Source organism: Desulfonatronum thiodismutans, from assembly GCF_000717475.1.
In the GTDB taxonomy this organism is placed as follows: domain Bacteria; phylum Desulfobacterota; class Desulfovibrionia; order Desulfovibrionales; family Desulfonatronaceae; genus Desulfonatronum; species Desulfonatronum thiodismutans.
In genome coordinates this window covers 1-105622 of sequence record NZ_JPIK01000028.1, presented here as the reverse complement: position 1 = coordinate 105622, position 105622 = coordinate 1, and the positions used below count along the sequence as shown (strand labels likewise).

Genomic DNA, 105622 nt, shown 5'->3' with positions numbered 1-105622 from the left:
ATTGACATTTAGTCAGACTGTAACAGCAACCGCGAATGTTGAGTCACGGACGGTTGGCTTCATGGTCAGTGCTGAGTTGTTCCCTGTTCAGCCAGGTTCCTGTGGCGAATTAAACGGCGGCGCTCCAGCGGGAGGAAGAGTTCGAAGCACGTGCCCTGGCCGATTTGGGACGAGACACTCACCTTTCCCATGTGGCTGTCCATGATGCGTTTGAGAATGGCCAGGTCGATGCCGGCGCTGCGCGGCTTGGTGCTGAAGAAGGGTTGGAAGATTGAGGCGAGAGCCGTCTCCGGGATGCCGGGGCCGGTGTCCTGGACGCTGAAGACGTACCATGGTTCGCGGGTGACGCCCGTAACCCGGATCTCGCCTCCGTCATGGAGCACGTCCGCGGCGTTTTCCACGAGGATGGACAGCGTTCTTGAGATCAGGTTTTGGTCCATGAGCAGGTTCACGGGTTCCACCTCGATTACGCAGTGCACCCCGGAGGCCCGAAGTTCGTCGGAAAAGGATGAGACGCCCATCTCCACCACCAGTTCCGTTGGCGCGGAAAAGAAGGCTGGCTTGGGCGGGTTGGTGAAGAAATCGATCTTGCGGACGATGTTTTCGATTTTTTTCAGATTGTCCAGAATGCACTGATAGTAGGTGTCGTCTTGGTCAGTGGTCTTGCAGGACGTGTACATTTTGCGCAGGTATCCGCCGATAATCAGCAAGGGATTACGGATTTCATGGCCCACACCGTTGGCCACCCGGAGCAGATCCTGGTAGCCGATCTCCTGAAGGAGCTTTTCCATTTGCTTCTTGTGATCAATGTCCAGGATATGGGCCAGAAGCAGACAACCACGGGAATGGTCGTATTTGCGCAAATGGAGCATGGCCATGAATCGGGTACCGCTGCGGCGAAGCAGCATGGCCTGTTCGTCCACGTTTCCTTTTTCTTCGACCAGGTGGAGCAGGTTTGCGTACAGGATATCCTGGTCTTCGGGAGTGAAGAGTATGCTTAGCGGTTTGCCGGACATGCTTTGCGCCCCGTGGCCGAACATGGCCTCGGCCCCGGGGTTGGCGACGAGAATAGTCCCGTCGGGTTCGCAGACCAAAAGGGCCTGGGGCAAGGACGTCAGCAGGTCGCGCAGGAAGTGCGGGCAGTCGATCCGGTCCGAGGGAAACCGCGTCATGAAGCCTCCTGGTGGGAAAACAAGTCGAGAGAACCATCCCTCCGGGATCAGAGCAAGAGTGGATGCCGTATTCACCACTCTAGCAGGAAAACCGGCTGGTTCCAAGGGTGTTGCCCTGAAGAGACGATTGTTGCTATGTCATGAAACGGAGTAACTACTCAGCACATCCGGTGCATGATCATTCTCCATCACTGGATTTCGGCTTTCGCCGGTAATGACGTATCTGGGCAAGCCTTTCCCACGTTAGTCATGCCGGCGAAGGCCGGCGCTATCGATATCCAGGTCTTTTTCTGGCCCTGCTGAGTAGCTACGAACAGATTCGTAAAACCAAATCAAACTCGTGATTGCAAGGAGGACGTTATGAAGGAAATACACGCTAAAGCGCGTACGCTGATGAAGGGATACTGCCGGGTCTGTCCGGTGTGCGACGGTCGGGTTTGCGCCGGAGAGGTGCCGGGGATGGGCGGCCTGGGAACGGGCTCATCTTTTAAGGACAATATCCGGGCCTTGGCGGAAATCCAGTTCAACATGCGCTGCCTGCACGACGTGGTTACTCCAGATCTGTCCGTTTCTCTGCTGGGGTTTGATCTGTCCCTGCCCGTGCTGGCCGCGCCCATCGGCGGGGTTTCCTTCAACATGGGAGGAGGCATGCCTGAAGATGAGTATATCCTGGCCAAGCTGACGGCCTGCGTGGAGGCCGGGACCGTGGGCTGCACCGGGGACGGCGTGCCGGACTTTATCCATGAAAGCGGGTTCGCGGCGGTCAAAGCCCTGGACGGCAAGGGCATTCCGTTTATCAAGCCTTGGGAGGACCAGGAGCTGTTCACCAAGTTGGACAAGGCCCTGGGCGCCGGGGCCGAGGTGGTGGGGGTGGATGTGGACGCCGCCGGGTTGGTTACTTTGCGCAAGATGGGCCGGCCCGTGGCCCCCAAGCCCGTGTCCGAGTTGGCGGCGGTGATTCGGCGGACCAAGGCCAAGTTCGTGGTCAAGGGGGTGATGACGCCGGACGAGGCCAAGCTGTGCGTGGATGCCGGAGCCGCTGGAATCGTGGTCTCCAACCATGGAGGACGGGTCCTGGACGGAACGCCTGGCACGGCCAGGGTGCTGCGCGAGGTGGCCGATGCGGTCCGCGGTCAGATCGCCGTACTGGCCGATGGCGGAGTGCGCTCCGGCGCGGATGTCCTGCGGATGCTGGCCCTGGGCGCGGACGCGGTGATGATCGGGCGGCCCTTCTCCGTGGCCGTGCTGGGCGGCGGCAAGGAAGGGGCGGCGCAGTACCTGGAAAAAATCCGCCAGGAGCTGACCCAGTGCATGGTCCTGACCGGCACGGCCTCGGTTCGCGAGGTGGATTCGCGGATTATTCGGGGATTGTAGGGGCGGGCCTATGTGCCCGCCCTTTTCTCCGGCGATATGAATCATCTCCAAATTTTGGGCCCGTTCACAAAAAGCGAAACGGCCGGAACCTCCAGGTTTTACAAGGGGGACCGGCCGTTTTTCCGTGAGAGGCGAAAATGGGTGATCATTTTGGCGGGAATCAAGAATGCGGTAGGGCGGGTAGGGGCACGGCGCGTCGTGCCCCTACGTCTTAGGTCGGCTCGTCAGGCCGCTTCTTCCACGTCCTTGACGATGGCCAGTTCCTCGGCGGAGAAAATTTTATCGATGTTCAAAATAATGATGAACTGTTCTCCGTTTTTGCCCATGCCTTCGATAAACTCGGTCTTGATCCGCGTACCCAAGCGCGGGGCCGGTTCGATCTGATCCGGCTCCAGGTTGAAGACTTCCTGGACCGAGTCGGCCAGGGCTCCCAGGATGGTGGACTCACCGTCCACGTCCACTTCTACAATGATGATGCAGGTGTTCACGGACTGTTCGGTCTTGGTCATCCCGAACTTCAGGCGCATATCCACCACGGGCACGGCCCGTCCCCGGACGTTGATCACCCCCCGCAAAAAGTCCGGGGTCCGCGGCACACGGGTAATGTCGGTATACTCCAGCACCTCCCGGACCTTGGCGATGTCCATGGCATAGAGTTCCTTGTCCAAGGTGAAGGTCAGGTATTGGTTCAGCGTTGCGATTGGTTTTTCGGTCATGCTGGGTTCCTCCGAATGAAGGGAACGGGGTTCACAAATTCACCGGTTCAGCAGGTTGCATGAGGCAACCGTGAACCGTTGAACCGTGAACTCCGAAACCACGATCTAAAACTTCTCAAACTCGTCGTCATCCTTGCCCATGTCCAGGGCGAGTCCTTGCCCTTTGAGGGTCTGCTTGGCCGCGGGAACGGGCGCAGTGGATCTGGATCCACTGCCAAGCAGATTGCTGACGGGTTTGCGGGTCTTTTGAACCCGACGCATGGCCCCGGACTCACTGCCCATCTTGAAAAAAGCCATGGTGGCCTGGAGTTCCTCGGCCTGGCTGGAGAGTTCCTCGGAGGTGGAGGCCATTTCCTCGGCCGCCGAGGCGTTTTGCTGGATGACCTGGTCCAGTTGCTGGATGGCCTTGTTGATCTGCTCCACGCCGATGCTCTGCTCCCGGCTGGCCGCATTGATCTCCTGGATCAGTTCCGCCGTGCGCTGGATGTCCGGGACGATCTTGACCAGCATTTCCCCGGCCTGCTCGGCCACCTGGACGCTGGACTTGGACAGCTCGCTGATCTCCGTGGCCGCGCTGCCGCTGCGCTCGGCCAGCTTGCGCACCTCCGCGGCCACCACGGCGAAGCCTTTGCCCGCGTCTCCGGCCCGGGCCGCCTCGATGGCCGCGTTCAGAGCCAGCAGATTGGTTTGTCGGGCGATTTCTTCAATGATGGAAATCTTCTCCGCGATCTGCTTCATGGCCGTCACGGTATGGGATACGGCCTCGCCGCCTTCCTGGGCATCCTTGGCCGCCTGCAGGGCGATCTTTTCGGTCTGGGCCGCGTTGTCCGCGTTCTGCTTGATGTTCGCGGTCATCTCTTCCATGCTGGAGGAGACTTCTTCCACGGATGCCGCCTGTTCCGTGGCTCCTTGGGACATCTGTTCCGCTGATGCGGACAGCTCCTCGCTGCCGGAGGCCACGTTTTCCGAAGCCGACTTGACCTCGCTCACGATCTCCCGGAGTTTGGCTTGCATCTCTTGCATGGCCTTGCCCAGAACGCCGATTTCGTCCTTCTGATTCACGTCCAGATGAGCGTCCAGGTCGCCATCGGAGAGGTCCTCAGAGAAGCGCACGCCCCGGCTGACCGGGCCGGTGATGGCCTTGGTCAGGATGATGCCCAGGGCCATGGACAGGATTACGCCGATGACGATCCCGGCGATGGCCACTGTCTGGGCCATCGCCGCATCTGTTTCGGCTTCAGAAACGGCTTCAGCTGCATAAAGTTGGTTGAGTTCCAATATTTCTCGCATCAGCCTTTCGACTTGTCCTTGATACTCAACAACAGTGACCATGGCATGCCGGGTCATGTCATTATACAATGTTTCGATTTCATTCGCCACGGCCAGCAATTCATCGAACCGGGTGAAGGTCTCCTCGGCCATGGGCAAGGTTTCTTGGAGCAGTATCCGGTTGGCGGCCGCGCTGTTCTCGTCCGATATCGCTGTTTTTATCCTGCTGATGGAGACATGGAAAGGGTTGTGAGAGGTAGGCATTCGTCTCAATATATCCAACAGCCTGGGGTTTTCGGTCCTGAATCCTGCAAGCCAGCGTCCGAAATTGCAGGCCTCGGGGTTGTCCCCGCCTTCGAACTGTTCTCCACGGGTGATCAGGGCGTAAATTTGGCCCACGAGGGCATGATGATCACCACGAAATTGTTCTAGATTTGCTCGCAGTTCCGTCGGATTGTTGATGCCGAAAGCTTGCAGTTCACGTGCCATTTCCCAGAATGTATTGTTCGCATCACGCCATGTAGCAACAACGGCATTCAATTGCCGCCATAAGGCTGATTCCTCGTCCGTTGTCGGCAAAGCTTCATATATTTCAACGTATTGGGCATACCTTGAACGCGCTTGGTTAAATCCTTCAAATTGTCGTTTGGTGTCTTCAGCGCTCAGCCCTGGAATCAGCACGGTCCTTTGGGCCACGCTCAGAGTCACCAACTCCCTTTCAATGTTTAACAATGCCTCCGCGCTGGGCAACCGTACGCTCCCGACCTCTTCGATATGCCCGGTCAGGTTGCGGGCTTCCCACCAGCCGAAAAGGCCGACCGCGAAGACGATCAACGCCACGGCGGCGAATCCGCCGACGAGCTTCACACCAAGACGAATATTTTTCATAGTCCTCCCCCTCAATTGCGATTGATGACCAAAGAGTCGGTGCCCCAGGCATACCGGTTCATTTAACCGTTATCGACCATAAGTGAAAAAGGTTTATCCATGTATCCCCATGACCGGGCGTTTTGTACTTTTCGGCGTAAATATCTTGAGTGATATATTCGTGCAAGCACTTCATTTTCAGCCGAAATTCGAACCACTAGGGTTGCTGACATCGAGTCGGACTTGCGATAGATGCCAAATGGCGATCATAAAAAGTTTAAGGCGGTTTGAGAATGTTGTTTTGGTTGTCCCTCGCATTGGATATCAGCGGTTGGATCGTGCGGCTGACCATGATCCCGGTGGTGGCCATGCGCCAACGCAACGCCGCGACGTGTCTGGCCTGGCTGGCGGTGATCTTCGTTATGCCCTGGCTGGGACTGATCGCCTACGTGTTTTTGGGCGAGCAGAGCTTGGGATTTTTGCGAGTGCGCAAGCGCATGGAGCGGCACAAGTCTTTTGACGCCGTCCATCGTCACCATGCCGTCCTCCCTGAAGTGGACGACGTTCGGGTCCGGCGGGATCATGAGATTCTGATTCAGCTGGCCGAGCGCCACGGCGGGCTGCCGCTTCTGGGAGGAAACCGGGTGGATCTGCTGGCGGACATCGACGACGTGGTTCGGCGTCTGGTCGCGGATATCGACCAGGCCCGAGAGCATGTCCACTTGCTGTTTTACATTTTTAGAGATGATGCCATGGGCCGGAAGGTTGGCGAGGCTCTGATCCGGGCGGCGAAGCGCGGCGTGCGCTGTCGATTGTTGGCGGATATGGTCGGGTCCAGGGGGATGTTCAGCGGCCTAGGGGCAAAGCTCCAGGAGAGCGGGGTCCAGGTGGTGGCGGGCTTGACGGCCAATCCGCTCCGGATGCGCCTGGCCCGGCTGGACATCCGAAACCATCGCAAGCTCGCTGTGATTGATGGCTCCGTCGCCTATGCCGGGTCCCAGAACATCGTGGAGCCGGTCTTCGGCCATCGCAAGGCCGGAGCTTGGCACGACGTGATGGTCCGGATCGTCGGACCCAGCACGCGGCAATTGCAGTCCGTGTTCGTGGAGGATTGGTACCAGGAGACCGGCGAGGCCTTGGACAGCGGGTCACTCTATCCGCCGGTCCTGGAAGAAGGCGAAGTTGCGCTGCAAATCGTGCCCACCGGTCCGGATCTGCCCACCGAAGGATTCCAGGATTTGTTGATCCAGGCCATCCATTCGGCCCGGCGCAAGGTGGTGATCACGTCCCCCTACTTCATTCCCAACGAAGGAATGCTTACCGCGCTCCGCCTAGCCGTGGGGCGCGGAGTGGTGGTGGACCTGATCCTGCCCCGACGCAGCGACCATCCCATGGTGGACCTTGCCAGTTACCATTATTGCGGCGTCTTGTTGGAGCACGGCGCGAACATTTTTTTGTTCGACGACGGGATGCTGCATGCCAAACTGCTGCGTGTGGACGACTCCATGGCCATGATCGGCTCGGCTAATTTCGACATCCGTTCGTTTTACCTGAACCTGGAAGTGGTTCTTTTTCTCTTCGACCAGGAATTCCTGTACACGGTCCGTCAACTGCAAAGCCAGTACCGGTCCCGCTCCCAAAAAATCGACCCTCAAACCTGGAACCGCCGCCCCTTCTCCCGTCGCCTTTTGGAAGCCATGGCCAAGGTGTTCAGTCCGTTGTTGTAGGCCGAGCGCTTTTATGGACTTGTTCATTCCGTGCGGTTTCCACAGAGGGCCGTGTGGCACCTTGCTTTATCTCCCTGAAGGGGAGAAATCGTAGAGCCGGTGGTTTCAACCACCGGGAGATGAAAATTAAAGGGCTTGAGTCCTGGAAGGACGACATTTTTTCGGCATGAAATGTCGTCCTTCCAGGACTCAAGCCCTTTATATCCCCCAACCCGGTGGTTGAAACCACCGGCTATACGATCAAATCCCTTCAGGATTGCTGAAACCTCCTCGGTAAAACGTAGTCAACGATTACCATTTGCGGAGTTCCAGATTTTGAATACTGAACATCCTGAAGCTTCCTCGGACGGTAAAAAACGAAGTTTGGCTGTAGCGTTTTCATGCCGTATTTTGCTTGACGGCCAGCCGTTTTTGGCTTTTGAGTACTGCTTTTTCCACATGCAACCATAATTAACGCGCCATGTCGGCTTGGCATGGGCAAGAAGAGGGAAGGGCCGTCGTGAACATTGTGCGTCGTTTGTACGATTGGGTGTTGAGTTGGGCCGCGACTCCGTATGGGGCAGCGGCTCTTTTCGTGTTGGCGTTTTTCGAGTCCTCGTTTTTCCCCATTCCACCTGACCCGCTGCTGATCGCCCTGATTCTCGGGGCCCGGGCCAAGGCGTTCCGGTTTGCCGCGGTCTGTTCCGTCGCTTCAGTCAGCGGGGCCTTGCTGGGGTACGCCATCGGCCACTATTCCTGGTGGACTCTCAGCGGTGAATTTACCGCTCTGGCTCAGTTCTTTTTCAATACCGTTCCGGGATTCACTGTGGAAAAGTTCGCCATGGTTCAGGGGCTGTTCGAGACCTGGAATTTCTGGATCATTTTCACAGCCGGGTTCACGCCCTTGCCTTACAAGGTGTTCACCATCGCCGGCGGGGCCTTCGACATCTCCCTGGTTCCCTTCATCCTGGCTTCCCTGGTGGGCCGCTCGGCCCGGTTTTTCCTGGTGGCTTGGCTGATCTGGCGTTTCGGAGCGCAGATCACCACGTTCATCGACAAGTATTTCAATTTGCTGGCGGTGTTGTTCACGGTGCTGCTGGTCGGCGGGTTCGTGGTGCTGAAGATGGTGTAGTTCTGTATTTGCGCTCAACATGACACGAGTAGTCAGGGCATGCTCAGGGTCGAAATCGAAATCGGTATCGAAATCGTTCCAGGATATGCATGACTTTTACGATTTCGATCTCGATTGCGATTTCGATCTCGATTCCAGGTCCCGAGTTGACCCAACGATGCTTGAAAGCAAGTACAAAATAAGTACAGGAGTCAGGAGGAAAGGTCATGGAGAAGGTCAAGGGATATATCAACGCCAATGATCGGCTGGCCCGATTTCTGGGGATCGAGATCGTGGACATCGGGCCGGGGACGGCCACGGCCAGGATGACCCTGGCTGATGAGCATACCAATAGTCTGGGCATGGCCCATGGCGGGACCTTGTTCACCCTGGCGGACCTGGCCTTTGCCGCGGCTTGCAACTCCCACGGCAACGTGGCTTTGGGGGTGCAGGTGAGCATTCATTATCACCGGCCCGTTTCTTCCGGCGTCCTGACCGCCGTGGCCAGGGAGCTGACTCAGGGCGGAAGAATGGCCAGCTATCTGGTGGAAGTTCGCGATGAGGCCGCCAATCTGGTGGCCTCGTTTCAGGGGCTGGCTTACCGGAAGAAGGAACCGCTTCCTTGCTGAACCATCCCAAGGGCGGAACGGTCCCGCCTCCTCCTCCGAAAAAGATCAGCTTCGATCCCACCGCCTCGCCCACCAAGGCCATCTGGCGGCTGGCCTGGCCTCAGGTGGTGATGATGTTGTTTCACTTCCTGATCGGCTTTGTCGATGTCTGGGTGGCCGGGCGGATCAGCCGGGACGTGCAGGCCAGCATGGGCATGGTCAGCCAGTCCTTTTTCATCTTTTTGGTGGTGGCCACTGCCGTAAGCAATGGGACCGTTGCCGCCATCAGCCAGTCCTACGGCGCGGGTCTGATTCATCGGGTCCAACGCTACGTGGGCCTCAGCCTGCAAACAGCGGCGGTCTTCGGCGCGGGCCTGCTGGTCTTCGGCTATGCCTTTCAGGGAACCCTGATCCGGATTCTTCAGACTCCGGAAAGCATGCTGCCGATCATGACCTATCTGCTCGGCGTCTATCTGCTGGTCCTGCCGGCCTACTATCTGTTCATCATCGGCAACGCCATCCTGCGGGCCCAGCAACTGGTCCTTTATCCGCTGTACTGCATGATGTTGGTGGCCGGATTGAACACCTTCGGGGATTTCGCTCTGGGGCTGGGCATGTTCGGGTTTCCGGAGTTGGGATACAAAGGGCTGGCCTGGAGCACCTTTGGTTCGGTCCTGGCCGGCGGGCTGTTCAATGTCTGGATTCTGCGGCGCAGAGGGCTTCTGGTGCGCAGAAGCTTCGCCCCCTGGAAATGGATTCGGTGCGCTTTTCCCTATCTGTTCCAGGTAGCTTGGCCCGCCGGGGTGATGCAGCTGGTCTGGCACTCCGCCTACATTACCTTGTTTTCCATCACTGCCAGCCTGCCCGAGGGCAGCGTAGTGGCCCTGGCCGGGATGAGCGCCGGAATGCGCGTGGAATCGTTGATGTTCTTGCCCGGGTTCGCCTTCAATTTCACGGCCGGAATTTTGGTGGGACATTATCTGGGGGCCAGGAAGCCCGAGGAAGCCAAACGCATGGGCTACCGTATCCTGGGCCAGGGGCTGCTGGTGATCTGCCTGCTGACCGTGGTCCTCTGGCAATTCCTGGAACCCATCGCCGCCTTCGTCGCCCCGGACCCGGATGTCCGGGACGAGGCCGTGAACTACTTGCGCTACAACCTCGCGGCCATGCCTTTTTTACTGATTTCCATGATCCTGGGCGGGGCGCTCACCGGGGCCGGGGCGACCATCTACCAATCCCTGATCATGGGTGGCTCGGCGTGGCTGGTGCGCATCCCCCTGGCCTTCGTCCTGGGCCACATGATCTTCGTCCAGGCCACCGGAATCTGGCTGGCCATGTTCCTGTCCATGGCCGTCCAGGCCCTCTGCGTGGCCTACGTTTACCAATTCTGGAACTGGCAGCGTTTTGCCATGCGCAAGCAGCGGTGAAGGGGCTGAGTGGTTTCTATCCGGCTCGGATGAGAGTAGTGAATGACTCGGTGGATGCCACTTTCTCGATAAATTGACGACAGCGAGGTGGTTCATGAAGACCGTGCCCGGCGTCTCTTCGGTGAACGAAGGAATGACACATGCTTTGGCTGTATTTCTGAAGCTGCGCGAGTTGCGTGGAACGGATGCCATACTGGATCGCATTCTTCTTGAGGCCCGTGCGATCTGTAATGCGGAAGCCGGTTCAATCCTTTTGGTCAAAAAAGACCGTCTCGTGTTCAGCATCGTGCATAACGATTTTTTGTTCAGTGCCCACGGGATCAACAAACACCTCTATCTCAACGCCTCAGTGCCCATCGATGATTTTTCAATTGCCGGGTTTACGGCCAAACATTCCGAAATCCTGCTTCTTGACGACGTCTATGCCCTGCCTCCCTCGTACCCCTTCAAATTCAACCCCGCTTTTGACAAACAAAGCGGCTACCGCACAAAGTCTGTTTTTTCCCTGCCCTTGATCAACTTTCAAGGACGCGTCTGCGCGGTGCTCCAGCTTATTAACTCTCTGGACCTGGACGGCAATGCGGTTCCCTTTCCCAAGGAGTTTGTTTCCTGCGTCAGTCTTTTGGCGAATCACGCCTCGGCCTGTATCGAGAACGGCATGGCCACCAGCGAACTGATTCTGCGGACCATCCGCATGTCCGAGTTGCGGGACCCGGCGGAAACCGGACCGCATGTCCAGCGGGTGGGGGCGTATTCCGCGGAAATCTATCACCGCATGGCCCAAGAAAGCAGCCTGGACGCTTCGGAGGTCAAGCGGCACAAGGATCTGATCCGGATGGCCGCCATGCTGCATGACGTGGGCAAGGTTGGCATCTCGGATGTTATTCTCAAAAAGCCCGGCAAGTTGACCGAAGCAGAGTACGAAACCATGAAGCGCCATACCTTGTATGGAGCGCATTTGTTTCGCAATGCTACGTCTGAGATGGACGTCATGGCCCGGGAGATCGCCCTGAACCACCACCAGCGCTTCGACGGCAAGGGCTATCCGGGCCGAGTGTCGAACATTGAAGACGTGGACGCCATGACCGTGGGAACCATGGCGGGGGGAGACATTCCCCTGCCGGCCCGCATCGTGGCCCTGGCCGACGTGTTCGACGCCCTGATTTCCAAGCGAGCCTACAAGGAACCCTGGACCATGGGCATGGCCTTGGACGTGATTCGCAATGAGTCCGGCAAGCAGTTCGACCCCGATGTCGTGAGTGCCTTTCTGTCCATTCTGGACGTCATCGAGGCTATACGGGCCAAGTATCAGGAAACAGTGTAGCCCTGGGGCACCACTGCTGTTTCCATCCTCTGGCCAAGTTGTTCAACCACGGGGCACACGGGGATCACGGGGAGAGAAACCCTGGTTTTTACCAGAGTATGATCCCCGTGCCGCCGTGGTTCCCATGGTTTCATCTTCAGAGATCCCGACGGTTTCCCCAAAATGAGGTAAACGGTGACCATGCAGGCGACGGCTTTTCTATTTTCCGGAGACGTTCAGGAACTGCTCGACGGATCGTGCCCCGAAAAAGTGTCCGCGGTCCATCCGCTTTGGGAGCAGGCTATGCGGGATTGGGGGCCGTGGTGCGAGGGAAGGGTGGCCCTTGATGGCCCTGACGGCGGCGATTTGGGGGTCACGGGGTGGACCGCCGCCCGAAGCGGAACGGGCAACGTCTTTATATGCCGGGACTGCTCCTCGGCCTTTGATGTTGCCTGGAAGCTGAACGGGGGGGGGGGGGGGGCGGAATGGGATGCGGTGCTCTCCTTGACCCAGTGGACAGGGCGGGGGCAGGTCCGACGTCCGTGGCAGTCGATGCCGGGCAATCTGCATGTGGTTTGGCGATCTCCGATGGTTCCAGGCGAATGGGACGGTCTGACGTCCCTGATCCCGGCCTGGCTGACGGCCCGTGTTCTTGAAAGCCTGGGCTGGGAAGTCCGGCTGAAGTGGCCCAATGATCTGGTCTGGAACGGAAAAAAAATTGGCGGGATTCTGGCCGAGCAACGCGGAGAGACCGTTATGGTCGGACTGGGATTGAACCTCGTCGCGGCTCCGGCTTCGGGCATGCTCCGGGATGGAGCGGCGTTTCCGGCCGGGGCCATGGGCGGTCGAATCGGTCCGGCAACGTGCTGGGATCGGCTTGTTTCCGAGTACGAATCCTGGTACAAGCACAACTTGCCCGTACTCCGGCCCGAACATTTTGCCGAGGCCTTTTCGGACGTTTTATTGTGGAAAGATCACCTCGTGGCTGTCGGGGAACATGACGAGGGCCGTGCCGACGTCCGTGGCGTGGTGCTGGGGGTGTCCGATGACGGCGGCTTGCTGCTTTCCGTGGACGGCAAAGTTCGGCGGATCACATCCGGGGATATTCGTCTTCTAGAGTGAGCTCCAGGAGAGGAGGCGGTAATGGATATTACGGGATCAACTTAAAGTCGGAATCAGTATCGGAATCGGGGGAGATGAGTCTTTTTTTTATGAGAACGATTTCGATACCGATCCCGCCCCCAAATATGCCGTTGGCGTTCTGATTGGCATGAATATGATTTGGAAATCTCACGCGAACATGTCCTGGGACGGCGACGCGACAGGACTACAAACCACATAACTGAATACAGGTGATGATCGATGGCGACCAAGACTTTCGAACAAGTGGCCAGGGAAATTGAAGGCAAGCCGATTCTGGTGGCGAACCGGGGCATTCCGGCCCGAAGGATCGTCCGTTCCATCCAGGAGGTATTTCACGCCATACCGATCATGACGGCCACGGACGTGGACAAGACCGCGCCGTTCACCGCCGGGGCTCAGGAATTGATGCTGCTGGGGGAGAATCCTCGGGCGTATCTGGATATCGACCTGATCATCCGCAAGGCCAAGGCCCGCGGCGTGATCGCCATTCATCCCGGCTGGGGCTTCGCTTCCGAGGATCAATCCTTTCCCGAGAAATGCGCCGCCGCCGGAATCACGTTTATCGGCCCTCCGCCGGAAGCCATGCATTTGCTCGGCAACAAGGTCGAGGTCCGCAAACTGGCCAAAAGGTTGGGAGTGCCGGTGGTTCCCGGCTCCGACGGCGCGGTGAGCGTGGCCGAAGCCCGAGAGATCGCCTACTCTCTGGGATTTCCGGTGATGCTCAAGGCCGAGGGCGGCGGCGGCGGCCGAGGCATCTACGAAGTCTACAAGCCCGAGCAATTGGAGAGAGCCTTTGCCAAGGCTTCGGCTCTGGCCGAAGCCTCCTTCGGTAACCCTCGGCTGTACGTGGAGAAACTCCTGACCTCGGTGCGGCATATTGAGATCCAGATCGTGGCGGACCAGTACGGCAACTCCCATGCCTTGGACGAACGGGACTGCACGGTGCAGCGCAACCACCAGAAGCTGGTGGAGATCACCCCTTCACCCTGGCCCAAGTTTACTCCGGAACTGCGGGAACGGTTGAAGAAATACGCCTGTGAACTGTCCACCAGCGTGGGCTATTACTCGCTGGCCACTGTGGAATTCCTCCTGGACGAGAATGCGACCCCGTACTTGATCGAGGTGAACACCCGCTTGCAGGTGGAGCACGGGATCACCGAATGCCGCTACGGGATCGACCTGGTGGAGGAGCAGATTGCCATCGCCTTCGGTTCCAAGCTGCGTTTCTCCAAAAAGACCGTCCTGCCGTCCAACCATGCCATGCAGGTCCGCATCAACTGCGAAGACCCGCAGCAGAATTTTTCGCCTAACTCCGGAACCCTCACCCGGTACATCTCCCCGGGTAGTCAGGGTATCCGCGTGGATTCCTGCATTTCCGTGGGTTACGAGTTCCCGGCCCAGTACGATTCCGCGGCCTCGCTGCTCATCGCCTATGGCCGCGACTGGGAGAAGATTCTGGGCATCATGAGCCGTGCCCTGCGGGAATACATTGTCGGCGGGGTGAAGACGACCATCCCGTTCCACCGCCAGATCATGCTTCATCCCAAATTTCGGTCCGGCGAGTATGACACAAACTTTATCGCCAATACCCCTGAACTCCTGGAATACGTTGACAAGGAGCCCCAGGCTTTGCGCCTTTCCCGCCTAGTGGCGGAGATTTCCGCCCACGGCTACAATTCCTACGTCCAGCTCGGCGAATACCGGGGCCGCCATGACAAACGCGTGGGCCGGTTTTCTCCGGTGCTTCCCGAGATCGACTTCAACGCCCACAAGCCCGCCTATCCCCGCGGGGACCGGCTGGCTCTGCTGGACTACATCCGGGATTCCGGGCTGGTCCACTTCGTGGACACCACCACCCGCGACCTGACCCAGTCCAACAGCGGCAACCGTTTCCGCCTGGCCGAGGATCGGCTGATCGGCCCGTACCTGGACAACTGCGGCTTCTTCTCCCTGGAAAACGGCGGCGGGGCGCACTACCACGTAGCCATGCTGGCCAACATGACCTACCCGTTCACCGAGGCCATGGAGTGGAATCAGTTCGCGCCCAAGACCATGAAGCAGATTTTGATCCGCTCCACCAACGTGCTGGGCTACAAGCCGCAATCCAAGAACGTGATGCGTCTGACCGGGGAAATGGTCTGCGAGCACTACCACGTGATTCGTTGCTTCGACTTCCTGAACCATATCGAAAATATGCGTCCTTTTGCCGAGGTGGTGCTGAACTCCCGTGAGCACATCTTCGAGCCGGCCATTTCGATGTCCTGGGCCAAGGGCTTCGACGTCCCGCACTATCTGGGCGTGGTGGAGGAAGTTCTGGACATGGTTTCCGGGGTTACGGGCATGAACCGGATCAAGGCCACCCGGCATTTCGCCCTGGGCCTGAAGGACATGGCCGGAGTCTGCCCGCCGCGGTTCATGCGCGAGCTGGTGGGGGCGATTCGCACCAAATATCCTGATCTGGTGGTCCATTATCACCGGCACTATACCGACGGCCTGTTCGTGCCGGCGGTGGGAGCGGCGGCCCAGGCCGGAGCGCATATCGTGGACGTGGGCATCGGCGCGGCGGTGCGCTGGTACGGCCAGGGCGAGGTGCTGTCCACCGCGGCCTACCTGGAAGACGAGCTGGGTCTGAAGACCAACCTGAACAAGGAGATGATCCGGACCTGCGGCTTCGTGCTCAAGCAGATCATGCCCTACTACGACCGCTACACCGCGCCCTATTTTCAGGGCATCGACCACGACGTGGTGGAGCACGCCATGCCGGGCGGGGCGACCTCGTCGTCTCAGGAAGGGGCGATGAAGCAGGGCTATATTCACCTGCTGCCGTACATGCTCAAGTTCCTGGCCGGAACGCGTAAAGTCGTCCGCTATCACGACGTCACCCCCGGTTCCCAGGTGACCTGGAACACGGCGTTTCTGGCCGTGACCGGGGCATTCAAGCAGGGCGGCGAGCGAGCCGTTCGGAGGATGCTCCAGGTATTGGAAGCCGTGACCACCATTCCGGAGGCCGAGCTGCCCGAGGATATCCGACGGGCCCGCCTGGAGCTGTACATGCACAGCAACGACGCGTTTCGCAATTTGTTGCTGGGCAAGTTCGGGCGTCTGCCTTTGGGCTTTCCGGCGGACTGGGTCTATGAGAGCGCCTTTGGACCGGACTATCGCAAGGCCCTGGCCCAGCGCGTGGAAGTCTCCCCACTGGACAACATCGTCGATGTGGACCTGGCAGCCGAACGCCAAACCCTGTCCGAACATATCAAGCGCGATCCCTCGCATGAAGAGTTCGTCAATTACCTGAACCATCCCGGCGACGCGCTGAAGACCATCGAATTCCGGCAGCGCTTCGGCGACCCGAACCAACTTCCTCTGGATGTCTGGTTCGAGGGGCTGGAGCCCGGACAGGAGATGCAGTTTCTGGACAGCGACGGCAAGCCCCGGACCATGATGATTCTGGACATTTCCCGCCCGGACGCCCAGGGGGTGAGCGTGGTTCGCTATACCCTGGACTCGGAGTTCCTTACCCACCAGGTCAAGGTGGCCGAGGCTTCGGGCAAGGTCCAGGAAGGATTGGAGATGGCCGTTCCCGGCAATCCCTACCACGTCGGATCGCCCTGCAACGGGGATCTCTGGGTGATGCACGTCAAGCCCGGTGACGTGGTCCATCAAGGTGAGGAGTTGTTCAACATTTCCGTCATGAAGCAGGAAAAGTCGATCCTTTCTCCGGTCAACGGCCAGGTGAAGCGTGTCCTGAAATTCGCCAACTTCACCGAGGACCGCAAGATGGTTCCGGTGCGCGAAGGCGAGCTGCTGGTGGAACTCAGCGACATGCCGCGTCTGTGCGGCGGTTGCTCCTGCCCGTTGCCCCTTTTGGAAGAGGTGAACTTTTGTCCGTCCTGCGGTCATCAACACGGTCAGGAAGGCTGACCTGCAAGGCGTCGCGCGGATTGACTTCGCGCGATTTGAAACGCTAAGTGTACAGCGGTAGTTGCATGTTGAGATATTGGGGTTGTTTGAGGATCGCCACGACATGAATACCTTGGAGACCGACTGCCCTTTTCCCGGGATGAAGTTGTCGCCCGTAAAGCCGGAACGTGCCGTGAAGGAGGAGTGATAATGGCCAAATCAGACAAGGATAAAGGTTCACCCGCCAAGGAGACCGCCGTCGCCGATGCCGAGGTCAAAGCCGCCAAGGGGGCGAAAAAGGCCGAGATCGCGGTAATTGAGAAGAAACTCGTCCTGACCGGCGAAGACATCGTCACGCTGGGCGAACCCGCGGAATTGCTGGTGGGAGGGAAGAACTACAACACCGCCCTGATCAGTCAGGTCGAGAACATCCGCGCCCCTCAGTTCAGGGCCATATCATCCATTGTCTTTCATAGGCTGCTTGATGAGACCAAGGTCAACGCGGCATTGATCCGGTCCTCCGTGGACAAGGAGTACGACCGGATCAACTGGAATGATTCCGACATCAACAAAGACCCGGAATTCATCAGGCACCTTGTGCGCCGTTTGGCCAAGCAGATCAAGGATTCCGAGAAAGGGAAAGAGAGTCAGGTCAAACTGAGGACCTTCATCAACAACATCGTTGAAGGATTTGCCGTCTCTCCCGAGGGTATTGACCAGCTTCGCAAGCGTTCCGTGCTGGTCCAGGTGGCCATTTTGGCCGTTCAGATGCCCGCGGATCTGGAGGACGCCGTCAAGCAGTCCTACACGGACATCTGCAAGGAAGCCGGCCTGGAGAACATCCCCGTGGCCGTGCGCTCGTCAGCCGCCGGAGAGGACAGCCGCAAGAAGGCCTTTGCCGGGTTGCAGGACACTTACCTGAACATCGTCGGCGAGCAGTCCGTGGTGGAAGCCTACCAGTGGGACTGCGCCTCGGCCTACAACCTGCGGAGCATGACCTATCGCCGGGAAGCCATCCTGGACATGGTCGCCCTGGCGGAACGTACCGGGGACGAGTCCATCGTGGAGAACGCCAAGAAGGAATGGGCCATCGAGAACACGTCCCTGTCCGTGTGCATCATGCGGATGATCAATCCGATGATCTCCGGAACAGCCTTCAGCGCGGACACTTCCACGGGCTGTCGGGGTACGGATCGTCACGACCTAGTCTCCATTGACGCCAGCTACGGCCTGGGTGAGGCCGTGGTCAGCGGAATGGTCACTCCGGACAAGTTCTACGTGTTTCAGCGCGACGACGGTGTGGAGATCGTACTGCGCTACATGGGCTTCAAGACCAAGAAGATCATTTACGCGGAAAAAGGGGCCGGCACCGTCACCGCGGACGTCCCCATCGAAGAGGTCTTCCGCTGGTCCCTCTCCCTGGCTCAGGCCGAGGAACTGGCCAGGGGCGTGCGCTGCATCAGCAAGAGCTACGGCGGAATGATCACGGACACCGAGTTCTGCATCGACAGTTCGGACCGAATCTGGTTCGTCCAGGCCCGGCCGGAGACCCGCTGGAACGAGGAACTGGAGAAGCATCCGCATACGATCTTCATGCGTCGGCTGGAGGTAGATCCGTCCGCCATCCAGAAAGCCGAACTCATCCTGGAGGGCAACGGTGCGTCCCGCGGCGCGGGGCAAGGAATCGTCCGCTTTTTGCGCTCTGCTCTGGAACTGAACAAGATCACCAAGGGCGACATTCTGGCCGCTGACCGGACCGACCCGGACATGGTGCCCGGAATGCGGATCGCCTCGGCCATTCTCGCTGATGCCGGCGGGGACACCAGTCACGCGGCCATTACTTCTCGTGAGTTGGGGATTCCCGCGGTGATCGGCATTCAGCGCCTGGAGACGCTCCAGGGGTTGGACGGCCAGGAAGTGACCGTGGACGGCTCCCGCGGGCGGGCCTATCGAGGTTTGCTGCCTCTGGTTGAGGTGGGCGGGGAGATCGACGTCAGCGCCTTGCCGAAGACCAAGACCAAGATCGGCCTGATTCTGGCCGACGTGGACCAGGCGCTCTTTTTGTCCAGGTTGCGGGAACTGCCGGATTTCGAAGTCGGCTTACTCCGCGCCGAGTTCATGCTGGGCAGCGTCGGGGTTCATCCCCTGGCCCTGGAAGCCTACGACAACGGCCAACTGCAGGGTCTGGTGGACAAGAAGCTGACCGAACTGAACAACGAGTTGACCAAGCTGGTTCGGGAGCAGTTGACCCAGGGGATCATCACCTTTGATCTTAAATTACGCCAGTACGTGGGCATCATCACCGGTCTGAGCAAGGAGATCGAAACCCTCACCGAGAAAGGCGGGGACAAAGGCACGGATCAGGTTCTGGCCATCCACCGGCAATTGCGGGACCTGGACGTTAAGCTGAACGAGCATCTGGAACTGGCTTCCCACAAGCTGGAGCAACTGAAAACCGCTCCGGATCTGCGCGAGCACGTGATTACGATCATGGGCTTCTCGGAGTTGCTCGACAGCACCCACGGGCTGGATGAAGAACGACTCAAGCATCGTCAGGAAATCGAGGACAGGGTCCAGGGGATTATCCAGCGGATCAAGGACGAGCCGGTGGTCGTGGACATCATGAAACGCATCGACGCCATGCGCACGGAAGTGGCGTTGCGTTCCGGCCTGGAGCGGGAGCGGGAAGAGGTGCGCACCCTGCCGCAACGGATCAAGGATCTGATTCGTTCCAGGGGGTATCGGTCCGGCAAGGAACACTACATTCAGACCCTGGCCCAGGGTCTTTCCCTGTTCGCCATGGCCTTTTACGGCAAGGAGATCATCTACCGGACCACGGACTACAAGACCAACGAGTACCGAAATTTGATGGGCGGCCTGCTTTTCGAGTCCATGGAAGACAATCCGATGCTCGGCTTCCGGGGTGTCTCCCGCAACATCCATGACTGGGAGATTGAGTCCTTCAAACAGGCCCGGGGGATTTTCGGCGGCAAAAACCTGAATCTGATGCTGCCCTTCGTGCGCACCCTGGAAGAGGCCCGCAGCATGCGCCGCTACCTGGAAGGCGTCCACAACCTTAAATCCGGGGACGACGGCCTGAAGATCATCCTGATGTCCGAAATCCCCAGCAACGCGATCCTGACCAAGCAATTCATCCAGGAGTTCGACGGCTTTTCCATCGGCTCCAACGATATGACCCAGTTGGTGCTGGGTACGGACCGGGACAACCCGCGGTTACGGCACATCTACGACGAGGAAGATCCGGCCGTGGTCTGGGCCATTCTGAGCACGATCTTCACCGGCCAGAAGTTCGGCAAAAAAGTCGGGTTCTGCGGGCAGGGCGTTTCCAACAGCAAGATCATCCGTGGTCTGGTCTGCATCGCCGGCATTGTCTCTGCCTCCGTGGTGCCGGACACCTACGCCCAGACCAAAAAAGATGTCGCCGAACTGGAAGCCGAAGAGATCCCCGTTGAAAAACTGGGCGTGTGGCTCAAGGAACAGCATCTGGAACGCTTGAAAAAGGTCATGGCCGAGAACAAATACGACCATATTCTGAAGAAGAACCGCACGGCCAAGGACTTGATGGATTGGTTCGAGGGCGAAATGACCCGGCTGCACGAACAACTTCAGGATCAGATCGGCAAACCCCGAGAGGATTTCCTGCGTCAAGAGATCGATCAATTCCGGCGGCTCTTCCACAAGCCGGCGATCTACGCCAACTGGGATTGGGAGGAGACCGTCCTGGACGCCCTGCGCCATTCCGGGTTCCAGTCGTATGAAGAACAGGTCGCGGCCTTGCGCGAGCAGCGGGCCAGGTATAGCCACGCTGGTTAGACTGTCGGTTTTCCCTTGTTATCCTCTCCGACATCACGTTGGTTTGAACGAACGAAATGAGAAAGGCCCCGGAATCGGGGCCTTTTTTATGGCATGAAGCCCAACGCCGTGACCGTTCACGTTCGTGAAAAGCATCCGGCGCTTCAACTTTGTTCTCCTCTGTCGATCACGAACATACGTGAACATTGCCTGGGCGTGCTGACCGCTGCTCAACCGAGTTCCGCGTGTGAGCGTCGCGAACTTGATTGACAAGACAAGAGCACAGGGTTTATGTCTCCTCTTTTCCTTGCTCTGGCCTTGGGGGCCAGGGCCGAATTAGACCGCAAGGAGGAGACGATCATGCGGCACTATGAAACATTGATGCTCTTTAGCCCGGAAATGCCGGGAGAGCGTCGTCAGGAGATCGTTGCCGGAATGGCTGCCATTGTGCAGCGGGACGGCGGCAAGATCCTGGCGGAGGACGACTGGGGGATGCGGGCCTTGGCTTATCCGGTGCGCAAGCAGACCCGCGGGCACTATTTCCGTCTGGAATACGCGGCCTCGGGCACGGTTGTCGCGGAGATGGAGCGGAATCTGCGGATCACGGAAGGACTGTATAAGTTTCTTTCCGTGAAACTGGCCGATACCTACGAAGAACCCAAGGAGAACTGAACATGGCATTCAGAAAGTTCACCCCCCGGAAAAAGTTTTGTCGATTCTGCGCGTCCAAGGATCTGAAGATGGACTACAAGCGCCCCGACCTGCTGCGGGACTTCGTCAACGAGCGGGGCAAGATCATTGCCCGTCGCGTGACAGGAACCTGCGCCAAGCACCAGCGGGAATTGACCACGGAAATCAAGCGCGCCCGGCAGATGGCTCTGATGTTCTACACGGCCACGCACAGCGTTGAGGCCATGAAACGGACCACCGGCTAGGAGGGAGTTGGTTATGGAAGTCATTTTGCGTACGAATATGGACAACCTGGGCGCTCTCGGCCAAGTGGTCGACGTCAAGCCCGGGTATGGCCGCAACTACTTGATTCCTCAAGGGCTGGCCATGCTGGCCACTCCGGCCAATAAAAAACGCTTTGAGTTGGAGCGGAAAAAACTTCAGGAAAAACTTGACGCCGTGCGCTTCGCGGCTCAGGAGCTGGCCGACAAGATCAGCGCCGTGGCGTTGCGGATTCCCGTGCGCGTCGGCGAAGGCGACAGGCTCTACGGTTCGGTGACCTCCGGGAACATCGCCGATCTGTTGCAAACGGCTTACGGCCTGGACGTGGACAAGAAGACCATCCTGCTCAACGAGCCGTTGCGAGCTCTGGGCGAGTACACCGTTGAAGTCCGGGTGTATCAGGACATTCGGGCCCAGCTTCAGGTTGCCGTGGTGCGTCACGATGCGGACCAGGCCGAAGCTTCGGTAGCTGCTGCAGTCGAGACGACCGAATCAGCCATCGAAGCAACGCAAGCGGAGGAGTAGGCTCTCCCCCGCTGGGATAGGCTCGTGCCACGCTCACCTCAAAAAAGCCCCGCCGTTCCAATGACGGCGACCATCACCGGCAAGACGCCCCCCCAGAACCTGGAAGCCGAACAGGCGGTTCTGGGGGGGATTTTTTTGCGTCCGGACTTGATCGACTCGCTGCTTGAAATCGTCGGCGAGGACGACTTCTACTCACCGGCTCACCGGAGCATTTTTCAGTCTTGCATTCAGCTCTACCAGCGCCGGGTGCCTATTGACCTGGTCACCCTGGTCGACCATCTTCAAAGCTCGGGGATACTGGAAGAAGTAGGCGGTCCGGTATATCTGGCTTCCCTGACCGAATCCCTTGTCGCCGCCTCTCATGGCGAATCCTATGCCCGGATCGTCCGGGACAAAGCCATTTTGCGGCGGCTGATCGGCGCCGCGTCCGACATCGTCGTCAACTGTCACGAGGGCGGACAGGACGTTGACAAGGTTCTGGACGAATCGGAAGCAGCCATTTTCGCTATTTCCGAAAATAGAACCAAGAGTATTTTTTCCACCACCAAAGAACTGGTCAATCAGGTCTTCGAGCACTTGGAAAAGCGGGTCGAGCGCCAGGAGCTGGTTACCGGCGTGCCCACGGGCTACCATAAGCTGGATGAGATGACCGCCGGGTTGCAACCCTCGGACCTGATCATCATCGCGGCCCGGCCCAGCATGGGCAAGACCGCTTTTGCCCTGAACATCGCCATGCGGGCCGCCATACTCAAGGAAGTCCCCACGGCCGTTTTCTCCCTGGAAATGTCCAAGGAGCAATTGATGATGCGCATGCTCTGCGCCTGGGGCAAGGTGGACCTGGCCAGGTTTCGCCGCGGTTTCCTGAATGACGAGGACTGGACCCGTCTGTATCATGCCGCGGATGCCTTGTCCCAGGCTTCCATTTTCATCGACGACACCCCGGCCCTGGGAACCCTCGACCTCCGGGCCAGGTGTCGCAGGCTCAAATCCGAAAAGAATTTGGGCTTGGTGGTGGTGGATTATCTTCAGTTGATGCGGGCCAGTCGACGGATTGATTCCCGCGAGCAGGAGATTTCCGAAATTTCCCGGACCCTGAAAGGGCTGGCCAAGGAACTGGACCTGCCGATGATCGCCCTGGCCCAGCTCAACCGAAAGGTCGAGGAACGCAGCAACCGGCGGCCGATGCTTTCGGACTTGCGCGAATCCGGCGCGATCGAACAGGATGCGGACGTGATCGCCTTCATTTACCGCGACGAGGTTTACAACAAGCAGGAAGGCAATCCCAAAAAGGGCATTGCGGAGATCATCATCGGCAAGCAGCGCAACGGGCCGGTGGGCGAGGTGGAACTGGCCTATCTGGACTCGTACACCGCGTTCGAAAATCTGGTTGATGTCCCGCCGCCTTCGGAAAGTTTTCAATCCGGCGCGTAGGATTGTTTCTTGCGCACCTGTCCCCGTAAGACAAGGAGGCAATGTGTTTTTCGATCCCCTGGAAGGCCTTGATCGCAAGGAACTGGAAGGCTTGCAGTCCGTCAGGCTGCGCAGCGTGACGCAAGCGGCGGCCCGCTCGCCGCTGTATGCCGGATTGTTTCAGGAGCACGGCCTCCGGGCCGACCAGATCCGAGGCCTGGATGACTTGGCGCGGATCCCTCTGACCGACAAGGAGCACCTGCGGTCCAGTTATCCGGACGGGCTGCTTTGTCGGCCCAAGGAGGAAATGGTCCGGCTGCATGCCTCTTCAGGGACCACTGGCGCGGCGACCGTGATTTTTCATACCGCCGGGGACATTCAGACTTGGGCCGACTTGGTGGCCCGCTGCTTCCATATGGTCGGGGTGCGGCCCGGCGATGTCTTTCAAAATATGAGCGGGTACGGCCTGTTCACCGGAGGCCTGGGCATCCATTACGGCGCGGAGCGCCTGGGATGCCTGACCATCCCCGCCGGCGCGGGCAACAGCAAGCGGCAGATCAAGCTGCTTCAGGATTTCCTCGTCACGGTGATTCACATCATTCCTTCCTACGCCCTGCATCTGGCCACGGTATTTCAGTCCCTGGGCGTGGAGCCGAGCGGATTGCATCTGAAGACCGCCCTGATCGGCGCGGAGCCGCATTCCGAGGAGATTCGCCGACGGATCGAGGAATTGTACGGGGTGAAGGCCTACAACTCTTACGGGCTGTCCGAGATGAACGGTCCCGGTGTGGCTTTCGAATGTCCGGAGCAAAACGGGATGCACATCTGGGAAGACGCCTTTTTGCCGGAGATTCTCGATCCGGTCACGCTGGAGCCTGTCCCGGAAGGGGAGGTGGGAGAACTGATCCTGACCACGCTGACCCGCGAAGGCATGCCGATCCTGCGCTATCGTACCCGAGATCTGACCCGTTTTCTGCCTGGAGACTGTCCCTGCGGCCGGGTGCATCGCCGCATTGACCGGATTGTCGGACGCAGCGACGACATGATCATCATCAAGGGCGTGAACATCTTCCCGATGCAGGTGGAGCGCGTGCTGATGGCCATTCCGGAAGTGGGACAGAATTATCTGATCGTGTTGGAACGGCAAGGCTATCTGGATCAGTTCAAGGTTCAGGTGGAAGTTAAGAGCGAATTTTTCGTGGAAGACATGCGGGAGCTCAAGAAACTCCAGAACAAAATCACCGGCCTGCTGCGTGATGAATTGCTGGTCACGCCCAAGGTGGAACTGGTGGAAGCCCGGAGCCTGCCTTGCTCTGAGGGCAAGGCCCAGCGGGTGTGCGATTTGCGGGGGCAAGCCGAGTAACGATGTCGTTTATCCTGGCCGGACTGTTTCTGGCGTTTCTTGGCCTGCTTCTGGTGTTGCACGTGTTCGGTCTGCCGGCCAATTGGCTGATTCTGATCGCCGTGGCGGGTTGGGGCTGGATTCATCCGGAGTTCGTGGGCGGGATCGGTTTTTTCGCTGCCTTGTTCGCGCTTTGCGTGCTGGGTGAGGTCGTGGAGTTCGCGGCCCAGATGTGGGGCGGGCGGCGGTTCGGAGGAAGCCGGAAAGGGGCGTGGGCGGCCGTAGTCGGGGCAATTATCGGGGGCGTCTTCGGCGCCCCCTTTTTTTTCGGGCTGGGCGCGGTTCCCGGTTCCTTTCTGGGGGCTTACGCAGGCAGTCTGCTGATCGAGTTGGGTCAGGGCTACCCGATGGCGGCCGCGCGACGGGCTGCCTGGGGCGCGATGTGGAACAAGGTTTTCGGCACGGTGGTCAAGGTCTGTCTCGGGATCTGGATGATCGTCTTGAGCTTTGATCTGGTTTGGCCCGGCTGATCGCTGTGCTTGCCTTGCACTATAGCGACATTTCTTTTTTTCAACGCACGAATAAGCTTCGGCATGTTCATAATTATGTAACTACTCAGCATAGAGCAATGCCGTTGCCGGGGTCGGAGTCGGGATCGGTATCGGGATCGAAAATGCTGGGATTCGTTCAGAGTTTTTTTCCTGTTCCGATCCCGATCCCGATTCCGATAGCGACCCCGACCCCGACTCCGATTGCCGGAGTAAGAGCGGACATAGGATGTGCTGAGTAGTTAGATAATTATCAAGTCCGAACTACGGAAGTGGTCTTGATTCGGTTCGTTTCTCGGAACGATTTTCTGCAATCCCGAAGGGATGTTGTCGTATAGCCGGTGGTTTCAACCACCGGGATGAAGTATACAGCATTTTCAAGTCCTGAAGGGACGACATTTCATGCCGAAATAATAAAAAAATGTCGTCCCTTCAGGACTCGCTCACATGAAATACGCTTGCCGGTGGTTGAAACCACCGGCTATACGATGTCTCCCTTTCAGGGAGTTTGGATAAGCTGCCAATATGCTCTTCATGCAAGTTGAGACCGGTCAACTCCCTTACACCACTTGGCAATCCGGGCAGAAGCAGGTGGTCCGACCGGCGACCTTGGCGGTCTGGAGGGCCGTGCCGCAGAGTACGCAGGGCAGCCCCCCACGCCCATAGACCTGAAAGGTATTTTGAAACGTCCCCACGAGTCCCGCCGCGGTGCGGTAGTCCCGGATGGAACTGCCTCCTGCGGCGATGGCTTCCTCCAGGACGCTCTGGATGCTTGTTAGGAGTCCGGCCAGGCGTTCCGGGACGATCCGATATGCTGGCGTCGCCGGATGGATGTCCGCTCGGAAAAGGCTTTCATCGGCATAGATGTTGCCGATTCCGGCAATGATCCGCTGATCCAACAGCAATGCCTTGATCCGCCCTTTCTTCCCACTGATTTGCCTCGTGAAGGTCTCCAAATCCAACCCCAGCGGTTCCGGTCCGAGGTTGCGATAAAAGGGCCATCGCTTCAGCTCCTCGTCGGCAAACAGGCCGCAGGTTCCGAATTTGCGTTGGTCCTGAAAATACAGCGTGGTCCCGTCGTCCAGATCCAACAACAAATGCACGTGCCGGGCAGGAGCAAGACCGGCGGGCATGAGACCCAGCCTTCCGGTCATGCGCAGGTGAAACACCAGCACGTCTTGATCCGGAAACTCCAGAAACAACAATTTGCCCCGGCGGGAGACGCCGCGGATGGTTCGCCCGATGACTTCCCGGGCCAGGTCCCGGTCTCCCTTGGCCAGATGCGCGGCGATGTGCGGCACTCCGATGACGGTCCGCCCCGTGAGCAGAGGGCGGAGCCCTTGGGCAATGGTTTCCACTTCAGGCAGTTCGGGCATGATTCAGATGTCAGGAGTCAGAATTCAGGAGTCAGGAAGCGGAAGGTGGTAACGCTGGTGACGTCGTCAAGGGGAGGTGATGGGGATGGTAATTTGGTCGCCGTCTCGGAGTACTCTCAGGAGTAGGGGCCGTTGATCGGTTTTGGCCTGGACTCCGGCGTGGTGCAGGACTTCCAGGGCTGTAATGGGAGTTTCGTCCGCGGCGAGCAGGACGTCTCCGGGCTGCAACCCGGCTTCCTGGGCCAGGGAGTTTGGAATCACGCCGGTGACGACCACCTGATCGTCGACCCAGGTGATGAGCATGCCCAGACGTCTCGGTGGTTCCGGACAGTAGAAAAAGAAATCTCCGGCCGTGGGGTCCGGGATTGGACCTCCGCGCCAGGGGATCAGGGACAGTATCCGGGGGGCCTCGTCCAGCAGGCCGAGTCGATAGGCAATCCCGTGACCGTCTTCAACATGGGCCGCACCGGTCAGGATGACCATGGTTTCATCCGCTTCGCGATGCTGGATCGCGGCATGGGCCATCTGGGTATCCCAGAGGGACTGGATTATCATGAATCGTTCCAGGTCGAACCCGGCTTCCATGGTCCGGTCCGGCATCAATTTCAGGTGCCGGTGGTATTCCTCTTCGATCATGGCCCGCTGAGTAGGCGGGGGAGGGATCAGCGCCGGGGGAAGCAGGCCGCGCTCTTCGGAAGGGATGCTGTCCAGGCCGTCGGCACGGATCCGATGCAGCAGGGCCTTGGGCACGTTCAGGCCGTAAACCGGAATGTCGGATTCCTTGGCCTGAGCCAGGATCGGACGATAGAAGGCAAAATTGTATCCCCAGTAGTCCTGCCAGCCCAACTTCTCTTCCAGTTCATTCAGCTCTACGCCTCCCTGGTAAAATGCGTCCAGGACCGCCTGGGCGGACCAGGGAACCATCTCCAACCCAAGTGCAAGCGGCAGACCGGATTGGGCCAAAATGCCCAGGGCCTCGGTCTGGAACTGATGATCGCAGGCATTGGCGTGGGACTCGCCGATCAGAATGAAATCGTGAGACGCGACCAGGGCCGCCAGCTCGGAAGATTCGACGTGACGTCCATCGGCCAGAAAGAGCGTCCCGGGCTGCGGCAACGTGGCCGTTTCGGGCATGGGGGGAGAGAGAAGGCGGGCGCAGCCGACGTTCAGGCCCAGGAGGGTCAGGAGGGCCAGAATCGCCGACAGCGCCCGAAGGGGGATCAATCCCACTTACGTTTGTCCTCGATGGGACGGATTTGAGCCGGAAGCGAACCAGGAGCCACGACTTTCAGGTCGGGTCGCAGGCCGATCTTCTCGCGGAACTGATGGAAGAGTTCGTTCTCCCGCTTGAACTGGCTGGCTTCGATGAACAGGGTCAGTTCGTCGATGCCCCCGGGGTTGGTCACCTCGATCTGCCAGCGCTTGATCTCTTCGAAAGAGGCCATGACCTGTTCGACCTGATGCGGGTAAACGAACATGCCTTTGATCCGGGCCGTGGTGTCCACGCGGCCGACGATGTTGCCCAGCCGGGGCGAAGAGCGTCCGCATGGGCAAGGCGCCCGGTCGATGTAGGACAGGTCTCCGGTGGAGAGCCGGATCAGCGGGTAGGTCTTGTTGAAGGCCGTGACCACGATTTCGCCGACTTCCCCGTCCTTGAGCGGAATCCCGGTGTCCGGATGGCAAATCTCCGCGAAAACGCGATTGGAGACGTGCAGCCCGTTTTTGTGGAAACATTCGTAGCCGATGGAGCCGACATCCGCGGTGCCGTAGCCTTGGCGCATGATGATGTCGAACTTCTTTTCCAGGTTGTTGCGCAGTTTTTCCGGGAATTTTTCGCCGGTGACGAAAGCCACTTCCAGATAGAGATCCTTGCGCAGATTCAGCCCGGCTTCCTCGCCCTTTTGGGCCAGGTGCATCAGGTAGCTGGGCGTACCGACGTACCCGGTGATTCGCAGCTTCTGCATGATGTCCAACTGGGTGTTGGTGTTCCCAGGGCCCGCGGGGACCACGGCGCAGCCCAGGTTGCGCAGCGGCTCCTCGAACATCAGCCCGGCGGGGGCGAGGTGGTAGTTGAAGGTGATCATGTTCACGTCACCGGGACGAAATCCGGCGGCATAAAAGCCTTCGGTCCAACCCCAGTAGTCGTCGACGCGGTCCTCGGGGTCGAAGATCGGGCCGGGAGAAAGAAAAATCCGGCGCAGTTCCCCCAGGTCCTTGGTCAGCAATCCGCCAAGGCGCGGTCCCATGGTCTGCAAGAAAATCAATTCCTTTTTCTTGATGATCGGGATGTGCTTCAAGTCGTTGAGCACCTTGAACTTGTCCGGGCTGAACTGGGCCCGGTCAAAGCGCTTCTTGACGTCCTCGGAGTACCTGTAGGCGTAGGTCAGAAGATCCTTGAGATGGATCTGGTAATATTGCCTGCGTTCGCTTTCATCCAGTACTTCCCGGCGACTATAGATGCCTTCAGTACGGTCTTTTCGAGTCATATCCGGTTCCTCTTTTTCTGTTCACGACTATCCAGTCTTAACCTATAAACAGTGATAATTACCAACAGCCCGCGAGAAAATCAAGTCCGGAAACGCGGGGTTTTCATGGCGGTATTGATTTTGGACACGACAAGCAAAAAGGCCGGTTTTCCTTGGGAAAACCGGCCTCAACCTTTCGGTGATGAGTAGGGTGCACGTTTGTTCGGTATCTTGCGGTCAGCTTAAATCCTTGATGATCCCCTTGGCTGCCAGCATTCCGGTGGCCGCGGCGGAGACGATGTTGCCGGCCACGCCGGGACCGTCACCGGCAACGTACATGCCCGGCAGGGAGGTTCGCAGGTCGGCATCGGTCTCCATCTGGGTGGCGAAAAACTTGATTTCCGGGGCGTAGAGCAGAGTTTCGTCATTGGCCACGCCCGGAACGACGCAGTTCAGCTTTTCCAGGCCTTCCACGAGGTTGGTCAGGATGCGTTCAGGCAGGGCCATAGCGATGTCGCCACAGGTGACGTTGGACAGGGTGGGGCGGATGAAACCCTTGGATATCCGGTTCCAGGTGCTGCGTCGTCCGCGCTTGAGGTCGCCGAAACGCTGCAGGATGGGCTTGCCGCCGCCGATCAGACTGGCCAGCTTGCCGATGGACTCGCCGTAGGCTTGGTTGTCCGTGACCGGTTCGGTGAGCACCACTTTGGAGAGAAAGGCGAAGTTGCTGTTTTCGGACTTCTTGTCCAGGTAGGCGTGGCCGTTGACGCAGACGAAGTTCTGGTAGTTCTCCAGGGAGACGTATCCGCCGCGGTTGGTGCAGAAAGTCCGGGTCTGGTCGTCGTATTTTCGGGTCTGGATGAAAAAGGTCGGATCGTAGATTACGTTGGTCAGGTCGTGGAGAATGTCGTTATGCACCTCTACGCGCACACCGACCTCAATGCCGCGCTGGGTCAGGTTGATGCCGTGGGCCTGGGCGATGCGCCCGGCCCAGTCAGCTCCGACCCGGCCCGGGGCCAGAACCACGTGCCGACATTGCAAGGTCGCTTGATCGGTGACCACTCCGCCGACACGGCCTTGGTCCACCAGGATTTCCCGAACATCCTCGTTGGTGCGGATGATTACGCCCTTGCGTTGGATATGCTCGGCCATGGCCGCGATGTGGTCGGGCAGTTTGTCGCTGCCCAGGTGCTTTTGGCGGATCAGGAGCAGGTCGATTCCGGCTTTTTTGGCTTGTTTGCGGATCTCCCGGGCCTTGTCCATGTCCGTGGGGTAGACCGGGCCGTCCATACCGAACCGGGTGAAGACCGTTTCGGTTTCGCGAATCAGTTCCCTGGCTTGGTCCGGTGAGAGAAACTGGGTCAGGTCCGTCTTGCCGAGGATATGGATGAAGTTCAGCTTGCCGTCGGAAAACAGACCGGCCCCGCCGATTCCGGAAAGAATGTTGCAGGGCTTGCAATGGTGGCAGGTCGGACTTTGCTTTTGACCGATGGGGCAGGACCGACGCAGGGGGGATCGGCCCTTGTCCACCAGGATGATCTTCAGGTCCGTGTTTTCGGCCAAGTGGTACGCGGCGAACAAACCGGCCGGGCCGCCGCCGATAATGATCACGTCGGCTGAGTTGATTGATGAGGAGGTGGTCAAAACGTCTCCAGGGGATGATTGGGAGAAAGGTGGTTCAGTTGTCCTCGAAACGTCGCAATAGAATGGAGTCCAGATCGCGCTTGGGAACGTGGTGAACGCCTTTTTCGTCTCGCCAGTACTTTATGTCGCCGGACTCGCCGAGGCGTTCCAGCACGATTTTTTCCTTGGGCCGTCCCAGGGCAATGACCATCAGGATTTCAAAGCCTTCGGGCGTTTCCAGAGCCGCGGCCAGGGCGTCTTTTTTGATGGAGCCGATCATGCATCCGCCCAGACCCGTTTCCGTTGCGCCCAGGAGGATGGTCTGGGCCGCGATGCCCAGATCCCAGGCCGAGGTCTTTGCGTATCGTTGATCTCCAAGGATGACGATATATCCCGTGGGGCGCTCACCCTCTTCCGGCCCGTCCCAGTCCTTGAGATAAGCGGCCCAGGCCAGGTGAGGGAAAATCCGGGCGTTGACGCTGGAATCAACGCTGATCATGTACCGCAAGGGCTGCAAATTGGCCGCCGAGGCCGTCAGCCTCGCCATGTCCACCAAATCTTCCAGGGCCTCCAGCGAGAGCGGGTGGTTCTCGTAAAAACGCCGGAAACTGCGGGTCCTGGAAACAAGCTCTCGCAGGGTCATTCTCTTCACTCCTTTTCGATCCTTCTCGGGGCGCGCCCGGTGGCTTCATGAAATACGCCGTGGCGTTTCACCATTGAGATGATTGTCTCGTTCACCTCGACTAGCGAAGTGAACGAGAAACATATCACGGCTTGACTCGCAGGAAAAGAGTCAAGTTTCGTGCCGGGTCCGTGCCGTTTGAGATTTAAAGAAAAAAAGGCCGGGATCACTCCCGGCCGTTGGAGGGGCGGGTTTGAAACCCGCCCCTACGGGGTGACGGAACGTCCTACCGCAGCCGTTCGGCCAGCAGTTCGGCCACGTGTTTGACCTCGATGTCCTTGCCCGCGGCCTTCATTCCGCCCCGGATCTGCATCACGCAGCCTGGGCAGTCCGTGGCCACGGCGGCGATGTCGCCCGCTTCCAGGTTGGCCATTTTTTTAGCCAGCAGGGTCTTGGAGATGGCCGGGAACTTCATGGAGTAGGAACCGCCGAAGCCGCAGCAGACTTCCTCCTCGGAGGTCGGCACATAGTCGTGGGCCATGTTGATGGCCTCCCTCGGTGCTTCGCGGACTTCCAGGCCTCGGCAGAGGTGGCAAGGGGCGTGGTAGCCGATGCGTTTGCCGGAGCGGTTGAACTTCATGGACGAGATTTGCAGCACATCGTGGATGAAGGAACTGAAGTCGATGACCTTGTCCGCGAATTGGGCCACCTTGGGGGCCAGATCGGCATCGTTCTCCAGCAGCTTGGGGTAGCTGTGCTTGAGGTGCGAGGCACAGGAGGCGCACATGGTCATGATGTAGTCGAATTTGGACGGATCAATGGCCTGAACGTTCTGCCGAGCCACTTCCACGGCCGCCTGCTTCTCGCCCATCATGTTCACCGGCAGGCCGCAGCAGGATTGCTTCATGGGGTAGTCCAGCTCCACGGTACCCGTGGAGGCGATGATCTTGACCGCGGCCTTCATCTGTTCGGGGTAGACGAAGTCCTGGACGCAGCCCGAGAACAGGGCCACCCGCAACGTGGGGTTGCGCACCTCGGGTTTGATGGACTTCCATTCGTCCCGGAAGGCCTTGTCCGCGATGGTGGGCAGCTTGCGGAAATCCTGATCTTTTTCCTTCATGAACACCGTGGGCAGATGTCGGATGTACTGCCCTTCGCGCTCCGCAAAAGGCTTCTGGGCCCAGCGCATGTTTTTCAGCAGGGTGTGGAACAGGGTGCGGTTCTTAAGCACCATGCCCATCAGTTTGGACTGGGCCGGATGGCCATCCTCGTCCTGAATCATGGCATGGATTTCCTTGATCAGTCGAGGCAGGTCGATGCCCGCGGCGCAGACCTCCTTGCAGGCCCCGCAGTTCACGCAGTTCTGGACCAGAAACTTGGCCTTGTCCTTGCCGTGGAAGAAGTAGGTCATGATCAGGCCGATGGCCCCGATGTAGACGTGGCCGTACTTATGGCCGCCAACCAGGCGGTAGACCGGGCAGACGTTGGCGCAGGCCCCGCAGCGGATGCAGCGCAGGATCTGGGCGAAGTCCTTGTCCTTGGCCAGCTTCTTGCGTCCGTTGTCCAGGAAGACCACGTGCATGACCTTCTTGTCGTCCGGCGCGCCCTTGCATTCGTTGGGACCGGTGATCCAGGTCACGTAGGAGGTGATCTGCTGGCCGGTGGCGTTGCGGGGCAGGGCGCGAAGGATGCGCAGGGCGTCGTGCAGGGTGGGTGTCAGCTTTTCCAGGCCCACCAGAGCCACATGCACCCGAGGCAGGGTGGTGGCCAGCCGGGCGTTGCCCTCGTTGGTCACCAGGCCGATGGTTCCGGTTTCCACCACGGCGAAGTTGCTTCCGGAGATGCCCATGTCCGCTTCCACGTATTCCTTGCGCAGCTCCCGACGGGCCACTTTGACCAGCTTCTGGATGTCCGGATTCTGTTCCTTCTTGGTCACCCCGGCGAAGAGGTCGGCCACTTGGTAGCGGGAGAGGTGGATGGCAGGCATGACCATGTGCGACGGGCCTTCGCCGCGCATCTGGATGATCCATTCCCCCAGGTCCGATTCCACGACCTTCAGACCCTCGGCTTCCAGATGGTTGTTGAGGTGGGTTTCCTCCGCGGTCATGGACTTGGCCTTGATCACCTTTTTACAGTCGTTGTCCTTGGCGATGCGGGCGATGATCCGGTTGGCCTCCTCCGCGGTCGTGGCCAGATGGACGTGGACGCCCATGGATTCGGCTTTTTGCTTGAACTGCTGGTACAGCTCGTCCATGCGCCGGATGCCGTCGTCCTTGGCCTGGGCGATCTCCTCGATCAGGCCCTTGACGTCCATTCCGGTAAAGGCGTTGGCCCGGCCGGTGCGATAGGCCACGGCAAAGGTGTCCAAGGCCTTGCGCTGGAACTCGTTGCCCAGGGACTCTTCGACTTCCTGGAGATATTCTTCTATTTTTACGGCAGTTTGCATTATTCGTCCTCCCAGAGCAGGATGTGCAGTTCCAATGGGCCGTGGACCCCGATGGCCAGCACCCGTTCAATGTCCGCGGTCCGGCTGGCCCCGGTGATGAAGGCCAGGTAGTTGGGGGCCTTTTGCATCATGGGCAGCAGTTCGGCCTCAGCCTCGTAGCTGGTGGCACGCAGCTTGGACAGGGGCAGGACCACCACGTTGATCTCGCTGATCATGGTGGACAACCGCAGATCCTCGGAAGAGGAGTCCAGCACCAGGGAACCGGTCTCGGCCAGTCCCAGGTCGGCCACGGCGAATCCGATGTCGATCCCGGCCAGATGGCCGCGCAGGCCGTCGGCGATGAGCTTTACTCCGGCTTTTTCCGCTGCCTTGGCCAGTTTCGCGTACTGCTCGTCGGCCAGCTTGGGCGCGGCCATGACCTTGTCCGCCGCCTTGGCTACGCACAGGTCCGAGGCTTCGTCGGAAATCGCGTTTTCGCAGCCGGAGAGCAGCAGTTGGCAGGCGTCCTTGTTCAGGCAGACGTCCACGGCGTAGGCGTAGGCTTCGTCCAGTTTGCCGATCCGCTTGACCACCGCGGAGACGGCTTCGGCCTTTTTAGTAAAGAGTTCAATTTTTTCCTGACTCACGCTCAGCCTCCTTGTTTCCCAGGACTTCCATGGTCTGGGTGGCGATTTCCAACTCTTCGTTGGTGGGGATGATAAAGATTTTGATCAGGCTGTTGGCGGTGCTGATTTCCATGGCTTGGCCACGGGGAGCTTCGGCATTACGCTGGGTGTCCAGTACCGCGCCCAACCCTCCAAGGGTGGCGCAGGACAGTCGGCGAACCGCGGAGTCGTTCTCGCCGATGCCGGCGGTAAAGCAGATGGCGTCGGCTCCGTCCAGCAGGGCCAGGTACTGGCCGATGTACTGGGTCACCCGGCGGCAGAAGACCCGCAGAGCCAGTTGGGCGTCTGCGTCGCCCTGGGCGATGAGGTCGTGGATGTCGCGCATATCGTTATGGCCGCACATCCCCTTCAGCCCGCTTTCCTTGTTCAACAGCGTGTCGATTTCGCGAATAGTCAAGCCCTTGTTGTCCGCCAGAAAGGCATGCAGGGCCGGGTCCACGTCGCCGGAACGCGTGCCCATCACCAGTCCGGCCAACGGGGTCAGGCCCATGCTGGTGTCGATGCACTTGCCGTTCTTGATCGCGGCCATGGAGCAGCCGTTGCCCAGATGTACGGTCACACAGGAGGTTTCCTGGAGCGGCTTGCCCAGCATTTTGGCACACTGCTTGGCCACATAGAAGTGAGACGTGCCGTGGAAGCCGTAGCGACGGATCTTCAGTTCGGTGTAAAGTTCCTTGGGAATGGCGTAACGGTAGGCTTCCGGGGCCATGGTCTGGTGAAAGGCCGTGTCGAACACGGCCACGTTGGGCACGCCGGGTATCAGCCGCAACGCGGTCTCGATGCCAGCCAGCCCCCCGGGATTGTGTAACGGTGCCAAGGGGATTTGAGCCTTGATGCCCTCAATCACGGTCTCGTCCACCAGGGTCGGAGCGCTGAAGTCTTCCCCGCCATGAACGATTCTGTGGCCGATGCCCTGGATTTCCGAAACCGAGGCGATGACTCCGGTCTCCTTGCCGGTGATCAGTTCCACCAGCTTTGCCAGGCCCGTGGCGTGGTCCGGGATGGACATGGCTTCATTGAAGGCCTGCTCCCGGTCCGTGCCGGGACGGCGGACATGTTTGATCTTGCTGGTGGCCTCGCCGATGCGTTCCACAAGACCCGAAGCCAAAACGGCCTGCTCGGTCATGTCCAAAAGCTGATATTTGACCGAGGAACTGCCGGAGTTGAGGATGAGAATCTTCATGAATCTTCCCTTCAAATAAAGTTGACGTGGTATTTCAGGCAAGTCGCTAATTTCTATTTCCCGCGTGCTGAGCCTGGATGGCGGTGATGGCCACGGTATTGACGATGTCCGGCACGGTGCAGCCGCGGGAGAGGTCGTTGACCGGTTTGTTCAGACCCTGGAGAACCGGGCCGATGGCGATGGCGTTGGCGGCTCGCTGCACGGCCTTGTAGGTGTTATTGCCGGTGTTCAGGTCCGGGAAGATGAACACCGTGGCCCGTCCGGCCACCTTTGAGTCGGGCATTTTGGTCATGGCTACGTCCGGATCGTAGGCCGCGTCGTACTGGATTGGTCCTTCGATGAGCAGTTCCGGAGACATCTCTTTGGCGATGGCCGTGGCTTCCCGGACCTTTTCCACTTCCTGGCCCGAACCGGATTCGCCGGTGGAGTAGGAGAGCATGGCAATTCTGGGGTCAACACCAAATTGGACGGCGGTGTCCGCGGAGGCTAGAGCGATTTCCGCCAGCTGTTGGGCCGAGGGGTTGGGGTTCACGGCGCAGTCGCCGAAGACCAGCACCCGGTCGGACATGCACATGAAAAAGACCGAGGAGACCAGGGAGATGCCCGGCCTGGTCTTAATGAACTGCAAGGCCGGACGGATGGTCTGCTGGGTGGTGGTGATGGAGCCGGAAACCATCCCGTCGGCATGTCCTTTTTGAACCATCATGGTCCCGAAATAGGTGGCCTCGGCCATGGTGTCGTGGGCCACTTCCTCGGTCATGCCTTTGGTTTTGCGCAGCTCGTAGTAGGCTTTCCAGTATTCCTCGAAATATTCCGACGTGCCCGGGTCAATGAACGTGGCCTTGTCCAGGGACAGCCCCATCTGAGCGGCCTTGGCCCGAATGGCGTCCGGTTGGCCGAGGATGGTCAGATCAGCGATGCCGCGGCGCAGCAGAATGTCCGCGGCCTGGAGAATGCGGGTGGACGCGCCTTCGGGCAGCACGATGTGTCGGCGTTCGGCCTTGGCTTTCTCGATCAGGCTGTACTCGAACATCACCGGTGTGACCTTGGTGGATTTTTTTGTCTCCAGGCGCTGGAAAAGTTCCGCGGTGTCCACGTGCTCCTCGAAAGATCCCAGGGCCGTGGCGATCTTCTTCTGGTCCTCGGGCTCGATGCGACCGTACATTTCCATCAGGGTCCTGGTGATCTTGTAGGTATGGCCCTTGGCCGAAAGAATGGGCATGGGCACGCCGGTCCAGCCGTCCAGGAGCTTCATTACGGAATCCGGAGGCTTGATGCCGCCGGTGAGCACGATTCCCGCAACCTCGGGATAGGTCTGGGATTGCCGGGTGGCGATGCAGCCCAGGAGGATGTCCGACCGGTCGCCGGGGGTGATGACCATGGAGTTCTTGGAAACGTACTGCAGAAAGTTGTTCACCTGCATGGCGGCCACCACGTAGTCGTCCACCTGAACGTCCAGCAGATCTCCGCCGGCGATCACTTCGGCGTCCAGCCATTTGCGGATGTCGTTGATGGTCGGCTTGCCCAGGGAGGGCACCTCGGGGATGGCATAAGCCAGGCATTCCTCGTGGTCCCGGTATTTGCAGCGCAGACCACCGATGATTTCGTCCTTGTCCAGGCTCTCGGCCCGATTGACGATGGTGGCCAGGACGTCCAGACCCTTTTCGGAAAACGTGTCGATGGCGATCTGGGTCTGGGCCACGATTTGTCTCGGGGTCTTGTTTTGGCCGTTGGCCACCAGGATCACCGGAGAGCCGAGGTTGGCGGCGATCTCCGCGTTGATGTCGAACTCAAAGGCCGAATCACCGCCGATAAAGTCCGAGCCTTCGCAAAGGATGAAGTCGTAACGGGTTTCCAGGGCCTTGTACTTGGCCAGGATGTTCTCCATCAGCAAGGCGTGTTCGCCTTGATTGATCAGGTCCCGGGCCTGTTCCAGGGTGTAGGCGAAAGCGTCCTGGTAGGTTTCGTTGAGGTGGAACTGGGTCAGGATCAGGTTGGTGTCGTGATCCCGTTTGCCGTTGCCCTGGGCGCTGATGATCGGTCGAAAAAAACCCACCCGCCGGATATGGCGCATGAGCATCTGCATCAGGCCGAGACAGATGGCCGATTTGCCGCTGCGGGACTCCGTGTTGATGACGTAGAGGTTCTTGGCCATGGGCGAGGGTCCTTTGGTTTTGAGGTGGTCAGGCAGGGGCGAATCCATTCTCCCATCGAAATCGCAATCGAAATCGCAATCGCAATCGGAAAGTAACCAGAAATCGATTTCGATCACGATTTCGATTTCGATACCGATCCGAATACTCGCTGGGAAATGAGAACAAATCCACCCCTACCCGTTACAACGTTTCCGCGTACAACTCCACCACATGCTTCACGGGAATCGAATGTCCGGACTTGGACAGCATGTCCGAAATCTGGAGCATGCAGGCCGGACAGCTGGTGGCCGCAATTTTGGCGCCGGTGGCGGCGATACTTTCGGCCTTTTTACGGCCGATGACGTCGGACAGCTTGTAGTGCTTGATGTTGAAGCTGCCGCCGGATCCGCAGCAGGATGGGCCTCCGGGCAGCTCGGCAGCGGCGTATTTGCCTCCGGCGGCCAGGATCTGGCGCGGTTGGGCCGTGATCTTCAACGTATTCCGCAGGTGACAGGGGTCGTGGTAGGCCACCTTGGCCGGGCTTGCGGCCTCTTTCGGGGCGACCTTCAGGACGTCGGCAAGAAACTGGCTGACGTCCATGACCTTGTCGGCGAGGTCCTTGACCCGGACCGCGTCCATCTTGTCCCCGTAGTATTTGGGCCAAAGCTCATGAATGGTGGCCGTGCAGGTGGCGCAGGGGGTGATCAGGTAGTCCCATTTGCCTTTGGCGAACAGGTCCAGGTTTTGGCGGACCAGATTGTCGAAGACCTCGGTTTCGCCGCTGGACAGGGCCGGGATGCCGCAGCAGGCCTGATTGGGCGGCATAAACACCCCGACCTGATGGTGCTCCATGATTTTCAGCACGGCCTGGCCGACCTGGGGGAAAACCTTGTCCGTGACGCAGCCGGGGAAGAACGCCACCCGCAGCCCGGACTTGCCCGAAGGGGTATCCTTGTGGGGAGTTTGGGAATGCAGCGATTTCGAGGCCAGCTTCTTGAAATGCCGGTCCGCGATCAGCGGGGCGTTGAACCGGGCGCAGGACGTGCCGATGACACTGTCCGCATCCTTGGTGAACAGGCCCTGCAAGGACGATCCCAGGGAAAGCAGGTTGTTCATCAGTTTGGGGTTGGTCAGCAGTCGGCGGAAGATCAGTCGCTGAGTGGGCGGCAGGCCCAGGTAGCCGGTGAGAATGGCCCGGGCGCGTAGAAAGATGTCCGTGACCTTGACCCCGGAAGGACAGTTGGCCTCGCAGGTGCCGCAGAGCAGACAGCGCTGGAGTTTTTCATTGACCTCTTCCGGGTCCTTGAGGATTTCCTCGGACAGACCGGAGAGCAAAGCCAATTTGCCGCGAGTGACGTCGGTCTCCCGGCCGGTTTGGGCGAAGACCGGGCACTGGGCCTGGCACATGCCGCAGCGCATGCAGCCGGTGAGCAGGTCGTCCAGCTCCTTAAGCATGGATACGAGTTTTTTGATGTCGGCCATGATGTCCTCCGGTTAGGCGAGCAGGGGGCCGAGGATTTTGCCCGGATTGAGGATGTTGTTGGGGTCGAGCACGCTCTTCATCCTGCGGGAGTAGTTGATGGCCCCCACGCCGTATTCGTTCTTCAAATACTTGGATTTGGCCAGTCCGATGCCGTGCTCGCCGGACAGGGTGCCGCCCAGGGCCAAAGCCTCCTCGAAGATGGCGTCGATGGCCGCTTCCACTCTGTGCCATTCCTTCTGGTCGCGCTTGTCCGTGAGGATGGTCGGGTGCAGGTTGCCGTCCCCGGCGTGGCCAAAGGTACCGATGGTCAGGTCGTATTTCTTGGCGATTCTGTCCAGGGCCTGCATCATGGCCGGGATTTTGGAGCGGGGGACCGTGGCGTCTTCCAGGACCGTGGTCGGTTTGACCCGGGCCAGAGCCGGCAGGGCGTCGCGGCGGGCTTGCCAGACCGCGTTGCGCTCGGCGTCGTCCTTGGCCACGCGCACGCTGATGGCCTTGTTCTCCTTGCAGATGGACTCCACCTTGGCCGCGTCGTCTTCCACCTGGGCCGGGTGGCCGTCCACTTCGATGAGCAGCATGGCCGCGGCGTCCACGGGCAGGCCGGCCTTGCGGAAGTTCTCCACCGTGCGGATGGTGAAGTTGTCCATGAACTCCAGGGTGGCCGGGACGATCTTGTTGGCGATGATCGCGGCCACGGCCCGGGACGCGTCCATCACGTCCGGGAACACGGCCATCATGGCTTTGTAGGCTGCCGGCGGCGGGACCAGCTTGAGGATGAGCTTTTCGAAGACGCCCAGGGTACCTTCAGAGGCGACCATCAACCCGGCCAGGTTGTACCCGGTGACGCACTTCACGGTCTTGCCGCCGGAGCGGATCAGTTCGCCGTTGACGTCGAAAAAATCCACGCCCATGACGTAGTCCTTGGTCACGCCGTACTTCAGGGCGCGCAGGCCTCCGGCGTTCTCGGCCACGTTGCCGCCCAGGGTGGACACGGCCTGGGAGCCGGGATCAGGCGGGTAAAGCAGGCCCTTGGCGGCCACCTGAGCCGCGAATTTGGCCGTGACCGCGCCGGGCTGGACAACGGCGTAGAGGTCCTCCTCATTAATCTCCAAAACCTTGTCCAAAGCCGTGGTCAGACAGACCACGCCGCCGGGGTGGGGAATGGTTCCGCCGGACAGGTTGGTCCCGGCACCGCGCACGGTGAGCTTCAGGCCGTTCTCGTTGCACAGCTTGACCACCTGACCCAGACTTTCAGAATTCTCCGGGCGGACCACGATGGCTGGTTGGGTCTGATCCAGGACCGCGGAATCGTAAGAATAGGCGTGCAATTCGGCAGGCTCGGTCATCACGTTGTCCTTGCCGACGATTCGCTGGAATTCGTTTTTCAAGGCATCTCTGATCATTGCAAATCTCCTTTGCGTGGGGTTCAAGTTTCAATGCGCACTGCTTACGGAAAGTGTTCAGGCGTGAGCCGTGCCCATCAAGCCTTGAGCCGACCTTGGCGAAAGATCCCCGGGCGGATGTTGGTCCGCCCGGGGAGGGAAGCAGGTTTAGAAGAGGTTGGCAGGCAGGATGTTCAGCAGCAGGATGACCATCAGACCCACGACCACTCCGTAGAGCAGGAAGGGCCAGAAGGTCTTGCGCAGGATGGCGCCTTCCTGTCCGGACAGACCGACCACGGCGCACACGGCCACGATGTTGTGGATGCAGACCATGTTGCCCATGCCGCCGCCCACGGCCTGGGCCGCGACGATGATCTGGCGGGGCAGGTCAAGCTGGGTGGCCATGCCCCACTGGAACTCGGCGAAGAGCAGGTTGGACACCGTGTTCGAGCCGGTGATGAAGGCCCCCAGGCCGCCGACGAAGGAGGCGAACATCGGCCAGCCCTGGCCCACCAGTTCGGACAACGCACTGGCCATGGCCAGAGGCATGGAGGGGTAGGCGTTGGGGTTCAGGGCCAGATCGCCGATGCCGGACCCGCGGAAGATGGAGACCAGACCCACGGCGAAGAACAAGGCGATGGCCGGGTTTTTCATCTTCTTGATGGAATCTACCCAGGCGGTCTTGACCTTGTCGCCGGGCATGCCGTGAATGAAGATGGTCAGGATGGCCACGAGCATGAACGGAATGGTGCCGGGCAGATAGAGGTAGGCAATGGAGCCGCTGACGGATTCATAGCCCAGGATCCCGGTCCAGGCGATACTTTTGGAGGAGAGCCAGGCCTTGAGTCCCAGCTCGTTGATCCGGGTGAGCACCAGGATGATGCCGATGAGTACGTAGGGCATCCAGGCCTTGAACTGGCTCATCCGGGCCTCGAACTTGCAGCCTTCCGCCGCGGTGCTGACCGAGCCGGTCCATTCGGGATCCCAGTTCTTCTGTGAACCGAAGGTCCAGGTGTCCTTGGGCACGGCGATGCCGCGCTTGGCGCCCCAGACCACCACGCCCAGGCCGACCAGTCCGCCGATCAGGGATGGGAATTCCGGACCCAGGAACCAGGCGAAGATCAGGTAGGGGACGGTGAAAGCCACGGCGGCGAAGACGCAGAATTTCCAGGCGCCGAAGCCTTCGGACCAGGAGCGGTTCGGGCCGAAAAAGCGAGAGATGAAGCCGAGCATGAAGATGGGCAGGATGAAGATCATCGGCAGGTGCATCAGGGTGGCCCACTGGCCGATGAGCATGCCGAAGGATTCATAGCTGGTGAAGTTCACGCCCACGGCCCCGCTGGCCACGGCGTCGCCCACCAGGTCGCGCAGGAAGGTCAGGCCGATGATGACCGGCGTGCCCACCGCGCCGAAGGTGACGGGGAAGGAGTTGAAGACCAGGCAGATGACCGCGGCGGCCAGGGGCGGGAAGCCCAGGGCCAGGAGCAGCGGAGCGGCCAGGGCCGCGGGGGTTCCGAAGCCCGCCGCGCCCTCGATGAAGGCCGCGAACAGGTAGCCGATGATGATGGCCTGCACGCGCATGTCCGGAGAAATGCTCTGCATGCCGCACTGGATGGTTTCCATGCCGCCGGAGTCGCGCAGGGTATGCAGAATGAGAATTGCACCGAAGACGATGATCAAAATGCCGATGGCCGTGATCACGCCCTGAATGGACAACGCGGCGACGTAGCCGACCGGAAGGCTCCAGACGGCGACGCCGGCCACGGCCGTGACCAGCCAGGCCAACGGCATGGCCTTGGTGGCCGGCCAGCGAAAGCCGACCATCAGCACCAGGGCCAGGGCAATGGGTAACGCGGCGATAAGTGCCAGGACTCCAACGGACATGTTCAACTCCTCCTTGAAAAAAGTTAATCCAACAACTGGGGCTGCAAGCCTTCCACCAAGTATAACGGCCTTCAGCCCGTCTTTTAGCCCGAAACGTAGTGACGAATCGAGCCCGGACCGGCCTCAGCCGAAGAAAACCGCGAACGTTCGCAGTCCTCTTATCAAAAAGCGTGCCTGAATTGTGTCGCTGATCGGCGAAGAAAGAATGAGTAAAACGAGATGGTTCACGAACAACATGCCCCTCGCGGGCCGGGTTTCAGTCCGGAAAAAAAGACGTTCGATACCGACATGAGGAAGGAGCCCTGTTGAATCCGTATGCCGTGTTCTGATTGTATTCCGTGTTCCTCGTCGGATTTACTCCTGATTGCCATTGTTACTCGAAAGCCGTGCCTTGGACAAGTCGCCCGTCATGATTCGTCTTAGGATTTCGGGGTGTCCGAAAAAGAGGATGCGTCTGAAAAATCGGAAAGCCGCTCGTCAAGAAGCGAGGGCGTCCTGACAGCTTTCGTAATTTCTGAATTGCGGAATATCGGCAAACTTGTTAATATAGTAAAAAAGAAGGAGGAGAAGGATGCATGAAACACTTGTCGTCTCGAAGCGCGGCCAGGTCACCTTGCCGGCGGTTCTGCGAAAACGCATGGGTATTGTGGCCGGGGGCGTGCTGATCGCTGAAGAGAGGCAGGGAAATATTATTCTTCGCCCTGCCGCGGTCATGGAGATAGACACTTACACGGAAAACGATATATCTCAGTGGATTGCGGAAGATCACCTCGAAGTGGCGGATCGTAAGGCTCTCCTCGAAAGGTTTCGAGACAGAGCGTGAATCGGCTTTTTCTGGACGCGAATGTTCTGTTCACCGCAGCGCACAATCCAGCGGGAAAGGCATCCTTGTTGTTTGATATCGCCGAAAGAGGTTACTGGACTATCATTACCTCCAACCAGGGTGTGGCGGAGGCGCGGCACAACCTCCGACGTAAATCCCCCGATTCCCTGCCTCGGCTGGAGATGCTGCTTAAAGACGTCATGATCGTGCCCACGGTGATTGGTCAGGCATGCAACCTAACGCTGCCGACCAAAGACGTCCCCATTTACCTGGCGGCTTTGCACGCGAAGTCCTCTCACCTGCTGACCGGAGACATTCGCCATTTCGGCCCGTATATGAACAACCCCGCACGGACCAAAGGTGTTGTCATCTGCACGGTCGCTTCGTATCTGGAACAAATCCTGAAGTAAGGGCGTTATAGCCAGTCGTTTGAAAAACAAGAACGCCGGGTCCATTTTCATGGCCCCGGCGTTCTTGTTTGTGAAGCGCCTCAAAAAATCAGGGAGGCGATTGTTTGAGAGGCGTTACGCTCCCCGCCCGGAGTCGCAGGGTTCGATGTTCGTGTCCGGGGTGGCGTGTTCGGCGGTGTCCGTGAGCACGCATGCAGGGAGCGGGGCGATGTCGGTTTCGCTGTAGGGGTTGGCCTCGGCCATCAGGTTCAGGATCCGCCAACGCTCGTTGACCTCCTGTTCCACGGCTTCACGCAGCTTCTTGGCGTCAACGGGGTTGGACTTGGCCAGGGCCGCGAAGCGGTTTTCGGTCAGCAGGAAGTCCTGGATGGTGCCGTCCGGGGCCTTGGAGTCGATGACCAGCGGGTTTTCGCCGCGCAGGGCCCGACGGGGGTCGTAGCGGAACAAGGGCCAGTAGCCGGATTCCACGGCCTTCTGAGTCTGCTCCTGGGTCTTGCCCATGCCTTTCTTCAGCCCTTGGTTGATGCAGGGGGCGTAGGCGATGATGATCGACGGTCCCTTGTAGCTCTCGGCCTCGGTCAGGGCCTTGAGGAACTGGTTCTTGTTCGCGCCCATGCCCACGGCGGCGACATACACGTAGCCGTAGGTCATCAGCATCCGGGCCAGATCCTTCTTGCGAATCTGCTTGCCGGCCGCGGCGAACTTGGCGATGGCCCCGGTGGGCGTGGCCTTGGAGGACTGGCCACCGGTGTTGGAGTAGACCTCGGTGTCCATGACCAGGATGTTGATGTCCTCGCCCGAGGCCAGAACGTGGTCCAGGCCGCCGAAGCCGATGTCGTAAGCCCAACCGTCGCCGCCGAAGGACCAGACGGACTTCTTGGTGAACAGGTCGGCGCAGGCCTTGATTTCGGCCAGTTTCGGATCATTGTTGTCGGCCAGCAGGGCCTTGAGCTTGTCGCCGACGGCCCGTGACGCGTCGGGGTCGTCCTTGCCGGCCAGCCAGGAACGCATGGTCGAAGCCAGTTCGCCGTCAACGCCGTTGTTCAGGGAGGCTTCCATCAACTGGGCCAGCCGGTCCCGGCGCTGGCGGATGCCCAGGCCGATGCCAAAGCCGAATTCCGCGCAGTCCTCGAACAGGGAGTTGCCCCAGACCGGCCCGTGGCCGTCCTTGTTCACGGTGTACGGCGTGGAGGGTGCCGAGGCGCCCCAGATGGAGGAGCAGCCCGTGGCGTTGGCGATGACCATCCGCTCGCCGAAGAGCTGGGTCATGACCTTGACGTACGGGGTTTCGCCGCAGCCCGAGCAGGCTCCGGAGAATTCCATCAGGGACTTCTGGAACTGGCTGCCCTTGACCGAAGTCCGGCTCATGATGGTGTCCTTGAAGGGCACGGTCACGGCGAAGTCGTAGTTGGGGACCTGAGCCGGGGTCTGGGTGGCCAGGTACTTCATGACCAGGGCCTTTTCCTTGGACGGACAGATGTCCGCGCAGTTGCCGCAGCCCATGCAGTCCAGGGTGTCCACCTGGAGACGGTATTTCATGCCCTTGAGTTCCTTGCCCTTGGCCTCGACCACGTCGAAGGAGGCGGGGGCTCCGGCCAGCTCGTCGTCCTTGGCCAGGACCGGCAGCAGGGCGGAGTGCGGGCAGACAAAGGCGCATTGGTTGCACTGGATGCAGTTCTCGGCGATCCATTCCGGAACCATGATCGCCACGCCGCGCTTCTCATACTGAGACGTGCCGGTGGGGAAAACACCGTCCGGGGTGAAGCAGGAGACGGGCAGCTTGTCGCCCTGCTGGGCCAGCATGGGCCGCATCACCTTGGTCACGAATTCCGGTTCCTGCCTGGCGGTTTGGGCCTGACCCGAGGCGTCGGCCCAGGAAGCCGGGTAGTCCACGGGCTGCAGGGCTTCGGTGGCCTTGTCCACGGCGGCGGTGTTCATGTTTACGATCTTGTCGCCCTTGGCGCCGTAGGCCTTTTTGATGGAGTCCTTGAGCATGGCCACGGCCTGTTCAAAGGGCACCACCTCGGCCAGCTTAAAGAAGGCGGTCTGCATGATCATGTTGATCCGCCCGCCAAGGCCTACTTCCTGGGCGATCTTCACCGCGTCGATGGTGTAGAACTTCATCTTCTTGGCGGCGATGTCCCGCTTCAGGGAGGCAGGAAGGTGGGTTTCCAGCTCGTTCAGAGACCAGGGCGCATTGAGCACGAAGGTTCCGCCGGGTTTGGCCCCTTCCAGCAGGTCGTACTGGGTGACGTAGGCCGGGTTGTGGCAGGCCACGTAGTCGGCCTGGGTGATCAGGTAGGTGGACTGGATGGGCGACTTGCCGAAGCGCAGGTGGGAGATGGTGATCCCGCCGGACTTCTTGGAGTCGTAGGAGAAGTAGGCCTGAACAAACATGTCCGTGGCGTCGCCGATGATTTTGATGGCCTGCTTGTTCGCGCCCACGGTGCCGTCCGCGCCGAGGCCCCAGAATTTGCACTGGATGGTTCCGGCCGGGGTGACGTCGGGAAAGGACGGGTCCAGAGGCAGGGACGTATTGGTGACGTCGTCCTCGATGCCCACCACGAAGTGATTCTTGGGGGCGCCTTGGGCCATGTTCTGGTAGACCGCCGCGGCCATGGCCGGGCTGAATTCCTTGGAACCCAGGCCGTAGCGGCCGGCCAGGAACTTCACGCCGGTCAGTCCGCGCTCCAGGGCCGCGGTGCAGACATCCAGGTACAGCGGGTCGCCCAGGGCGCCGGGCTCCTTGGTGCGGTCCAGGACGGTCACGGTCCTGGCCGTGGCCGGGAGGACGTCGAACAGGGCGTCCGGGGCAAAGGGGCGGTACAGGCGGACCTTGATCATGCCGACCTTCTCACCTTTGGCCTGGAGATGGTTGATCACCTCTTCGACGGTTTCACAGCCGCTGCCCATGGCGATGATTACCCGATCCGCATCCGGCGCGCCGACATAGTCGAAGAGCTTGTAGCTCCGGCCAGTCAGCTTTCCGACCTTTTCCATGTAGGCGGAAACAATGGCCGGAACCTTCTGGTAATAGGGATTGGCGGCTTCCCGGCCCTGGAAATAAATGTCCGGGTTCTGGGCCGTGCCGCGGATGTGCGGATGCTCGGGGTTCATGGCCCGGGTCCGGAACTTGGCCAGGGCCTCGGTGTTCACCAGGGCGCGCATGGACTCGTAGTCCTCAACCTCGATCTTTTGGATTTCATGGGAGGTCCGGAATCCGTCAAAGTAATGCATGAACGGGACCGTGGACTCAATGGCGGACAGGTGGGCCACCAGGGCCATGTCGTGGGCTTCCTGGACGGAATTGGAGGCCAGCATGGCGAAGCCGGTCTGCCGGGCGGCGTAGATGTCCTGGTGGTCGCCGAAAATGGACAGGGCGTGGGCAGCCACGGCCCGGGCCGAGACGTGAAATACGCCGGGGAGCAGTTCACCGGAAATCTTGAACATGTTCGGAATCATCAACAACAGGCCCTGGGACGCGGTGAACGTTGAGGTCAACGCGCCGGCGGCCAGGGAACCGTGCACCGCGCCGGCGGCCCCGGCCTCGGATTGCATCTCGCGAATGGAAAGCACCTGTCCCCAGGCGTTCTTGCGACCCGCGGCCGCCCAGTCGTCACAGACCTCGCCCATGGTCGAGGACGGGGTGATGGGGTAAATGGCCGCAACCTCGCTCATGGCGTAGGCTACGTAGGAAGTGGCGGTATTGCCGTCGACGCTCATCATTTTTTTAGCCATGAAACAACCTCCGTGAAATGGGTAGCATTAAGAAGGGACCAGTGCCGGGTCCAGATTTTCGTTTGCCTGGCCCTACCAAAAAGCGTGCCGAAGACGTGATGTGTCACGCAGTGCATCACTTTGGAAAAAAAGATGCAGGCGATTTCAGGTGAAAGGAAGAAAGGGCGAGGTGTACGTCTGAAAAAAAGGACGTGGCGGACTCTGTCCAAAAAGGAACAAAAGCAAGACCTCATCTTAGACGGTTCAAAACAAAATAGCCAGTCCGGAATATCGCATTGTCCGAAAATCCGGACGAGATTGGGGAGCGGTATCGGCGTTTCCGTCTGTTTCCGAGGTATCGGAATACTTTACAAGGAGGTGTTCGATGTTTCAATAGCTATGGTTCGTAACTATTGATCGAACTTGATTTTTTGTATCTACTCAGCTTATTCGAAATACAAGTGTCCTGGATACGCTCCGTTTGGGGAGAACGTGTGAGATCAATGCGATATGCGATTGGAACAGTTCATCGCTTATTCGTTTTTTTTCGAAAAACGAGCTTCGTCAAAGATAATGAAGAAATTATTCTTTTTTATCGGCATCTATGATGAGAAAGCAATATGTCATATTCTCCCCAAAGCACGTCATTTCGTGTAAATGTCTGGTGAAGTCTCATGCCTTCCGTAGGACCTCCAACGTCAGGATAAACACAAGTGCCGGGAGAAATCATGTCCACTGAACGTTCGCAATCTTTGGATCAGATCCTGGATGAACTGGAGCAAGCACGGTCCCGCATAGCGGAACTCGAAGACCGGCTCGCTGAATGTTTTCCTGGACGGAGCGCTTCACTTTCCCCGTTTGAGCCCATCTTCACCAATGCTCCCAATCCGATGCTTTTGGTGGACAAGGATGCGCGCGTGTTCGGCCTGAACAAGGCGTTCGTTCGGATGGTGGATGGCGATGAAGAAGTTCTTGTCGGACGTATTCTCGGAGACGTGCTGGATTGCGAGGGCATCGTCAGGGGCCGGGAATGCGGCCAGGCCCGTCCTTGTCCCGCTTGCCCGCTGCGTGACGCCCTGAACCGGGCCGTGCGCGACGGGAAGCCGGTCCATGACGTTCCAGCGCGGCTGCGGGTTTCCGGAAGGCCCGCTTTCCCGGTTTACGACTTTCTGGTCTCGGTCATCCCCATGCCGTTCGGTTCCGAGGACAGATTCCTCCTTTCCCTGCTCGACGTCACCGAACAACTCGGTACGCTGGAGAGACTGCGTAAAAGCGAGGAAGACTATCGGCTGCTGGTGGACACCCAGAGCGATTTGGTGGTGAAGGTGGACCTTGAGGGCCGCTTTCTCTTCGTCAGTTCCAGCTATTGCGACCTGTTCGGCAAGACCAGGGACGAGTTGATGGGGAAAAAGTTCATGCCCCTGGTCCATGAGGAAGACCGGGATCCCACGGCCAGGGCCATGGAATCCCTCTTCGTTCCACCGCATACGACGTATCTCGAGCAGCGGGCCATGACCCGGAACGGATGGCGATGGCTGGCCTGGTCGGACAAGGCGGTGCTGGACGAATCCGGAAACGTGGCGGCCGTGGTGGGAGTGGGCCGGGACATCACCAAGGCCAAGGAGGCCGAGCAGGCCTTGCGGGAAAGCGAGAAGCGGTCTCGTGGCCAACGCGCGGCCATTGCCGAACTCGCTTTGGATCCCGTGATCGCCTCCGGCGATCTGAACAGCGCCCTGGACCGGCTGACTGAAGTGTCAGCGACGGCCACACAGGTCGTCCGGGCCGGTATCTGGCTCTTTTCCGAAGACGGGTCTCGCCTGGAATGCCTTTCTCTGTACGACTCCCTTTCCGGCGCCCATGTTCGAAACGAGGCCGTCCTTACCGCCGAAGATTTTCCGGTCTACTTCGATACCCTTCGCTCGGACCGTCGCATTCATGTCGAAGACGTCCTGACGGATTCCCGCACCAAAGGCTTGGGTGAAAAATACTTAATCCCTATGGGTATCTCTTCGTTGCTGGACGCCGGGATCGTGGTCAAGGGGGAGCTGGCGGGCGTCGTGAGCCTGGAGCATGTCGGCGAAAAGCGAAAATGGCATTCCGACGAAGAAGCCTTCGCGAGTACCATGGCGGCCATGGCCGGTCAGGTGCTGGTCAACGCCGAACGCAGGCGCGTCGAGGACGCTTTGCTCATGAACCAGTTTGCCATGGACCGGGCCATGGACGGCATTTTTTGGGTGGATGACCGGGGTGGCCTGTTCTACGTCAATGACGCCGCGTGCGCCTCCCTGGGGTATACACGGGACGAGCTGTTGCGAATGACGGTTTTTGACATTGACCCGAACTTCCAGGCAGAGGGCTTTGAACAACACAAGGAAGCCATGATAAGCACCGGGGCGATGCGTCTGGAGTCCCGCCACCGGGCCAGGGACGGCCGTGTTTTTCCCGTGGAGGTATCCACCAACTACTTTGAACGTAAAGGCCGTTTCATGGCCTGCGCCTTTGTCCGGGACATCAGCGAGCGGAAACAGGCCGAAGAGCGATTACGAAGCCTGGTTGATGAACAAGATATCCTATTGAACTACATCGACGCGCATGTCTGGTATTTGAAAGATCCGGAAACCTACGGAGCGGTAAATACCGCCCATGCCCGGTTTTTCGGCAAGGCCAAAAGCATGCTTGAAAACCGGCCCTTACGGGAAGTGTTGTTCTCGGACGAGGAAGTCCGGTTCTGCCTCGTCGGCAACAGACAGGTTTTTGAGGAGCGCCGCCGGATCAAAACGGAGGAGTTGCTGCGTGACGGCGAAGGAACGCCGCGCCTTCTGGAGGTGACCAGAACTCCCAAACTGAGCGACGACGGGAGCGTGGAGTATGTGGTCTGCTTTGCCCACGACGTCACCGAGTCCAAGAAAATGCGGGAGATGATGGTCGAGACGGAGAAGATGATTTCCATGGGGGGGATTGCCGCGGGTATTGCCCACGAGATCAACAATCCGCTGGGCATCGTGCTGCAGGCCGCCCAGAACCTGGCCCAGCGTACCAGATCTGATTTTCCCAAAAACATCCAGGCAGCGGAGGCCATCGGTCTGGACCTTGAATTACTGACCGAATACATGCGTCGTCGCAAGCTGGACGTCTTCATCGAGGACATCCAATCCGCGGCCATGCGGGCCGCGGTGATCATCCGGCATATGCTCGACTTTACGCGCCGCAGCGAATCCAAGCGCGCCGTGTGCGATCCGGGGCGAATCGTGAAAAATGCACTGGCCCTGGCGCAAAGCGACTATGACCTGAAAAAAGAATATGATTTCAGAAAAATCGCCATCGAACTGAGCGTTGACGACAACCTGCCGCCTTTCAACTGTACGGAAACGGAAATCGAGCAGGTTGTCCTGAATTTGCTGCGCAATGCGGCCCAGGCCATGGCGGGAGCCGTGCCTCCGGTGCTGGACCCGCGCATAAAAGTCCGCGTCCTGGCTTTGCCCGACGGCGTGCGTATCGAGGTGGAGGATAACGGACCCGGTATTCCCGCCGAGGTTCAGGCCAGAATCTTCGAACCTTTTTTCACGACCAAGGCTCCGGGGCAGGGCACGGGACTGGGCCTCTCGGTCTCGTATTTCATCATCACCCAAAGCCATAAAGGCAAAATGCGGTTGAAATCAAAGCCCAACGCAGGGGCCTGTTTCATTATCGATTTACCCTCGGCGAACAAGGAGACGATCTCGTGAACAGGACACTGCCTCGCTTGTGCATCGTAGAGGATGAAGAACGGATCAGGGCTCAGCTTCTCTTGTTTCTGGACGATTATGATGAGTTCCGGGTCACCGCGGTGGAGTCCGGTGAGAAAGCACTGGAAATGCTTCGACGCGACCCAGCCGACGTCTGCATCGTGGATCTGCGTCTGCCGGGCATGAACGGGGCGACCTTCATCCGGTCCGCCTTGAAGACCGGCCTGTGCCGTCGATGCCTTGTGCACACCGGAACGGCGGATCGCGTGCTTCTGGATGAACTGAGAAGCGTGGGCGTTTCGGACCGGGACGTGTTTCTCAAGCCCACGAAAATGAATCGAATTTTGGCGCGCATACGCGATTTGTTGTCGGGGGAAAATGACTGATGGCCATTTTGATCATTGACGATGAGGACGGACTGCGCCGGGCGCTGAGCGCCTATTTGGAAGACATGGACTACGAGACCCTCTCGGCGGAAAACGGCCTGCAAGGGCTTGAGACGCTCCGGCGCGAGGGTCGACGCCTCGAAGCCGTGGTCGTGGATCTGAACATGCCGGTCATGGACGGATATGCCTTTATCCGGCATGCCGTGGAAGAGGTTCCGGAACTCCCGTTGGTCGTGCTTTCCGGTGTCGGGGTGGTGGAAGACGCCTTGCGGGCCATGCGTCTCGGCGCCTGGGACTTCATCACCAAGCCGGTGCACAGGATGGAGGTTCTGGAGCACACCTTGCGCAAGGTGCTGGAGCGGGCGCGCTTGATCAGGGAGAACAGGGAGTACAAGGAAAACCTGGAGGCCTTGGTTCGCGAACGAACCGCCGAGCTGGAGAAAACCCGCCGTCAGGTGATGCAGCGGCTCAGTCGCGCCGCGGAATACAAGGACAACGAAACCGGGAACCATGTCGTTCGTGTCGGCGAAATCAGCGCCTTGCTGGCCCGGGCCATGGGCTTGTCCGAGCAGGATTGCGAGCAACTCCGGGACTGCGCTCCGCTCCACGACGTGGGGAAGATCGGAATTCCGGATCACATCCTGCTCAAGCCCGGAAAGCTGACCGATGAGGAAATGGAGATCATGCAGCGGCATTGCCATTACGGCTGCGAAATTCTCGGCCCGTTGACCGGGGGGCAATCCGCGATTGAAATTTGCGCCGACCCGGAGTCGGTCATGTTCGGCGGGGACAACGAACTGTTGCGGCTGGCCCGCGTTCTGGCCATGTTTCACCATGAACGATGGGATGGATCGGGATATCCGTTTGGGCGCAAGGGCGGGGACATTCCGCTCCAGGCCCGGATCGTGTCCGTTGTGGACGTTTTTGATGCATTGACCAGCGAACGTCCCTACAAACCCGCCCTGCCCGAGGAAGACTGCCTTGAAATTATCCGCGCCGGAGCGGGGACCCAGTTCGATCCCGAGGTGGTTGACGCGTTTTTCACGGTCCTGGAAGAAATCAGGAGGATTCGGGCCATGTGGAAGGATTGAGAATGGATGGATCGAAGACCGTATTCATCTTCACCCTTGGAACGCACGGGTAATAAAAGAACAGCCGCTTTTGCGGCTTTTTTTGCGAGCATCACGCTGAAAAATTCAGAATATATCAGATAAAGTTAATTTTATGGAGTTTGCTTGCAAATAGTATCGTTGAAAAAATTTCTGATTTTCTTGCTCCGGGCTTCATTTTTAGCATAGCACAGGAACTTTTCGTATAAAAAACGAGAGAGACACCATGGAACGCGTGGTCGGGGAGCGACTGAGGTTCTTTCGTCTGCTGAACAACATGAATCGAGAGCAACTGGCCATGCGTCTGGGCGTGACGGCGCAGCACGTCGGGTTGATCGAGAGAGGCCGCGGATATCCCTCCGTTGATCTGTTGGTCAAGGCGGCGGAAGCCCTGGGGACGGAGGTGGCCAACTTTTTTCTGTCGCCGGAAAACGGATCAGGTGCCATGGAGATCGACACGGAGGACGGGTCGACAGCCTTGTCCATGGGCCGGGCCGAAGTTCAGCTTGTCGCCGGGATCGGCACATGGGACTTCAACTTCGGGACGGGACGGGAAACGTGGTCCGAGACCTTGCGCCGCTTACTCGGCTTTCCGGGCCGTAAAACAACACTGCGCGAAGTATTCCTGAAGTGCCTCGCGCCGGAGTACGTCCAGCGTTTCAAGGCGTTTTTGACCAAGGTTCTCGAACATGGCCGACCACATCCGTTCTCCTGCGTGGTGATCAACGAGAATGGAACCGAGCGGCGGCTTCTGATCCATGCCGAGCAGATCGCGGACGGGTGTCACGGCATGGACCGGGCTCGACTGATCATTCAGGACGTCACCGACTGGGTACGTTATCGCGACCTGTTGCTCCGCGACCTGAACCGGCTTGAGGTCGCGGTTTGGGAGCGGGACCACGACCTGCGCCAGGCCGCGGAAGAGGCCGGAAACGCCCGAGCGTTGCGCAAGGCGGCCCAGCGGGAACTGGAGTTGAAGGACGAGCAGATTGATCGCCTCGTCCAGGCGGCCCCGGCAATCCTGTATTCCTTTGTTCCAGGTGTCGGGGGAACCGAGGTCTGGTCGCCGCATACGCAGCACATCTTCGGCTACACCGCGGGGGAACTGATGAGCGACCCCATGCTTTGGAACCGCTCCATCCACCCCGAAGACGCCGCCAAGGCCGACGCGGCCATTGAGTCCGCCATGCAGGGACATCCCATCGACCTGGAATATCGGATACAGGCCAAGGATGGAACGTGGCGCTGGCTGCGCGATCAGGCCAGGTTGCTCAGGGATGCGTCGGGCTCCCCCGTACTCATCGGCATGGCCATGGACATCAGCAAGCACAAGCGGATGGAGGAGGCGCTGCGAACGAGCGAGGAACGTTACCGACTGGTCTCCGAGGCGTCGGACTATGCCTTCTCCCTGCACGTCGATCAGGAGCGCCGTCTGACCATCGAGTGGGCCTCCGATTCTCATGAGCGTGTCACCGGCTATACGGCTTTGGACCTGGAAGCCTCTGGCGGAGTGTCGAGGCTGGTTTACCCCGAGGATATGCCCATCGTCTCGCGGGGGGTGGAACAGCTACTGGCTGGTGAAAAGTCCCTGGTCGAATTCCGCATCCTCCGCAAAGATGGTGATGTCCGCTGGCTGCAAGCCATCGCATCCCCGCTCCCTGACCCTCTGTCAGGTCGTGTGACGCGCATCCACGGCTTGGCCCGTGACGTGACCGAGAGGAAACTTCTGGAAGACGCTCTGCTCCAGCAAAGAGAGGAGCGTTTCCGTGCCTTGTTCGACAACTCTTCGGAGGGCATTTTCCTGCATGACCTGGAAGGTCATATTCTGGAAGCCAACCAAGCCGTCCTGGACATATTCGGTTACACCCTTGATGAATTGCGACGCTTGCATCCCACGCAGCTCGTTCATCCCGAGGAAGTGCGTCATGTCACCATGCTGTTTCAGGAAATCCTGCTTCACAAGACCACCACCGCGGTTCACCGTTGCCTGCGCAAAGACGGCTCGGAATTTTTCGCTCAGGTCCGCGCCAAGCTTATCGGCGAAAATATGATCCAAGGCGTGATGCGCGACGTCAGTGTTGAACACGGGAAGGAAAAGGAGCTGATCCAAGCCAAGGAGGCGGCTGAAGCCCTGAGCAGGGCCAAGTCCGAATTTCTGGGCAACATGAGCCACGAACTGCGCACCCCGCTGAACGGGATCATCGGCATGATGCAAGTTTTGAAGTCCACGCATCTGGACGAACAGCAACAACGCCTTCTCTCAATGGCGCTCAAGTCCTCCGACCGGCTGAACCGGCTGCTCACCGATCTGCTTGATCTGTCCAGGCTCGAAATGGAGGCCGAGACAGTCAGCGAGGAGGTCTTTTCACCTTCGGAACTGTGCGCGTTCTTGACCGATTTGTTTGGCCCCGCGGCCCAGGAAAAAAGGCTTGCCCTGGAATGCGTCGTTGACCCGTCGACTCCTTCCTTTCTCCTGGGTGATCCGATGCGAATCCGCCAAATCCTCTTCCAGTTGACGGGCAACGCGCTGAAATTCACGGACAAAGGAGGCGTCCGGATTGGCCTGACCCGGTTGCCTTCACCAAGGCTGGGAGCGTGTCGCGTCCTTTTTTCAGTCGCCGATACCGGCATCGGTATTCCCGTGGAAAAGTTGAGCGTACTTTTCAAACCCTTCACCCAGGCGGATGGTTCTCTGGCCCGGCCTTATGAGGGCGCGGGGTTGGGGCTGGCCATTGTCAAGCGTCTGGTGAATCTGATGAAGGGGGTAATTTCCGTGGACGAAACACCCGGCGGCGGGACCACGATCCACATCGCCCTTCCGCTGGGTTTGCCGGACAGGGACGATGCGTGATTTTTCCCAGAGGACCTGAAACGTTTGGATTCGCAAACATCACCCCCCTACGAAAGGACTTGATCAGAATGTCTCTTACCCTTCATGAGCAGGATGCGGTCCCCGGCAGCGCGACGGAAGACATGTACGTGGCCCGCCAGCCGGTGTTCGACCCGGAAATGCGGGTCTGGGGCTATGAGCTGTTGTTCCGGCAAAGCGCCCGGAGCTGCACGGCCGAAATCGGGGATCTCGACGTGGCCACGGCCCAGGTGATGGTGAACGGCTTCAGTCTGGCCGCGGAGTGGCTGACTCCGAGGCAGAAGGTGCTCATCAACTACCCCGAGAACCTGCTCCTCCAGGGCATGCCCCGGGCCTTGCCCGCGGAAACGGCCGTGGTGGAAATTCTCGAAACTGTGCGGCCAAATCCGGAAGTTCTGGAAATCTGTCGTCAACTCAAGGACGAAGGATACACCCTGGCCCTGGACGACTTTGTCGGCGGGCCGGGCTTCGAGCCCCTGTTGGAGTTGGCGGACATCGTCAAGGTGGATGTTCTCGGGGTTGAGCCCGGGAATTTGGACGTGGTCGTGGGCGGGCTGCTCAGGCATCGGTGTACGCTGCTCGCCGAAAAAGTGGAGAACCTGGAAGTTTTCCATCGGTGCCGGGATTTGGGCTTCACCCTTTTTCAAGGGTATTTTTTCAGTCGTCCGCAGATCGTTGCCGGGAAAAATCTTTCTTCCAGCCAGACTTCCCGGCTCAACCTGCTGCAAGCGCTTGGCGCTCCTGACCTGGATATGACGCAGATCACGAAGATCATCCAGGCCGACGTCTCGCTGAGTTATCGCCTGCTGCGCTACATCAACTCGCCCGGAATCGGCCTGCCCTATCAGGTCAGGGCCATAACGCAAGCCGCGAACATGCTGGGACAACGGAGAATCGCGCTTTGGCTGCGCGTGCTTATCCTGGCGGACATGAACCCCGCCCTCCATTCCAGGGAACTGCTCTCTTTCTGTCTCCAGCGGGCCAGATTCCTGGAGATGTTGAGCCAGGCGCAATCCTCCACCGCGTTGCCGCCGGACTCCATGTTTCTCTTCGGTCTCTTCTCATCCCTGGACGCCCTGCTTTCCCAACCCATGCCGGACATCATCGGCAAGCTGTCCCTGGAACCTCGTCTGGCGCGGGCACTGCTGGGCGACGACCCGGAACTGCAAACCTGGCTGGATCTTGCGCTTGCCTCGGAAAGCGGAAGCTGGTCTCAGGCCGAGATGATCCTGGACAGATTGGGTATCGAACGAGACTCCGTCGCGAAAGCTCAAAACAAGGCCACGAGTTGGGCGAAACATTTCATGGAAGCGGCTTGATGGTCGAGGCCCGGAGCTTCAGCAATTTTAATAAATTGATCGAAATTGGATATAATTCGATCTGTACTCGTTTTTCACATGTGATAAGCAGACAATTTTTGCCACAATCCATTAACTTGCCCTTGGCCGACCAAAAATGGGGAGACGGAATGCGGGAAACGACGATCCATAATGCCGGCAACGAATTACTGCAGTTGGTAACGTTCAATATCGGCGACGAGGAATTCGGCGTGGAGATCCTCAAGGTTCAGGAGATTATCCGGATGATGGGCATCACCCGTGTGCCCAAGGCCCCGGATTTCGTGGAGGGCGTGATCAACCTGCGCGGCAAGGTCATCCCGATCATCGACCTGCGTAAACGTTTCGGCATGGCCTCCCAGGACCATGACAAAAACACCCGGATCATCGTCCTTGAAATCAATGCGGTGATCATCGGTTTCGTGGTGGACTCGGTTTCCGAAGTCCTACGCATCCCAGCCAATACGGTGGAACCGCCGCCGGCGATCATTTCCGGGATCGAATCCGAATATATCCGAGGTGTTGGAAAGCTTGCGGATCGGCTGTTGATCCTGCTGGATATGGACAGTCTGTTGAGCAAGGGCGAACAAAGCATGTTGACGAACATTTAGTACACAAAGTCAGTCAATAATATGAAGGAGGAGAGAGGTGAGGAATCTACCTATCGGGGTCAAGCTGATCGGCGGTTTTTTAGTCTTGCTTATCTTGGTCTGTGGCGGACTGGGCTTCATCGCCTATGATCGATCTTCCCGTGCCGTGCTCGGTCAAGTGGAGGAAAATATTCCGTTGATGGCCGGGGAAGGAGCCAAGCTCGTCAGGAGTCAACTGGATTATCACATGGTGGCTCTGGAAGGGGTTGCCAGCAGGGCGGGGATCCAGTCCATGGATTGGGCGCAACAGCGGCTGATCATGGAGGAAGAGACGCGGAGATTGAACTATTTGGGTATGGGGATCATCTCCCCGAACGGCCAAGCCCGCTATCCGGACGGAACAACGGCGGACTTGGCGAACAGGGAGTATTTTAGCAGGGCCATGTCTGGACAAACCTCCTTTTCCAACGTGATCATCAGCCGGGTGACCAACCAGCCGGTGCTGATCCTGGCCACGCCCATTTTGAATGACCGAAGCCAAGTCCAGGCCGTGCTCATGGCCCGCCTGGACGCCACGTTGCTCAGCGAGATCACGGACGAAATAGGTTACGGGGCGTCGGGGTATTCCTACATCATTGACGAGAGAGGGGGCTTGATCGCCCACGACAACAGGCAGTTCGTGCTTGATCAGCGCAACTTCATTGAAGAGGCAGAAACGGATGCTCAATTCGTCCGATTGGCAGCCATGATGCAGAGAATGGTGCGTGGCGAGACGGGATTTGACGCATACTCTTTCATGGGTAGGGACGGTTTTTTCGGATTCGCGCCCATTCCCGGCACGGAATGGTCCCTTGGCGTTGGAGCCATCCAGGATGAAGTGCTGGCTCCCGTGTATCAGTTGCGCTGGGCCATCGCCATCGCTTCCCTGGTGTTCTTTGGCTTGGGCATCATCATCGCCCTACTGGTCAGCCGCAGCATCACCGGACCGGTAAGTCGCCTGATGACATACGCCGATGCCGTGGCCAAAGGCGACTTGCAGGCCAGGTCCGGCATTGACCAGAAAGACGAGATCGGGCGCTTGAATCTGAGTATTCAAAGCATGGTGCAGTCCCTGATCGAGAAAATGAAGGAGGCCGAGCACCAATCCGAACTGGCCCGCCAGGAAACCGAGAAAGCCCAGGTCGCCACCCAGGAAGCCGAGGAGGCCCGAGCCCAGGCCGAAACCGCCAAACGCGACGGCATGCTCCAGGCCGCGACCAACATCGAAGGCGTGGTGGAACGCATGACTTCGGCCTCGGAAGAACTCTCGGCCCAGGTGGAAGAGGCCAGCCGGGGGGCGGAGGAGCAGACGAACCGGACCGGCGAGACGGCCACGGCCATGGAGGAGATGAACGCCACGGTCTTGGAAGTGGCCAAGAACGCTTCCCAGGCCGCCGAAGCGTCGGACATGGCCCGGACCAAGGCCGTGGACGGCGCGAAAGTGGTCAGCGACTCGGTCAAGGCCATCAACACGGTGCAGGCCCAGGCTCAGGATATGAAGAATAACCTGGATCAGCTCGGTCGCCAGGCCGAACAGATCGGCAAGATCATGACAGTGATCGAGGACATCGCGGACCAGACCAACCTGTTGGCCCTGAACGCGGCCATCGAGGCGGCCCGGGCCGGAGACGCGGGCCGGGGGTTCGCCGTGGTGGCCGACGAAGTGCGCAAGCTGGCCGAAAAGACCATGAACGCCACCAAGGAAGTGGGCGAGGCCATTTCCGCCATTCAACAAGGCACACAGGCCAATATCCGGGGCATGGACCAGTCCGTGGCCGCCATTGGCGACGCCACCGAGCTGGCCAACCAGTCCGGGGACGCACTCCGGGAGATCCTGGCCCTGTCCGAACAAGCCGCGGACCAGGTCCGGTCCATTGCCACGGCCGCGGAACAGCAATCCGCCACTAGCGAGGAGATCAACCGCGGAGTGGAGGACATCAACCGGATCTCCTCGGAAACCAGCGAGGTCATGAACCAGTCGGCCCAGGCCATCTCCGAACTGGCCAAGCAGGCCGTGGAGTTACAGGAGTTGGTGCAACGGATGAAGCAGGGCTGATCAGTTGACTTTTGGATTACCGACGGGGCGGCAATGAGCCGCCCTTTTTCGTGGTTCCTGAAATGGAGTTTGTAACTTCTCAGCGGAGCAGATAGAAGACCTGGATATCGGCTTTACCGGTATGACGGAAGATGCACGACTTGCTTTCATCAGTCATTCTCGTGAAGGCGGGAATCCAGTATCGGAGTGAAACTCTACCCTGGTTGTGCTGAAGAGTAACAATATTTTGAAAGAATCCGGAGGGGGTCGATGGTTGCGTTTCAGTCCTTGAATACCAGTATTCTGGCGCGGGTCGGCGGAATGCTCCTGCTCGTGCTGATGGGGTGCTTTCTGATTTACGGCCACCAGCGCTCGCTGATCACCCAGCGGGTCGAACAGGAAGCCCACGACATGATGGTCGCGACGTTGAACGAGCGTCTGGCCAACAAGGTCGACGTAGGCCTGACCAACGCACTTTCCCTGACGTTGTCCTCCAGGCTGGGCGACATGGTCAGAACCGGCAATCGGGCCATGCTTCAGGCTGAATTTCAGGATGTTTTGCGGATCTTTGCCGATCAATCCAATTTTGGAGGCATCCGTGTCCAGGTTTTCAACTCGGATTTTTCTACGTTGTACCGGAGCTGGAAACCGGACCAGCATGGCGACATTTCCGAGCCGGTACGCCGGTTGCTGACCGAGGTCCGGAACCGGGGCAAGGCCTTGGCGGAATTCGTTTCCGACGGCGACGGCGTGTTCATTCGCGGCTCGGCCCCGGTGCGCCAGGGTGACCGGATTGTCGGCTATGTGCAGTTTCTGCAGGGCGTGGGCAGCGTCTCCCGAGACTACCAAGCCGAGAACGTAGACTATCTGCTGTTGATCAATCAGGCCGCCGTGGGCGATGCGCCCCAACTGCGGACCAATCGTCGGGTCGGGGACTACTGGCTGGCCAACGACGCCTGGTTTGCCGACGACGTCGTCGCGGCTATTTCCGCTCTGGACCTGGGGCGCTTCCAGGAAATACCTTTCTTCCGAGGCAATGGGCGGTTTGCCGTGGGCGTACCGCTGCGCGACGTTTCGGGACGGGTCACCGGGCTGAACGTGGTAGCCATGCACGAACATATCATCCAGAACAGAATCGACGAGGCCATGCGGGCGGCGTTGTTGCTGATCATCCTGGCGGCCTTGGGATTCGTGGCCCTGGCCGTGATGATGTTCGTCACCCTGCGTCGGCACGTGCTGGTTCCGCTGCGGTCCATCAGCGCTTTTGCCGGCGAGGTGGCCCAGGGCAACTGGGAGGCCGGCCTTGGCGGGCAATTTCAATATGAACTGCTGGAACTCAAGGAAGCCCTGACGCGCATGGTCGCCAACCTGCGCACCCTCAACGAAGATGCGCTGCGCAAGGGCGAACGGGCCGAGCTGGAAGCCGCGTCCGCTCAGGAAGGCATGGAACAGGCCAGAAGGCAGGAACACAAGGTGTCCTCGCTCATGGACCGGATGACCGAGACCGCGGGCAAGGCCAGAAACGTTTCGGAGCGGGTGTTCGCCGGGATCAACGAACTCTCCGATCAGGTGGACGCCGTGAACCAGGGGGTCGCGGTCCAGCATGATCGGATGACCGAGATATCCACGGCTATGGAAGAGATGAACGCCACCGTGCTGGAAGTGGCCAGAAATGCCTCCATGGCCGCCGAGCATGCCGACAACTCCCAGGAAAAGGCCGACACCGGGGCCAAGGAAGTATTGCGCACCGTGGAGTCCTTCGAGCATATCCGGGAACGAATCTTTACGCTCAAGGAAACCATGGGCCGGCTTGGGGTCCAGGTGGGGGGCATCGGCAAGATCATGACCGTGATTTCGGACATCGCGGACCAGACCAATCTACTGGCCTTGAACGCGGCCATCGAGGCGGCACGGGCCGGGGATGCCGGACGCGGGTTCGCCGTGGTGGCCGACGAGGTGCGCAAGCTGGCGGAAAAGACCATGAGCGCCACGGTGGAGGTCCGCAACGCCGTGGACGCCATCCAGGCCCATACCCACGAAAACATCCAGTCCCTGGAGACCACTACCGAGGATATCGTGGCCAGCACCGAGGCCGCGACAAAGGCCGGCGGATTGATGCGCGAAATTCTCGACCTCGTGGAAGAAACCACGAGCATGGTCACGTCCATCGCCACGGCGGCGGAGGAACAGTCCGCCACCAGCGAGGAGATCAACCGGGCCGTGACCGACGTAACCCGAATCGCTTCGGAAACCTCCGAGGGCATGGACCGCTCGGCCCGTGCCCTGGTGGAAATCGCCAGCCAGGTGGAGGAACTGGACACCGTCACCCAGGCCATTACCGGGGGCGGCAGCGTGGACATGGTCGCGTCCGGCGATTCCGACGCTTTGTTCCGGTGGTCCGACGACCTGTCCGTGGACATCCCCGGGATCGACGATCAGCACAAAACCCTGGTGGGGATGATCAACGAGCTGCACGCGGCGATGAAGCAAGGCAAGTCCAGGGAGGCTTTATTAAAAATTTTTGAGCGGCTGCGCGAATATACCGCTTCTCACTTCGCCCATGAGGAGAAGCTGTTCAAAAAACACGGCTATTCCGAAACCGAGGAGCACATCGCCGCGCACAAGGCCTTCGTGAACAAGGTCGTGGAATGGGAACGAGTCGTTTCATCGGGCAAGGCCACGGTGTCCATGGAGATCATGCGTTTTCTCAAGCAGTGGCTGACCGGGCACATCATGGGCGTGGACAAACGCTACGGCCCGTTTCTGAAGCAAAAAGGCGTGCGGTGATATCCCGCGCCGAGGCCTGGGTACGGACTGAATGCCCTCGAGCCAGGCCGACTTTCAGGGCCTTTGTCTTGATTGAATCGCGCCTTTTTGGAATTTTTGGCACCATGAGCTTGGAATCCGTCCCGGAAGGCTTTTACGGTGCCCGTGCTCCAAGTTAGGCGGAGCGCGGCGGCTGTCCATGGCGAGAGAAAAATCCTTGCCTTGGACAAGGGAAGCGGATAACAGAGGCCGGATGCACGTTCTTCAAGGCCTTCTTCAGGACGAATTGCCGATCATCAACGACCGGTTGGCCCGGGAGACCCGGGAGCTGCCGGAACTGGTCCGTGCCGTGGCCGAGCATGTGCTCATGGCCGGGGGCAAGCGGTTGCGGCCGTTATTGGCTATTCTTTTTTTTCGGTGCGTTTCTCGCGGCACGGGAGAACGCGTTTTGTCCGCGTCTTCTTCTTTACTATCCTCTTCAGGCGAATCAGACATTTATCCTCTGGCCTGCTCCATGGAGTTTCTGCATTCGGCCACGTTGCTGCATGACGACATTCTGGACGGCAGCGACCTGCGCCGCGGCCGGACCACGGCCCATCTCGTCTACGGCAAGACCGAAACCATCCTGGCCGGGGACGTGCTGCTGGCCTTGGCCAACAGGCTCGTGGCCGAGTATGGCGACGCACGTTTGAGCTGGAGGGTGGCCGAGGCCATCATGCGCACGGTTTCCGGGGAAATTCAGGAACTGGAGTGGATCAAGTGCCCCACTTTGTCCCAGGAGCACTATCTGGAGATCATCACCGGCAAGACGGCCTACCTGATCCAGGCAGCTTGTCATTGCGGAGCTTTGGCGGCCGGCGGGGACGAACAAGCGGCCCAGGCCGCCCTGGACTACGGCATCAACCTGGGCGTTGCTTTTCAGCTCACGGACGATGCCCTGGATTACTCGGCCAAGGCCGAGGTGGCCGGAAAGCCCGTGGGCAATGATCTGCGGGAAGGCAAACTGACCCTGCCTCTGATTTGCTACCTGGAAATCTTGCCCGAGGCCGAACGCCGGGAAACCCTGGCTTGGGTGCGAGCCCTGGGCGCGGCGGCCGATCCCGGCGCACTCTCCGCTCAGGATACGGCCCGCCACGGTCGGGTCGTGCAGGCGGTGCGCGACGCCGGCTGCGTGGAAGAGACCCGCTCTCGGGCGGCCCGGTACATTGTTTTGGCCGAAAAGGCCCTGACTTCTCTTCCTGAATGCCCGGAACGCGTGGCCCTTCAGGAAGCCCTCCAACACACTCTGCACCGCGAAAAATAGCCCCGGCCCCGTAGCCGGGAACCAAGCCGAAATGGTCGCCGCCCGTACTGACGCCGCTTTCCTCCTGAATGTGATCACCCCGTCTTTCACGGCGGGTTCTCTGCCGGCTTCGCCGGGAAACCCTCCCCAAACGACCCTGATGTCCTTTTTCGTTTCCGCGCTCCAGCGCGGGATCGAGCGAACCGTGAACCAAGAATCTAAGATTCAGGAGCGCCTATGTTGTGGCGGGTGGAAGTGGGCCTGCGGCCCCATGTGACGGATACCCTCGGAAGCCGGGTCAGCCGGAAGATTTCCCAGGAGTTGGGCTTGGCCGTGGACGATGTCCGGACCATCAAGGTCTTTACCGTTGCCGGACTGGATGAAGCCCGGATCCGCTTGGTTTTGGAGCGCCATGTCCTCCATGATCCCATCCTGCACCAAGCCTCCCTGCAACCATTGCCGCTACCGGAAGCGGGATTCGCCTGGACCCTGGAGGTGGGATTCCGGCCCGGCGTGACGGACAACGAAGGCCGGACCGCGGCCCAGAGCGTGGCCATGGTCCTGGGCCTGCCAGTGCCCTGGCCCAAGGATTTCGCCGTGTACACCTCCACCCGGTACCTGCTGTCAGGGAACATCGACGAATCCGACGCCCGGCGCATCGCCACGGACTTGCTGGCCAACGAACTGATTCAGCGCTTCGATCTGAAAAGCTTGGCCCAGTGGCAAGCCGAGCCCGGTTTTCCGGCCCGGGCCGCCCAGGTTGTCGGTCGCCCCAGCGACGCGGTCCAGACCATTGCGCTTTCCGGTCTCAGCGACGCTGAACTGCTGGAGATCAGCCGCAAGGGCGTCCTGGCCCTTAGTCTGGAGGAAATGTCGGCCATCCGCGGCTATTACGAGCGGTCGGACGTCCGCGCGGCCCGCGCGGCCCAGGGGCTGCCGGAATCCCCCACGGACGTGGAACTGGAAGCCCTGGCTCAGACCTGGTCCGAGCACTGCAAGCACAAGATTTTCAATGCCCGAATCGACTACCGGATCACGACTCCGGACGGTTCTCCTGCCACCGGGGGCGCTTCGAAAACCATCAATAGTCTGTACAAGACCTTTATCCAGAACCCCACGGCCTTGTTGCGCCGACGCATGGGCGCGGACGACTTCTGTTTGTCCGTGTTCAAGGACAACGCCGGAGTGATCCGGTTCGACCAGGATCACAATATCTGCGTGAAGGTGGAGACCCACAACAGCCCTTCGGCTCTGGACCCGTACGGCGGGGCCCTGACCGGGATCGTGGGCGTGAACCGCGACCCCATGGGCACCGGCCTGGGCGCGAACCTGCTCTGCAATACCGATGTCTTCTGCCTGGGCTCGCCTTTTTACGATCAGGCCCTGCCCCCGCGACTGCTTCATCCCCGCCGGGTGCTGGAGGGCGTGCGCGAAGGCGTGGAGCACGGCGGGAACAAGTCCGGCATTCCCACGGTCAACGGTTCGCTGGTCTTTCACGAGCGGTTTCTGGGCAAGCCGCTGATCTTCTGCGGGACCGTGGGGATCATGCCGTCCGTGGTGGCCGGACGGCCCAGCCATGACAAGGAGGTCCGGCCCGGAGACGTGATCGTGATGATTGGCGGGCGGATCGGCAAGGACGGCATCCACGGGGCCACTTTTTCCTCCGAGGAACTGCACGAGGACTCCCCGGCCACCGCGGTGCAGATCGGTGACCCCATCACCCAACGCAAGATGTACGACTTTCTGATGACCGCCCGGGATCGGGGCCTGTACCGGGCCATCACGGACAACGGCGCCGGGGGCTTGAGTTCCTCGGTGGGCGAGATGGCCCAGGACAGCGGCGGCTGCGATCTGGACCTGAGTCTGGCCCCCTTGAAGTACGACGGACTGACGCCTTGGGAAATCCTGCTTTCCGAAGCCCAGGAACGGATGACCGCGGCCGTGGCCCCGGAGGAACTGGACGCCTTCCTGGCCCTGGCCCGGCGCATGGACGTGGAGGCCACGGCCATGGGGACGTTCACGGACAACGGGCTGTTCCACATCCGCTTTGGTGATCGGGTGGTGGGCAGCCTGGAGATGGATTTTCTGCATAACGGCACGCCCCAGATGCGCCTGGAGGCCGTTTGGACGCCGCCGGAACAGCATGACGTGGAGCAGCATGACGTTCGGGTCGAACCCGGCGGCGACATCGACCACGGCGGACTCTTGGAGCGCATTCTCGGGCGGCTCAACGTCTGCAGCAAGGAGTACGTCATCCGCCAGTACGACCACGAGGTCCAGGGCGGGAGCGTGATCAAGCCCTTGATGGGTGCCCGGGCCGACGGCCCCACGGACGCTGCGGTGATCCGGCCGTTGCTGGATTCCCACCAGGGGCTGGTGGTCTCCCATGGAATCTGCCCAAAGTTCAGCGATCTGGACACCTACTGGATGACCGCCAACGCCGTGGACGAGGCCGTGCGCAACGCCGTGGCCGTGGGCGCGGATCCGGCGCGGATGGCCGGAGTGGACAACTTCTGCTGGTGCGATCCGGTGCAGTCCGAAAAGACCCCGGACGGCCGCCACAAGCTGGCCCAACTGGTCCGGGCCAACCAGGCCCTGGCTCACTACTGCCTAGCTTACGGCGTGCCCTGCGTTTCGGGCAAGGACTCCATGAAGAACGACTACTCCGTGGCCGGGGTCAAGATTTCCGTCCCGCCCACCGTGCTTTTCAGTCTGGTGGGGGTGGTGGAGGATGTCCGGGCCTGCGTGTCGTCGGACTTCAAGCAGCCTGGTGACCTGATCTATCTCTTGGGCGTGACCCGCTCGGAGTTGGGTGGTTCCGAGCTGGCCGATGAATTGAGGCTGTCGCAAGGGTTGATCCCCCAAGTGGACGCCCTGGCCAATCGCCTGCGTTACCAAACCCTGCACGCGGCCATCCGCTCCGGCCTGGTCCGGGCGACCCACGACCTCTCCGACGGAGGCCTGGGGGCGGCTTTGGCGGAAATGGCTATTGGCGGACGCCTGGGGGCGTGGATTGATCTGGCCCAGGTTCCTGCCTGTCCCCACGATCTGTCCGCGACAACCTTGCTTTACAGCGAATCCGCCGGTCGCCTGCTGGTCTGCGTGGCCCCGGAGCAAGCACCGGAATTCGAAGCCCTGTTCGCGGGCCAAGCCCTGGCCCGCATCGGCCATGTGGACCAGGAACCGACATTGCTGATCAACAACGCCGACGCCCCGGTGCTTGCCGCATCCGTGGAACGCCTGGCCGCAGCCTGGAAGGCGACCATGGATTGGTGAAATGCGGGCTAAACAATCAAATATCGCAAATACTCAGATCATCAGAGTAAAAAGCGGCCTGGATACCGCAAACGCGTCGGCTTTCGCCGGTAGGACTGACTTGGGAACGATTTAGTGCTATACGTCATTCCGGCGAAAGCCGGAATCCAGTGCGGTTTAACAGCCATATGCCGTATATGCAGAAGAGAAACAAATTTATTTTACAATCGAGGAGCAACAATTGACCGAAGCGAATAATAGCCAACAATCCCAGATAGCCGGGCCGAATCCTGAACTGCCCGAGGCCGAATTGGCCGGATTGCCAGAGGCGCTACGAGCAGGCTGTACCCGGGCCGGATGGTCCGAGCTGACGCTGGTGCAGACCAAGGCCATCCCTTACGTTTTGGCCGGGCAAGACGTCATGGTTCAGGCCCGGACCGGGAGCGGAAAGACCGGGGCCTTTATCCTGCCTTTGCTGGAGCGGATCGACGTTTCCCGTCCGGATTGTCAGGCCCTGGTGCTGACTCCCACCCGGGAGCTGGCCCGGCAGGTGGCTGAGGAGGCCAAGGTTTTGGCCGGGGAGAGCGGGTTGAACGTGGTCCCGGTGTACGGCGGCGTGGGGTATCAGGCCCAGCGGGACGCCTTTCGCCAGGGCGCGCATTTGGTAGTGGGCACCCCGGGCCGGATTCTGGATCATCTGCTGGGTCGCAATCTCACTCTGGATCGTCTGCGCACGTTGATCTTCGACGAGGCGGACCGGATGCTCTCCGTGGGCTTTTACCCGGACATGCGCGAATTGCAGCGCTACCTGCCGTCCGCTGGCTACGACGCCTTCATGTTTTCAGCCACCTATCCGGAAAGCGTGATCCGCCTGGGGCGGGAGTTCTTGAGCGAACCGGCCTTTCTCGGCCTGTCCGGGGATCAGGTGCATATCGCGGAAATCGACCATTCCTTCTGCGTGGTTCCGCCCATGCAGCGGGACAAGGTCCTGATCCGCCTGCTGGAGATGGAAAACCCCACCTCGGCGATTATTTTCTGCAACACCAAGAACAACGTGGAGTTCGTGGCGGCGATTCTCAAGCAGTATGGGTTCGACGCCGAGGATATTTCCTCCAATCTCACCCAGAACAAGCGCGAAGAGGTCCTGGCCCGGATCCGTTCCGGCAATCTGCGCTTTCTGGTGGCCACGGACGTGGCCGGACGGGGCATCGACATCCCCGGGCTGTCTCATGTCTTTTTGTACGAAGCCCCGGAGGATCCGGAGTCCTATATCCACCGGGCCGGGCGAACCGGACGGGCCGGAGCTTCGGGCTCGGTGATCACCCTGGTAGACATCATGGAGAAGATCGAGCTGGGTCGGATCGCGACCCGGTTCGGAATCAAGATGCTGGAGCGCCCTGCTCCGGAGGAGTCCGATGTCCTGCCCGTGCTGGAGAACCGGATCACGGTGCTGTTGGAAAACAAGCAACGCCGGTTGACCCTGGCCCAAAAAGAGCGGGCCGCCCGCTTTCTTCCGACCATCCCCAGGTTCGCCCAGAGCGAGGACACCGCGGCCTTGCTGGCCCTGCTCCTGGACGAGATGTACCAGCGTTCCATGAACGTCTCTCCGCCTCGTCCCGAAGTCGACGCGGAACCCAAGTTCCGGAAAAAGCCCGTTGCCCAAGCCGTTCAGGCCGATCCGTCCGTTGCGGCGGCCAAGAAGAAACGCCGCCGACGCAAACCCAAGACCGGGGAAGCAAGCAAAATGGCCGCCGAAGGCGGTTCAGGCGGGTCGGAAGGTTAACAGTCCGTTGAAAAACTCCCAATTGCTGCGTTGCTGCAAAAAGTTCAAACTCTCACGTATGAATAAATACGCTTCGACCTTGAGCTTTTTTTGCTTCTTGCACTTGGGGTTTTTGAACGGACTGTCGAATTAGGACGTTTTCAACACTCAGTTAGGGGGACGAGCGCGCCACCAGATCGCGCACCGCAGCGAAGTCCCGCTCCAACCGTGGAAGCAGGCTTCGAAGCTCGTCAAGGTCGTTGTTTCGGCCCGCGTCCTCCATTTTTTGGGCTGTCTCGGCCAAGTGCGGGCAGCTGCAGTTCAAGGCCGCGCCCTTCAGGCCGTGGGCTTCCTCTCCGACGGCCTTCGCGTTCCTCCGCGACAGATGATCCTTGATGGCCGAGATCCGTGCGGCCCCGTTGTCAACCAGAGAACGGAGCACGTCATGAACCAGATCGTGATCCCCCATGACCCGGTCCAAAAGTTCCGGCTTGTTACAGACAGCGTCGGTTTCCGTGGCCGACTCCATGCAGGATGCGGTCTTGGAAAGAGGCCCGTCGGGCGAACTTGCCGGTTGCATCCATTGGATCAGGGTTTTGCGCAAGGTCTCGAACCGCAGAGGCTTGGTCAGATAGTCGTCAAAGCCTGCGGCCAGGAATCTCTCCCGGTCTCCATGCACGGCGTGGGCGGTCAGGGCAATAATCGGCGTACGCCGATGGGAGGGCTGAGGGTTGAAACCTGAGACATGAGGGTCGGAACTCTGACTTCCGGCTTCCGACTCCAGACTCCTTATTTTTCCCGTCGCCTCCAGCCCGTCCATGATCGGCATTTCGATGTCCATGAACACCAGATCGTAGGCCCGGTTTTTCATGGCGGCCACGGCTTTTTGTCCATTGTTCGCCGTATCCGCCAAAATGCCCATTTTTTGCAACATCTTCCGGGCCACGAGTTGGTTGACCGGGTTGTCCTCCACCAGCAAGACGCGAAGGCCCGGCTGCACTTGTGGAATCTGTTCCGAATGTTCGGGCAGGCGTGCTTCTCGGAGCGTGGTTCGGCTCGGGCTTTCGAAGGTGCATGATCCGGGCTGCTTACCGAACCGAGCCGTGAACCAGAAGGTGGAGCCCCGGCCTTCAGTGCTTTCCACGCCGATTTTTCCGTCCATTATTTCCGCCAGACGCTTGGAGATGGCCAATCCGAGGCCGGTGCCGCCGAATTGCCGGGTGGTGGACGCGTCCACCTGCTGGAAGCATTGAAACAGGAGCTGGAGCTTGTCCGCGGGGATGCCTGGGCCGGTGTCTCGAATCGAGAAGCGAAGATGAACCTCTTCGCGCTCCCCTTCGACATTAACCTCGATCTCCACTTCCCCCTTTTCCGTAAATTTTACGGCATTTCCGCACAGATTGAGCAGAATCTGGCGCAGACGCAGGGGATCGCCTACAAGGGCGATGGGCACGTCGTCGTGTATTTGCCAGCCGAGGTGTAGGCCTTTCGTCTGGGCGGTCACGGCCAGCATGTTCACCGTCGCGTCCAGAACCTCGGGCAGGGAAAAAGGCACTTTTTCGAGTTCCAGCTTGTCGGCCTCGATTTTGGAGAAGTCCAGGATGTCGTTTATCAGCCTGAGCAGGGCTTCGCCGCTGGCGTGGATCACCTGTGCGTATCTGGACTGTTCCTCGTTCAACTCCGTATCCAGAAGCAATTCGGTCATGCCCACCACGCCGTTCATGGGCGTACGGATTTCGTGACTCATGGTGGCCAAAAAGCGGCTTTTGGCGATATTGGCCCGTTCCGCTTCGGCCCTGGCCGTTTTCAACTCCTCCTCTCGACGTTTGCGGCGAATGACGTTGACCAGGAGTTCCGCCAGGACCATGAACAACTTGATCTCCGTGTCCGACCATTCCCTTCGACGCTGGACCGAGTCGAAACCCACGAACCCGATGCATTCCTGTCCGTCCAGCAACGGCAACGAGAGCACGGAGAGAATGCCTTGGTCCGCCAGATGCTTTCGCAACGGGTCGGTTTCGGGCAGGTCGCTGACGTCGTTGATGTAAAAAGGTTTCCCGGCTTGATGATGAGTGATCTGGTTCGGCGCTTCGTCGAACGAGACGTTTTGGAGGTTGTTGATTTTCGGTTCAATCTCCGGGGCACACCATTCATGAGTGTTGCGCATGGTCCGCTGCGCAACGTTATATGAGAAAATATAAACACGGTCGGTCTTGGAAAACTCTCCGACCCGGGCCAGGGCTTCCTGCAGGGCCTCGTCCAGGAAATCCATGGGCACGTTCAGGAAGAGCAAGGAAAGGTCCATGAGCAGGTGCTGCAGGTCGATCTGGTACTGGATCTGCTTGCGGGCCGCGACCCGTTCGCCGATGTCCACGAAAATTCCCTGGGTGATGGTCTTGCCGTCCACATCAATGATGGTGGAAAGGATTTCAACCGGCTTGATCATGCCGGATTTGCTGATGATTTCCACATCCGCCGCGATATTTTTTCGGTTTTGGGCATTGTCCTTGAACAGCTCATGATAGAACTCGAGCCGTTCGGGAGGATGCAGCTCGGTCTGATGCATCCCGATCAATTCGTCCCGGCTACGTTCAAACAGATCTTCAGCCGCCTGATTGCAACGGAGCAGGTAGCCGTCGACATCAGCCCACAAAATGGCGTCGTTGTGGTGTTCAAACAGCATTCGAAACTGGAGTTCGCTGGAGGCCAGGGCCTGTGCCATCCGCTTCTGCTCGCTGATGTCCTGGACCGCGGAGAAAATATACGGTTGACCGTGTAACTGAATCATTTTGGAAAACATCAGCCCGGTGAGCAACTTGTTGTTTTTCATGCGGAAATCGGCTTCATGGCGGGAGCAAGTGCCGTTCTTTCTCAGGATGTCCAAAAACACGTCCCTTTCCTCGGGGTATTTCCAAATATTAAGTTCCAGGACGGTTTTACCCAGGACCTCCTGGCGGCTGTACCCGCTTAGGGCCATGAATGCCTCATTGATTTCAACGATCTTGCCGTCCTTCATGGCGGTCAGAATCAGCGGGTTGGGGCTGGCATGGAACAGAGTCTGAAAACGCTCCTGGGTCTCGCGCAGATTCTGTTCCATTCGGTCCCGGGCCGTAATGTCGGACAAGGTCAGCAGGAGTCTGCTCCGGTTGTTCACCATCAGCAGGGCCGTGGCCCCCAGCAGGACGACGTCCCTATGGCCCTCGTCGCTGACCAGCGTGGTCCGGAATTCGATGTCCTGAAACGAGATACCGGTTTGGAGCGTGCTCTGCATGGCGATATTCAGCTCGCAAACGGCGCAGCTCTGGCCGTATCCGCAACCTCGCGGGTGCTCCCGGGCCCTGATGCATCCGAATACGCCGCAGGCCCGGCCGAGGTGCAGGTCTTCGACGCCCATGTCCAGGAAGTCGCGCATGGCCCGATTGGCGAACAGGATGCGTTGTTCCTCGTCCAGGACGCAGAGCAGGGCCGGGGTGCCGTCGAACACGGCCATGATATCATCGGTCATGTTCAAGGTGGGGGCGGGATGTTCAGACATATTGAGGGAGCGGTTGATGACGCAATGAAGAATGCCCATATGCATTTTCCCGACACTACGAGAACGGCATCAGGGAGGCAAGATATCCATGAGGTTGGACCAAATTCCCGGTGCTGATCGGTCGGCGATCAGAGAGTGTTTCGGGAGCACTTCGGGAGTGTTTGGGAGCGTTTCTGGAAGCCTTGTGGTTCATTTTGGAACCTTGTAGGGAAAATCGAGACGAACCGGAAAGGTTGAGAGCCCGGTAGCGGCGGGAAAGGACCGTAGTATAACGGCTGCGTCAAGTACCCTGATTATCCGATTTACAGAGGATATCATGCCCATCCACTTTTTTGACGTCCCGGACTCCACGAACCTGGGCGCACTCATCCAGCGTGTCTGAGCGCCTCCCACCCCCATCCTTGTCTCCTTTGGCCACGGCCCTGCTCATCGGGCTGTTCGGCGCGGCCGGGGCTTTGGCCCGGTATGGGATATCTTCGGCGGCCGCTCTGTTGCCGAGTCCGGCCTTTCCCTGGGACACCTCCCTGGCCAACGTTCTGGGCTGCTTCCTTTTCGGCCTGATCTGGACGATTTCCGAAAAACGCGCCCTGATCCCCAAGCCCCTGGGACTCGTCCTCCTGACCGGCTTTGTCGGCTCCTTCACCACCTTTTCCACCTACGTCTTCGAGGCCGAGGTATTGCTTCACCAGGGCCAGTGGCTGGTCCTCGTCCTGAAAATCCTGGGGCAAAACCTGCTGGGCTTCGCGGCCCTGGGGCTGGGGTTTCGGGTTGGGCGACGTTGAAGGTCGTCAAATTGTTTCCGGCCACTCCCGCGTCAACTCCATCAGTATCCGCACCCCGAAGCCGGTTCCTCCGGCGATGCCATGGTCGCCTTTTTTCTTGGCATAGGCCGGTCCGGCGATGTCCAGGTGGACCCAGGGGGTGTTCTCCGGGACGAAGCGGTGCAGGAACAGGGCCGCGTGGATCGCGCCGCCTTCTCTCGCTCCGACGTTTTTCAGGTCCGCGACTTCGCTTTTCAATTCATCCTTGTAGTCATCCCAGAGCGGCATGGGCCAGACCGGTTCGCCGACCCGCTCGCCGATGCGTCGAACCTGTTCGGCCAGCGACTCCGGCGCGGCAAAGGCTCCGGCAATGCGAGGGCCCAGGGAAACCACCATGGCTCCGGTCAGGGTGGCCAAGTCCACGATGCCCAGCGGATCGTAGCGTTTGCTGTAGGCCAGGGCGTCGCAGAGCAGCAAACGGCCTTCGGCGTCGGTGTTGATGATTTCCACGGTCTTGCCGGAACAGGTCGTTACCACGTCTCCGGGCTTGACTGCCTTGGGGCCGGGAAGGTTCTCGGTGCAGGGGATGATCCCCACCACCCGACGCTGGTCGCCGCCACTACGGCCCAGTCGGCCATGGGCTTCGAAAAAGCCGAGCACCGCCGCGGCCCCGCCCATGTCCCCCTTCATCTCCTCCATGCCTTGGCTGAGTTTCAGGGAGATGCCGCCGGTGTCGAAGGTGATTCCCTTGCCGATCACCACCAAGGGCTTTTCTCCATCGCTGGAGGTGGGTTGGTCGGGCAGCCCCGAAGGGCTTGGGCGGGAATCCAGGATGATCAGGCGGGCTTGGTCCCGATTAGCCTGAAAAACCGCGGCAAAGGCTCCCATGCCTAGGGCCTCGATCTGATCCGCGTTCATGACCTCCAAGCCGAAACCGTATCGTCCGGCCAGATCCCGGGCTGTCTGGGCCAGGTATTCCGGGGTGGCCAGGTTGGCGGGCATGTTCACCAGGTCCCTGGCCAGGTTCAGCCCGTGACCTGTTGCCAGGCTCCTGTCCAAGTGGGTCTTCAGCCGTGCATCCGCCTGGTCGTCCCTCGGGTCGTCCCTTAGAATGCGCAGTTTTGGAGGCTGGGTGGGGGACTCGTCTTTCTCCGTCTTCAGTCTCTCAAAACGGTACACGGCCGTCATTGCGGCGCAGGTCGTCACTTCCACGGCTTGCGCGATATCCAAATCCGTATCCGACAGGACGCTGGTATCCAGGCCGATGTCGTTCAGCCGCAGGTCCATGGCGCAACCCACGGCCGAGGCCACGGCCCGGCGCAGTTCCCGCTGTCCAAAGCTCTTGCGTCCACCCAGCCCAACCAGGATCACCGCCGGGGAGGCGGTACCGCTGGGAGGGAAGAAATAGCGCGCGGATTTTGTTTTTCCGGAAAAGGCGGTCATGGCGGAGTTTCCAGACAACCAGCCGCCTTGGGCGGCTAGCCACGTTTGCAGGCCGGGCGTCTTCTCGAGGTCCTTCTCGAACACGAAAAAAACCAGGGCCTCGCCGTCGAACTCGTCCTGGGATCGTAAGGTGATATCCATTGTTCCTCCTGATTTGAATGCTTCAAAAAAGCCTGTTTCCGTAGCGCGAACCTTGCGTTCCGTCCAGTCGTGGGATTTCGTCCACACGGGAAAAACAGTCTTGAATATTATGTCATCCCAACGTGTTGAGAAAAAAATGCCGTATCCATGGAAAAAGGTGAGGGTTGGTTCCGGACAGGCAGGGTTATGAGGGCGATGTCTTTGTTGTTTTCGGGAAAAAGTCGGAAATACTCTCGATTATCAACATTGCGGAGGCACAATCATCCGGATACGAATAAAAATTACCTCGAAAACTCCCTTCCTCTCACTCCACTGCTCCGGACAATCCCGCTTTGCGCCGGACGTGTCCACTCCATGAGGAGATGATCATGCGCTACGCTCTGCCTCTCGTTATTGTTCTGGCCCTGATGAACCTCTACCATGTGCTCAAACCCGTGGACGGCGTCGGCGGTCAGCCGGCGGTCCTGACCAAGGAATACCGGTTCAGCATGGAGAAGGACCTTGAACTGCTCAAGGCCCAGGACGAAATTCTGATCCTCAAGATGCTCCTCAACGGCTACCGGGAGAACAAGGGAAGCCGGGAAGAAGAACTGGAAAAGCTTCTTGAGGAAAATTCCGTGCTTAAACAGATGATCAACGGCTATCGGGACGCCAACACCCATCGATTACGCCTGACCGCGTACACGGCCCGACCCGAGGAATGCAACGACGACGTGGACAACACCGCGATCATGCAGACCCCGGTCTCCGGCTGGACCGTGGCTGTTTCCCGTGACTTGAGAGGCTGGCTGGGTAAACGGGTCTACATTGAGGGCTTCGGCGTCCGCCTGGTCAGCGACCTGATGAACGCCCGCTACTCCAACGCCATCGACGTCCTGGTGGCGGACGTGCCCACGGCCAAACGGATCGGCGTCCGAAAAAACGTCCTGGTGACCCTGGTGGAGCCGTTGGCAACGGACGTCACGGATCTGGATCGGGAATTGGTGGCCTTGTTCAGCAAAGGCTCGCGCATGGAGTGACGGCGATGGTCACGCCTTCAGGGCGCGGACGTGCGCCAGGGCCGCGAGGGTCAGGGAGTGGAGGTCGTAGCCGCCTTCCAGCAGGGAGACGATCCGTCCCTGGGCGCCGTTGTTCTGGGCGATGTCTCGGACAATGGCGGTCAGCTCGGTGAAGTCTTCGGGGTGCAGGTGGAATCCGCCCAGCGGGTCGGCTTCCAGGGCGTCGAAGCCGGCGGAGATCAGGACCAGTTCCGGCTGGAAATCCCGGGCCGCGGGCAGGAGGCGTTCCTGGAACGCCTCGCGGATCGGAGCAAGGCCGGTGCCGTAGGGGAAGGGGCAGTTGATGGTGAACCCCTCTCCGGCGCCGTCGCCGGTTTCGTGGGCCGCGCCGGAGTAGGGGTACCAATTGCTTTGGTGGGTGCTGAAGAACAGGACGGACGGGTCGTCGTAGAAGATTTCCTGGGTCCCGTTGCCGTGGTGCACGTCCCAGTCCACGATCAGGATCCGCTCCAGCCCGTGGGCGATCTGGGCGTGCCGGGCGGCCAGGGCCACGTTGTTGAAGAGGCAGAAGCCCATGCCCTGCTTTGGACGGGCGTGGTGGCCAGGAGGGCGGACCACGCAGAAGACGCTCTTGACGTCCCCCTGGAGCACGGCATCCACGGCGACCATGGCGCCTCCGGCGGCATGCACCGCCGCGTCCCAGGATCCGGGGCCGACGTTGGTGTCCGGAAATCCCAGGCTGCGGCGGCCTTCCTGGATGCGACGCCGAACCAGTTCAATATATCCAGTGCCGTGGCAAGAGGCGAGTTCCTTCTCCGTCGCCGGGCGCGGACGCAACCGCGGAAGCCCCGCGGTTTCCCGGTCCTCTTCCAGGGCGCGGACCAGGGCCGTGTAGCGCATCGCGCTCTCCGGATGCCCGGCCCCGGCGTCGTGGACCGCGAAAACCGGGTCGTACAGCAGGGCCGTGGTCATGGGCCGCATGGAAGCTCGTCTCTCATGTCGTCGCGGCGCGATCAGCCCGCGCTGCCGGGATGCCGGGCGCGCAGATCAGCCGCGGCCTTTTCCACGCCGTCGATCATCTTTTGCCGATTCGCGCGCAGCTTTTCAGCCAGTTCCGGGTCTTCCAAGGCCAGAATCTGGGCGGCCAGCCAGGCGGCGTTGCGCGCCCCGGCGCTGTCCAGGGCCACGGTGCCCACGGGAAAGCCGGGAGGCATCTGGACCGTGGCCAGCAGCGCGTCCAGGCCGCCCAGGGACGAGGCTGTCAACGGCACGCCGAGCACGGGACGGGTGGTCTTCGCGGCCACAGCCCCGGCCAAGTGAGCGGCCATGCCCGCCGCGCAGATGAACACCTTGCAGCCCTGGTCCTCCAATTCCCGAACCAGCCGCTGCACCCGCTCCGGGGTGCGGTGGGCCGATGCCACGGTGAACAAATGCGGTATGCCCAGTGAACCGAGCACTTCGGCACAGGGGGCCATCTTGTCTTCATCCGAGATGCTGCCCATGAAAATGGCGACTTTGGTCATAGTCAAGGCTCCTTGAATGTTGTTTTGAGGGCGTGTTTAGGCAAAAAAACGCGTCGTCGCATTCGATACTTGCCGACGAACGTTCCGCCGAACATTTCTCCAGATACGATCAACGCGGTCTAGATTACGTGAATCCTTCTCAGCCGTCCAATATCTGAGATGCATCTCAGAGACCTCGATACACATCTCGTCGATGTCCGACGGCGACGATCAGGACGATAAGCTGGTTGTTTTGAAGTTGATAAACGATCCGGTACCGTCCATGCCGGACCCGGTAAAGGTTGTCTTTGGCGGACAACTTTTTGGCCGCGGGAGGGATTTGGGTCTCGGCCAGTTGATCGATTATCGGGGTAAGTTCGAGCTGGATGTTTCGAGTAAGTTTCGCAAACTGACGAGCTGCTCCAGGGCGAAAATGGACGGTGAAGTTCATTGACCCAGACTGAGCTGCTTTTTCAGTTCATCCCAGGGCATGTCCGTGCCCGCTTCGGCGAGAGCGTTTCGGGCCTGTTCAATATCCAGGCGATCTTCCAGTAACTCAAGAAGCTCCAGATCCTCCAGCGGAACCATTGCAGCCAATCTCTTGCCATGCCGGGTGAGGACGACGCGTTCCTTGGCATAACTCGTCCGGTTCAACAGTTCCGCGAAGTGGTCTCTCGCCTCCCCAATGGAAAGTGTTTCCATGGTCCACTCCTGTTTATTTTGTACAAAATGTACAAGTGAGCCGTGTTTTGGTCAAGCCCACCCGGACAACCTCGACGAACAGGCTCAGTAAAAAGCTTGCTCGTGCCGATCATGCGGCTTCGCAGGAGAGATTTCGGTGAGATCAACCCATGGGTGTATTCTCTACTAAAGCCCAGACTCCGCAAGGGCAGCATTTGCCGCAGAAGCCGCAGCCGATGCATTTGTCCGGGTTGGAGACGCGTTCGTATTTGCCGTTGCCCAGGTTTTTTCGCTCGATGGCCGCGGTGGGACAGACCGCGTCGCACAGGCCGCAGTCCATGCACGAGCCGCAGGAGGAGCACTGGGAGGCGCAGTGCTCCATGTCGTTGTACTCGGTGATCCGGGGGTCGTAGTATTCCAAGGTCATCCGGGAATAATCAATGCGCTCCGAGGTTTCGCTGTACTCGATGGAATAGTCCTTGAGCCAGGCTGAATCCACCTGGGGGCGCTTGCCCGCAGCCATTTCGTCGATGGTTCTGGCCGCCTTGCGTCCCGCGCCGATGGCGTCGGTGAGCAGGCCGGGCTTGACGATGTCGCCGATGGCGAAGACCTGGGGGTCGGAGGTCTGGCCCATTTCGTTGACCAGCACGAAACCGCGGTCCACGGCGATGGTTTCGGGGAGAAAGCCCAGGTCCGGCAGGTCGCCGATGGAGATGACCACGGTGTCCGCGGGGATGACTTCGCCGGTGGTCAGCAGCACGCCCTCGGGCGTGATCTCCTTGGTGAAGCAGGGATACCGGAAGACCGCTCCGGCCCGTTCGGCCTCCTTGCGCTCCTCGCCGAAGGAGGCCGGTTCCTGGATGTCGATCAGGGTGATCTCCTCCGCGCCCAGACGGTGGGCCACGGTGGCCACGTCGCAGCCTACGTTTCCCGCGCCGATGATCACGAGCTTCTTGCCCACGGGCTGGTTGTCCAGCTTGGCGTTCTTGAGAAAGGTCAGGGCCGGGATGATCCGCTCGGAACCGGGAATGGGAATAGTCCGGGGCTTCTGCGCGCCGGTGGCGATGACCACGTAGTCGAAGTCCGCCTTGAGCTGGTCGAACTCCTTGTGAGTCAGGTTCTGTTGGAGATGCACCTGAGGCAGGACCTTGCGCACCCGTTCGATCTCCGCCTCCAAAACCTCCTTGGGAATGCGCTGCTCCGGAATGGCCGTGGCCATCTTCCCGCCCAGAACCTTTTCCAGGTCGTAGACCCAGGTGTCGTGACCCTTGAGTCGGAGCTGCCAGGCCACGGAGATTCCGGCCGGACCGCCGCCGATCACCGCCACCCGGGCGCCGCCGAGGTCCGGGAGCTTCGGAGGCTTGGAGGAAACGCCCTTTCTGCCCAGCGGAGTAATGTCCACGGGCTGGAGATTGCCGGCCACGCCCTTGGTGCAGCCCTGCATGCACAGATGGGGACAGAGATAGCCGCAGATGGAGGCCGGAAAGGGAGTGAAGGCCAGGGCCACGTCCACGGCCTCGTCCACCTTGCCCTCGCGGATCAGCCGCCAGCGCTCCTGGACCGGCATGCCCGTGGGACAGGCGGACTGGCAGGGGGCCAGATACTTGCGGTGCTCCCAGACCGGGACGTAGCGGCGCAGCTCCCCGGTGGTGATCAGGGGGACGGGACTCCGGTCCAGGTCGGTCAGGTCGCCGATCATTCCGCCCCGGCCCAGTTCCTTGTCCCAGACGTCCTGGTGAAACCGGGCCATGGAGCGGCGCTTGGCCCCGACCTTTTCCATGGGCGTGCGCGCGGCGACGCACTGCCATTCTTCGCGTACCGTGAGCTTTTTGAGCAGCCGTTTGCGTTTGATCCTGCCCAGAAACAGGTCCATGTTTTCGGTCAGCCAGGCCCATTCCTCATCGGAAATGGGGACCAGCTTGGCGTCGGCCTGGCTGTAGCCGTGGATCGGGCCGCGAAAGAAGATTTTGCCCCCGACCATGCCCACGCAGGGCCGGTAGCCCAGGACGTTGCGCGGGTCCTGGGCCTCATGGCCGCAGATCACCGCGACCCCGCCGGCCATGAACTCGGCGAAGTAGTCTCCGGCCGAGCCCAGAACCCAGAGTTCCGGATGGGCGAACCGGGGATTGTATTTGGTCATGGTCATGCCCCGGGAGCCGATGTTCCCGGCCACCCAGACCTTGCCCTGGGCCATGGCGTTGCAGGCCCCGTTGGTGGCGTAGCCGTGGACCACGATTTCCGCTCCGGCGTTCAGCCAGCCAATATCGTCCGAGGCCGGACCGTGAATCTCGATGGTCGTGCCCGGCGAGCCCATGGAGCCGGTGCGCTGCCCCGGAGAGCCGGTGATCTGGACGTTGACCGGCTTGCCCTGGGGCTGAAAGATCCGTCCGCCGATGCCGTGCTGGCCGAATGCGGCGATCTCCAGACGCCCCGCCCCGCCCCGCACCGCCTCCTGGATGCGTTCCTCCAGAATCCGGGAAGACACCCGGCCTGCCTCGTCTTTGCCGGCGATGTGCACTGTTTTTGCCTTGCTCATTGCTCTGCCTCGTTGAAATATGCTTGGGGTTCACAGTCCGTTGAAAAACTCCCAATTGCTGCGTCGCCGCAAAAAGTTCAAACTCTCACGTATGAATAAATACGCTTCGACCTTGAACTTTTTTTGCTTCTTGCACTTGAGGGTTTTTGAACGGACTGCCGGATAAGGACTTTTTCAACATTCAGTTCAGTCTTTGCGACGGAACCCGGAATGGATAAACGCGAATTCCCGCGATGCCGTCCCAAAAGGTGCGACGGCAAGGCGCGAGGTTCGTTCCAGACTGAAGCGTATTGGTTCATACGTGAGGGCTGGAACGAACCGAAGCAACGCAGCTGGCGTGCTTTTTGGGGCGGCATCGCTAAACCACGTACTTGATCTGCAGCCGCTCCGCCGCGGCCCGGTCCGCGATGCCCAGGGCGTCGGACATGCCGATGGGCAGGGAGGTGGAACGGCCCAGGGGCGCGACGATTTTTTTCAGTTCCGTGTCAAAGCCCACGTACACGTCCACCACCCGCTCGGCCACCTGTTCCGGGTCCAGGCGGCGGTACAGGCGCGGATCCTGGGAGGTGATGCCCTTGGGGCAGCGGCCGATGTTGCAGATGTTGCAGCGGTCGCCCTCGGAGCCCAGGCAGCCGGCCGCGGCCTGCATGATGTACTTGCCGATCTGGACCGCGCTGGCCCCGAGCATGATCAGGGCCGCGGCATTGGCCGCCAGGTTCCCGTTCTTGCCCGTGCCTCCGCCGGCGATGATCGGCAGCTCGTTCTGTTTGCCCAGTTTGACCAAGTTCAGATAGCAGTCCCGCAGATTGGAGGCGATGGGGTGGCCCATGTGGTTCATGGACACGTTGTAGGCCGCGCCGGTGCCGCCGTCCTCGCCGTCAATGGCCAAGCCCGCGGCGTAGGGGTTGCGGGTCAGGTTGTTCAGTACGGCCAGGGAGGTGCTGGAGGCCGAAATCTTCGGGTAGACCGGCACCCGGAAGCCCCAGGCCATGCTCATGGACTGGATCATCTTGGCCACGGCCTCCTCGATGGAGTACTTGGTCTGGTGCGTGGGCGGACTGGGCAGGCTGACCCCGGGCGGCACGCCGCGGATGGCGGCGATGAGCTGGTTGACCTTGTGCCACTGGAGCAGTCCGCCGTCCCCGGGCTTGGCGCCCTGGCCGTACTTGATCTCCACGGCGCAGGGGTCTTCCTTCATGTGCGGGATGGCGTGGACGATCTCGTCCCAGCCGAAATAGCCGCTGGCGATCTGCAAAATCACGTATTTCAGGAATCGGGAGCGCAGCAGCCGGGGCGGACAGCCGCCCTCGCCGGTGCACATCCTGACAGGCATGCCCAGTTCCTCGTTGAGGTAGGCCACGCCCATCTGCAATCCCTCCCACATGTTCGGGGAGAGCGCGCCGAAGCTCATGGAGCCGATCATCAACGGATAGATTTCCCGCACCGGCGGCATCCAGCCGTTTTCCCGTTGGGTTTTGAGGGCCTCGGCCGGGGGCAGGATGCGTCCGATCAGGGTGCGCAGCTCGAATTCGTGGCGTCCGGCGTCCAGGGCTGGGTCGGTGAGCATGGAAATGCGCATGAACTTGATCTGGTCCAGGACGCTGTCCCCGGCATTGCGTCGACCGCCCCGGGTTCTGGGCTGGCCGCCCCGGTCGCGGTGGAAGCGGAGCAGGTCCGTGGATTCGGACTTGTGGGGCTTGATGGCGTTGTTCGGGCAGACCATGTTGCACATGGCGCAGCCGATGCAGGCATAGGCCGGGTCCGTGCGCTGGCGGATGCCGTAGTAGATGCTGGAGGTGGACGAGGGCCTGTCCTGTTGACCGGAGGGCTTGTCAGAGGTCCGTTTGTCCAGCAGGCCCAGGGGCGGGGTGAAGATGGTCCGCTTGCGGAACGTCCCGAACTCGATGGCGTTCACCGGGCAGACCGCTGTACATCGCCCGCACAAGGTGCAGGTCTGGATGTCCCAGTCGATCTGCCAGGGCAGATCCCGCTGGCTTAATGTTGACGGGGTAACGGCTGTGTTTGCCGGCATATACGTACCTCCTGACAGTCCGGCGAAACAATGGCCGTGTCAAGGTGCATGGGTTGAAAATCCTTAGACTTGTCGCGATCCGGAATGGCCGCGTCCAGGCCGCAGGCCTCGGAGGAAAAGGCGAACAGGCCGGGCCGTCCGCCGACGATGCCGGGCCGCAATTTCTTGCGGTCCTGGACCATGAACATGGTCTTGTCCGGCAGGCAGCCGATGACGCAGTTCGGGCCGTCGATGATTAGTCGGCGGCAGGCCTGCTTCATGGTGTGCAGGAAGTCCCGGTCCGGATGGGATTCCAGGTCGTCGTCCTGGAGCGGGGTGATCACGTGCTTGTAGGCTTCCAGGCTCAGGCCGAGGCCCTTGAGGGTGAAGTGCAGGATATGGGTGAACACCTCGGAATCGGACTGGTAGCCTTCATAGCCCGGCACGCCCTGGCTGCCCAGGTATTCCTTGATGGGCACGAAGGCCGTGTTCTCTCCGTTGGTCATGGTGGAGACGCCCTGGATGAAAAAGGGGTGGCAGGCGTAGAGATTGATCCCGTAGTTGGTGTTTTGCCGACCCTGGGCCAGAATCCGCCCGGCATAAACCTCTTCCCGGTCCAGGCCCAGATAATCGCCAATCTCCATGGGATCGCCCACTTCCTTGATCATCAGCACGTCCGGCCAGAAGCTGAAGACAACGATGTCCTCCTCGGCCTGGCCCATGTGGCGCAGGGCCAGGCGGGTCTTGGTCAGTTCCTGTTCGCGCACGGCCGGGGCCAGATCGGCCCAGGCCGAGGGCGGTTCAAAGACCTGGGACAGATAGACGTCGCGCTTCGGGGTGCCCGGAGGCGGGGTTTCCTCGGCCTCCAGGGTCAGTCGAAATTTGGGCGTAAAGCCCTGGCTGGACATGAACTCCTCCATCCGGCGCAGACCCGCATGGGTGAAGATGCCGGAAAGGATGGGCAGGTGCTTGCAGTCCTGGAAGGGACCGGCCAGGTCGGTCAGAAACAGACCGATCCCCGAACCGTCATGACCTTCCTTCATCACGTCCAGCGCCTCGATGGCCCGCATCGGGGAGATGGGGACGGAGCTGGTCAGGGAGAACAATCGGCACATGGATTCTACTCGTGGGGCAAGAGGGGGAGAGATGGGCATCCGGATCGCGGTCCGGATGCGGACCTGGGTTCAAAAAAAATGACAATTTTTTTCAATTTGCTCTAAAATGACAATCAATTTTTTATTGATGATACAAAAATGTAGCTTCAGGGAGGCGAATAAATGGCAAAGCGGCCATTTGTCAACGCTTCGCAACAAAAAAAACACGCACAGCCGCATTATCAGAGTTCAAGACCAGGTCGACCCAGGCATGTTCGATGAACTTTTATCCGCGTGGATACTAGCCTGAGAGGAAGTAAAAACGAATTCTTTTAGCGGTCGGAAATGACGACTTGCCATTTTTGAAAGGTGTGTAATGAATGCGCAAGGCCATGGCAAGGGATTTTGGTCATGTCCTTGCGGGGGGAGAGGGGCGGGAAAAGCGGATTGATTTTTTTGGATGAAATGGACGAACTGGGGCGCGTGCGTGCGGTTATCCATTTCTATCCTGGAGAGGGAGCATTTGGGCGGGCGACGCGGGGGCGGGTGGGTTGGCGGGCCATGATTTGGATGCCTTGGGTGGTGAACTGTTTGATCCGGGCGATGAATTCCCGGGGATCGTCCCGGCCCTGGGCGATGTTCTCCAGGGCCTTTTCCCAGACATGGGTGATCTTGGCCGAGGTGAGCTGGGGCACGGTGGATTCCACGAAGTCGATCAGGGTGATCCCGGTCTCCGTGGCGATGAGGCGCTTCTTGTCCCGGCGGACGTAGCCGCGCTCCACCAGCAGTTCGATGATCGCGGCCCGGGTGGAGGGCCGGCCAATGCCCACGGCCGGGGCGGGACGGGATTGGTCCTCCAGGCCCATGATGGAGTTCAGCGCGGTTTCCCGGCCGGTTTCGCCTTCGCTGTGTCCATTGCTCGAAGCGTGGTCGTCCGCTTGCGGCCCCGGCGTTTCAAAATCCCCCCGTTCCATGGCCGCCAGGAGGGTCTTTTCCGTAAAATGAGAAGGGGGCTTTGTCTTGCTGGCCTTGACCTCGGTGGCGTCCACATGGAGCGGGCTGCCTTGCTCCAGGGCCGGGAGGACCACGTCGTCGCCCTTGCGCCAGGGTTCGGCCACCAGCCAGCCGGAATCCAGGAAGACCTTGCCCGCGGCCTGGAGCTTTTGCCCATGCACGTCCAGGAGCATTTTCGTGTTGCGGACCTTGGCCGCGGGCAGGAACGCGGCGATGAGCCGCCGGGCCACCAGGTCGTAGATCTGTTTCAGGCGCTGATCCATGCCCGAGGAGGGCGTCTTGCCCGTGGGCAGGATGGCGTAGTGGTCCGTGACCTTGGCGTCGTTGACGCAGGCAAAGGTTTTGTGGGTTTTCAGGCGCTCCAGGGCCAGGTCGGTCAGGGGCTTGTAGCCTTTGGGCAGGGCGGCCAGACGCTGGTCCATTTCCTTGAAGATTTCCTGGGTGATGTATCGGCTGTCCGTACGCGGATAGGTGATCACCTTTTCCGCCTCGTAGAGCTTCTGGGCCATGTCCAGGGTCTGTTTGGCCGAAAAACCGTATTTGGCGTTGGCTTCCTTCTGCAGCGCGGTCAGGTCGTAGAGCAGGGGAGGGGCGATGACCACGTCCTTTTGCTCCAGGGTCGCGACCACTCCGTCCAGGCCGTCCACCTTGGTGGCTTGGTCCTGGGCTTCCTGCTTGGTTTTGAAGCGGTCGCCGGTGAAATCCGGCGGGGCCAGGACCTGGGCCGGGAAGGGATCGCCCTGGGCGGGCGGAAGGGGGGAAAGCGTGGCCGTGCAGGTGAAAAAGGGCTCGGAGACAAAGGCGTCCACGGCCTTGCGTCGATGGACCAGCAGGGCCAGGACCGGGGTCTGGACCCGGCCGATGCTGAATTTGTCCCCGCCCTTGATGGTGTAGGCCCGGGAAAAGTTCATGCCCACCAGCCAGTCGGACTCCGAGCGGGCCCGGGCCGAGGCGGCCAGGTTGTCAAAGCGCCCCCCGGGTTGCAGTTCGGCGAAGGCCTTGCGGATTCCGGCGTCGGTGTTGTCCAGAATCCACAAGCGGCGAAAGGGCTTGGTACAGCCCAGGTGGTCGTAAAGGTGGCGAAAGATCAGCTCGCCTTCCCGGCCCGCGTCCGTGGCCACGATGATTTCGCCCACGTCCTCCCGGGCCAGCAGGCCGCGCAGGATTTCTACCTGCCGGGCGGTGTTCGGCAGTTCCTTGAGCAGGAAGCGCTCCGGAAACATGGGCAGCGTGGCGAAGGACCATTTCAGCCAGGCCGGGTTCTGCTCGCCGGGGTAGGCGTAGCCCAGCAGATGGCCGATCATCCAGGACACCACGTAGCGCTCGTCCTCCAGATAGGCCGGAGAACGGCCTTTGGCCGGGGCGATCTTGAGCACCCGGGCCAGGTCCCGCCCGGCGGAGGGCTTTTCAGCCAGGATCAGGGTTTTCATCGGAAGGGTCGCGGGCCGTGGATCAATGGCCAGGACGGATTTGATCTCTGTAAAATCACAATACTTCCAATGTCGCAGGTGCCATGGTCTGAAAAGTATCCCCTCATGGAGGGCCAGCACTCATCCAAATCGAAATCCAAATCGAAATCGAAATCGGAAAGTTACCAGGAAACGATTTCGATCACGATTTCGATTTCGATTTCGATACCGATCCGAAGAACGCCCGTGGATCGAGAACAAATCCGCCCTGGATCAATGGCCGATCCACTTCAGCCGGTAGAGGTCCCGCCGTCGGCTCTTCATGTTTCGCACGCTGCCCTGGCGGCGCAGTTCCTTGAGCAGGTCCAGGTCCACGTCCGTGATCAGGGTGGTTTCCGTGTTCGGGGTGGTTTCCGCGGCAATGGCGTCGTGGGGAAAGGCGAAGTCCGAGGGGGTGAAGATGGCGGACTGGGAATACTGGATGCCCATGGTTTCCACCTTGGGAATGTTGCCCACGCTGCCGGAGATGACCACGTAGCATTCGTTCTCGATGGCCCGGGCCTGGGCGCAAAGGCGCACCCGCAGGTAGGCGTTCTTGGTGTCCGTCCAGAAGGGGACCAGGAGAATGTTCGCGCCGCGCTCCACCAGCAGCCGGGCCAGCTCCGGGAATTCGATGTCGTAGCAGATCAGGATGCCGATCCGGCCGATGTCCGTGTCAAAGGTCTTCAGCGCCTCGCCGCCGGTCAGACCCCAGGAGCGATTCTCCTCGGGCGTGATGTGCAGCTTGTATTGGGCGTCCCAGGTCCCGTCCCGGCGACAGAGAAAAGAGACGTTGTACAGTTTGTGATCCCGATACTCCGGCACCGACCCGCTGACGATGTTGATGTTGTAGGTCAGGGCCAGGCGCATCAGTTCCTCGCGCAGCACCTCGGTGTATTCGCCCAGCCGACGCATGGCCTCGGGCGGGCTCTCGTCCTCGTACTGGGCGATCAGCGGGGCGTTGAACAGTTCCGGAAACAGGACCAGGTCCGTGCCGTAGTCCGAAACCGTGTCCACGAAGAACTCCACCTGCTGCTGGAAATCCTCGAAGGACGCGAAGCGGCGCATCTGCCACTGGACCGCGCCCAGCCGGACCACGGTCTTGCGTCCGCCGATGAGCCGGGTCTTGGCCTCGTAATAGATGTTGTTCCACTCCAGGAGCACGGCGTTGCCCTCGGACTGGTGATCCGTGGGGTAGTAGTTCTTAAGCAGACGCTTGATGTGGAAGTCGTTGGAGAGCTGGAAGGAGAGCACCGGGTCGTAGATTTCCTTGCGCTTGACCCGGTTGATGTATTCCTGGGGGGTGATTTCGTCCTTGAATTTGCGGTATCCCGGAATCCGTCCGCCGACGATAATTCCCCGCACATTCAGCTTTTCGCAGAGTTCCTTGCGGGCGTCGTACAGCCTGCGGCCCAGGCGCATGCCCTGGTATTCGGGGTCGACGATGATCTCGATGCCGTAGAGGTAGTCCCCCTCGGGGTCATGGTTGGACAGGGTGCCGTCGCCCACCACCTGCATGTAGGTGTGCTTGCCGATATAGTCCGCGTAGTCGATCATCATGGTCAGAGCCACGGCCACGGCCCGGCCCTTGTCCTCGATGCAGATCTGGCCTTCGGGAAACCGGTGGATCATGGCCTCGATCTGGGATTTTTCCCAAGGGGTATCCACGGTTCGATAGACCCGCTGCATCATGGCCCGGACGTCGGCGTAGTCCTCGACGCGCAGGTTGCGCAGGTTCAGTTTGTGGGAGACGGATTTTGTCATGGTGAAAGCACGTTCTCTGGTTAAAATGGTTTGTCGCGGGTGCCGGGGGCGGGAGTGAGCGGATTTTACGTTGAAAACGGAAAAAGGGATCGCGTCTGAAGTTTCCTTGAGCTTCCTTACAAAAGGACCGCGTGCCGGGCAAGGGGAGCGGATGCCGGAAAGATCGAAGTATCTCGATGCCGGCTTCCCGTCGGAGACAGCATCAATCGAAATCGAAATCGATCCAGAGTGCCCGTGCTTCGAGACCAAAAATGTCCTGGCTGGAGTGAGACGACTTCCGGGCTGGAAAATACGTGTTTATGGACGTGTGCCGTCGAATCGCTTTACTTTCTTCGAAAAGTGGATATTGTCCGGCCTTGCTCTTGCGTGATTGGAATTGAGCCCCTTCCTTCGTCTCCTCCATCGGCCCCCTCTCGCCGGTCAGAGTCCAGCCCGAACGAATTCTCGAGCCCAGAGCTTTCCCATACCTCGCCGAAGTTTCGGCACGCAGTCCGTATCACGCCGTTTTGCGGATTTTCATCTATATTTTTTGGAGTTATTGTGAATTTTGAATCATTTGCGCTGGATAAGCGCATCATGGTCGGCGTTTCTCGCGCCGGTTACCAGATCCCGACCCCCATCCAGATCCAGGCCATTCCGCCGTTGCTGGAAGGGCGGGACGTTCTCGGTCTGGCTCAGACCGGCACGGGCAAGACCGCTGCCTTTGCCTTACCCATTTTACAAAAACTGCTCGCCCTGGATGTTGCCAAACAGGGACCGGTCCGAGTTTTGGTTCTGGCCCCGACCAGGGAACTGGCCGTGCAGATCCATGAGAACTTCGTGGAATTGGGCGCTGAAACCGGGATGCGTTGCGCCGCGGTCTTCGGCGGCGTGAGCCAGAACCCCCAGGTCAAGAGCCTGAGCCGGGCGACCATCGTCACGGCCTGCCCTGGTCGCTTGCTGGACCTGATGAATCAGAAGCTGGTGGATCTGTCCAAGGTGGACACCCTGGTTCTGGACGAGGCGGACCGGATGCTGGACATGGGCTTTGCCCCGGACATCCGGCGCATCGTTTCCCGGTTGCCCGGCAAGCGCCAGACCATGCTTTTTTCCGCGACCATGCCCGATGAGATCCGGAAGCTGACCAGGGAATACCTGCGTGACCCGGTGGAGGTGAAGGCCGAGATCACGGACCGCAAGGCGTCCATCTCCCATGCGTTTTATCCCGTGCCGGGCCATCTCAAGGCCGGGCTGCTGGAAGAACTGCTGCGGTCCACGGACCACGAAACCATGCTGGTCTTCACCCGGACCAAGCACCGGGCCAAATCCCTGGCCAGAAAGCTGGAGGGCAAGGGCTGGGCCGCCACGTTCCTGCAGGGCAACATGTCCCAGAATCGCCGTCAGGAGGCCATGACCGGCCTACGCACCGGCAAGTACACGATCATGGTGGCCACGGACATCGCCTCCCGGGGCATTGACTGCGAACGGATCACCCACGTGATCAACTTCGACATGCCGGACACCACCGAGAGCTACACCCATCGCATCGGCCGCACCGGTCGGGCCGAGCGCACAGGCGAAGCCCTGTCCCTGGTCACCCGTGAGGACGACGAGCAGGTCCGGGCCATTGAGCGCAAGTTCGGTGGAAAGATCGAACGACGAACCCTGGAAGGCTTCGACTACGCCGCGCCCGGCAGCGTGGAGCCGGACCGGGACCGGGAGCGTCCCCGCCAGAGCCGATCGACATACGGTCGGTCCGGTACGTCGCGTGGGATGTCCCAGGGCCAGTCCCAGGGCTACTCCCAGGGTCGGTCCCGAGGTGGCGCTGAAAGCAGGGCTCGGTAGATCCCGTCGCGAATCCTGAAGCAAAAGGCCCCGGAGTGATCCGGGGCCTTTTTGTTTCCGGCCTCCGGTGAAAAAAGCGATAGTGCTTCGAGGGGCGTTTCCCGTGCCGCGTTGTCATTTTGCGACGCTCACGGTAGGGCTTATGGCGGCTGCCTGGCTGGATATCCTGCAAGAACGACATGGCGGCCGACAGAACTGGAGGCCGGTTGCACCCGTCCCCCGTTATCCTCATCCCGTCACGCTCACAAAGGATGGACCGCATGTTTGGAAAGAGTTTCAAGCTGTTCACGGCTTTTGGCTTTGAATTCAAGGTGGACCCGAGCTGGATCGTCATCGCGGTCCTGGTGACCTGGTCCCTGGCCGTGGGCTTTTTTCCGCACGTGCTGGAGGGCCTGGAGCCGCTGGATTACTGGAAGCTGGCGCTGATCGGCGCTTTTGGCCTGTTTTTCTCCATTTTGTTCCACGAGTTCTGGCATTCCTGGGTAGCCCGGAAGTTCGGGGTGGAGGTCCGGGGGATCACCCTGTTCATTTTCGGCGGCGTGGCCGAGATGAGCCAGGAGCCCAAGACCCCGCAAAGCGAGTTCTGGATCGCCATTGCCGGCCCGTTGGCCAGCCTGTTCCTGGCCCTGAGCTTTTATCTGGTTTACGACTCCGGGATCCGTTTCGGCATGGGCGAGGCCCTGAACAGCGTGTTCATGTACCTGGCCCTGGTCAACCTGATCCTGGCGATCTTCAATCTGATCCCGGCCTTTCCCATGGACGGGGGCCGGATTCTGCGGGCCGCGCTCTGGAAGTTCAAGAAGGATCAACTCTGGGCCACCCGCATCGCGACCAATTTTGGCATGACCTTCGGCCTAGTCCTGATCGGGCTCGGGCTGCTAAACGTGCTGACAGGCAATCTGGTCGGCGGATTGTGGTACTCCCTGATCGGCTTTTTCATCCGCTTCGCGGCTCGGAACTCCTATCGGCACATGGCCGTGAAGCAGGCCCTGGCCGGAGAGCGGGTCCGGACCCTGATGAAGCCGCCGTTGACCGTGACCGGCTCCATCACCTTGCAGGAGTTGGTGGAGGACTACGTCTATCGTCATCATCACAAGTTCTACCCTGTTCGGGACCAGCACGGAGTGCAGGGATGCATCACCACCCGGCAGGTCGGGGAGGTGGCCCGGGAAAAATGGCCGACGACCCAGGTCCGGGAGGTCATGAATCGCTGCTCCCTGATCAACACCGTAGGCCCGGAAGAAGACGTTGTGGACGTGCTCCAGAAGATGAACGCCGCGGGCTTGAGCCGGATGATGGTCATGGAAGGGCAAATACTGGTGGGGATAATCTCCCTGAAGGACATCCTGGGCTATCTCACCGCCCGGATGGAACTGTACGGGGAGCAGGGGCTCGGGGAGTAGTCGGGGTTTTTGAGCGGACTGTTGAGGAACGACTTTTTTGATACGCGGATGGATATGGTTATGGAAAGAACGTGGTTGGTCGGATTTTCAAGGGAGCACGCCGGGGTGATGCGCGCCGCGCTGACTCTGGGACTGGAGTTGTGCGACCTGAAGATCGATTTTGTTTGCGAAATGTTTTCAGCGCGGCACGGGGGAAAGGTCGAGGGCGAAAGCAGGATGGCCGAGCGCTTCGACCGAAAGCCCGACGACCCCGCATGCCCGGCCTTGCGCGAAGCCTTCGCCCGCCTGATCCAGACCGGCGCTCCGGCACCGGCGAGCGCCGAAGAAATCAACGACCTCGCGACCTGCCGCGAAAAAATCGCCGCCGCGTTTCGTAACGACGAAAGCCGGGTCTTGGTCGCGCTTTCCACCGCGGAACTGGCCGGCCTGCGGACGGCCTGCGAACTCTACGCCAGACTGGCCATCGGTCAGGGTTGGGCCGCGGCGGGCTACCTGGGTTGTCCCCAGGACGCCGCCCAGGCGGCCCATGCCTTCGATCAACGCTTCAGGGAAATCCTTTTCCCCGAACTGCGGGGCGACGCCTACTACGGCATCAACAGCCAATTGGTCCATGACAACGCCCGGGTGGCCTGGGACATCCTGCAGGTGGTTCGCCAACACCTGGCCTTCGACGCCCTGGGCAAGGTCGTCGGCCAGGACAAACGCGACGTCCGAACCATGAAAGGCCCGGAATTCGACGACCCCATGCAGCGCTCACGCCTGGAACTGATCCGCTGCGTCCCGGGAAATACGTAGTTCTTCAGACCGTCACAGTGTCGTCAAACCGGATGTTGCCGAGTCGCGTCGGAGCCAAGCCGACAAGAGTGCTCACGGCAATTGAGAGGCTGGGGTTTGTTGACGGGGTCTGCAGGGGGTTGTACAGGTTTCCTGTACAACACAAGCAGGAGGTCATCCATGCTGCAAACCACCTATACCAATGCCAGGGCCAATTTCAGCACCCTCTGCGACACGGTTGTCGAGGACCGTGAAATCGTCGTCATCACCCGCCGTACAGGGCAAGATGTCGCCCTGGTCGCCGCGGACGAATTGTCCAGTCTGATGGAAACAGCCCACTTGTTGCGTTCTCCCAAAAACGCAAAACGCTTGCTTACGGCCTTGAACCGCGCTCTGGACGGCGAAGGCGAGGCCGGCACGCTCCAGAAACTGAAAACCGAGGCCGGCCTTGCGGAGTAGGCCGCGCATCGCCGTATACCAACCGGAATTTCGAGAAGACCTGCGCCATTGGGTCAAAACGGAGCGCAAGACCGCCCTGCGCGTCCTGGATCTCGTGGAAGCGGTCCTCCGCGACCCGTTCCAAGGCATCGGCAAACCCGAACCCCTCAAACATCTCGCCTCCGGTCTCTGGTCCAGGCGTATCACCCAGGAACACCGCCTCGTTTATCTGGTCCGGGATGAACGGATCGATTTTCTCCAGGCCAAGTATCATTACTGATTTCTTGTCTCGCAAACAACTCAAACAGGAGGCTGACCTGCTCGCCAAATTGACCTCGAAAAACCGGATCACGATCCCCAAGACCATCATGAACAACCTCCCCCCGGTCGACTATTTCAATGTCGTCCTTCGAGACGGAACCGTCGTTCTGGAACCGATTCAGACAGCCAATACGGAAACCGAATCCATCCGCCTCAAGATGCGCGAACTCGGCCTCACCGAGGACTCCGTCGCCGATGCCGTGCGTTGGGCGCGGGACAAGACATGAAGGTCGTCATCGACACCAACGTGCTGGTCTCGGCGTTGCTTTTCGGCGGCCAAGCCGAGGGTACGGGGCGAGTCGAATGAGGCCGGGGCAGAAATGCCCCGGAAATCATGCGCTCGTCCATCTGGCGCTGCATCATGTTGTTGGCTTCAATGAGGCCGGGGCAGGAATACCCTGGAAAAACAGCCAGCCGCACTTCCTTAACCCCGTTAGAGATGTTGCTTCAATGAGGCCGGGGCAGGAATGCCCCGGAAAACGACGCCGGACAGCTCAAGGCCCTGCCCGTGCTGCGGCTTCAATGAGGCCGGGGCAGGAATGCCCCGGAAAACGCCGATCATTTCAGCGAGTGTCCGCGTGTACGCCTCGAGCTTCAATGAGGCCGGGGCAGGAATGCCCCGGAAAACCGTGCGCCTCCCGGCCCAGGAGCCCCAGCCCGTTGAGCTTCAATGAGGCCGGGGCAGGAATGCCCCGGAAAACGTCGCGGGGAGCCAGGCCAGCGCCCGTGGCATTGACTCGCTTCAATGAGGCCGGGGCAGGAATGCCCCGGAAAACGAGAGTACACCTACGGCGAACTCAAGGACAACCAGGAGCTTCAATGAGGCCGGGGCAGGAATGCCCCGGAAAACATTTTACGTCCGTTAGGACCAACCCCTTCAACATTGCTTCAATGAGGCCGGGGCAGGAATGCCCCGGAAAACGACGTGGTGATGGTGAATATGGTTCAGCCCGGACCAGCTTCAATGAGGCCGGGGCAGGAATGCCCCGGAAAACAAGATATATTCCGCATCTGACGATGCGGTTAGCTCGCTTCAATGAGGCCGGGGCAGGAATGCCCCGGAAAACTCTAGGCTTGATATTTCCCATGACGTATTAATCCAAGCTTCAATGAGGCCGGGGCAGGAATGCCCCGGAAAACCGAACGCGCCCCGGTCCATGCCGATGCGCAGGCCCTCGCTTCAATGAGGCCGGGGCAGGAATGCCCCGGAAAACAACGCCTCGGCAAGCGCAGGACCTACGACCTGACCGTGCTTCAATGAGGCCGGGGCAGGAATGCCCCGGAAAACCCGAATTCAGAAAAATAACCGCACTTCGATTGACTAGCTTCAATGAGGCCGGGGCAGGAATGCCCCGGAAAACCTACAACGACCTGCCCATCATGGTTGTTGACTCTGAGCTTCAATGAGGCCGGGGCAGGAATGCCCCGGAAAACACGAGCAGGACTTGGCGTCGCGGCTGGCGTTCTTCAGGCTTCAATGAGGCCGGGGCAGGAATGCCCCGGAAAACACGGCGTTGGATTTCGGCTCCTCCTTCGACGCCGGGGCTTCAATGAGGCCGGGGCAGGAATGCCCCGGAAAACCCCTTATGGAAGGAGAGGGGTTCCTGGCAATCACATCGGCTTCAATGAGGCCGGGGCAGGAATGCCCCGGAAAACGCCAAGCGCCCGGAGACGGCCAGTCCGGATTACGTGCTTCAATGAGGCCGGGGCAGGAATGCCCCGGAAAACATCGGCTGGCTGTCATCCAGCGCGGCCCGCCTTGGCGGCTTCAATGAGGCCGGGGCAGGAATGCCCCGGAAAACAAGAATGGAGCCAAAACACTGATAACTGGGTAGCAAGCTTCAATGAGGCCGGGGCAGGAATGCCCCGGAAAACCGGAAAGGACCGGTTCCATGTCTGGCCGGATCAGGGGCTTCAATGAGGCCGGGGCAGGAATGCCCCGGAAAACGTTGAACGACTACGAAAACAATTTGCCCGTGGACAAGCTTCAATGAGGCCGGGGCAGGAATGCCCCGGAAAACGCGAACCTTCTGGGACGCGGACTTGCTCCAGGCCGCAGCTTCAATGAGGCCGGGGCAGGAATGCCCCGGAAAACGTTGTCGAAATGGCTCCAGACCTATATCGCCAGCCACGCTTCAATGAGGCCGGGGCAGGAATGCCCCGGAAAACGAGCCGGATCTTACGCTGACGGAAAATGGAATGCTGGGCTTCAATGAGGCCGGGGCAGGAATGCCCCGGAAAACTTCACCACCACATAATTTAGTTCAGCTTAAAATTCGCTTCAATGAGGCCGGGGCAGGAATGCCCCGGAAAACACCGGGCCGCGCCCGGGGCCACGCCGACGCACACCCAGCTTCAATGAGGCCGGGGCAGGAATGCCCCGGAAAACTTTCATCAGCCGGTCCAGTTCCTCCCAGTCCTTGAGGCTTCAATGAGGCCGGGGCAGGAATGCCCCGGAAAACTTCGGGCTTCTCTCAAATGACCAAACCCTATTTGCCCGGCTTCAATGAGGCCGGGGCAGGAATGCCCCGGAAAACGGTTCGTGTTTCGTGCCAGATTTTACGCGGCTCGTCGAGGTGATTTGCGAGGGGTGGGGGGCTTGAGGTTCGAGTTGACGAATGGCGCATGTCTTTTCGTCTTCATCATCAGTATATCCTCCTCAATTTTCAAAGATTCGCGCCTTGCGAGCGCTCACGGGGTTTTGTACATCACCGAAGCGCTCGCCGTGATGGGGCGGGTTTTCAGACGACCACGGCGTCGTTTCTCACTGGCTCGAAGCTCCCGCCGATGCTTTTGACCTTCACCTGGACGCTTTCCGCCGGGCCAAGGTCCATGATCAACACATGATCCTCGTCCTGCTTGACGATTCGGCTGACCGCGTCCTCCAGGCGCAGCTTGCGCACGGCGTCCAGCCGACACTGGAACACGGAAAGCTGCAGCCACTCCCCGTAACCATGCATGGCCTTGTACAGCTTGCGCCAGCGGCGCTGATCCCGGACGTCGTAGCAGACGATGTACAGCCTTTCCATGTCCGGCCTCCTATCTGGTCATGAAGACCGGATACGTGGGGATTTCATCGCCCAGCCAGCGGACCAGCAACCGGGACTGGACCTCGAACAACTGGCGATAGTTGATCCGGTATTTGAAGATCGGATGGGTGATCTCCTGTTGCAGGCGGCGTTCAAAGGCCTGGATGAACTTCTTGCGTCCGGCGTCCTTCAGATTGCATCCACCGGCGGCGGAGATGAAATCCTCCGGCCGGATTTCGCCGTTGTTGATCACGGTCAAGACCACCGAATCCGCTACCAGGGGCCGGAACGGTTCCATCATGTCCAGGGCCAGGGCCGGTCGTCCGAACCTGGGTTGATGGTAAAATCCCCGATACGGGTCCAGCCCCACGGAAGACAGGGCCATGGTCCATTCCCTGGTGAGCATGGCGTAGGCAAAGGAGAGCAAGGCGTTGACCGGATCCTTGGGCGGTCGGCGGTTGCGGGTGGAGAAATCGAACCCCAGGTCGTCCGATGCTTCGCGCAGCATGTTTTGAAAATTCTGGAAATAGCGGTTCGCCGCGGCTCCTTCCACGCCCAGCAAAACGGCCAGGGACGGAGCCCGTCCGGCGTGACGCATGTCCTCCCGCAGCGCGGTCAGCAGCTCCCTGGGAGCGGATGCGTCGTCGTCCGTACCGCGCCAGTTGCGTCGCAGCAGGGTCCGACTGTTGACGATCTTCCCGGCCACCAGCCGTCTGGCCAGGTCCAGGCAACGCCCATCGTCGAAACTGGCCCGGTACTGATGCGTCCGGGTTTCCACGTTGCGCCGCCCTACGGTCACGGTATGCCCGATGAACCAACCTCCGTAGGAAAGCCAGGTCACTGGAATCTCCCGGCGCAGACATTCGTGCAGGGCCGGGGTGGTCAGGGCCGCCGACCCGAACAAGGCCACCTGGGAAACCTCCGCCAGCCGGGCCTTGGCCACCTGCTCCTTCTCCTGTTCCACCACCAGCACCTCGCCGTCCTTGCGCACATAGGCCCGTTGGGTCTGCACATAGAGCGGCTTGGCCGCGTCCCGGGCCGCGAAAATCGGGCGCGGCTGCACGGGAGTTCGACTCAGGAAGCGGACCTCGTCCGGCAGGCAGATCCCGGCCAGGGAACAGCGAGGGCACTTGGGACTGTCCTCCAAAGGAGCCGGAATGCATCCTGACGCGGCGTTGCGCCGCAGTTCCGTCATCGCGTTCCGGGTTCGCGTCCGCAATTCCTCGTCCAGGGGCACCCGCACCCGTTCCCGCGAGGCCACGAAATAGACGACGCCTTCCGGGCAGGAATAGCCGTGTTCCTCCAGCAGCAGTCCCTGGGCGCAAACCTGGATCTGCTCCGGCTCGTACACCCCGGAGGCGGCCTTGTGCGGCCGCTTGCCCCGCTTGTAGTCCACCGGCGCGACCACCGCGCCCTCGCCTTCCACCAGATCCATCTTGGCGATCAACCCCAACTCATCGGAAGACAGGGTCACGGATCGGGCGTGGATGCGGGTTTCGTCGTCCGCTGCTTGTGACGGCTGCTCCGGCAACTTCCCACCGGGCCGGTCCACCCGGCGATGCTTGATCGCTCCGTCCACGGTGAACTCGTTGTGCTGAAACTCTCCCTGGACCCACATCAGGTAGGCCAGGCGGGGGCAATAGACATGCTCGTTGAGCATGCGCACGGGAATCAGGGGGAGATCGGTCATGTGGATTTCTTCCCGGTGAGACGTTTCCTGCTTTCCGGTTCGGTCAGATAGTTGTCTTCGGTAACCACCCTGGTTCCCGTTTCAATTTCAAGTTTCTCCCTGGCATCCCCGGCGATGCGCCCGCCCTTTCGGGCCGCGCCCTTGTTTTCGACAAAGCCTTGCGCATCCTGTTTGCGGGCGATCTCGGTCGTGGCCGCTTCGCCGAGCATGGAGAAAATCAGTTCCAGATCGGTCATGTGGTCGCGGAGATTCTCGCGCTTCAACCCCTTCAGTTCCTTGTACTCGCCGGGAGTCAGCCCGAAGGCGGCCTTGGAAATTTCAGCGGTGAGGATGGCGTACTCCGGTTCCTCCTCCACCCCGCGACGCTTCCATTCATCCGTCAGCTCCGCCCGCACCGCAATGCCGCGCATTCGCTTCTCGATCCAGGCCTCCGAATACCCTTTGGCCCTATAAAGGGCCTTGGTCCGCTTGGAAGCCAGTTCCGGATCCTCGATCTCCTGGACCCGCTCGTATCCAACCTTGGCCAGCCAGCGCTTGAAGGGTTCGGCCTTGGGCGAGGGAATGGATTGGATGATGCGGAAGATGGTTTCAGTATTGGCGCAGTCGGTTTTCCTCAACTTGCCGTCCGGCGCCGTCAGCTTCAACCCGTGACAAAATGTCACGACTTCACTGCCTTCTTCATTCAGCCTTTGTTTGAGTTTACGCCAATAAGCCCCGGCATCCGCGCTTTCGGTCAAAACTCCGCAAACATCTACAATTGAAAACCACCATTCGTCGTTGTGCAGGATTCGTCTAATTTCCCTTTTCTTGAAAACCGCCAGTTTTGTTTCCATAGGCTCACCTTGAAATGGCTGGATTGACCACAAACAGCCCTCCACCCAAATTGCAATTTTTTCCAAGTAATAATGGCCCGTGTATGCCAACCGAAAAAAACAGATTCAGGTGTGCGCAAAGACCGCCTTTCGGCCCTTTGCTTATCTTGGTCGCTTCGACACTTTGCGGTTTGGGCAGGCCACGACGATGAAGATCGGATACAATATCTTCAATAATCGCCTGTTCCGATGTCATGCGTTTAGCGTGTCGACACGGACGATACGCTGTCAGGGTGGACCAACATGTCGCGAGGGCAAACACGGGGTCTGTTGCGGTGTCAATGATCGTCGGTCGCAGTTTGAGCAAACCTGAGGGACCGGCACGTAATTCGTTTAACCCTGCAAGGGCCGCGTCGAGCAACCTTAAATGATCGCGTTCATGAGAGTGCGGTATCCGCCCTTCCATGCGGTGCGGCGCAATGACGAGAAGACGTTGTCTTGGCTGGTCAAAGGCAAAGGCCAAGTGCGCTTTGCCGCCTCGCCGGGCAGGTGAACCATCGGATTCATGTCCGCAGAAGAACAGCGGCAAGGGCTTACGGAGCCCAAGCTTTGACTGGACAAGGGACATCACTGCCCGGCGCAGAGCGCTGGCGATCTGAAAGTATTCAGCTTGGGGCGATAGCCCTTCGACAATAGAAAAGGCATGAATATCTTGGGGCGACTTGACCGGCTGGAAAAGTCCCAATCCGAGGTAACGTCCGTCACCAACAAGCATGGGACCGGACATCGGCTGTTCGTAAGAAAGCTCTACATGCCAGAGTCTGTTTGATCCAAAACGAGTACCTGGAGCAAAGTTCTCCGCAAGCGAGCCTTTGGCTTCGAACGGTTCACGCTGGACCCGTATGGCCGTGGGCATGGAAGGCAACCCCGCATGACGAAGTGCCTGGGAAAAGGCCAGAACTGCCTGCTGTTCGTTTTCCGCCCGTTCGGAACCCGTGCTACGCCCATGTGATCGGACAGTCGGCAAAGCAACGGGCGTTACTGTTCGCCATTTCCGATACGAATGGCGATCCGGCTCGCCGATCCCGTAATGAGCGAGCATTGTATCGTCCTCGGCAGGCACCAGCATCCACGGTACCTCGCCTGTTTCCAGGTCATGCGGTCCAAATCCTGAAAACGCCCAATTCACATCGTCGGTTTCCAATGGGCAATCCGGGGGGATTTCAACCAACAGGCGGCGAATGCCTCGATCCGCATGGGTATGGCCGATGGACGGCAGGGGGATGATTCGAAGCCTGCCTGCCTTGTCCGAGTCAGTTGCGTCACGGCAAAGTCCGAAGACCCGGAGGATCGTGACCGCCTTGCTCGGCAGGGCGGTCTTCAACTTGTCAGCGGTGCCGTTGCGTATCAGCTCAACATATCTCACGGCCTCGGTCAGCGGCCAGGATATGAAAGATGCCTGTTTCGTCGTAGTTCGTGCTTCATACAACAATCTTGCAGGTGGGCACTGGTAGGGTACTTGGCGAAACCGGGGCTTGGGTGGTTGGGAAAATGTGTATTCAACCTTGGTTTTCAAAGAGCCTTGCTTAGTCGGAGGCAGAACGACCAAAGCAGTGAAACGAGAACAGCTTTTTTGGTGTCGTTCGATCAGGCTGACGAGGGAAGCCTTTTGCGGAGCAGCGAGTCGTATGCCTCGCCCCTGAAGAGCGGGTCGGTAGATGAATCCGGGATGAGATGAGAGACGAGTTTCAACGACTTCCTGATCAAGCACCTCGGCAACCGCCCAGGCCATATCCACTCCCCGGCCCAACTGGTAAAGATGGTCGGCCATGCTTCGGATACTCTCGGCTTGTCCTGTGTCTTCCGAAAAGCGCCACGCATAAAGCAAGGGAATGTCGCGATCAAAGATCAACGGGTGAAAGCGTTTTGTCGCCGAGCGGACCTCGGCAATACGAGAGGGGTCGCCCTGTACCGTATCCAGGTCATTGTTCGGCATGTAGGTGTGATAGGATTGCCCTTTGCGAACTGAGGGCGCGGCGATGACTGGTGGTTCAAGTCCTTCCAGCCATGCCAAGGCAGCCTGATCATCAGGAGAAAGGCTGGACCCTTTGGCAGCACTGGCGACAAGTGCCTGGAACAACCTAGCCGGGGAAGGCGGCCATTCAGGACGACCGTCAGTATCCAATCCGTGAAATCGGCCGGTATGAAAGCGTACAGAAATAAGGAGGCTGTACATGGCCGACCTCATGCGGTCTTGCTCTTTTTATCAGCCTTCTTTGCGTCTTCTTTAGCGCGATCTCGATCAAACATGACTTTGTAGCTGGGGCCTACGCCGAAATTCTTCGATGCAACCTCCGCAAACTTCAGGGCAATATCCTTGTTCAGGTCAACAGGCTTCCGTTCTCCGGTCCGCTCAACAACCATCCATTGGGCTGGGGAGTTTACGTCTGGAACCAGGAGGCATCCTTGACGCAGAAAAGGATCAAGTGGTGCAGTCGCGGCGACAAGGGCAAGGCCGAGGATATAGGAGCGCAGTTTCTCAGCGTCAGCGCCAACAAGTCGGCGCAAAGCGACGAGGTTGACGGTCACGTCACGCTCGATCGGCCCATTTGCAATCACCCCGCCGTGCGCTTTCCCAGCGGGAACATGCACAAACCCGCGCTTGGCAAGAGGACTTTTAGGGTCGCCCTCCTGCTTGGCCTTTTCTTCTTCACCGAACACATCCAAAACCGAGTAATCGAGGGGGGGATTATACTGTGCCGAACGATGCAATTCTGTAACATCCCAGGCACGAATGTTTGACTGTAGAATACGGGGCACTTTTGCCTGTGTATCTCGAGAATCCCAGACACCAAAGACAAGAGATGTAGGCGCAATTTTTGCGATTCCCGTGAAGTCGTTGTGATCAAGAAGCTGCCTAAAGGCATGCTGGGCAGCTTCGCGCAGGTCAAATTCATCATTTCGGTCATCGGTAGCTGTACCACCGACGCAACGAATGAGCGCATCACCCAGGCGATGACCCACTTCAAAAATCGAAACAGTTTTATGACTCGCATATTCAATGTCTATTTGGGGGACAAGGGAAGCGAACGGATTATTTTCAGCAGAATTGCCGTCTTTATCCCTTTTGAATATCGGTTCAATACGGTTTGCTTGAGAACCGACACTGTCAATCGTAACGACTTTTGTCCCATCAGCAATTTGATCGATGTTGTATCCAATATCCGCATAGGTTGGAGGAAAAACTACTGAACGTTCACCCTCCACGGAGATGAGTTTTTGTTTCAGATGTAAGGCAACAGGTCCGTCCTTTTCGTTAGCCCAAGAAGCAAGGACGTCGTTTGACAATTTTTCTGTAGTACTCATGATCATGACTCCTCATAGGTTTCAATTATGCATCTGGCCTGATTAATCTGTCCTGGCCATCCAAGGCGCATTCGAAAACAACGTTTTTCAAATGGAAGATTTGCTCCGCCAAGTCCAGCACGTAGAAAAATCTTGTCGAAAAAAATACTATCTGAAAAAATACCTAAGGCAGAATACCTGTAATTTAGCTTATCAATTCTTTCTGGACGCGAATTTGTTAGACCGATAGAAGCAAGTATCTCTACTATTGGATATCCAATCATTGTCATGTTGTTATGTGAGTTTGGAGAGAATCCGCAATCGAGAGGTATATAGTCTCTCCGCCAGTCAAATCGAAAGCTGCTACTCTGTTTTGTGGTAAATATAAATGGATTTCTTGATATTTCGTCAAAATCACCATTCAAGGATTGAATAGCATCATTCAGAAGAGCAACGCCAGGATATCCACCTGAACCAGCCCAAAATTTTACTGAATCACGTGTCGTTGAGTCGCCCCAATGGTCAATAATCAACATTCTTCCATTCTCATCTTGTAATACTGCGGGTAATGTTGCAGGGCTATTTGGCTTGTTATATGAAAAATGATAATTATAATCTTGTATAATTGATGGAATATTCCATTTTTCTGTTCGTAGCTCTGAACATTTTGGAGTAATGCTGCTCACCTTGGCATTAGCTAGAAAAAGAATGGTTGTCCTAAAAGGGTTTTCAGCATCCGCAGTACGAAGACGGAACCGCACATTACTTTCATCGCTCCAGTCAAATCCACCTTCAGCGTCGCCCAGCAGAATGTTCGCTGCTTCGAGAAAGCCAAGGCAAGCAAAGACTTGGCCTGGGTTGAACAGATCGACGGGAATATCAGCTTCAGCCATTGTTTGCCTCCAAATTGTCGTTTCTTCTGGATGCCTGTTGGTCCGCGGCTCGGAGTAGTGACTCCCACCAAGCCAGCCCCCACGGCCCCCACTGTTTCTGAAGACGTGCAAATCGAATGGCAGTCTCTCTCGCCCTATCTATGAGCTGGGAAGGCGGAGCGTCCTCACATCCTTCGGTGGGAACCACCGGGCGGGCATGACCATGATGCGAAACGATCAGGTGCAGGACCAAATCGCGCAAATGATCAGGCAATAGATGGACATCACGGTTGTTCAGAGTACGGTGCAATGTGCCAAATTCGTGGCGGTAACCGCCAAGGCGGGCAGGGAAGACCGGTCCTTTGGTTTTCGCGTAGATTCCGTCATTCGGCGCATTGAAAGCGCACTGCCAGCGGTTTGCCCGCTTGCCCTCGTCGTGCAGCTTAGCGGCCAGGGCAAGAACTTCGGCATATTCATCAGGGAGGCCCAAAGCTTTGGCCAAGTGTCTCGCCTGTGCTTCGGCCCAGGCAAGGTGTTCTTCCAGCAACTGGGGGCGACTGGCCGTGGCCCGGCTTTCCTCGGTCGTGACTGTGATCACTTCAAGTCGTTCTTCATCAATACCCTCGGGAGAACGCTTGGTAACGAAGGCAAAGGATATTTTATCACCAGCCTGTTGAGCATCCGCCTCGGCGTTGCTGGTCACCCGAAACGGTATCTCCCGCCACGCGCCAACATCGCCAATTTCCGTGACAGCATCGCTGATTTTTGGATCAAGAAGGCCGTTGCGCAACCCGCCGAGCCGTGCGTCAAGTACCAGCGTCGCGCTGGCAAGCAACCTGTTGAATTGATCTTTCCTCGCTTTATCGGCTTCCAGAAGTTCTTTCAGGGAAAAACTGGCTTTTAAATCACCGCTTGGCGTCAAGGCGAAAGCCACGATGCCATTTTTAGACAGTCGATTGGTTTGGTCTGCCGTTGCCGCACATTTCGTGACCCACTCCACAACTTTCCAGGTTTCAGCTTCCAGCTTCTCACTGAGATGCGGCGGAGCGGCTTCGAAGTAGCCTTCCACATCCTCCCTTGTTGCAGGCTGACCTTTGGTACGTACGGGGAGATATGCACGCCAGACAACGGCTGTTTGCGGCTTTTCATCAACCCAACCGCGCAGCCAGGGCCCGATTTCAGGCCTGCCCGTATGTTTCTCCAGGGAGGTCATGGACCAGGCATCGACAAGCGCTCTGGTCAGAGCTGGGTAAAGCGGAGGCGGGGTGGTGGCGGATTCGATCAAGTCAAGCAACTTGGTATCCATGGCAGCTCGATGTTTCAATTCCAGCAAGGCCCATGGGCTGACGTCTATTCCATCGTCGTCATTCTCCAGTTCCTCGAAAAGGTCGCAACAACGCCAAGCAATCATTGCCGTTGTCTCGGCCTGCTCTGCTTCTCCCGCCTTTTTCGGTTTCGGCTCGCCTTCGTGGACGACGATGATCCTCGCATTCCCCAGGCCTCTGCGGTTGACTCGGCCAAAACGCTGAACCATCCGTTCCCATGGTACCAGATCGCAAACCATGTGATCCGCGTCCAGATCAATGCCCACTTCGCCAGCGGACGTGGCAACGAGAAACGCGGGTTTCTCGAGTTGCACAGTGCTTCCCGCGAGGAAGCCAAGTTGTTCAAGTTGCCGGGCCGCGTCGGACCTCTCCCGGACTCGACGCCCGCCGACAAGTAGCTGGATGTTATCGTATGGGATGCCCTTGCCTCTCTTCAAAAGGTCTGCATGGACCTTTTCCGCCACTTTGCGCTCGTTGCAATAGATGATAATTCGGACAGGCTCCGTGCCTTGTCCGGACAGGTTCCATGCCTCTTCAACCAGCTTGTTTTCCAGTTTTTTTTCTCCCGCCGGAACAAGGGTCAATTTTTTCTTGGCTCGGAGTCGCTTGGTGACGATTTCGTCGTTCAGATCGTCCTTGTTCTTGTTCAGGCTGAAAACAACGCCTTGCCGCGCCCGGCCAGTGGCCGACAGAGAAAGAAGCCTGAACCGGGGCAATATCTCACGATCCACCTCGCCGCGCGGACCATACAGAGCCGTCTCTGTTTCAATGGCTTCCATCAGTCGTTCAAAAGGCGGAACAAGATGCGACTCGTCAAGGACGATCAACGAGTCGATCCCCAGCAAGCCGGCATGATAAGGGCGCATTTTCCGCGATACGCCATACCCGGAAAAAAGGAGCCGTGATCCGATCATGTCCACGGTACCAACGATAATGGCTGAAGCTGACGGGTCGTCCAGCCACTCCCGGTTATCAACGTGCTGGCCGCGCAAGGTGCTCACTCGCAATGCCGTGTCGCCGTATGCCGCCTTGATCTTTTCAGCCTCCGTGGTGGCTTGATCCACCACGGCTCTGCGATCGACAACATATATCAGACGTCTCGGCAGACTGGCACCGGAGTCCAACGCCAGCTTCCAGATGGCCATGACGGATGTCTTCCCCAGTCCCGTAGGTAAATCAACGGCTGCTGGGACAATTCCTCTTGAAAAGCAGTCCGTGAATAATCGGGTTTGCCACTTCAGTGGGGAAAAACCGGTCAGTCGAGAGAATCCTGCGGCAAAGTCCATTTACCCTCCGTAATTGTTTTCAGAAGGCCGCCAACACTGTGCATGTACCATACATTCACCGTGGTCCTCTGACTATTGAATAGTCTGAGGTAATACAACTTGAAATAATTGAAGCGGAATGTGTCAATGAAAGTGAGACAGCCAGGTCCATAAAATTAGTGTAGCGTTTTCATCATGGTTGGAGGGTTGATCCAGACCGCTTCTTGGGGCCGGAGGATTTTGGGCAGTTCAGGGTGACGGCCATTCCATCTGATGGGATTAGCAAGGAAAGCTTGTGTCATGGCGTTTGACCGGGTTTCCAGGATTTGTGGGACGATGCCGTGATGAACCTGCTCGGGCGTCATGAATCCGATACCGCTGTGCCGATGCTCCTCGTTATACCAAGGGAAAAAGGTTCTGCCGTAGGCCAAAGCGTCTTCTTGTGAACCAAAGTTTCCAGGGAAACAGGAATGATATTTCAAGGTTTTGAACTGAGATTCCGAGAATGGGTTGTCATTGCTCGTATAAGGCCTGCTATGGGTTTTCGTGATGCCCAGGTCAGCCAAGAGTTGGGCAACGGTTTTTGAGCGCATGCTGGGGCCGCGATCGGCATGGATGGTCAACTGACCTTGGGCGATATTCTGCTTTTCGCAGGATTCCTCGATCAAGCGCTTGGCCAGGCTTTGTGATTCTCGAGAGGCAATCATCCACCCGGTAACGTACCGGCTGTAGATGTCCATGATCACGTAGAGGTAGAAATAGTTCCATTTTCGTGGCCCCTTGAGTTTGGTGATATCCCAGGACCAAACTTGATTGGGAGCCGTGGCCAGTAATTCGGGTTTTTCATAATGGGTCCTGGCTGTTTGTCGCCTACGGCCCTGGTTCTCACCTTCTTGCCGGAGAAGCCTATACATGGTGCTGATGGAACAGAGCATCCGACCTTCATCCAAAAGAGAGGCATAGATTTCATACGGCGTACTGTCCTGAAAACGCTGGCTGTGTAAGATCTCAAGGACTGTGACGCGCTCATCCGCGGACAATG

72 protein-coding genes and 1 CRISPR repeat array are annotated in these 105622 nt (G+C 59.4%); of the genes, 37 read left to right on the top strand and 35 right to left on the bottom strand.

What is annotated here, in order from left to right:
- Positions 1 to 65 precede the first annotated feature (65 nt).
- On the bottom strand, positions 66 to 1172 hold the full coding sequence (locus GY33_RS0118680; RefSeq protein ID WP_031388783.1) for a two-component system sensor histidine kinase NtrB: 1107 nt from the start codon (positions 1170 to 1172) through the stop codon (positions 66 to 68).
- 360 nt (positions 1173 to 1532) lie between these two features.
- Here GY33_RS0118680 and GY33_RS0118670 point away from each other — a divergent pair, with 360 nt between their 5' ends.
- The gene (locus tag GY33_RS0118670) at positions 1533 to 2546 is read left to right on the top strand and encodes an alpha-hydroxy-acid oxidizing protein (RefSeq protein WP_031388782.1); all 1014 of its coding nucleotides are present in this window, start codon (positions 1533 to 1535) and stop codon (positions 2544 to 2546) included.
- 224 nt (positions 2547 to 2770) lie between these two features.
- Here the strand turns inward: GY33_RS0118670 and GY33_RS0118665 are convergent, their stop codons facing one another.
- Together GY33_RS0118665 and GY33_RS0118660 are read right to left on the bottom strand one after the other, a co-directional pair.
- Positions 2771 to 3262 carry a chemotaxis protein CheW gene (locus tag GY33_RS0118665; RefSeq protein ID WP_031388781.1) on the bottom strand — a complete coding sequence of 164 codons (492 nt, stop codon included), beginning with the start codon at positions 3260 to 3262 and terminating at the stop codon, positions 2771 to 2773.
- Positions 3263 to 3367: 105 nt separating this feature from the next.
- Positions 3368 to 5419, bottom strand: a complete 2052-nt coding sequence (locus tag GY33_RS0118660; RefSeq protein ID WP_031388780.1) for a methyl-accepting chemotaxis protein — start codon at positions 5417 to 5419, stop codon at positions 3368 to 3370.
- A 272-nt stretch (positions 5420 to 5691) separates the two neighbouring features.
- Between GY33_RS0118660 and cls the strand changes: the two genes are divergently transcribed.
- The 14 genes from cls (at position 5692) to GY33_RS0118580 (ending at position 25167) form a co-directional block, all read left to right on the top strand.
- Positions 5692 to 7125, top strand: coding sequence for a cardiolipin synthase (gene cls, locus GY33_RS0118655; protein WP_035272705.1), 1434 nt, complete (start codon positions 5692 to 5694; stop codon positions 7123 to 7125).
- A 499-nt stretch (positions 7126 to 7624) separates the two neighbouring features.
- Positions 7625 to 8236 (top strand): YqaA family protein, encoded by a 612-nt coding sequence (locus tag GY33_RS0118650; protein WP_031388778.1) that lies wholly within the window; start codon positions 7625 to 7627, stop codon positions 8234 to 8236.
- A 206-nt stretch (positions 8237 to 8442) separates the two neighbouring features.
- A complete protein-coding gene (locus GY33_RS0118645) occupies positions 8443 to 8844 on the top strand; it encodes a PaaI family thioesterase (protein WP_031388777.1) in 402 nt (133 codons plus the stop codon).
- Between the two features lie 110 nt (positions 8845 to 8954).
- Positions 8955 to 10250, top strand: coding sequence for an MATE family efflux transporter (locus GY33_RS0118640; protein ID WP_084185384.1), 1296 nt, complete (start codon positions 8955 to 8957; stop codon positions 10248 to 10250).
- A gap of 94 nt (positions 10251 to 10344) precedes the next feature.
- Positions 10345 to 11574, top strand: a complete 1230-nt coding sequence (locus GY33_RS0118635; RefSeq protein ID WP_051822843.1) for an HD domain-containing phosphohydrolase — start codon at positions 10345 to 10347, stop codon at positions 11572 to 11574.
- A gap of 180 nt (positions 11575 to 11754) precedes the next feature.
- Complete coding sequence (locus tag GY33_RS0118630; protein ID WP_235185566.1) at positions 11755 to 12675, top strand: biotin--[acetyl-CoA-carboxylase] ligase; 921 nt, start codon at positions 11755 to 11757, stop codon at positions 12673 to 12675.
- Between the two features lie 240 nt (positions 12676 to 12915).
- Positions 12916 to 16617: a pyruvate carboxylase gene (locus tag GY33_RS0118620; RefSeq protein ID WP_031388773.1), complete on the top strand. Its 3702-nt coding sequence runs from the start codon at positions 12916 to 12918 to the stop codon at positions 16615 to 16617.
- A gap of 189 nt (positions 16618 to 16806) precedes the next feature.
- On the top strand, positions 16807 to 20430 hold the full coding sequence (locus GY33_RS0118610; protein ID WP_031388772.1) for a PEP/pyruvate-binding domain-containing protein: 3624 nt from the start codon (positions 16807 to 16809) through the stop codon (positions 20428 to 20430).
- Between the two features lie 339 nt (positions 20431 to 20769).
- Positions 20770 to 21081: a 30S ribosomal protein S6 gene (rpsF, locus tag GY33_RS0118605; RefSeq protein WP_031388771.1), complete on the top strand. Its 312-nt coding sequence runs from the start codon at positions 20770 to 20772 to the stop codon at positions 21079 to 21081.
- A gap of 2 nt (positions 21082 to 21083) precedes the next feature.
- Positions 21084 to 21344 (top strand): 30S ribosomal protein S18, encoded by a 261-nt coding sequence (rpsR, locus tag GY33_RS0118600; protein ID WP_031388770.1) that lies wholly within the window; start codon positions 21084 to 21086, stop codon positions 21342 to 21344.
- Positions 21345 to 21357: 13 nt separating this feature from the next.
- A complete protein-coding gene (rplI, locus tag GY33_RS0118595; RefSeq protein ID WP_031388769.1) occupies positions 21358 to 21885 on the top strand; it encodes a 50S ribosomal protein L9 in 528 nt (175 codons plus the stop codon).
- A 60-nt stretch (positions 21886 to 21945) separates the two neighbouring features.
- Positions 21946 to 23316 (top strand): replicative DNA helicase, encoded by a 1371-nt coding sequence (gene dnaB / locus GY33_RS0118590; RefSeq protein ID WP_031388768.1) that lies wholly within the window; start codon positions 21946 to 21948, stop codon positions 23314 to 23316.
- A 43-nt stretch (positions 23317 to 23359) separates the two neighbouring features.
- Positions 23360 to 24658, top strand: coding sequence for a phenylacetate--CoA ligase family protein (locus GY33_RS0118585; RefSeq protein WP_031388767.1), 1299 nt, complete (start codon positions 23360 to 23362; stop codon positions 24656 to 24658).
- Between the two features lie 2 nt (positions 24659 to 24660).
- Positions 24661 to 25167 carry a DUF456 domain-containing protein gene (locus GY33_RS0118580; protein ID WP_031388766.1) on the top strand — a complete coding sequence of 169 codons (507 nt, stop codon included), beginning with the start codon at positions 24661 to 24663 and terminating at the stop codon, positions 25165 to 25167.
- A gap of 578 nt (positions 25168 to 25745) precedes the next feature.
- Here the strand turns inward: GY33_RS0118580 and mutM are convergent.
- From mutM to GY33_RS0118520, 12 genes are all read right to left on the bottom strand, one after another.
- Positions 25746 to 26561, bottom strand: a complete 816-nt coding sequence (gene mutM / locus GY33_RS0118575) for a bifunctional DNA-formamidopyrimidine glycosylase/DNA-(apurinic or apyrimidinic site) lyase (protein ID WP_031388765.1) — start codon at positions 26559 to 26561, stop codon at positions 25746 to 25748.
- A gap of 66 nt (positions 26562 to 26627) precedes the next feature.
- Positions 26628 to 27791 (bottom strand): ChaN family lipoprotein, encoded by a 1164-nt coding sequence (locus tag GY33_RS0118570; protein WP_051822841.1) that lies wholly within the window; start codon positions 27789 to 27791, stop codon positions 26628 to 26630.
- The gene (locus GY33_RS0118565) at positions 27782 to 29047 is read right to left on the bottom strand and encodes a phenylacetate--CoA ligase family protein (RefSeq protein WP_031388763.1); all 1266 of its coding nucleotides are present in this window, start codon (positions 29045 to 29047) and stop codon (positions 27782 to 27784) included. The genes GY33_RS0118570 and GY33_RS0118565 overlap by 10 nt, the downstream gene beginning before the upstream one ends.
- A 216-nt stretch (positions 29048 to 29263) precedes the next feature.
- Positions 29264 to 30670, bottom strand: coding sequence for an NAD(P)/FAD-dependent oxidoreductase (locus GY33_RS0118560; protein ID WP_084185380.1), 1407 nt, complete (start codon positions 30668 to 30670; stop codon positions 29264 to 29266).
- Between the two features lie 34 nt (positions 30671 to 30704).
- Positions 30705 to 31292 (bottom strand): nitroreductase family protein, encoded by a 588-nt coding sequence (locus tag GY33_RS0118555; RefSeq protein WP_031388761.1) that lies wholly within the window; start codon positions 31290 to 31292, stop codon positions 30705 to 30707.
- A gap of 265 nt (positions 31293 to 31557) precedes the next feature.
- Positions 31558 to 33717: an L-lactate dehydrogenase (quinone) large subunit LdhH gene (gene ldhH, locus GY33_RS0118550; protein ID WP_031388760.1), complete on the bottom strand. Its 2160-nt coding sequence runs from the start codon at positions 33715 to 33717 to the stop codon at positions 31558 to 31560.
- The gene (locus tag GY33_RS0118545; RefSeq protein WP_031388759.1) at positions 33717 to 34349 is read right to left on the bottom strand and encodes a LutC/YkgG family protein; all 633 of its coding nucleotides are present in this window, start codon (positions 34347 to 34349) and stop codon (positions 33717 to 33719) included. The genes ldhH and GY33_RS0118545 overlap by 1 nt, the downstream gene beginning before the upstream one ends.
- Positions 34324 to 35565: an acetate kinase gene (locus tag GY33_RS0118540; protein WP_031388758.1), complete on the bottom strand. Its 1242-nt coding sequence runs from the start codon at positions 35563 to 35565 to the stop codon at positions 34324 to 34326. The genes GY33_RS0118545 and GY33_RS0118540 overlap by 26 nt, the downstream gene beginning before the upstream one ends.
- Positions 35566 to 35611: 46 nt before the next feature.
- On the bottom strand, positions 35612 to 37720 hold the full coding sequence (pta, locus tag GY33_RS0118535; RefSeq protein WP_031388757.1) for a phosphate acetyltransferase: 2109 nt from the start codon (positions 37718 to 37720) through the stop codon (positions 35612 to 35614).
- Positions 37721 to 37901: 181 nt separating this feature from the next.
- Positions 37902 to 39182: a (Fe-S)-binding protein gene (locus GY33_RS0118530; RefSeq protein ID WP_031388756.1), complete on the bottom strand. Its 1281-nt coding sequence runs from the start codon at positions 39180 to 39182 to the stop codon at positions 37902 to 37904.
- A 12-nt stretch (positions 39183 to 39194) separates the two neighbouring features.
- Complete coding sequence (locus tag GY33_RS0118525; RefSeq protein ID WP_031388755.1) at positions 39195 to 40586, bottom strand: FAD-binding oxidoreductase; 1392 nt, start codon at positions 40584 to 40586, stop codon at positions 39195 to 39197.
- A gap of 147 nt (positions 40587 to 40733) precedes the next feature.
- The gene (locus tag GY33_RS0118520) at positions 40734 to 42449 is read right to left on the bottom strand and encodes an L-lactate permease (RefSeq protein ID WP_031388754.1); all 1716 of its coding nucleotides are present in this window, start codon (positions 42447 to 42449) and stop codon (positions 40734 to 40736) included.
- Between the two features lie 571 nt (positions 42450 to 43020).
- Between GY33_RS0118520 and GY33_RS19455 the strand changes: the two genes are divergently transcribed.
- The gene (locus GY33_RS19455) at positions 43021 to 43272 is read left to right on the top strand and encodes an AbrB/MazE/SpoVT family DNA-binding domain-containing protein (RefSeq protein WP_035272698.1); all 252 of its coding nucleotides are present in this window, start codon (positions 43021 to 43023) and stop codon (positions 43270 to 43272) included.
- Entirely contained in the window at positions 43269 to 43682 is a 414-nt protein-coding gene (locus GY33_RS0118510) for a hypothetical protein (RefSeq protein WP_035272695.1), read from the top strand. The genes GY33_RS19455 and GY33_RS0118510 overlap by 4 nt, the downstream gene beginning before the upstream one ends.
- A gap of 114 nt (positions 43683 to 43796) precedes the next feature.
- On the opposite strand, the gene nifJ is transcribed toward GY33_RS0118510, so the two are convergent.
- On the bottom strand, positions 43797 to 47420 hold the full coding sequence (gene nifJ, locus GY33_RS0118505) for a pyruvate:ferredoxin (flavodoxin) oxidoreductase (protein WP_031388752.1): 3624 nt from the start codon (positions 47418 to 47420) through the stop codon (positions 43797 to 43799).
- Between the two features lie 707 nt (positions 47421 to 48127).
- Here nifJ and GY33_RS20160 point away from each other — a divergent pair.
- The 11 genes from GY33_RS20160 (at position 48128) to GY33_RS0118445 (ending at position 68575) form a co-directional block, all read left to right on the top strand.
- The gene (locus GY33_RS20160) at positions 48128 to 51124 is read left to right on the top strand and encodes a PAS domain S-box protein (protein ID WP_152555262.1); all 2997 of its coding nucleotides are present in this window, start codon (positions 48128 to 48130) and stop codon (positions 51122 to 51124) included.
- Entirely contained in the window at positions 51121 to 51510 is a 390-nt protein-coding gene (locus tag GY33_RS0118495; RefSeq protein WP_031388750.1) for a response regulator, read from the top strand. The genes GY33_RS20160 and GY33_RS0118495 overlap by 4 nt, the downstream gene beginning before the upstream one ends.
- Positions 51510 to 52601: an HD domain-containing phosphohydrolase gene (locus GY33_RS0118490; protein ID WP_031388749.1), complete on the top strand. Its 1092-nt coding sequence runs from the start codon at positions 51510 to 51512 to the stop codon at positions 52599 to 52601. Before GY33_RS0118495 ends, GY33_RS0118490 begins: the two co-directional genes overlap by 1 nt.
- A 244-nt stretch (positions 52602 to 52845) precedes the next feature.
- Positions 52846 to 55470, top strand: coding sequence for a PAS domain S-box protein (locus GY33_RS20155; RefSeq protein WP_031388748.1), 2625 nt, complete (start codon positions 52846 to 52848; stop codon positions 55468 to 55470).
- Positions 55471 to 55538: 68 nt separating this feature from the next.
- A complete protein-coding gene (locus GY33_RS0118480; RefSeq protein ID WP_051822838.1) occupies positions 55539 to 56807 on the top strand; it encodes an EAL and HDOD domain-containing protein in 1269 nt (422 codons plus the stop codon).
- A gap of 149 nt (positions 56808 to 56956) precedes the next feature.
- Entirely contained in the window at positions 56957 to 57436 is a 480-nt protein-coding gene (locus GY33_RS0118475) for a chemotaxis protein CheW (RefSeq protein WP_031388746.1), read from the top strand.
- A 37-nt stretch (positions 57437 to 57473) separates the two neighbouring features.
- Positions 57474 to 59510 carry a methyl-accepting chemotaxis protein gene (locus GY33_RS0118470; protein ID WP_031388745.1) on the top strand — a complete coding sequence of 679 codons (2037 nt, stop codon included), beginning with the start codon at positions 57474 to 57476 and terminating at the stop codon, positions 59508 to 59510.
- Positions 59511 to 59759: 249 nt separating this feature from the next.
- Positions 59760 to 62276 (top strand): bacteriohemerythrin, encoded by a 2517-nt coding sequence (locus GY33_RS20150; protein WP_051822837.1) that lies wholly within the window; start codon positions 59760 to 59762, stop codon positions 62274 to 62276.
- Between the two features lie 232 nt (positions 62277 to 62508).
- Complete coding sequence (locus GY33_RS0118460; protein ID WP_031388743.1) at positions 62509 to 63558, top strand: polyprenyl synthetase family protein; 1050 nt, start codon at positions 62509 to 62511, stop codon at positions 63556 to 63558.
- 216 nt (positions 63559 to 63774) lie between these two features.
- Positions 63775 to 66813: an AIR synthase-related protein gene (locus tag GY33_RS0118455; protein ID WP_031388742.1), complete on the top strand. Its 3039-nt coding sequence runs from the start codon at positions 63775 to 63777 to the stop codon at positions 66811 to 66813.
- Between the two features lie 220 nt (positions 66814 to 67033).
- A complete protein-coding gene (locus GY33_RS0118445; protein WP_051822836.1) occupies positions 67034 to 68575 on the top strand; it encodes a DEAD/DEAH box helicase in 1542 nt (513 codons plus the stop codon).
- A gap of 151 nt (positions 68576 to 68726) precedes the next feature.
- On the opposite strand, the gene GY33_RS20145 is transcribed toward GY33_RS0118445, so the two are convergent.
- Positions 68727 to 72128: a PAS domain S-box protein gene (locus GY33_RS20145; protein WP_051822835.1), complete on the bottom strand. Its 3402-nt coding sequence runs from the start codon at positions 72126 to 72128 to the stop codon at positions 68727 to 68729.
- A gap of 335 nt (positions 72129 to 72463) precedes the next feature.
- Here GY33_RS20145 and GY33_RS0118430 point away from each other — a divergent pair, with 335 nt between their 5' ends.
- Positions 72464 to 72871, top strand: a complete 408-nt coding sequence (locus tag GY33_RS0118430) for a fluoride efflux transporter FluC (protein ID WP_235185564.1) — start codon at positions 72464 to 72466, stop codon at positions 72869 to 72871.
- Between the two features lie 6 nt (positions 72872 to 72877).
- Here GY33_RS0118430 and GY33_RS0118425 read toward each other — a convergent pair whose 3' ends face one another.
- Positions 72878 to 74434, bottom strand: coding sequence for a leucyl aminopeptidase (locus tag GY33_RS0118425; protein WP_035272692.1), 1557 nt, complete (start codon positions 74432 to 74434; stop codon positions 72878 to 72880).
- Between the two features lie 368 nt (positions 74435 to 74802).
- Between GY33_RS0118425 and GY33_RS20140 the strand changes: the two genes are divergently transcribed.
- On the top strand, positions 74803 to 75453 hold the full coding sequence (locus GY33_RS20140) for a 3D domain-containing protein (protein WP_051822834.1): 651 nt from the start codon (positions 74803 to 74805) through the stop codon (positions 75451 to 75453).
- A gap of 9 nt (positions 75454 to 75462) precedes the next feature.
- Here GY33_RS20140 and GY33_RS0118415 read toward each other — a convergent pair whose 3' ends face one another.
- From GY33_RS0118415 to GY33_RS0118370, 9 genes are all read right to left on the bottom strand, one after another.
- A complete protein-coding gene (locus GY33_RS0118415; protein WP_031388735.1) occupies positions 75463 to 76413 on the bottom strand; it encodes a histone deacetylase family protein in 951 nt (316 codons plus the stop codon).
- Between the two features lie 32 nt (positions 76414 to 76445).
- On the bottom strand, positions 76446 to 76955 hold the full coding sequence (gene purE, locus GY33_RS0118410; RefSeq protein ID WP_031388734.1) for a 5-(carboxyamino)imidazole ribonucleotide mutase: 510 nt from the start codon (positions 76953 to 76955) through the stop codon (positions 76446 to 76448).
- 166 nt (positions 76956 to 77121) lie between these two features.
- Positions 77122 to 77385 (bottom strand): type II toxin-antitoxin system RelE family toxin, encoded by a 264-nt coding sequence (locus GY33_RS22030; protein WP_084185376.1) that lies wholly within the window; start codon positions 77383 to 77385, stop codon positions 77122 to 77124.
- Positions 77382 to 77636, bottom strand: coding sequence for a type II toxin-antitoxin system Phd/YefM family antitoxin (locus GY33_RS0118400; protein WP_031388732.1), 255 nt, complete (start codon positions 77634 to 77636; stop codon positions 77382 to 77384). The genes GY33_RS22030 and GY33_RS0118400 overlap by 4 nt, the downstream gene beginning before the upstream one ends.
- Before the next feature lie 142 nt (positions 77637 to 77778).
- On the bottom strand, positions 77779 to 80151 hold the full coding sequence (locus GY33_RS0118395; RefSeq protein ID WP_031388731.1) for an FAD-dependent oxidoreductase: 2373 nt from the start codon (positions 80149 to 80151) through the stop codon (positions 77779 to 77781).
- A 358-nt stretch (positions 80152 to 80509) separates the two neighbouring features.
- Entirely contained in the window at positions 80510 to 82183 is a 1674-nt protein-coding gene (locus tag GY33_RS0118390; RefSeq protein ID WP_031388730.1) for a glutamate synthase-related protein, read from the bottom strand.
- On the bottom strand, positions 82147 to 83277 hold the full coding sequence (locus tag GY33_RS0118385) for a class II glutamine amidotransferase domain-containing protein (protein ID WP_031388729.1): 1131 nt from the start codon (positions 83275 to 83277) through the stop codon (positions 82147 to 82149). Before GY33_RS0118385 ends, GY33_RS0118390 begins: the two co-directional genes overlap by 37 nt.
- Before the next feature lie 482 nt (positions 83278 to 83759).
- Complete coding sequence (locus GY33_RS0118375; protein ID WP_051822833.1) at positions 83760 to 85700, bottom strand: DNA topoisomerase; 1941 nt, start codon at positions 85698 to 85700, stop codon at positions 83760 to 83762.
- A 252-nt stretch (positions 85701 to 85952) separates the two neighbouring features.
- Positions 85953 to 87482: a bifunctional GNAT family N-acetyltransferase/carbon-nitrogen hydrolase family protein gene (locus GY33_RS0118370; protein WP_031388727.1), complete on the bottom strand. Its 1530-nt coding sequence runs from the start codon at positions 87480 to 87482 to the stop codon at positions 85953 to 85955.
- Positions 87483 to 87552: 70 nt separating this feature from the next.
- Between GY33_RS0118370 and GY33_RS21165 the strand changes: the two genes are divergently transcribed.
- The 7 genes from GY33_RS21165 (at position 87553) to GY33_RS0118335 (ending at position 92469) form a co-directional block, all read left to right on the top strand.
- On the top strand, positions 87553 to 87852 hold the full coding sequence (locus tag GY33_RS21165) for a hypothetical protein (protein WP_152555261.1): 300 nt from the start codon (positions 87553 to 87555) through the stop codon (positions 87850 to 87852).
- Between the two features lie 170 nt (positions 87853 to 88022).
- Positions 88023 to 89306, top strand: coding sequence for a DEAD/DEAH box helicase (locus tag GY33_RS0118360; protein WP_084185374.1), 1284 nt, complete (start codon positions 88023 to 88025; stop codon positions 89304 to 89306).
- 260 nt (positions 89307 to 89566) lie between these two features.
- Positions 89567 to 90709, top strand: a complete 1143-nt coding sequence (locus GY33_RS0118355; protein WP_031388724.1) for a site-2 protease family protein — start codon at positions 89567 to 89569, stop codon at positions 90707 to 90709.
- 60 nt (positions 90710 to 90769) lie between these two features.
- On the top strand, positions 90770 to 91504 hold the full coding sequence (locus GY33_RS0118350; RefSeq protein WP_031388723.1) for a hypothetical protein: 735 nt from the start codon (positions 90770 to 90772) through the stop codon (positions 91502 to 91504).
- Positions 91505 to 91663: 159 nt separating this feature from the next.
- Positions 91664 to 91942, top strand: coding sequence for a type II toxin-antitoxin system Phd/YefM family antitoxin (locus tag GY33_RS0118345; protein WP_031388722.1), 279 nt, complete (start codon positions 91664 to 91666; stop codon positions 91940 to 91942).
- Positions 91932 to 92201 (top strand): Txe/YoeB family addiction module toxin, encoded by a 270-nt coding sequence (locus tag GY33_RS0118340; protein ID WP_031388721.1) that lies wholly within the window; start codon positions 91932 to 91934, stop codon positions 92199 to 92201. The genes GY33_RS0118345 and GY33_RS0118340 overlap by 11 nt, the downstream gene beginning before the upstream one ends.
- A gap of 4 nt (positions 92202 to 92205) precedes the next feature.
- Positions 92206 to 92469, top strand: a complete 264-nt coding sequence (locus tag GY33_RS0118335; RefSeq protein ID WP_200874897.1) for an AbrB/MazE/SpoVT family DNA-binding domain-containing protein — start codon at positions 92206 to 92208, stop codon at positions 92467 to 92469.
- 70 nt (positions 92470 to 92539) lie between these two features.
- Positions 92540 to 94779: a CRISPR direct-repeat array (repeat unit 37 nt; unit sequence GCTTCAATGAGGCCGGGGCAGGAATGCCCCGGAAAAC).
- Positions 94780 to 94983: 204 nt separating this feature from the next.
- Here the strand turns inward: GY33_RS0118335 and cas2 are convergent.
- The 8 genes from cas2 to GY33_RS0118285 all read right to left on the bottom strand — a co-directional run.
- Positions 94984 to 95271, bottom strand: a complete 288-nt coding sequence (gene cas2 / locus GY33_RS0118330; RefSeq protein WP_031388719.1) for a CRISPR-associated endonuclease Cas2 — start codon at positions 95269 to 95271, stop codon at positions 94984 to 94986.
- 10 nt (positions 95272 to 95281) lie between these two features.
- The gene (locus tag GY33_RS0118325) at positions 95282 to 96961 is read right to left on the bottom strand and encodes a CRISPR-associated endonuclease Cas4/Cas1 (protein ID WP_035272688.1); all 1680 of its coding nucleotides are present in this window, start codon (positions 96959 to 96961) and stop codon (positions 95282 to 95284) included.
- A complete protein-coding gene (locus tag GY33_RS0118320; protein ID WP_031388717.1) occupies positions 96958 to 97794 on the bottom strand; it encodes a BRO-N domain-containing protein in 837 nt (278 codons plus the stop codon). The genes GY33_RS0118325 and GY33_RS0118320 overlap by 4 nt, the downstream gene beginning before the upstream one ends.
- 4 nt (positions 97795 to 97798) lie before the next feature.
- On the bottom strand, positions 97799 to 100009 hold the full coding sequence (csb2, locus tag GY33_RS0118315; protein ID WP_161788506.1) for a type I-G CRISPR-associated protein Csb2: 2211 nt from the start codon (positions 100007 to 100009) through the stop codon (positions 97799 to 97801).
- Between the two features lie 8 nt (positions 100010 to 100017).
- Positions 100018 to 101139, bottom strand: coding sequence for a type I-G CRISPR-associated RAMP protein Csb1/Cas7g (gene cas7g / locus GY33_RS0118310; protein ID WP_031388715.1), 1122 nt, complete (start codon positions 101137 to 101139; stop codon positions 100018 to 100020).
- A gap of 2 nt (positions 101140 to 101141) precedes the next feature.
- On the bottom strand, positions 101142 to 102011 hold the full coding sequence (cas8g2, locus tag GY33_RS20780; RefSeq protein WP_084185372.1) for a type I-G CRISPR-associated protein Cas8g2: 870 nt from the start codon (positions 102009 to 102011) through the stop codon (positions 101142 to 101144).
- On the bottom strand, positions 102004 to 104601 hold the full coding sequence (cas3g, locus tag GY33_RS20135) for a type I-G CRISPR-associated helicase/endonuclease Cas3g (RefSeq protein ID WP_051822832.1): 2598 nt from the start codon (positions 104599 to 104601) through the stop codon (positions 102004 to 102006). The genes cas8g2 and cas3g overlap by 8 nt, the downstream gene beginning before the upstream one ends.
- Before the next feature lie 155 nt (positions 104602 to 104756).
- A partial coding sequence (locus tag GY33_RS0118285; protein WP_031388711.1) for an IS3 family transposase occupies positions 104757 to 105622 on the bottom strand: 866 nt, incomplete at its 5' end.

Excerpts from the sequence above, each read along its gene's own strand:
- nifJ (WP_031388752.1), bottom strand. The coding sequence starts at position 47,420 with ATGGCTAAAAAAATGATGAGCGTCGACGGCAATACCGCCACTTCCTAC.
- GY33_RS0118480 (WP_051822838.1), top strand. The coding sequence starts at position 55,539 with ATGTCTCTTACCCTTCATGAGCAGGATGCGGTCCCCGGCAGCGCGACG.
- GY33_RS20140 (WP_051822834.1), top strand. The coding sequence starts at position 74,803 with ATGCGCTACGCTCTGCCTCTCGTTATTGTTCTGGCCCTGATGAACCTC.
- GY33_RS0118375 (WP_051822833.1), bottom strand. The coding sequence starts at position 85,700 with ATGAAAACCCTGATCCTGGCTGAAAAGCCCTCCGCCGGGCGGGACCTG.
- dnaB (WP_031388768.1), top strand. The coding sequence starts at position 21,946 with ATGACGGCGACCATCACCGGCAAGACGCCCCCCCAGAACCTGGAAGCC.
- cas7g (WP_031388715.1), bottom strand. The coding sequence starts at position 101,139 with ATGAGTACTACAGAAAAATTGTCAAACGACGTCCTTGCTTCTTGGGCT.
- GY33_RS0118565 (WP_031388763.1), bottom strand. The coding sequence starts at position 29,047 with ATGACTCGAAAAGACCGTACTGAAGGCATCTATAGTCGCCGGGAAGTA.
- GY33_RS0118350 (WP_031388723.1), top strand. The coding sequence starts at position 90,770 with ATGGAAAGAACGTGGTTGGTCGGATTTTCAAGGGAGCACGCCGGGGTG.
- GY33_RS0118520 (WP_031388754.1), bottom strand. The coding sequence starts at position 42,449 with ATGTCCGTTGGAGTCCTGGCACTTATCGCCGCGTTACCCATTGCCCTG.
- GY33_RS0118645 (WP_031388777.1), top strand. The coding sequence starts at position 8,443 with ATGGAGAAGGTCAAGGGATATATCAACGCCAATGATCGGCTGGCCCGA.
- GY33_RS0118345 (WP_031388722.1), top strand. The coding sequence starts at position 91,664 with ATGCTGCAAACCACCTATACCAATGCCAGGGCCAATTTCAGCACCCTC.
- GY33_RS0118665 (WP_031388781.1), bottom strand. The coding sequence starts at position 3,262 with ATGACCGAAAAACCAATCGCAACGCTGAACCAATACCTGACCTTCACC.
- GY33_RS0118390 (WP_031388730.1), bottom strand. The coding sequence starts at position 82,183 with ATGCCGGCAAACACAGCCGTTACCCCGTCAACATTAAGCCAGCGGGAT.
- ldhH (WP_031388760.1), bottom strand. The coding sequence starts at position 33,717 with ATGCAAACTGCCGTAAAAATAGAAGAATATCTCCAGGAAGTCGAAGAG.
- GY33_RS20150 (WP_051822837.1), top strand. The coding sequence starts at position 59,760 with ATGGTTGCGTTTCAGTCCTTGAATACCAGTATTCTGGCGCGGGTCGGC.
- GY33_RS0118475 (WP_031388746.1), top strand. The coding sequence starts at position 56,957 with ATGCGGGAAACGACGATCCATAATGCCGGCAACGAATTACTGCAGTTG.
- GY33_RS0118610 (WP_031388772.1), top strand. The coding sequence starts at position 16,807 with ATGGCCAAATCAGACAAGGATAAAGGTTCACCCGCCAAGGAGACCGCC.
- GY33_RS0118640 (WP_084185384.1), top strand. The coding sequence starts at position 8,955 with ATGATGTTGTTTCACTTCCTGATCGGCTTTGTCGATGTCTGGGTGGCC.
- GY33_RS0118320 (WP_031388717.1), bottom strand. The coding sequence starts at position 97,794 with ATGGAAACAAAACTGGCGGTTTTCAAGAAAAGGGAAATTAGACGAATC.
- GY33_RS0118680 (WP_031388783.1), bottom strand. The coding sequence starts at position 1,172 with ATGACGCGGTTTCCCTCGGACCGGATCGACTGCCCGCACTTCCTGCGC.
- cls (WP_035272705.1), top strand. The coding sequence starts at position 5,692 with ATGTTGTTTTGGTTGTCCCTCGCATTGGATATCAGCGGTTGGATCGTG.
- rplI (WP_031388769.1), top strand. The coding sequence starts at position 21,358 with ATGGAAGTCATTTTGCGTACGAATATGGACAACCTGGGCGCTCTCGGC.
- GY33_RS0118525 (WP_031388755.1), bottom strand. The coding sequence starts at position 40,586 with ATGATCAGAGATGCCTTGAAAAACGAATTCCAGCGAATCGTCGGCAAG.
- GY33_RS0118530 (WP_031388756.1), bottom strand. The coding sequence starts at position 39,182 with ATGGCCGACATCAAAAAACTCGTATCCATGCTTAAGGAGCTGGACGAC.
- GY33_RS0118670 (WP_031388782.1), top strand. The coding sequence starts at position 1,533 with ATGAAGGAAATACACGCTAAAGCGCGTACGCTGATGAAGGGATACTGC.
- GY33_RS20145 (WP_051822835.1), bottom strand. The coding sequence starts at position 72,128 with ATGGGCATTCTTCATTGCGTCATCAACCGCTCCCTCAATATGTCTGAA.
- GY33_RS0118385 (WP_031388729.1), bottom strand. The coding sequence starts at position 83,277 with ATGTGCCGATTGTTCTCCCTGACCAGCTCCGTCCCCATCTCCCCGATG.
- mutM (WP_031388765.1), bottom strand. The coding sequence starts at position 26,561 with ATGCCCGAACTGCCTGAAGTGGAAACCATTGCCCAAGGGCTCCGCCCT.
- GY33_RS0118540 (WP_031388758.1), bottom strand. The coding sequence starts at position 35,565 with ATGAAGATTCTCATCCTCAACTCCGGCAGTTCCTCGGTCAAATATCAG.
- GY33_RS0118370 (WP_031388727.1), bottom strand. The coding sequence starts at position 87,482 with ATGACAAAATCCGTCTCCCACAAACTGAACCTGCGCAACCTGCGCGTC.
- GY33_RS19455 (WP_035272698.1), top strand. The coding sequence starts at position 43,021 with ATGCATGAAACACTTGTCGTCTCGAAGCGCGGCCAGGTCACCTTGCCG.
- GY33_RS0118630 (WP_235185566.1), top strand. The coding sequence starts at position 11,755 with ATGCAGGCGACGGCTTTTCTATTTTCCGGAGACGTTCAGGAACTGCTC.
- GY33_RS0118395 (WP_031388731.1), bottom strand. The coding sequence starts at position 80,151 with ATGAGCAAGGCAAAAACAGTGCACATCGCCGGCAAAGACGAGGCAGGC.
- GY33_RS0118400 (WP_031388732.1), bottom strand. The coding sequence starts at position 77,636 with ATGGAAACACTTTCCATTGGGGAGGCGAGAGACCACTTCGCGGAACTG.
- purE (WP_031388734.1), bottom strand. The coding sequence starts at position 76,955 with ATGACCAAAGTCGCCATTTTCATGGGCAGCATCTCGGATGAAGACAAG.
- GY33_RS0118355 (WP_031388724.1), top strand. The coding sequence starts at position 89,567 with ATGTTTGGAAAGAGTTTCAAGCTGTTCACGGCTTTTGGCTTTGAATTC.
- cas8g2 (WP_084185372.1), bottom strand. The coding sequence starts at position 102,011 with ATGGCTGAAGCTGATATTCCCGTCGATCTGTTCAACCCAGGCCAAGTC.
- GY33_RS20160 (WP_152555262.1), top strand. The coding sequence starts at position 48,128 with ATGTCCACTGAACGTTCGCAATCTTTGGATCAGATCCTGGATGAACTG.
- GY33_RS0118635 (WP_051822843.1), top strand. The coding sequence starts at position 10,345 with ATGAAGACCGTGCCCGGCGTCTCTTCGGTGAACGAAGGAATGACACAT.
- GY33_RS0118455 (WP_031388742.1), top strand. The coding sequence starts at position 63,775 with ATGTTGTGGCGGGTGGAAGTGGGCCTGCGGCCCCATGTGACGGATACC.
- GY33_RS0118325 (WP_035272688.1), bottom strand. The coding sequence starts at position 96,961 with ATGACCGATCTCCCCCTGATTCCCGTGCGCATGCTCAACGAGCATGTC.
- GY33_RS0118555 (WP_031388761.1), bottom strand. The coding sequence starts at position 31,292 with ATGACCCTGCGAGAGCTTGTTTCCAGGACCCGCAGTTTCCGGCGTTTT.
- GY33_RS0118580 (WP_031388766.1), top strand. The coding sequence starts at position 24,661 with ATGTCGTTTATCCTGGCCGGACTGTTTCTGGCGTTTCTTGGCCTGCTT.
- pta (WP_031388757.1), bottom strand. The coding sequence starts at position 37,720 with ATGGCCAAGAACCTCTACGTCATCAACACGGAGTCCCGCAGCGGCAAA.
- GY33_RS0118660 (WP_031388780.1), bottom strand. The coding sequence starts at position 5,419 with ATGAAAAATATTCGTCTTGGTGTGAAGCTCGTCGGCGGATTCGCCGCC.
- GY33_RS22030 (WP_084185376.1), bottom strand. The coding sequence starts at position 77,385 with ATGAACTTCACCGTCCATTTTCGCCCTGGAGCAGCTCGTCAGTTTGCG.
- csb2 (WP_161788506.1), bottom strand. The coding sequence starts at position 100,009 with ATGTACAGCCTCCTTATTTCTGTACGCTTTCATACCGGCCGATTTCAC.
- GY33_RS0118415 (WP_031388735.1), bottom strand. The coding sequence starts at position 76,413 with ATGCGGCCCATGACCACGGCCCTGCTGTACGACCCGGTTTTCGCGGTC.
- rpsR (WP_031388770.1), top strand. The coding sequence starts at position 21,084 with ATGGCATTCAGAAAGTTCACCCCCCGGAAAAAGTTTTGTCGATTCTGC.
- cas2 (WP_031388719.1), bottom strand. The coding sequence starts at position 95,271 with ATGGAAAGGCTGTACATCGTCTGCTACGACGTCCGGGATCAGCGCCGC.
- GY33_RS0118460 (WP_031388743.1), top strand. The coding sequence starts at position 62,509 with ATGCACGTTCTTCAAGGCCTTCTTCAGGACGAATTGCCGATCATCAAC.
- GY33_RS0118425 (WP_035272692.1), bottom strand. The coding sequence starts at position 74,434 with ATGGATATCACCTTACGATCCCAGGACGAGTTCGACGGCGAGGCCCTG.
- cas3g (WP_051822832.1), bottom strand. The coding sequence starts at position 104,601 with ATGGACTTTGCCGCAGGATTCTCTCGACTGACCGGTTTTTCCCCACTG.
- GY33_RS0118490 (WP_031388749.1), top strand. The coding sequence starts at position 51,510 with ATGGCCATTTTGATCATTGACGATGAGGACGGACTGCGCCGGGCGCTG.
- GY33_RS20155 (WP_031388748.1), top strand. The coding sequence starts at position 52,846 with ATGGAACGCGTGGTCGGGGAGCGACTGAGGTTCTTTCGTCTGCTGAAC.
- rpsF (WP_031388771.1), top strand. The coding sequence starts at position 20,770 with ATGCGGCACTATGAAACATTGATGCTCTTTAGCCCGGAAATGCCGGGA.
- GY33_RS0118620 (WP_031388773.1), top strand. The coding sequence starts at position 12,916 with ATGGCGACCAAGACTTTCGAACAAGTGGCCAGGGAAATTGAAGGCAAG.